The 113891-nt window shown below is 59.2% G+C and carries 107 protein-coding genes and 1 pseudogene (1 of these 108 running past the window's edge); 53 read left to right on the plus strand and 55 right to left on the minus strand.

Going from position 1 to position 113891, the window contains the following annotated elements; all coding sequences use genetic code 11:
• Positions 1-185: 185 nt before the first annotated feature.
• Positions 186-1682, minus strand: coding sequence for a nucleobase:cation symporter-2 family protein (locus tag Q7C20_RS12365; protein WP_375067677.1), 1497 nt, complete (start codon positions 1680-1682; stop codon positions 186-188).
• 360 nt (positions 1683-2042) lie between these two features.
• Complete coding sequence (punC, locus tag Q7C20_RS12370; RefSeq protein ID WP_375067679.1) at positions 2043-3227, minus strand: purine nucleoside transporter PunC; 1185 nt, start codon at positions 3225-3227, stop codon at positions 2043-2045.
• Between the two features lie 122 nt (positions 3228-3349).
• On the opposite strand from punC, the gene punR reads away from it, so the two are divergent.
• Complete coding sequence (gene punR, locus Q7C20_RS12375; RefSeq protein ID WP_375067681.1) at positions 3350-4264, plus strand: DNA-binding transcriptional activator PunR; 915 nt, start codon at positions 3350-3352, stop codon at positions 4262-4264.
• Between the two features lie 118 nt (positions 4265-4382).
• Here punR and Q7C20_RS12380 read toward each other — a convergent pair whose 3' ends face one another.
• Positions 4383-5552 (minus strand): acetylornithine transaminase, encoded by a 1170-nt coding sequence (locus Q7C20_RS12380; protein WP_375067683.1) that lies wholly within the window; start codon positions 5550-5552, stop codon positions 4383-4385.
• Between the two features lie 103 nt (positions 5553-5655).
• On the opposite strand from Q7C20_RS12380, the gene Q7C20_RS12385 reads away from it, so the two are divergent.
• Positions 5656-6561, plus strand: coding sequence for a LysR family transcriptional regulator (locus Q7C20_RS12385; RefSeq protein WP_375067684.1), 906 nt, complete (start codon positions 5656-5658; stop codon positions 6559-6561).
• Here Q7C20_RS12385 and Q7C20_RS12390 read toward each other — a convergent pair.
• On the minus strand, positions 6558-7181 hold the full coding sequence (locus Q7C20_RS12390; protein ID WP_375067685.1) for an HAD family hydrolase: 624 nt from the start codon (positions 7179-7181) through the stop codon (positions 6558-6560). The two genes, Q7C20_RS12385 and Q7C20_RS12390, sit on opposite strands and share 4 nt — an antisense overlap.
• Before the next feature lie 218 nt (positions 7182-7399).
• A complete protein-coding gene (gene fabV, locus Q7C20_RS12395) occupies positions 7400-8593 on the minus strand; it encodes an enoyl-ACP reductase FabV (protein ID WP_375067686.1) in 1194 nt (397 codons plus the stop codon).
• Between the two features lie 275 nt (positions 8594-8868).
• On the opposite strand from fabV, the gene Q7C20_RS12400 reads away from it, so the two are divergent.
• Positions 8869-9693 (plus strand): aspartyl/asparaginyl beta-hydroxylase domain-containing protein, encoded by an 825-nt coding sequence (locus Q7C20_RS12400; protein WP_375067687.1) that lies wholly within the window; start codon positions 8869-8871, stop codon positions 9691-9693.
• Between the two features lie 149 nt (positions 9694-9842).
• Positions 9843-11216: a nucleotide 5'-monophosphate nucleosidase PpnN gene (ppnN, locus tag Q7C20_RS12405; protein ID WP_375067688.1), complete on the plus strand. Its 1374-nt coding sequence runs from the start codon at positions 9843-9845 to the stop codon at positions 11214-11216.
• Here ppnN and Q7C20_RS12410 read toward each other — a convergent pair whose 3' ends face one another.
• Positions 11217-11609: a RidA family protein gene (locus Q7C20_RS12410; RefSeq protein WP_348061847.1), complete on the minus strand. Its 393-nt coding sequence runs from the start codon at positions 11607-11609 to the stop codon at positions 11217-11219. It abuts the gene before it with no gap.
• A 98-nt stretch (positions 11610-11707) separates the two neighbouring features.
• Between Q7C20_RS12410 and Q7C20_RS12415 the strand changes: the two genes are divergently transcribed.
• The 3 genes from Q7C20_RS12415 to Q7C20_RS12425 all read left to right on the plus strand — a co-directional run bounded on the left by Q7C20_RS12415 (position 11708) and on the right by Q7C20_RS12425 (position 12860).
• On the plus strand, positions 11708-12022 hold the full coding sequence (locus tag Q7C20_RS12415; protein WP_375067689.1) for an AbrB/MazE/SpoVT family DNA-binding domain-containing protein: 315 nt from the start codon (positions 11708-11710) through the stop codon (positions 12020-12022).
• Entirely contained in the window at positions 12019-12414 is a 396-nt protein-coding gene (locus tag Q7C20_RS12420; protein WP_348061849.1) for a type II toxin-antitoxin system VapC family toxin, read from the plus strand. The genes Q7C20_RS12415 and Q7C20_RS12420 overlap by 4 nt, the downstream gene beginning before the upstream one ends.
• A gap of 101 nt (positions 12415-12515) precedes the next feature.
• Complete coding sequence (locus Q7C20_RS12425; RefSeq protein WP_348061857.1) at positions 12516-12860, plus strand: hypothetical protein; 345 nt, start codon at positions 12516-12518, stop codon at positions 12858-12860.
• A gap of 7 nt (positions 12861-12867) precedes the next feature.
• Here Q7C20_RS12425 and Q7C20_RS12430 read toward each other — a convergent pair whose 3' ends face one another.
• Both Q7C20_RS12430 and Q7C20_RS12435 read right to left on the minus strand, forming a co-directional pair.
• Positions 12868-13197, minus strand: a complete 330-nt coding sequence (locus Q7C20_RS12430; RefSeq protein WP_031319816.1) for a YXWGXW repeat-containing protein — start codon at positions 13195-13197, stop codon at positions 12868-12870.
• A gap of 132 nt (positions 13198-13329) precedes the next feature.
• On the minus strand, positions 13330-14229 hold the full coding sequence (locus Q7C20_RS12435) for a DMT family transporter (RefSeq protein WP_375067692.1): 900 nt from the start codon (positions 14227-14229) through the stop codon (positions 13330-13332).
• A gap of 97 nt (positions 14230-14326) precedes the next feature.
• Here Q7C20_RS12435 and Q7C20_RS12440 point away from each other — a divergent pair, with 97 nt between their 5' ends.
• Positions 14327-15175 carry a LysR family transcriptional regulator gene (locus Q7C20_RS12440; RefSeq protein WP_375067694.1) on the plus strand — a complete coding sequence of 283 codons (849 nt, stop codon included), beginning with the start codon at positions 14327-14329 and terminating at the stop codon, positions 15173-15175.
• Positions 15176-15179: 4 nt separating this feature from the next.
• Here Q7C20_RS12440 and Q7C20_RS12445 read toward each other — a convergent pair whose 3' ends face one another.
• On the minus strand, positions 15180-16076 hold the full coding sequence (locus tag Q7C20_RS12445; protein WP_375067695.1) for a LysR family transcriptional regulator: 897 nt from the start codon (positions 16074-16076) through the stop codon (positions 15180-15182).
• Positions 16077-16175: 99 nt separating this feature from the next.
• On the opposite strand from Q7C20_RS12445, the gene Q7C20_RS12450 reads away from it, so the two are divergent.
• The gene (locus tag Q7C20_RS12450) at positions 16176-16847 is read left to right on the plus strand and encodes an NADPH-dependent F420 reductase (protein ID WP_375067697.1); all 672 of its coding nucleotides are present in this window, start codon (positions 16176-16178) and stop codon (positions 16845-16847) included.
• 67 nt (positions 16848-16914) lie between these two features.
• On the opposite strand, the gene mqo is transcribed toward Q7C20_RS12450, so the two are convergent.
• On the minus strand, positions 16915-18561 hold the full coding sequence (gene mqo, locus Q7C20_RS12455) for a malate dehydrogenase (quinone) (protein WP_375067699.1): 1647 nt from the start codon (positions 18559-18561) through the stop codon (positions 16915-16917).
• Between the two features lie 422 nt (positions 18562-18983).
• On the opposite strand from mqo, the gene Q7C20_RS12460 reads away from it, so the two are divergent.
• Positions 18984-20171 carry an MFS transporter gene (locus Q7C20_RS12460; RefSeq protein ID WP_375067701.1) on the plus strand — a complete coding sequence of 396 codons (1188 nt, stop codon included), beginning with the start codon at positions 18984-18986 and terminating at the stop codon, positions 20169-20171.
• A 208-nt stretch (positions 20172-20379) separates the two neighbouring features.
• On the opposite strand, the gene Q7C20_RS12465 is transcribed toward Q7C20_RS12460, so the two are convergent.
• Positions 20380-20601: a hypothetical protein gene (locus Q7C20_RS12465; RefSeq protein ID WP_375067703.1), complete on the minus strand. Its 222-nt coding sequence runs from the start codon at positions 20599-20601 to the stop codon at positions 20380-20382.
• Positions 20602-20747: 146 nt separating this feature from the next.
• Positions 20748-21116 (minus strand): DUF6124 family protein, encoded by a 369-nt coding sequence (locus tag Q7C20_RS12470; RefSeq protein WP_375067705.1) that lies wholly within the window; start codon positions 21114-21116, stop codon positions 20748-20750.
• Between the two features lie 387 nt (positions 21117-21503).
• Between Q7C20_RS12470 and Q7C20_RS12475 the strand changes: the two genes are divergently transcribed.
• From Q7C20_RS12475 to Q7C20_RS12510, 8 genes are all read left to right on the plus strand, one after another.
• Positions 21504-22493, plus strand: a complete 990-nt coding sequence (locus Q7C20_RS12475; protein WP_348060779.1) for a hypothetical protein — start codon at positions 21504-21506, stop codon at positions 22491-22493.
• A gap of 1 nt (position 22494) precedes the next feature.
• On the plus strand, positions 22495-22977 hold the full coding sequence (locus Q7C20_RS12480; RefSeq protein ID WP_348060781.1) for a type II toxin-antitoxin system antitoxin SocA domain-containing protein: 483 nt from the start codon (positions 22495-22497) through the stop codon (positions 22975-22977).
• 96 nt (positions 22978-23073) lie between these two features.
• Complete coding sequence (locus Q7C20_RS12485; RefSeq protein ID WP_348060783.1) at positions 23074-23388, plus strand: hypothetical protein; 315 nt, start codon at positions 23074-23076, stop codon at positions 23386-23388.
• A 185-nt stretch (positions 23389-23573) separates the two neighbouring features.
• Complete coding sequence (locus tag Q7C20_RS12490) at positions 23574-23816, plus strand: CopG family transcriptional regulator (RefSeq protein WP_348060798.1); 243 nt, start codon at positions 23574-23576, stop codon at positions 23814-23816.
• A 541-nt stretch (positions 23817-24357) separates the two neighbouring features.
• Positions 24358-24858 carry a hypothetical protein gene (locus tag Q7C20_RS12495; protein ID WP_348060785.1) on the plus strand — a complete coding sequence of 167 codons (501 nt, stop codon included), beginning with the start codon at positions 24358-24360 and terminating at the stop codon, positions 24856-24858.
• A 91-nt stretch (positions 24859-24949) separates the two neighbouring features.
• Entirely contained in the window at positions 24950-25399 is a 450-nt protein-coding gene (locus Q7C20_RS12500; protein WP_375067708.1) for a hypothetical protein, read from the plus strand.
• 905 nt (positions 25400-26304) lie between these two features.
• Positions 26305-27114, plus strand: a complete 810-nt coding sequence (locus Q7C20_RS12505) for a DUF6602 domain-containing protein (protein WP_348060787.1) — start codon at positions 26305-26307, stop codon at positions 27112-27114.
• Between the two features lie 58 nt (positions 27115-27172).
• On the plus strand, positions 27173-27973 hold the full coding sequence (locus Q7C20_RS12510) for a DUF6602 domain-containing protein (protein WP_348060788.1): 801 nt from the start codon (positions 27173-27175) through the stop codon (positions 27971-27973).
• Between the two features lie 18 nt (positions 27974-27991).
• On the opposite strand, the pseudogene Q7C20_RS12515 reads toward Q7C20_RS12510, so the two are convergent.
• Positions 27992-28165 (minus strand): annotated as a pseudogene (locus tag Q7C20_RS12515) (DUF4113 domain-containing protein); the annotation flags it as partial.
• 219 nt (positions 28166-28384) lie between these two features.
• Here Q7C20_RS12515 and dusA point away from each other — a divergent pair.
• Together dusA and tal are read left to right on the plus strand one after the other, a co-directional pair.
• Positions 28385-29380, plus strand: coding sequence for a tRNA dihydrouridine(20/20a) synthase DusA (gene dusA / locus Q7C20_RS12520; protein WP_375067711.1), 996 nt, complete (start codon positions 28385-28387; stop codon positions 29378-29380).
• A 394-nt stretch (positions 29381-29774) separates the two neighbouring features.
• Entirely contained in the window at positions 29775-30701 is a 927-nt protein-coding gene (gene tal / locus Q7C20_RS12525; protein ID WP_375067713.1) for a transaldolase, read from the plus strand.
• A 199-nt stretch (positions 30702-30900) separates the two neighbouring features.
• Here the strand turns inward: tal and rssC are convergent, their stop codons facing one another.
• Positions 30901-31383, minus strand: coding sequence for an anti-sigma factor antagonist RssC (gene rssC / locus Q7C20_RS12530; protein WP_003172602.1), 483 nt, complete (start codon positions 31381-31383; stop codon positions 30901-30903).
• Positions 31383-32564, minus strand: a complete 1182-nt coding sequence (rssB, locus tag Q7C20_RS12535) for a two-component system response regulator RssB (protein ID WP_348060792.1) — start codon at positions 32562-32564, stop codon at positions 31383-31385. Before rssB ends, rssC begins: the two co-directional genes overlap by 1 nt.
• 276 nt (positions 32565-32840) lie before the next feature.
• Between rssB and Q7C20_RS12540 the strand changes: the two genes are divergently transcribed.
• The gene (locus Q7C20_RS12540) at positions 32841-33137 is read left to right on the plus strand and encodes a PilZ domain-containing protein (RefSeq protein ID WP_375067717.1); all 297 of its coding nucleotides are present in this window, start codon (positions 32841-32843) and stop codon (positions 33135-33137) included.
• A 63-nt stretch (positions 33138-33200) separates the two neighbouring features.
• Here Q7C20_RS12540 and Q7C20_RS12545 read toward each other — a convergent pair whose 3' ends face one another.
• Complete coding sequence (locus Q7C20_RS12545) at positions 33201-33890, minus strand: VacJ family lipoprotein (protein WP_375067719.1); 690 nt, start codon at positions 33888-33890, stop codon at positions 33201-33203.
• Between the two features lie 196 nt (positions 33891-34086).
• On the opposite strand from Q7C20_RS12545, the gene Q7C20_RS12550 reads away from it, so the two are divergent.
• Both Q7C20_RS12550 and Q7C20_RS12555 read left to right on the plus strand, forming a co-directional pair.
• Complete coding sequence (locus Q7C20_RS12550; RefSeq protein ID WP_348062588.1) at positions 34087-34695, plus strand: HAD family phosphatase; 609 nt, start codon at positions 34087-34089, stop codon at positions 34693-34695.
• A gap of 110 nt (positions 34696-34805) precedes the next feature.
• Positions 34806-35072, plus strand: coding sequence for a DUF4404 family protein (locus tag Q7C20_RS12555; protein WP_348062587.1), 267 nt, complete (start codon positions 34806-34808; stop codon positions 35070-35072).
• A 165-nt stretch (positions 35073-35237) separates the two neighbouring features.
• On the opposite strand, the gene queF is transcribed toward Q7C20_RS12555, so the two are convergent.
• Both queF and Q7C20_RS12565 read right to left on the minus strand, forming a co-directional pair.
• On the minus strand, positions 35238-36068 hold the full coding sequence (gene queF / locus Q7C20_RS12560) for an NADPH-dependent 7-cyano-7-deazaguanine reductase QueF (RefSeq protein WP_348062589.1): 831 nt from the start codon (positions 36066-36068) through the stop codon (positions 35238-35240).
• Positions 36069-36137: 69 nt separating this feature from the next.
• Complete coding sequence (locus Q7C20_RS12565; RefSeq protein WP_375067721.1) at positions 36138-36650, minus strand: plastocyanin/azurin family copper-binding protein; 513 nt, start codon at positions 36648-36650, stop codon at positions 36138-36140.
• Positions 36651-36806: 156 nt separating this feature from the next.
• On the opposite strand from Q7C20_RS12565, the gene Q7C20_RS12570 reads away from it, so the two are divergent.
• Positions 36807-37487, plus strand: a complete 681-nt coding sequence (locus Q7C20_RS12570; protein WP_375067723.1) for a heavy metal response regulator transcription factor — start codon at positions 36807-36809, stop codon at positions 37485-37487.
• Positions 37484-38830 carry a heavy metal sensor histidine kinase gene (locus tag Q7C20_RS12575; RefSeq protein WP_375067725.1) on the plus strand — a complete coding sequence of 449 codons (1347 nt, stop codon included), beginning with the start codon at positions 37484-37486 and terminating at the stop codon, positions 38828-38830. The genes Q7C20_RS12570 and Q7C20_RS12575 overlap by 4 nt, the downstream gene beginning before the upstream one ends.
• A 115-nt stretch (positions 38831-38945) precedes the next feature.
• Here Q7C20_RS12575 and Q7C20_RS12580 read toward each other — a convergent pair whose 3' ends face one another.
• The 3 genes from Q7C20_RS12580 to Q7C20_RS12590 all read right to left on the minus strand — a co-directional run bounded on the left by Q7C20_RS12580 (position 38946) and on the right by Q7C20_RS12590 (position 42193).
• The gene (locus Q7C20_RS12580; RefSeq protein ID WP_375067727.1) at positions 38946-40190 is read right to left on the minus strand and encodes a lipoprotein-releasing ABC transporter permease subunit; all 1245 of its coding nucleotides are present in this window, start codon (positions 40188-40190) and stop codon (positions 38946-38948) included.
• Between the two features lie 61 nt (positions 40191-40251).
• A complete protein-coding gene (gene lolD, locus Q7C20_RS12585; RefSeq protein WP_017477213.1) occupies positions 40252-40935 on the minus strand; it encodes a lipoprotein-releasing ABC transporter ATP-binding protein LolD in 684 nt (227 codons plus the stop codon).
• A gap of 7 nt (positions 40936-40942) precedes the next feature.
• The gene (locus Q7C20_RS12590) at positions 40943-42193 is read right to left on the minus strand and encodes a lipoprotein-releasing ABC transporter permease subunit (RefSeq protein WP_348061766.1); all 1251 of its coding nucleotides are present in this window, start codon (positions 42191-42193) and stop codon (positions 40943-40945) included.
• 94 nt (positions 42194-42287) lie between these two features.
• On the opposite strand from Q7C20_RS12590, the gene Q7C20_RS12595 reads away from it, so the two are divergent.
• Positions 42288-42872, plus strand: coding sequence for a PilZ domain-containing protein (locus Q7C20_RS12595; RefSeq protein ID WP_375067729.1), 585 nt, complete (start codon positions 42288-42290; stop codon positions 42870-42872).
• Between the two features lie 43 nt (positions 42873-42915).
• Positions 42916-43638, plus strand: a complete 723-nt coding sequence (locus Q7C20_RS12600) for a glycerophosphodiester phosphodiesterase (RefSeq protein ID WP_375067730.1) — start codon at positions 42916-42918, stop codon at positions 43636-43638.
• A 42-nt stretch (positions 43639-43680) separates the two neighbouring features.
• Here the strand turns inward: Q7C20_RS12600 and sthA are convergent, their stop codons facing one another.
• Positions 43681-45075: a Si-specific NAD(P)(+) transhydrogenase gene (sthA, locus tag Q7C20_RS12605; protein WP_003189670.1), complete on the minus strand. Its 1395-nt coding sequence runs from the start codon at positions 45073-45075 to the stop codon at positions 43681-43683.
• 237 nt (positions 45076-45312) lie between these two features.
• Here sthA and Q7C20_RS12610 point away from each other — a divergent pair, with 237 nt between their 5' ends.
• Positions 45313-45855 (plus strand): chalcone isomerase family protein, encoded by a 543-nt coding sequence (locus Q7C20_RS12610; protein WP_375067733.1) that lies wholly within the window; start codon positions 45313-45315, stop codon positions 45853-45855.
• A gap of 256 nt (positions 45856-46111) precedes the next feature.
• Positions 46112-47410 carry an MFS transporter gene (locus tag Q7C20_RS12615; protein WP_375067735.1) on the plus strand — a complete coding sequence of 433 codons (1299 nt, stop codon included), beginning with the start codon at positions 46112-46114 and terminating at the stop codon, positions 47408-47410.
• Between the two features lie 175 nt (positions 47411-47585).
• Here Q7C20_RS12615 and Q7C20_RS12620 read toward each other — a convergent pair whose 3' ends face one another.
• A complete protein-coding gene (locus Q7C20_RS12620; protein WP_375067737.1) occupies positions 47586-49049 on the minus strand; it encodes a glyceraldehyde-3-phosphate dehydrogenase in 1464 nt (487 codons plus the stop codon).
• A 342-nt stretch (positions 49050-49391) separates the two neighbouring features.
• Between Q7C20_RS12620 and mfd the strand changes: the two genes are divergently transcribed.
• The 3 genes from mfd to Q7C20_RS12635 are packed head-to-tail and all read left to right on the plus strand — an operon-like array spanning position 49392 to position 56119.
• On the plus strand, positions 49392-52841 hold the full coding sequence (gene mfd, locus Q7C20_RS12625; protein WP_375067739.1) for a transcription-repair coupling factor: 3450 nt from the start codon (positions 49392-49394) through the stop codon (positions 52839-52841).
• Between the two features lie 11 nt (positions 52842-52852).
• Positions 52853-53419: a CsiV family protein gene (locus tag Q7C20_RS12630; protein WP_348061790.1), complete on the plus strand. Its 567-nt coding sequence runs from the start codon at positions 52853-52855 to the stop codon at positions 53417-53419.
• A gap of 9 nt (positions 53420-53428) precedes the next feature.
• The gene (locus Q7C20_RS12635) at positions 53429-56119 is read left to right on the plus strand and encodes a DEAD/DEAH box helicase (RefSeq protein WP_375067742.1); all 2691 of its coding nucleotides are present in this window, start codon (positions 53429-53431) and stop codon (positions 56117-56119) included.
• 102 nt (positions 56120-56221) lie between these two features.
• On the opposite strand, the gene Q7C20_RS12640 is transcribed toward Q7C20_RS12635, so the two are convergent.
• The 3 genes from Q7C20_RS12640 to Q7C20_RS12650 all read right to left on the minus strand — a co-directional run bounded on the left by Q7C20_RS12640 (position 56222) and on the right by Q7C20_RS12650 (position 61508).
• Positions 56222-59530 carry an SNF2-related protein gene (locus tag Q7C20_RS12640; protein ID WP_375067744.1) on the minus strand — a complete coding sequence of 1103 codons (3309 nt, stop codon included), beginning with the start codon at positions 59528-59530 and terminating at the stop codon, positions 56222-56224.
• Between the two features lie 125 nt (positions 59531-59655).
• Positions 59656-60666 carry a beta-N-acetylhexosaminidase gene (gene nagZ / locus Q7C20_RS12645; RefSeq protein WP_375067746.1) on the minus strand — a complete coding sequence of 337 codons (1011 nt, stop codon included), beginning with the start codon at positions 60664-60666 and terminating at the stop codon, positions 59656-59658.
• A 134-nt stretch (positions 60667-60800) separates the two neighbouring features.
• The gene (locus Q7C20_RS12650; RefSeq protein WP_053255043.1) at positions 60801-61508 is read right to left on the minus strand and encodes a TetR/AcrR family transcriptional regulator; all 708 of its coding nucleotides are present in this window, start codon (positions 61506-61508) and stop codon (positions 60801-60803) included.
• 263 nt (positions 61509-61771) lie between these two features.
• Here Q7C20_RS12650 and lexA point away from each other — a divergent pair, with 263 nt between their 5' ends.
• Positions 61772-62380 carry a transcriptional repressor LexA gene (lexA, locus tag Q7C20_RS12655; protein ID WP_375067749.1) on the plus strand — a complete coding sequence of 203 codons (609 nt, stop codon included), beginning with the start codon at positions 61772-61774 and terminating at the stop codon, positions 62378-62380.
• A 10-nt stretch (positions 62381-62390) separates the two neighbouring features.
• Positions 62391-62864 (plus strand): SOS-induced cell division inhibitor SulA, encoded by a 474-nt coding sequence (gene sulA, locus Q7C20_RS12660; protein WP_348062355.1) that lies wholly within the window; start codon positions 62391-62393, stop codon positions 62862-62864.
• A 338-nt stretch (positions 62865-63202) separates the two neighbouring features.
• On the opposite strand, the gene Q7C20_RS12665 is transcribed toward sulA, so the two are convergent.
• The 6 genes from Q7C20_RS12665 to fadB all read right to left on the minus strand — a co-directional run bounded on the left by Q7C20_RS12665 (position 63203) and on the right by fadB (position 70768).
• Positions 63203-63436, minus strand: coding sequence for a hypothetical protein (locus tag Q7C20_RS12665; RefSeq protein WP_078827895.1), 234 nt, complete (start codon positions 63434-63436; stop codon positions 63203-63205).
• A gap of 260 nt (positions 63437-63696) precedes the next feature.
• Positions 63697-64218, minus strand: a complete 522-nt coding sequence (locus tag Q7C20_RS12670) for a DUF6586 family protein (protein WP_375067751.1) — start codon at positions 64216-64218, stop codon at positions 63697-63699.
• 127 nt (positions 64219-64345) lie between these two features.
• Positions 64346-66967 carry a type I DNA topoisomerase gene (gene topA, locus Q7C20_RS12675; RefSeq protein WP_375067753.1) on the minus strand — a complete coding sequence of 874 codons (2622 nt, stop codon included), beginning with the start codon at positions 66965-66967 and terminating at the stop codon, positions 64346-64348.
• Positions 66968-67081: 114 nt separating this feature from the next.
• Positions 67082-67318, minus strand: a complete 237-nt coding sequence (locus tag Q7C20_RS12680; protein WP_375067755.1) for a DUF1653 domain-containing protein — start codon at positions 67316-67318, stop codon at positions 67082-67084.
• Between the two features lie 97 nt (positions 67319-67415).
• A complete protein-coding gene (gene fadA / locus Q7C20_RS12685; RefSeq protein ID WP_024074080.1) occupies positions 67416-68591 on the minus strand; it encodes an acetyl-CoA C-acyltransferase FadA in 1176 nt (391 codons plus the stop codon).
• Between the two features lie 29 nt (positions 68592-68620).
• The gene (gene fadB / locus Q7C20_RS12690) at positions 68621-70768 is read right to left on the minus strand and encodes a fatty acid oxidation complex subunit alpha FadB (protein WP_375067758.1); all 2148 of its coding nucleotides are present in this window, start codon (positions 70766-70768) and stop codon (positions 68621-68623) included.
• A 17-nt stretch (positions 70769-70785) separates the two neighbouring features.
• Between fadB and Q7C20_RS12695 the strand changes: the two genes are divergently transcribed.
• Positions 70786-71139, plus strand: coding sequence for a hypothetical protein (locus tag Q7C20_RS12695; RefSeq protein WP_375067759.1), 354 nt, complete (start codon positions 70786-70788; stop codon positions 71137-71139).
• A gap of 125 nt (positions 71140-71264) precedes the next feature.
• Here Q7C20_RS12695 and Q7C20_RS12700 read toward each other — a convergent pair whose 3' ends face one another.
• Positions 71265-71702 (minus strand): hypothetical protein, encoded by a 438-nt coding sequence (locus Q7C20_RS12700; RefSeq protein WP_348059179.1) that lies wholly within the window; start codon positions 71700-71702, stop codon positions 71265-71267.
• Positions 71703-71807: 105 nt separating this feature from the next.
• Between Q7C20_RS12700 and Q7C20_RS12705 the strand changes: the two genes are divergently transcribed.
• Complete coding sequence (locus Q7C20_RS12705) at positions 71808-72248, plus strand: universal stress protein (RefSeq protein WP_049709433.1); 441 nt, start codon at positions 71808-71810, stop codon at positions 72246-72248.
• A 183-nt stretch (positions 72249-72431) separates the two neighbouring features.
• On the opposite strand, the gene Q7C20_RS12710 is transcribed toward Q7C20_RS12705, so the two are convergent.
• Positions 72432-74348 carry an ATP-binding cassette domain-containing protein gene (locus tag Q7C20_RS12710; RefSeq protein ID WP_375067761.1) on the minus strand — a complete coding sequence of 639 codons (1917 nt, stop codon included), beginning with the start codon at positions 74346-74348 and terminating at the stop codon, positions 72432-72434.
• 213 nt (positions 74349-74561) lie between these two features.
• Here Q7C20_RS12710 and Q7C20_RS12715 point away from each other — a divergent pair, with 213 nt between their 5' ends.
• Positions 74562-76490 (plus strand): transglycosylase SLT domain-containing protein, encoded by a 1929-nt coding sequence (locus Q7C20_RS12715; protein ID WP_375067762.1) that lies wholly within the window; start codon positions 74562-74564, stop codon positions 76488-76490.
• Positions 76491-76817: 327 nt separating this feature from the next.
• Here the strand turns inward: Q7C20_RS12715 and Q7C20_RS12720 are convergent, their stop codons facing one another.
• Positions 76818-78605, minus strand: coding sequence for an ABC transporter transmembrane domain-containing protein (locus tag Q7C20_RS12720; protein WP_375067764.1), 1788 nt, complete (start codon positions 78603-78605; stop codon positions 76818-76820).
• Between the two features lie 242 nt (positions 78606-78847).
• On the opposite strand from Q7C20_RS12720, the gene Q7C20_RS12725 reads away from it, so the two are divergent.
• Entirely contained in the window at positions 78848-79021 is a 174-nt protein-coding gene (locus Q7C20_RS12725) for a PA1571 family protein (RefSeq protein WP_375067766.1), read from the plus strand.
• A 267-nt stretch (positions 79022-79288) separates the two neighbouring features.
• On the opposite strand, the gene pdxB is transcribed toward Q7C20_RS12725, so the two are convergent.
• Complete coding sequence (pdxB, locus tag Q7C20_RS12730; protein WP_375067768.1) at positions 79289-80440, minus strand: 4-phosphoerythronate dehydrogenase PdxB; 1152 nt, start codon at positions 80438-80440, stop codon at positions 79289-79291.
• 315 nt (positions 80441-80755) lie between these two features.
• On the opposite strand from pdxB, the gene Q7C20_RS12735 reads away from it, so the two are divergent.
• Positions 80756-82150 carry an MATE family efflux transporter gene (locus tag Q7C20_RS12735; RefSeq protein WP_375067770.1) on the plus strand — a complete coding sequence of 465 codons (1395 nt, stop codon included), beginning with the start codon at positions 80756-80758 and terminating at the stop codon, positions 82148-82150.
• Here the strand turns inward: Q7C20_RS12735 and tusA are convergent.
• Positions 82147-82392, minus strand: coding sequence for a sulfurtransferase TusA (gene tusA / locus Q7C20_RS12740; protein ID WP_348059191.1), 246 nt, complete (start codon positions 82390-82392; stop codon positions 82147-82149). The two genes, Q7C20_RS12735 and tusA, sit on opposite strands and share 4 nt — an antisense overlap.
• 129 nt (positions 82393-82521) lie before the next feature.
• On the minus strand, positions 82522-83598 hold the full coding sequence (rlmM, locus tag Q7C20_RS12745; protein WP_375067772.1) for a 23S rRNA (cytidine(2498)-2'-O)-methyltransferase RlmM: 1077 nt from the start codon (positions 83596-83598) through the stop codon (positions 82522-82524).
• Between the two features lie 196 nt (positions 83599-83794).
• On the opposite strand from rlmM, the gene acnA reads away from it, so the two are divergent.
• A complete protein-coding gene (acnA, locus tag Q7C20_RS12750) occupies positions 83795-86536 on the plus strand; it encodes an aconitate hydratase AcnA (protein WP_375067774.1) in 2742 nt (913 codons plus the stop codon).
• A gap of 126 nt (positions 86537-86662) precedes the next feature.
• Here the strand turns inward: acnA and Q7C20_RS12755 are convergent, their stop codons facing one another.
• Both Q7C20_RS12755 and cysK read right to left on the minus strand, forming a co-directional pair.
• Positions 86663-87601, minus strand: coding sequence for an aspartyl/asparaginyl beta-hydroxylase domain-containing protein (locus tag Q7C20_RS12755; RefSeq protein ID WP_348059197.1), 939 nt, complete (start codon positions 87599-87601; stop codon positions 86663-86665).
• A gap of 367 nt (positions 87602-87968) precedes the next feature.
• Positions 87969-88943: a cysteine synthase A gene (cysK, locus tag Q7C20_RS12760; protein ID WP_375067776.1), complete on the minus strand. Its 975-nt coding sequence runs from the start codon at positions 88941-88943 to the stop codon at positions 87969-87971.
• Between the two features lie 138 nt (positions 88944-89081).
• Between cysK and Q7C20_RS12765 the strand changes: the two genes are divergently transcribed.
• The 3 genes from Q7C20_RS12765 to Q7C20_RS12775 all read left to right on the plus strand — a co-directional run bounded on the left by Q7C20_RS12765 (position 89082) and on the right by Q7C20_RS12775 (position 92282).
• On the plus strand, positions 89082-90158 hold the full coding sequence (locus Q7C20_RS12765) for a DUF748 domain-containing protein (protein WP_375067778.1): 1077 nt from the start codon (positions 89082-89084) through the stop codon (positions 90156-90158).
• A 100-nt stretch (positions 90159-90258) separates the two neighbouring features.
• Positions 90259-91104 carry a MoxR family ATPase gene (locus tag Q7C20_RS12770; RefSeq protein ID WP_112194072.1) on the plus strand — a complete coding sequence of 282 codons (846 nt, stop codon included), beginning with the start codon at positions 90259-90261 and terminating at the stop codon, positions 91102-91104.
• Positions 91104-92282 carry a VWA domain-containing protein gene (locus tag Q7C20_RS12775; RefSeq protein ID WP_375067780.1) on the plus strand — a complete coding sequence of 393 codons (1179 nt, stop codon included), beginning with the start codon at positions 91104-91106 and terminating at the stop codon, positions 92280-92282. The genes Q7C20_RS12770 and Q7C20_RS12775 overlap by 1 nt, the downstream gene beginning before the upstream one ends.
• Before the next feature lie 122 nt (positions 92283-92404).
• On the opposite strand, the gene Q7C20_RS12780 is transcribed toward Q7C20_RS12775, so the two are convergent.
• From Q7C20_RS12780 to Q7C20_RS12790, 3 genes are read right to left on the minus strand one after another with little or no spacing between them, the layout of a single operon-like run.
• Positions 92405-93319 (minus strand): biotin-dependent carboxyltransferase family protein, encoded by a 915-nt coding sequence (locus Q7C20_RS12780; RefSeq protein WP_375067782.1) that lies wholly within the window; start codon positions 93317-93319, stop codon positions 92405-92407.
• A complete protein-coding gene (gene pxpB / locus Q7C20_RS12785) occupies positions 93316-94020 on the minus strand; it encodes a 5-oxoprolinase subunit PxpB (RefSeq protein ID WP_375067784.1) in 705 nt (234 codons plus the stop codon). Before pxpB ends, Q7C20_RS12780 begins: the two co-directional genes overlap by 4 nt.
• On the minus strand, positions 94017-94757 hold the full coding sequence (locus Q7C20_RS12790; RefSeq protein WP_375067786.1) for a 5-oxoprolinase subunit PxpA: 741 nt from the start codon (positions 94755-94757) through the stop codon (positions 94017-94019). Before Q7C20_RS12790 ends, pxpB begins: the two co-directional genes overlap by 4 nt.
• Positions 94758-94931: 174 nt before the next feature.
• Here Q7C20_RS12790 and Q7C20_RS12795 point away from each other — a divergent pair, with 174 nt between their 5' ends.
• Positions 94932-95846: a LysR family transcriptional regulator gene (locus Q7C20_RS12795; protein ID WP_375067787.1), complete on the plus strand. Its 915-nt coding sequence runs from the start codon at positions 94932-94934 to the stop codon at positions 95844-95846.
• Between the two features lie 124 nt (positions 95847-95970).
• Here the strand turns inward: Q7C20_RS12795 and Q7C20_RS12800 are convergent, their stop codons facing one another.
• From Q7C20_RS12800 to Q7C20_RS12810, 3 genes are read right to left on the minus strand one after another with little or no spacing between them, the layout of a single operon-like run.
• On the minus strand, positions 95971-96513 hold the full coding sequence (locus Q7C20_RS12800) for a DUF2937 family protein (protein ID WP_348062496.1): 543 nt from the start codon (positions 96511-96513) through the stop codon (positions 95971-95973).
• 11 nt (positions 96514-96524) lie between these two features.
• On the minus strand, positions 96525-97301 hold the full coding sequence (locus Q7C20_RS12805; protein ID WP_375067789.1) for a class II glutamine amidotransferase: 777 nt from the start codon (positions 97299-97301) through the stop codon (positions 96525-96527).
• Positions 97302-97331: 30 nt separating this feature from the next.
• Positions 97332-97862 (minus strand): MFS transporter, encoded by a 531-nt coding sequence (locus Q7C20_RS12810; RefSeq protein WP_348062567.1) that lies wholly within the window; start codon positions 97860-97862, stop codon positions 97332-97334.
• 24 nt (positions 97863-97886) lie between these two features.
• Here Q7C20_RS12810 and Q7C20_RS12815 point away from each other — a divergent pair, with 24 nt between their 5' ends.
• Both Q7C20_RS12815 and Q7C20_RS12820 read left to right on the plus strand, forming a co-directional pair.
• Positions 97887-99929, plus strand: coding sequence for a S9 family peptidase (locus tag Q7C20_RS12815; protein WP_375067791.1), 2043 nt, complete (start codon positions 97887-97889; stop codon positions 99927-99929).
• A gap of 67 nt (positions 99930-99996) precedes the next feature.
• Complete coding sequence (locus Q7C20_RS12820; protein WP_375067793.1) at positions 99997-100470, plus strand: cyclic nucleotide-binding domain-containing protein; 474 nt, start codon at positions 99997-99999, stop codon at positions 100468-100470.
• Here the strand turns inward: Q7C20_RS12820 and Q7C20_RS12825 are convergent.
• Positions 100467-100751 carry a hypothetical protein gene (locus Q7C20_RS12825; RefSeq protein WP_348061380.1) on the minus strand — a complete coding sequence of 95 codons (285 nt, stop codon included), beginning with the start codon at positions 100749-100751 and terminating at the stop codon, positions 100467-100469. The genes Q7C20_RS12820 and Q7C20_RS12825 overlap by 4 nt on opposite strands.
• A gap of 78 nt (positions 100752-100829) precedes the next feature.
• Here Q7C20_RS12825 and Q7C20_RS12830 point away from each other — a divergent pair, with 78 nt between their 5' ends.
• On the plus strand, positions 100830-101516 hold the full coding sequence (locus tag Q7C20_RS12830) for a spermidine synthase (protein ID WP_058411058.1): 687 nt from the start codon (positions 100830-100832) through the stop codon (positions 101514-101516).
• Positions 101517-101647: 131 nt separating this feature from the next.
• Here the strand turns inward: Q7C20_RS12830 and Q7C20_RS12835 are convergent, their stop codons facing one another.
• The gene (locus tag Q7C20_RS12835) at positions 101648-102568 is read right to left on the minus strand and encodes a ParB/Srx family N-terminal domain-containing protein (protein WP_375067796.1); all 921 of its coding nucleotides are present in this window, start codon (positions 102566-102568) and stop codon (positions 101648-101650) included.
• A gap of 150 nt (positions 102569-102718) precedes the next feature.
• Here Q7C20_RS12835 and Q7C20_RS12840 point away from each other — a divergent pair, with 150 nt between their 5' ends.
• From Q7C20_RS12840 to Q7C20_RS12850, 3 genes are all read left to right on the plus strand, one after another.
• Complete coding sequence (locus tag Q7C20_RS12840; RefSeq protein WP_078741352.1) at positions 102719-103093, plus strand: YajD family HNH nuclease; 375 nt, start codon at positions 102719-102721, stop codon at positions 103091-103093.
• Positions 103094-103272: 179 nt separating this feature from the next.
• Positions 103273-103740 (plus strand): RNA methyltransferase, encoded by a 468-nt coding sequence (locus tag Q7C20_RS12845; RefSeq protein ID WP_003189607.1) that lies wholly within the window; start codon positions 103273-103275, stop codon positions 103738-103740.
• Between the two features lie 68 nt (positions 103741-103808).
• Positions 103809-104159: a DUF2892 domain-containing protein gene (locus Q7C20_RS12850; protein ID WP_348061384.1), complete on the plus strand. Its 351-nt coding sequence runs from the start codon at positions 103809-103811 to the stop codon at positions 104157-104159.
• A 145-nt stretch (positions 104160-104304) separates the two neighbouring features.
• On the opposite strand, the gene Q7C20_RS12855 is transcribed toward Q7C20_RS12850, so the two are convergent.
• Positions 104305-105525 (minus strand): hypothetical protein, encoded by a 1221-nt coding sequence (locus tag Q7C20_RS12855; RefSeq protein WP_375067799.1) that lies wholly within the window; start codon positions 105523-105525, stop codon positions 104305-104307.
• A gap of 12 nt (positions 105526-105537) precedes the next feature.
• Positions 105538-105987, minus strand: coding sequence for a YcgN family cysteine cluster protein (locus Q7C20_RS12860; protein ID WP_209990028.1), 450 nt, complete (start codon positions 105985-105987; stop codon positions 105538-105540).
• Positions 105988-106140: 153 nt separating this feature from the next.
• On the opposite strand from Q7C20_RS12860, the gene Q7C20_RS12865 reads away from it, so the two are divergent.
• Positions 106141-106734, plus strand: a complete 594-nt coding sequence (locus tag Q7C20_RS12865; RefSeq protein ID WP_348061387.1) for a nitroreductase family protein — start codon at positions 106141-106143, stop codon at positions 106732-106734.
• Positions 106735-106780: 46 nt separating this feature from the next.
• On the opposite strand, the gene Q7C20_RS12870 is transcribed toward Q7C20_RS12865, so the two are convergent.
• The 4 genes from Q7C20_RS12870 to Q7C20_RS12885 form a co-directional block, all read right to left on the minus strand.
• Complete coding sequence (locus Q7C20_RS12870) at positions 106781-107713, minus strand: D-2-hydroxyacid dehydrogenase (RefSeq protein ID WP_375067802.1); 933 nt, start codon at positions 107711-107713, stop codon at positions 106781-106783.
• A 105-nt stretch (positions 107714-107818) separates the two neighbouring features.
• Positions 107819-108112 (minus strand): YcgL domain-containing protein, encoded by a 294-nt coding sequence (locus tag Q7C20_RS12875; protein ID WP_348061391.1) that lies wholly within the window; start codon positions 108110-108112, stop codon positions 107819-107821.
• On the minus strand, positions 108109-109242 hold the full coding sequence (rnd, locus tag Q7C20_RS12880; RefSeq protein ID WP_375067803.1) for a ribonuclease D: 1134 nt from the start codon (positions 109240-109242) through the stop codon (positions 108109-108111). The genes Q7C20_RS12875 and rnd overlap by 4 nt, the downstream gene beginning before the upstream one ends.
• Positions 109243-109364: 122 nt before the next feature.
• Positions 109365-109964, minus strand: coding sequence for a class I SAM-dependent methyltransferase (locus Q7C20_RS12885; protein ID WP_348061394.1), 600 nt, complete (start codon positions 109962-109964; stop codon positions 109365-109367).
• Between the two features lie 376 nt (positions 109965-110340).
• Here Q7C20_RS12885 and Q7C20_RS12890 point away from each other — a divergent pair, with 376 nt between their 5' ends.
• Complete coding sequence (locus Q7C20_RS12890; protein ID WP_375067804.1) at positions 110341-111105, plus strand: transporter substrate-binding domain-containing protein; 765 nt, start codon at positions 110341-110343, stop codon at positions 111103-111105.
• Between the two features lie 51 nt (positions 111106-111156).
• Complete coding sequence (locus Q7C20_RS12895; protein ID WP_375067805.1) at positions 111157-111996, plus strand: cache domain-containing protein; 840 nt, start codon at positions 111157-111159, stop codon at positions 111994-111996.
• 646 nt (positions 111997-112642) lie between these two features.
• Here the strand turns inward: Q7C20_RS12895 and Q7C20_RS12900 are convergent.
• On the minus strand, positions 112643-113891 hold the 3' portion of the coding sequence (locus Q7C20_RS12900) for an MDR family MFS transporter (protein WP_375067807.1). 269 nt of this gene lie beyond the right edge of the window; the window shows 1249 of its 1518 coding nt (coding positions 270-1518); its start codon lies beyond the right edge, outside the window; it ends in the stop codon at positions 112643-112645.

The raw sequence follows: 113891 nt of genomic DNA on the forward strand, positions 1-113891 counted from the left end.
TTCAAGCCTGCGTGCGGGCATGCCGAGCCTAAGCGAGGCACCGAGTGGTGGGGCGAAGACCTTTTGGTTACTTTTGGCTGGGCCGGCATTCCGGGCGTTTGCCAAAAGTGACCCGCTGTAAGAGCGGAACCCATCTCAGCCCTCACCACAAAAACGGATATGTACCCAAAACCCCAGGGTCAACCCTAGCTAGCCTCAGGCTCCACAACCCGCACCGCCCCCCGCGCTACCAGCGGAATCTCCTTATCCTGCGCATCAAACAACTTCCCGCCCCGGAAATAATCCCCATCACGCAACGCCGCCACATCCTGGAAGCACAAACTGCGCTCCGTCCCCGCCACAAACACCGACTGCTGGTCCGAATTACCCGCTGTAAAGTGGTTAAACGCCAGGTTCAGCGCAATCGCCATGATCGCCGACGAACTAATCCCCGAGTGAAAAATAGTCGCAAACCAACTCGGAAAATGATCATAAAAATTCGGCGCCGCGATAGGAATCATGCCAAAACCGATCGAAGTCGCCACGATGATCAAGTTCATGTTGTTCCGGTAATCCACCTTCGACAACGTACGAATCCCACTCGCCGCCACCGTCCCGAACAACACAATCCCCGCCCCGCCCAACACCGAAGTCGGCACCGCCGCAATCACCCGGCCCATAAACGGCAGCAGCCCAAGCACCACCAGGAACACCCCGCCGGTCGCCACCACAAACCGACTCTTCACCCCCGTCACCGCCACCAGGCCAACGTTCTGTGCAAACGCACTTTGAGTAAACGAGCCAAAAATCGGCGCAAACATGCTCGACAGCATATCGGCACGCAACCCGTTACCCAGGCGTTTGGAGTCGACCTTGGTGTCGATAATCTCACCCACCGCCAGAATGTCCGCCGAGGTTTCCACCAGCGTCACCATCACCACAATGCACATGGAAATGATCGCGGCCAGGTGAAAGGTCGGCATGCCGAAATGGAATGGCGTGGGAAACCCAAACATCGGCCCCTGAGTGACGTTCGAGAAATCAGCCATCCCCAAAAACACCGCGATCACCGTACCAATCACCATCGCCAGCAGGATCGACAACCGCGAAATCGTCGCGCTACCGATCTTGCTCAGCAGCAACACCAGCACCAGCGTCAGCGCCGCCAGCCCGACGTTCGACATGCTGCCGAAATCCGCCGCGCGGCTGTTGCCGCCCATCGCCCAGCGCGCTGCCACCGGCATCAACGTCAAGCCGATGGTGGTGATCACAATGCCTGTCACCAACGGCGGGAAAAATTTTGTGATCCGCGAAAACACCGGCGTGATCAACAGCCCGATAAACGACGCGGCCATCACCGCGCCGAGTATCGCCGGCACGCCACCGGCGCCGTCACTGCCAACAATCGCCACCATGGTTGCCACACCTGCAAACGATACGCCCTGCACCAGCGGCAACTGGCAGCCAAAAAATGGCAGGCCAAGGGTTTGCAACAGGGTCGCCAGGCCGCCGGCAAACAGCGACGCTGCGATCAGCAAGCCGATATCCGCCGGCGACAAACCGGCCGCCTGGCCGACGATCAGGGGCACCGCAACGATGCCGCCGTACATGGTGAGTACATGCTGCAGGCCGTAAGCCATATTGGCTGCGACGCCGAGATTTTCATCTTCTGGGCGCTGCGGTGACGCCTTCGGGATTGTCATGGTGAGGGGGTTCTCTGTTTTTGTTGTGCACTCACTGTATGCAAAGGAAAGCGAGGATGTCCATAGAGTTGTATACAATAATTTTTACAATAAACTCTACAGCTGCGTTACAAAAACCATTCAGCCGCCCTGCCCTTCGGCTTGAAGCCGTGTGCAAAAGGACCTGAAAAAAAGCTCAACCGGAGCTGCGAATTCACGCCCCGGCTATCTATTACTTCGACACGGTGCTGCGTCGCCACTCGATCCGCGAAGCGCGCCGCGGCTTACGGGTAACGGCGGCGGGTGAGGTCCTACGTGCCACATCACGTTGTTGCTAAAGGATGTGGAACGGGTCTCCCACATTTTGAATGGATTGTCAGGTCAGGCGCGTGCCAGTTCGGAAGGGTCGGCTTTCGGCCGCGCCAGCCAATAACCCAACACCGCCAGCGGCGCCGTCGCCAACATCACAATCACGGTGATCGACAGCGGCTGCTCAATCATCGACGACACCAGCAAGCTGGCGAGAAAGCACAGACCCAATTGCAGGGTGTTCTGCAACGCCGCCGCCTTGCCGGAATTTTCCGCAAAAGGCATCAGCGCATTCGCCACCACAATGGGGTAACTCGCACCGTTGACCAGCGCCATCAGGCAGAACGGAATCAGCAAGGTTGTCAGGGTCGGCACCGTCAACGTGGCGACCAGGTACAACGCCACCATGCTGACGCAGTAAGCCACCAGCAACCACGGCAGCAGGGTTTTGCCCCGACAGTGCTGCAGCGCGCTGCGGCAGCTGTAACCGCCGACCAAAAAGGCCAACGTCGGCAGCACGTAGCTCAGGCCGATGTCATTCGGGCTGTAACCCATGGCCCCCAGGATGAACGGCGAAGCGGTCAGCCAGGCGAAGAAACTTGCCGAGCACGCCGCAAAGATCATCACGTTGCCGGTGAACACGCGGGAGGTCAGCAACTGGCCGTAACCGAGGCGCGCCGGTTCGCCTTCTGTTGTCAGGCGTTTCGGCACAGGCCGCAGGAACAACGTCGGCAGTAACAACAGCAACGACACGCCCAGCAACACCCCAAAGATCGCCTGCCAGCCAAAGTGATTCAACACCATCGCGCCCAACAGCGGCGCCAGCGCGGGCGACAAAGACATCAGCGGCATGATGCTGGCAAACACGCGGTGTGCCTTGTCGGTCGGGTAGCGATCAATCACCAACGCTTGCCAACTCACGGCGGCGGAACACACGCCAATCGCCTGCATAAAGCGCAACGCCAGCAGTTGCGGCGCGGTCTCGACCCAAAACATACCCAGGCAACCCAACACAAACAGGCTCAAGCCCGTGAGCAAGATCGGTTTGCGCCCCAAACGGTCGGACAAAGGCCCCCACAGCAACTGCCCCACCGCAAAACCGGCGAGAAAAATACTCAAGCTGGCACCCACCGCGCCCGCGCCAATCTGCAACTGCTCGCCCATGGCGCCGAACGCCGGCAAGTACATGTCCATGGCCAGATAACCGAGCATGCTCAGCCCCGCCAGATACCAAGTGAAACCAAAAGAATTTTTCATTGAAGCCTTGTAGAAATTGCCATCAAACTATTTGCTGACTGCCGCCCATTATGAAGGCGACAGAACAGGTGTGAAGCGATAATAATTGGACACTCTTATCAAATATTTTGAAGGCAACTTCCATGTGGTCCGAATACTCCCTGGACGTGGTCGATGCGGTGGCCCGCCATGGCAGCTTCAGCGCCGCTGCGCAGGAATTGCACCGGGTGCCGTCGGCCATCAGCTACACGGTTCGTCAGATTGAGGAATGGTTGGCCGTCCCTTTATTCGTACGCCGGCATCGCGATGTCGAGCTCACGCCCGCTGGCCGTCTGTTTATAGACGAAGCCCGAGGCGTGATGAAAAAGATGCTCGGCACGCGGCGCCTGTGCCAGCAAGTGGCGAATGGCTGGAGCGGTCAGCTCAAGGTGGCGGTGGACTCCATCGTCAAACCACAGCGCTGCCGGCAGTTGGTGCTGGATTTCTATCGGCAGTTTCCCGAGGTGGAATTGTTGCTGGAATACGAGGTGTACAACGGCGTGTGGGATGCGCTGGCTGACGAGCGCACCGACATCGTGATCGGCGCGACCAGCGCGGTGCCGGTGGCGAGCCATTTCACCTTTCGTGACATGGGCTTGCTGAACTGGCTGTGTGTGGTCAGCGCGGAGCATCCGCTGGCGACGGTGGAGGGTTTGCTCAATGACGATCAACTGCGGCCGTTCGCCTCGCTGTGCATGACCGACACTTCGCGCAACCTGCCCAAGCGTGACACGTGGACGCTGGATAACCAGCGCCGGCTCGTCGTACCGCACTGGGCCTCGGCGATTGATTGTTTGCTCGATGGTCTGTGCGTGGGCATGGCGCCGGCGCATCAGGTGTTGCCCTGGATTGAGCGCGGGGAGTTGGTGGCGTTGCAGTTGAGCCGGCCATTTCCGGCGAGCCCATCGTGCGTGGCATGGGCGCAGGATAGGCTGTCTCCGGCCATGACGTGGTTGCTGGAGTATCTGGGGGATACGCAAACCATGAACCAGGAATGGTTGAATGGCCATGACATTTAAGCTATGGAGATCCCATGTGGGAGCGGGCTTGCTCGCGAAGGCGGAGTGTCAGGTAACTAATTAAGTGCCTGACACTCCGCCTTCGCGAGCAAGCCCGCTCCCACATTTTGATTGCATTTCAATCCAGCAGGCGGGTGATGGCGCGCACAATCATTTCGACCTCCCTGGCATCCAGCGTCAGCGGCGGTAGCAAACGGATGATCTTGCCCCGGGTCACGTTGATCAACAGCCCATGTTCCTGCGCCGCCCTCTGAGCCAGGTCGCGATACGGGCTGGCCAGTTCGATGCCGATCATCAAGCCCTGCCCGCGAATTGCCCGCACCTGCGGGTGCTCATCCAGCTCCATGCGCAGCCGTGCCAGCAACTGCGCACCCTGTTGCGCAGCGTTTTGCAGCAAACCTTGCTCTTCAATAATCTCCAGCACCGTGCAGCCCACGCGGCAGGCCAGCGGGTTGCCACCAAAGGTGCTGCCGTGGCTGCCCGGCGTGAACAACTGCGCCACGCCGTCATGCGCCAGGCACGCGCCAATGGGCACGCCGTTGCCGAGGCCTTTGGCCAGGGTCATCACGTCCGGCACGATGCCTTCATGCTGAAAGGCAAACCAGGCGCCGGTGCGGCCGATGCCGGTCTGGATTTCGTCGAGCATCATCAACCAGCCGTGGCGCGTGCAATGGTCGCGCAGGGCTTTCAAGTAGCCGGGCGGTGCGGGTAATACGCCACTTTCGCCCTGGATCGGTTCCAGCAACACCGCCGCAATGCGCGCGCCGTACGCTTGAGTGATGGCCTCCAGCGCCGCCAGGTCGCCGAAGCGCACCTTGACGAAATCCCCCGGCAAACGCTGGAAACCCAAGCGCACCGAAGGCCCGTCACTGGCCGCCATGGTGCCGAGGGTGCGGCCGTGAAAGGCGTTTTCCATCACCACCACCAAAGGCGCTTCAATGCCCTTTTTCCAGCCGTGCAACCGGGCGAGTTTCAGCGCGGTTTCGTTGGCTTCCGCGCCGGAGTTGTTGAAAAACGCGCGGTCCAGGCCCGACAGCTGCGTCAGGCGTTGAGCCAGCCGCAATTGCCAGTCGATGTTGTAGAGGTTGGACGTGTGCAGCAGCAACCCCGCCTGCTCGCTGATGGCGGCCACCAGTTTGGGGTGGGAATGGCCGACATTGGTCACCGCCACACCGGCTACCGCGTCAAGGTATTCGCGGCCCTGCTGGTCCCACAGGCGCGTGCCCAGGCCGCGCGTAAAACTCAGGGCCGAGGGTTGATAAGTGGTCATCAGGCAGGCGGCGGTCATGGTGGCGGGCTCCAGTGCATCGTTGTGATGGGAGCAGTATCGTTAGCCACTTCAGCTGGATAAACTGTGCTTTCCTGCAATGACTTTAAACCAAGGCTTGATAATGGATCTGTTCCAGGCGATGTCGGTGTACGTGAAAGTAGTCGAGGCCGGCAGCATGACCGCCGCCGCGCACGAGTGCGGGATGTCCACCACCATGGTCGGCAACCATCTGCGTGCGCTGGAACAACGGCTGGGGGTGAGCTTGCTCAAGCGCACCACCCGCAAGCAGAACCTCACCGAGTTCGGCGCGCAGTACTATCAGCGCTGCCTGGAAGTACTGGGGCTGGTGGCCGACTCCGAGCTACTGGCGGAGCAAGCGCACAGTGAAACCCCAAGAGGCAGCCTGCGTATCACCGCGCCACCGGTGTTCAGCACCGAACGTCTGGTGCCGGCCTTGAGCGAGTTCTCCCTGCGCTACCCGCTGATCGACCTGTACGTGGTGATAAGCAATGAGCGGATGGACTTGGTCGACAGTGGCTTCGACGTGGCGATCCGTCTCGGTGAACTGGAAACCTCCAGCCTGATCGCCAGGCCAATGCAGGACTATATCCTCACCCTCTGCGCGTCGCCTGCGTACCTGGCGCGACGAGGCACGCCGCAAACACCGGATGACCTGCGCCAGCACGACTGCCTGGCCTTCGCCTACCCGGCCAATGACAACTGGCGTGACACCGACAAACTCTGGCGCATGACCGGCGATGAAGGCGAGGTAGAGGTGCCAGTGTCCGGCTCATTGACCATCAACAGCTCGCAAGGCTTGCGCCAGGCGGCCGTCAACGGCATGGGCATCATCATGCTCGCCGATGCGCTGGTGCAACCCGACCTCGAGAGCGGCAAGCTGGTGGCCTTGTTGACCCAGTATCGACTGCCCAGCCGCCCCATGCACCTGATGTATCGCAAGGACCGTTACCGCCTGCCCAAGCTGCGCGCCTTCGTGGACTTCGCGATGGAGAAGTGGGCGCGCTAGAAGCCCACCCCCAACTCACGCAGACGCGCGGCGGTACGCTCAGCCGACACATGGTGAATGCCCTGCCAACCCAGGGCCACGGCCGCGTCGATATTGCCGGCCACATCGTCGATAAATACCACTTCCCCCGCTTGGATATCCGGCAGATGCGCCCGTACTTGGGCGAGGCTGGCGTGATAGATCGCAGGGTCGGGCTTGATCAGCTTCACCTCGCCGGACACCACGATGTCGCGAAAATGCTGCAGGAAGGGATAGTGGGCGCGGGCGTAGGGGAAAGTTTCGGCTGACCAGTTAGTGAGCCCGAACAGCGGCATGTTGGCTGCGTGCAATGCCTTGAGAATCGCCACGCCATCCGGCAGCGGGCCACGCAGCATTTCGTGCCAACGGTCGTAGTAGGCCTGAATAAGTCGTTCGTGATGGGGGAATTGCTCGATCAGGCTGAGGGTGCCCTCGGCCAAGGTGCGGCCGGCATCCTGCTCGGTGTTCCAGGCCTGGGTGCAGATGTTGTCGAGAAACCATTGCCGCTCGTGGTCGTCGGCAATCAGCTTGCGGTAGAGGTGTTGCGGGTTCCAGTCGAACAGGACACCGCCGAAATCAAAAACTACTGCACGAATCGTCATCAGATCCTCCGTAAGCGTGAGTGATAGCGCTGGGAGTCTGGCAGATTTTGCAGGGAATGAGGCGCTCGCTGGAGCGTAGGACGGTTCTGAAAAAAAGACTTCACACAAAACAAATGTGGGAGCGGGCTTGCTCGCGAATGCTGAGTGTCAGTCGCCAGAAATGTTGACTGATACACCGCATTCGCGAGCAAGCCCGCTCCCACATTTTTTAACCGTGTTTAGGCCTGGACCAAGCCATTGATTTTCACAGTCGGGTTCACATCAGCTTCGTAGTCCACGCCGTCGATTTCAAAGCCGAACAAGCGCAGGAACTCCGCCTTGTAGCCGGCAAAATCGCTGATCTCGTTGACGTTGTCGTCGGTCACCTGGTTCCACAATGCAGCCACGGCGTCCTGGACTTTCGGTTCCAGTTCGGCCAGGTCGGCACGCAGGCGGCCGTCGGCGTCAAGCTTGGGCTCCTGGCCATACAGGCTGTCCTTGAACAGGCCGTAGACCTGCTCGATGCAGCCTTCATGCGTGCCCTGCTCTTTCATCACTTTGAACAGCAGCGACAGGTACAGCGGCATGATCGGGATTGCCGAGCTGGCCTGGGTTACCACGGCCTTTAGCACCGACACACGGGCGTCGCCTTTGAGTGCGGCGAGGTTGTCGCGCAGGGTCAGGACTTTTTTGTCCAGATCCTTTTTGGCTTCGCCGATGGAGCCGTTCCAGTAAATGTCCTGGGTCAGCTTCTCGCCGAGGTAGGTGAACGCGGTGGTCTTGGCGCCTTCGGCCAGAACGTCGGCGTCACGCAGGGCGTCGATCCACAGCTGCCAGTCTTCGCCGCCCATGACTTTCACGGTGCCGTCGATTTCTTCCTGGGTAGCTGGCTCAAGGGTGGTGTCGACCACAACGCCTTTGTCGGTGTTGATACCGCGCAGGGTTACGGCCTTGCCGATCGGCTTGAGGGTGGAGGTGTGCACCACGCCTTGCGGGTCGGTACGGCGTGGCGCGGCCAGGCTGTAGACAACCAGGTCGATCTTGCCCAGGTCTTTCTTGATGGTTTCGATGGTCAGGCGCTTGATCTCGTCGGAGAACGCGTCGCCATTGATGCTCTTGGCGTACAGGCCTTTTTCGACGGCAAACTTCTCGAACGCCGCGCTGTTGTACCAGCCGGCGGAGCTCAGCTTGCCTTCTTCGCCTTCTTTCTCAAAAAACACGCCCAGGGTGTCAGCGCCGCAGCCAAACGCTGCACTGATGCGCGCGGCCAGGCCGTAACCGGTGGAAGCGCCGAGGACCAGCACCTTCTTTGGGCCGCCTGCGATGGCGCCGTGTTGAGTCACGTAGTCGATCTGTTGCTTGACGTTCGCTTCACAGCCAACAGGGTGAGCGGTCACACAGATAAAGCCACGAACCCGCGGTTTGATGATCATAAAATTTGTGCCTCTTCCAAGGGGTCGACGGCCAGTGGTGGCCATTCAACTTCATTCGTACCGGTCTATGACGCATGAAAAACCGAAGCGTCACGATAGTCGCAAATCTTCTGTTTACAAAATCCAATCCTCAAAACGCTCAAGTGGCCACCGGCACGGGTTAAAAACCTGGCCGCGCCTTCACAATTTCGCACTATTTAAAACGCCCTGGCGCCTCGACAACCTACTATCATGGCAACATGTTTCACTATGTTTCAGGTTCGGAGCCTCGCTTCATGAGTAATGGTGCTGTACGCAAAAAGCTGATCTCGGCCGCCTGGGTGATCGGGGTGTTGCTGTTAATTTACTGTTTCCCGCGCACGACCCTGGTGTTCCTGCTGCTGGTGCTGGTGTGTGGCGCTTACGACTTCCTGCGTAACGGCCTGTATGACAGCGACACGATCAAAAAGTACTTCATCGGCAACGGTCGCAACACCTGGATTCTGGCGCCGTTCAACACCCTGTTCGACCTGCTGAGCAGCCGCAACCGCCATGTCTACACGATGCGCGACCTGCCTCCCGCCTGGCGTGAAGACCTGCAACAAGTGATCGACGACGCCATGGCCCGAAAGGACGAAATCATCAGCTACCTGGACGAGCGCATGGCCGAGAAGAAACGCGGCATGCTGTTTTTCCAGTGGTACGGTCGCCCGATCGAAACCACGCTGGATATCCCGCAACTGCGCAGGAAACTGCCGTTTGTGAAGACCATCGGCGTGTCCGTGTTCAACGAAAACCGCTCCACGTCCTTCCACTTCGGCCCGCTGCGCATGATGTTCCGCGTGCTCTACAACATGGCGCCGGCGCCGCATCACGAGGGCGTTTATATCCAGGTGGGGAAACACAAGCATTACTGGCACGACGACCCGCTGTTCATCTTCGATGACACGCTGATGCACGCGTCCTTCAACAAAAACGACGCAAAACGTTACTGCCTGTTTATCGACATCGTGCGGCCAACCCCGCTGCCGTCGGTGCTCAACGCCGTGATCTCGGGGTTTGCCGGGCTGGTGTTTACCCTGCGTCGGGTTTTCTACAAAAACTGGAAGCTGATTCAGTAAGTTCTGCGGCATGATGGTGCCTGACGGTGTTTGCGCCCTGCCCGCTTGGCGGCCAGACTAACCGTCTCGCGCGACCGAATTCGGCGCTCACCATTTTCAAGCCATCGCCGCCCCGGCGGGTGCGATGGCCATGCTTTCAAGGAATCAGAATGCCCCAACGTCATGTCATCAATGCCTCCGTCAGCCCCAAGGGCAGCCTCGAAACCCTGTCCCAGCGTGAAGTGCAGCAACTGAGTGAAGCCGGCAGCGGCAGCATCTACGCCTTGTTCCGCCAGTGCGCCCTGGCCATCCTCAACACCGGCGCGCACATCGACAATGCCAAGACCATCCTCGACGCCTACCAGGACTTCGAAGTGCGCATTCACCAGCAGGATCGCGGCGTGCGCCTCGAACTGCTGAATGCCCCCGCCGACGCCTTCGTCGATGGCGAAATGATCGCCAGCACCCGAGAAATGCTGTTCAGCGCCCTGCGCGACATCGTCTACACCGAGAACGAGCTGGACAGCCAGCGCATCGACTTGAGCAATTCCCAGGGCATCACCGACTACGTGTTCCACCTGCTGCGCAACGCCCGTACGCTGCGCCCCGGTGTAGAGCCGAAAATCGTGGTGTGCTGGGGCGGGCACTCGATCAATACCGAAGAATACAAATACACCAAGAAAGTCGGCCACGAACTGGGCCTGCGCAGCCTCGACGTGTGCACCGGCTGCGGCCCGGGCGTGATGAAAGGCCCGATGAAAGGCGCGACCATTTCCCACGCCAAGCAACGCATCACCGGCGGCCGCTACCTGGGCCTGACCGAGCCCGGCATCATCGCCGCCGAAGCGCCGAACCCGATCGTCAATGAGCTGGTGATTTTGCCGGACATCGAAAAACGCCTGGAAGCCTTCGTGCGCGTCGGCCACGGCATCATCATCTTCCCGGGCGGTGCCGGCACGGCTGAAGAGTTCCTCTACCTGCTCGGCATCCTGATGCACCCGGACAACCGCGACGTGCCGTTCCCGGTCATCCTCACCGGGCCGAAACACGCCGCGCCGTACCTGCAACAACTGCACGCATTCGTCGGCGCCACTCTGGGCGAAGCGGCGCAGGCGCACTACCAGATCATCATCGACGACCCGGCTGAAGTGGCACGCCAAATGACCGTCGGGCTCAAGGCTGTGAAGCAGTTCCGCCGCGAGCGCAACGATGCGTTTCACTTCAACTGGCTGCTGAAGATCGACGAAGGCTTCCAGCGCCCGTTCGACCCTACCCACGAAAACATGGCTGGCCTGCAATTAAGCCTTGCACTGCCGCCCCACGAACTGGCGGCCAACCTGCGCCGCGCGTTCTCGGGGATTGTGGCGGGCAACGTCAAGGACAAGGGCATTCGCCTGATCGAACAGCACGGCCCGTACGAGATCCACGGTGACCCGGCCATCATGAAACCGCTGGACGAACTGCTGCAGGCATTTGTTGCCCAGCACCGCATGAAACTGCCAGGCGGCGCGGCGTATGTGCCGTGCTATCGCGTGGTCCAGTAACTAACGTTGCACCGCCACACATTTGATTTCCACGAGCAAACCGGGATGCGCCAGTTCTGACACGCCCAGTGTCGTCCAGGCGCAATGCCCGCGTGGGAACAGGCGGTTTTTCACCTCCCGGAAAACCGCCATGTGTTGGCTCATGTTCACGTGATACGTGGTCATGTCCACCACGTCGTCGAAGCTGCAACCGCCCTCCTCCAGCACGTCCCGCAGGTTCTCCCAGGCGGCGATGAACTGCGCCTCTGGGTCTTCAATGACTACCAATTGTTGCGTACGGCCGACCTGCCCGGCGCAGTAGAGCGTCTTGCCGACTTTGACGGCGGGCACGTAGCCGGCGCGTTCGACGATGGCTTGCATGGCGGGCGGGATGATGAGCTGGCGGTCGGTCATATGCGGTATCTCTTTGCCGCCGTGTTGAGGCGTGTCGATGGGATAAGTCGGGCTATGGTTTTACGTGTTCCCACTCAATCACACCAGAAGAGAAACCTATGGACCAACGGATCTTGTCCTCCAGCATTCCTTACCCTAAGGTAAGGAATATCACGACGGAGATATTCAATATGGCGACCGCGACGCTCACCTCTAAAGGGCAAATCACTATTCCCGTCCAGGTCAGGACTGCGCTGGGCCTGGAAACAGGCGACCGCGTTGAGTTTGTCGAAATGGAGGACGGCAAGTTTTCAATCATCGCAGCGAGCAAAACCGTACACGACCTGAAGGGCCTGATTCGCAAGCCCGCCCAGGCCGTTTCCCTTGAAGACATGAACCGCGCCATCGCGGCGCAAGGAGCAAAAGCGGGATGATCGGACTGGATACCAACGTACTGGTGCGTTATGTCACCCAGGATGATCCCGTTCAATCGCCCAAAGCATCCGAGCTGATTGAATCACTCACCACACTGTCGCCAGGTTTTGTCAGCCTGGTGACCGTGGTTGAGTTGGTATGGGTTTTACAAAGCTGCTACCAGGCGGCCAAGAGTGATGTAGTGGCCGTGCTGGAAACCCTGCTGCACACCCGCGAGCTGACCATCGAGCGTGCAGAAATCATCTGGCAGGCCCTGCGCCGTTTTTCGGCGAATAAAGCTGATTTTGCCGACTGCCTGATAGAGCGCTGTGCCCATTCGGCAGGCTGTAGATATACGGCCACTTTCGACCTCAACGCCGCCAAAGCAGCAGGTATGAAACAGCTGAACTGAGCCACGGCATTGCGACGACGTTCATGCTTTGGTAAAAACCGCGTTCAACCTTGATCAAGAGACACACTCACGTGCGCATGTTTCTACTCGCTACCTTGAGCATGGCCTCCGTTGTAGCCAACGCCGACGCCATCACCTGGCCCGACCTGCCGAAAACCTGCTTCGTCAGCGGTCGCTCGGCCACCAGTGCGGATGTGGACACCGGTTGTGCGGCGTTCCTGATAAACGTGAAAGGCAAGGCGGCGGGTACGCCGATCAAACTGGATATTCCGCAGTACGCCTTGCACGTGGACGAAGCCAGCGGCAAAGAGACGCCGGTCATCATTATTCAGGCGGAGGAGAACGGCGAAATCAAGGCGGTTGGCTACAAGGAGTTGGGCACCGATCAACTCGGTGCCGCGCTGTTACGCGAGGTTAGGCTCCTGGGTACCCAGAAGCCGATTTAGCCGAGGCTCAGCGAACCCAGCCACCACCCTGCCAGTGGTAACCGTCATTGCGTTGCACCCAGTGCGGATGCACATAACGGTAGCCTTCACGCACCGCTTCCCAATGGCCATGCACCGCCACGTAACGCCCGCCTTCCCAGCGCCAGTAACCGCGCGACCACACGTAGCCATAACGCGCAGCGGGTTCGACTTCGATCACCTGCACCGGCGGCGGTTGCGGGGCGACGACTTCGACATACTCACGCTGAACCGGCCCGCGCTCGTGCACCACACGCTCTTGCACACACCCGGACGCCGCGACGACTACCGCCGCCATTGCCGCATAACGTAGCAACATACAAAACCCTCGGGCGTCAGCGCCCAACGAATACACCAGTAAAAAAATGCCCCCTTGTCTCAGCCTCGCTCCTGCTCGGCTCTGGGTACTTTTTAACAGGTGATGTCTGTCGGCTTGCTGAACCCGCTGGCCTCAGGAGGCGCACACGACAGTCGGTCGCTTCACGCGCACCAGGATCAGGCCCGCGACGACCACCGCAATACCGGCGTAGGTCGAGGGATAAATCACATCGCCAAACATCCACGCCGCCCACACCAGCGTAACCGGCGGCTCCAGGTACACCAGCGCCGCCACGTGGGTGGCGGTCATGACCCGCAGCAGCATCCACAGGCTCAAGTAGGCCACGAAGGTGGAAAACACCGTGAGCCAGACAATCGAGATCAGCACGTCCGGCTCGTGGGGAATGCTCAGCGTGCCGGTGTACAGCACCGCTGCGGTAAAACCGATCAGGGTCAAAATGGATTGGATGAACAGCGGCAACACCAGGCCAACGTCCGGGGATTGCACCGAGCGGCGCTCGTACAACGTCGCCAGCGTCAGGCCCAGCGCCGCGGCCACCGGCAGCAGGTACATGAATAAACTGACGCCGCCCCCACCGCTGGCGTATTGCCCGGCGATCACGATCGACACGCCGGCAAAACTGATCACCAGCCCAGCCCATTGCCAGCCACCGCTGCGTTCAGCCGAACTGCGCGTCGATAAGGCGGCCGTCATCAACGGCTGCAAGGCTGCAATGATCGCGGCGATGCCGGGCGGCAAACCATTCTGGATCGCCACATACAGGCAGCTCAGGTAAAGGAACTGCGACAGAAAGCCGACGACGGCGTAATGCCGAATCTGCGCCCAGGAGACCTTCAACAGCCGCACATTCAAAAACAGCCCCAGGCACAGCGACACCAGCAAGAAACGCCAAAACAGCAGGTTAAACGCGTCGCCGCCTTGCGTCCCCAGCTTGGCGCCGATGTACCCCGAGCTCCACGACAGCACAAATGCCGCTTGCAGCAGCAACAGCCCAAGTGTTGATCGCGTCATAAAACCTCCAGCCGTGTGCATTGACTCAAAGGTTAAGGGCCGCGCATGCTTGTGTATATTTGAATAACCCGCACCACTGATCCGTAAAAGTGGAACCATGACCAAACAACTGAATATCGATTTGTTGCGCACCTTCCACGCCGTGGCACGTTTTCGCCGTTTCAATGAAGCGGCCGAACACGTGCACCGCAGTGCATCGACCGTGACCACGCAAATTCAAAAACTCGAAGACCAGATCGGCCAAAAACTCTTCAGCCGCAGCAACCAGGGCGTGGAACTGACCGTCTACGGCAAGAAATTGCTGGGTGAAACCACCGAGTTCCTCAAGAGCCACGACCGCCTGCTGATCTCGCTGATGCCGCAGCGCATGCAGGGCAAAATCCGCCTGGGCATTCCTGACACCTACGCGCCAGGCTTCATTCAAGAATTCCTGCCGCAACTGATCGCCGATAACCCATTGCTTGAGCTGGAAATCGAGGCGCGCACCAGCGGCGAATTGTTGAATTTGTTTATGGCAAACAAACTGGATATGGCCCTGACAGTGAGCGCCCAGCCGCTGGAACAGGGCGAACGGCTTGGGCCTGTTCAGCCACTGTGGGTGGCGACCGAGGGTTTCAGTTGCGCGCCCAACGCCCCACTTCCAATCACCGTGCCGGTGGCGGGCTGCCCGTATCGCGCGGCGGCGTTGCAGGTGCTGAAGGATCACGGCATCTACCATCGCGTGCTGATGGAAAGCCCCAATTCGTCTGCCGTTGAAGCCTGCATCCGCAGTGGCGTCGCCGTGGGTTTGATCGAAGAAAGCCGCCTGGGTGAAGGGCTGACGCAAGTGATTGCCGGGTTCGAGCTACCGCCGTTGCCGGTGCACCATGTTTACTTGCTGTGCGACAGCAGCAATGCGCTGGCCTTGCACCTGTATGAGCAGGTTAAAAACGGGTTTCACATTTGATCCTTTATGCCGGGCCGAAGCGCTCCAACACAGCCTCGACAAACCGCCGAAGCTTTGCCGTTCGCTGGCGGTTGGCGGTGTAGACCAAATGCATCGTACGACTCGGCGCAGCGTAGTTTGGCAGTACGCGCACCAGTTCGCCTCGGGCCAGCGCCACGCGCAGAAAGTCTTCGGGGCCCAGAACAATGCCAAAACCGTCCAGCGCGGCCGACATCAAGGCCCTGCTTTCGTTGATCTGCAGACGGCTGGCAACCGGCACTTTGTGCGCGACGGCTCCGTGGTAGAACACCCATTCGCGGTCCGCCGGGCGTGACGAGAAGGCATAACCGAGGCATTCGTGGCGCTCAAGGTCTGCGGGTACCCGTGGCGCGCCTCGTGCCGCCAGGTAAGCCGGTGCGGCGCACACCACCAGGTTATAAGGCGCCAAGGGTCTGGCAGTGAGACTGGACGTTGCCAGGGGGCCGATGCGAAATGCCACCTCATAACCCTCCTCCACAAAGTCGACGAAGCGGTCTGTCAGGTGCAGGTCGATCTCTACATCGGGGTGTTCGCGCAGAAATGCCGTGATCAGCGGCATCAGGCTGTAGGAGCCGAAAGTGACGGGCGCGGTGATTCTCAACTTGCCGCGCGGCGTGTCATTCATGATCTGCGCGAGCGAATCGGCGGCGTCGGCCTCCGTCAGGATATGTTTGCAACGCTCGTAGTACGCGCTCCCCAACTCCGTCAGGCTTTGCCTGCGCGTGGTGCGGTTGAGCAAACGGGCACCCAGACGCTGTTCAAGCGCGGTGACATGTTTGGCGACCATTTGCGGCGACAGGTTCAAACGCTCGGCAGCTCGCGCGTAAGAGCCAAGCTCTGCGGCCGTCACAAAGGCATTCATGCTTAACAGACGGTCCATCATTCCCTACTCCCAGTAACAACAGCGACGCCAAAACGATTATTTATCGCCAGCCAGTTGCCAATCATCATAGCGACTCCCCCACTTCGCTGGAGAACAGACATGAAAATTGGTGTGATTGGAGCAGGCTTTATCGGACGCGCCGTGGCTGAACTGGGGCTGGCGGCCGGGCACGACGTGATGTTGAGCAACTCCCGCGGCCCACAGTCCATGACCAGCGTGCTCAGTGGCCTGCCGGGTGTGCAGGTCGGCAGCGCCGAGGAGGCGGCCAAGTTTGGCGACGTGGTGCTTGTGGCGATTCCCCTTGAACATTACCGCAGCGTGCCCGCGCAATGGCTGGAGGGTAAAACGGTGATGGACGCCAATAACTACTACCCCAACCGTGACGGGCACATTCCTGTGCTCGACCGCTTCGAGACCACCACCAGCCGTTTGCTCGCCGACCACTTGCCCCAGGCTCACGTAGTGAAAGTATTCAACGCGATCTTTGCGCCCGACCTGACGCAGGATGCCCGCCCGCACGGTGCAGCTGACCGGCGTGCGCTGCCGGTGGCCGCAGATGATTCTGCGGCGAAAGCACAGGTGATCACATTGCTCGATGAACTCGGTTTCGATGCCGTGGATGCCGGTGGTCTGGATGAGAGCTGGCGGTTTGAGCGCGCCAAACCGGCGTATTGCGTACCGCTGGACCAAGCCGGCTTGAAGGCGGCGCTGGCGGCTGCGCAACGCACGGTTGAACTGCCGCCAGTGGTGCGCACCCGGGCACCTGCGTAAACCCACGCCCATAAAAAAGCCCGCTGACCGTTACCGGTTCAGCGGGCTTTTTTACGTCGGGCTTGGCTTACAGCGCCAGGTCAGACGCCGGCTTGCTCGGCTCGGCCGCAGGCTTGGCAGCCTCGGTCGCCTGAGGCGCCGCCAGTTGCGGAATCGCAGGCGGTGGCGTCAGTTGCAGGACGCCGGCGGTGTAGGCCCACTCCTTGGCAACAGCTTCCGGGCTGTCGTTCAGCTTGGTGCCGTAGCTCGGTACGATCTGGTGCAGTTTGGCCTGCCACTCAGGGGTCGCTACCTTGTCCTTGAAGATCTTTTGCAGCACGGTCAGCATGATCGGAGCCGCGGTGGACGCGCCTGGCGATGCACCCAACAGGCCTGCAATCGAGTTGTCGGCGGAGCTGACCACTTCGGTGCCGAGTTTCAGGACGCCGCCCAGTTCCTCGTCACGCTTGATGATCTGCACGCGCTGACCGGCTTGCCACAGGCGCCAGTCTTCTTTCTTGGCGTTCGGGAAGTACTCTTTCAGGGCGTTGTAGCGGTCGTCATCCGACAGCATCAGTTGGCCAGCAAGGTACTCGACCAGTGGGTACTCACGCACACCGACGCGGGTCATTGGCCAGATGTTGTGGGTGGTGGTGCTGGTCAGCAGGTCCAGGTACGAGCCTTCTTTCAGGAACTTGGTCGAGAAGGTCGCAAATGGGCCAAACAGGATCACGCGCTTGCCATCCAGCACGCGGGTGTCCAGGTGCGGAACCGACATCGGCGGTGCGCCTACCGAAGCTTTACCGTAGGCCTTGGCCAGGTGCTGCTCGGCGATGGTTGGGTTATCGGTGACCAGGAACGAACCACCGACCGGGAAGGCCGCGTAGTCCTTGGCTTCAGGAATGCCCGACTTTTGCAGCAAGTGCAGGGCACCGCCGCCGGCGCCGATGAACACGAACTTGGCGTCGGTTTCAGTCTTGGTGCCGTCTTTCAGGTTTTTGTAGCTCACACGCCACGAACCGTCGGCGTTACGGGTGATGTCCTGCACTTCGCTCGACAGTTTCAAGTCAAACTTCGGCGTGGTTTGCAGGTGAGCCACGAACTGGCGGGTGATCTCGCCGAAGTTTACGTCGGTGCCGATCGGGGTCCAGGTGGCCGCGATTTTCTGGTTCGGGTCACGCCCTTCCATCATCAGCGGAACCCACTTGGCGATTTGCGCCGGGTCTTCGGAGTACTGCATACCGGCGAACAGCGGGCTCGCCTGCAGGGCTTCGTAGCGTTTTTTCAGGAACTTGATGTTGTCATCGCCCCACACAAAGCTCATGTGCGGTGTGGAGTTGATGAACGAACGCGGGTTCTTCAGCACGCCCTGCTGGACCTGCCAGGACCAGAACTGACGGGAGATCTGGAACGCTTCGTTGATCTCGACCGCTTTCGGGATCTCAACGTTGCCGTTCTTGTCTTCCGGGGTGTAGTTCAGCTCAGCCAGGGCCGAGTGACCGGTACCGGCGTTGTTCCAGCCGTTTGAGCTTTCTTCGGCCACGCCATCAAGGCGCTCGACCATCTCCATCGACCAGTCCGGCTGCAGCTCGTTGAGCCAAACACCCAGGGTCGCACTCATGATGCCGCCGCCGATCAGCAGCACATCGACTTTCTTTGCCTCTTCCGCGTGAACGGACGTGATCCCCATCGACAAAGCCAGCCCCAGCAGGGCAGTGTTTACTTTTTTAAACATCAGTAGCACCTATGATAAAACGCCATCCGCCCCACCGCCCGATTTCTCAGGGCCGCAGGGTGGGCACACAAGGCCGACGTATCGACCTCACTTTTATGTCCCTTCTGCGCTGACTTTTTATCATTATTGGCTTCAGCTACCTGGGCAACAGCCATCCGCCGGGACGTATACGGTGTACGCACCGGAGAAAGACTAGACCAAGACGGCGCGCAGAATATCACGCCAAACAGCGTTTATGCGTCGATTGGCCAATTGATGGCTCTAAATCGAGGGTTTTTAGGGATGAGTGTCAAGCCCGGCCGCCGCGACCTGAGGTCACAGGCATGGAACTCCTATGCGGGAGGCTGCTCTAGACACCTTCGCCGTCGCTTGCGTAGCATCGACGGCACTCCCCCGTGCCACCCTTCAATACAGAGCGATTCATGTCTATCCACCAAACACCCGGGCACGTATTGCCCGCGCGCAGCGCCGCCAAAATGGAAGCTGCCATGGCCGTGGGCGCTTTCGCGATCGGTACCGGCGAATTCGCCATCATGGGCCTCATGCCCGACATCGCCCACAACCTGAACCTCAGCGAGCCGCAAGTCGGCCATGCCATCAGCGCCTACGCCCTCGGCGTGATGGTCGGCGCGCCCCTGCTGGCCATCCTCGGCGCCAAACTACTGCGCAAACACATGCTGCTGTTGCTGATGGGCCTGTATGCCCTCGGCAACTTCGCCACCGCCTTCACCCCGACCTTCGGCTCGCTGGTGGCCTTCCGCTTTATCAGCGGCCTGCCCCACGGCGCCTACTTCGGCATCGCCGCCGTCGTCGCCTCCAGCATGGTGCCCAGCGACAAACGCGCCGGCGCCGTGGCCCGCGTGATGATGGGCCTGACCCTGGCCATGCTGCTCGGCAACCCCATCGCCACCTTCCTCGGCCAACACTTCGGCTGGCGCTCGGCATTTGCACTGGTCAGCGTGATCGCCCTGTGCACCATCGCCCTCGTCTGGCAATTCGTGCCCCACCGCCAGGACGAACAACGCAGCGACCCGCGCAAAGAACTGCGCGCCTTCACCAAACCCCAGGTGTGGATGGCCCTGTCCATCGGCGCGATAGGTTTTGCCGGCATGTTCTGCGTGTTCAGCTACCTCGCCCCGACCATGCTCGAAGTGACCAAAGTCTCGCCGCAGTGGATCCCGTTTGGTCTGGCCGCATTCGGCGTGGGCGGCATCATCGGCAACATCGCCGGCGGCAAGCTGTTTGATCGCCTGCAGTTCCGCGCGGTGGGCGTGATTCTGGTGTGGTCGATGGCCGTGCTGCTGTTCTTCACCTTCGCCGCCGGCTCGCTGTGGGGCGTGATGCTCGGTATAGCCCTGGTCGGCACCATGATCTCCATGGCCGCGCCGCTGCAAATCCGCCTGATGGACATCGCCCACGAAGCCCCGAGCCTGGCGGCGGCGTCCAACCACGCCGCGTTTAACCTCGCCAACGCGCTCGGCCCGTGGTTAGGTGGCATGGCCATCACCGCCGGCTTGGGCTGGACCAGCACCGGCTACATCGGCGCGGCCACCGCACTCGTCGGCCTGGGCCTCTACCTGATCGCACGGCGCATGAAGGGCGGCCACTAAATGGAATAAACCTCCGGCCAGCTTCGTTTTCGTCACCCGCACCGCGATTGCGATTGCGGCTGGATGGTTGGTCCACGATTGTGGCGCTGGCGTCCTCATCGTAATGGGCGCGCTGGGCCTGCGGCTGATCCTGGGCTCAGCCGCAGACCCAATCATCGTGGCGAGCGGGCTTGCCCCGCGTTGGGCTGCGCAGCAGCCCTAACCCTTATCAATCATCATGCATCAACCCAGACCCATACTCCCCAAAACTGCTCCCCAACCCACTCCCGCCACCAAAACTCATCTTGGCCGCCTTGCTTGGGCTGTGATCCCCAAACGCCTGACACCCCTGAGCAAAACAAGGGTCGCTGCTCACGGCTGACGAAGACGAACAGGCATTTAACAGCAGCGCGCTGGCGACCATCACCACTTTGACGAGGTTCGAATTCATGTTTTCAGTTCCCTGTGGACTGAAGGCGCGGGGGTCCCCTCTTGAGAGTGATCGTAGGCTTCAAATGCGCGGGGGATGATGAAACTTTGCGGGGGGACAGGACGAGTTCAGGTTGCCGCCTTGGGGTAAGGCGGCGGGGTGCGGTGTTAGTCGTTTGTTGCGCAGATTGCAGGGGCGACTTGCTCATAGGCTCGGTTGACGAGTAGAGCGCTTAGATCGATTAGCTGCTGGATGCCAAGGACGATGGCGCGTTGGGAGTCGTCGAGGTCGAAAGCCAGGGTGGCGGCCATGTGGTTGGCGGACGCGAGGTTTTCGGAGGCGTTGGCTAGCAGGGTTTCGGTGTCGGTGTTGGGGTTGACGGAGAAGATGTTGGTGGTTGGGGGTTCGACAGGTTCGTCGGCGTCTTCGTCAGAGGGAGGTAGGTAATGATCGATTGCTCGCTGAGCTGCGGCTTGAAGCTTGGCGTCGACGTGTGCGCTTGAAGCATGCGGTGGATTAGGTGTGACCTTGTACATGGCGGAGCTCCTTTAGAATGTCAGGAACTACCAATCTCACTTCCACATGAGGGTGGCAGCTGTACGCAGGTGTGGAAGACCAGGGCTAAAGGACCCGGCGCACCGAAGTGCCCCGCGCACAGCCGCCATAAGCAATCATACAGACGTAAAAAAACGCCGGTAGGTGTTTATGGGCGATTGAGCGCCTTCAGCTTGGTCGGACTTCCACATCCGGCCGCTGGTTTTCCAGCGGTTTGGGGAGGTTAGCGGGGGGAGGTCTGAGGGGCAAGCTGAGAAAAGCGTGGGAAACTTCCTGGAAAACTGAGATCTGGCCCAAAGTTTCTGAGCTTTATTTAGATATGTCAAATTGATATCATTGGCGCTACACGCTCTCAATGGATTTGATGTATGTCGATCGACATGGAACCCAAAATAAAAAAAAGCCCTCTATTAACCCCTATGGATATTGAAGCAGATAAAAACATAGAAAGATGGCTTGTACATATAAATAGACTCCTAAACAGATCAAAACACAAAATCGGAACAGCGATAAGCAACAAAGTTTTGCAGGTAAGTAAATACAACCTTATTCCAACTATACTAAGCTCAATAATATTTAGTTATTTAGCACTCAATGATGACATAAAAGCATCTGTGCGCCGACTAACTCCAGCACCAGTAAGAACGGCAATCATCGAAAGCTTTAGCGTTAGTAGCATCACGCTCACTCTAGCTGTATCTGCGATATTTATGGCAACATGGATTCTCTGCTCTAACAGCATGAGCGACATAATTTTAAAGCGACAAAACAAAAGACTAACACAAGAAATAGATATCCTTAGGCGCCAACACGACAGTAAAATAATTGACTGCACCGATTTATTCAGCAAATTTATTTACTCTACCTACAGGAAATTAAAATATGGCGTCACAGAGAGGATTAGTTTATACGTATTAGAACTTGACCACTTCCGGTGCGTTGGTAGACACTCTGATAACGAGAAGCACACGGAGTTCCCTAAGAAAATGTACGCTAAGGAGTCAGGTTTAATCGGACATGCTTGGACGGTAGGAAATGCTTCTTTAACCGGCCTTCCAGATCCACTTATCGATTTAGAAAATTGGGTAACAGCGAACGCGAGCACCGGGAAAATTTCAGATGCTACCCTCCGTGCTATAGGCATGAAAAGCCGCTCACTACATTGCGTTCGAATAAAGAATAGCAAAAGCGCGTCGGTGGCGATCATAGTTTTTGAATCTACAAATACCGACCTACCGAATATAAAAACAATTGATGCAGATTTTGGAAAGAATGAGTCAAGGACAATCGCCAATCTTTTAGACGCACTTAGACCGCACATGGTTAGTCTCGAGATCGCCAAGAAGGCAGGATTTTAATATGAAAAACTCCTTAATTGAAATAATCAACTACATAATAGAAAAACATCAACCCTCTAAAAAAATATCACTTTCCAGACTAATAAAAACAATTTATTTAGCTGACTGGAAAGAATCGATAACAAACAGAAAACAAATCACCAACATAGAGTGGTTCTCCAACCTAAACGGCCCCTACAACTCATTAATACTGAAAGAATCAGAAAAAGAAAAGAGTATAAAAATAACCACCACACTTACTGAAAGCGGAAAAAAACAAACAATTTTAGAAGCAACTGAAGAAAAGAAAAATCATCTTGATGCCGAAATAATCAAAATACTTGATTTTGTAATAGAGGCCACAAAAAACAAGAAACATATTGAACTAATAAAGTTAGTTTCCTCAACATACCCCGTGATCTCAAGTGAAAAATTTCATAGGATCAACCTTATAGAGAAAGCCGAAGAGTACAAAGAGTACCTAGACAATACGGAAATCCCCTAGTAGACGACAACTGTGTTCTAGTGATATCGGGGTCAGACCACGATACTTTCACTGCAGATACAGATGAGGCAGACCACTAATAAGCACGAGGTAAACATGAGCTATCACGTCACACACAAATACGGCGCCATGAGCTCGAATCCCGGTATACACACGTTGCCTGAGCTTCTCGCCGAACTGAAAACTCGTTCGGAAGATGAAGAGCATGGGGAGGTTTCGGTAACCGACGAGTCAGACTGGTGCATTTCTGCGCACCTGTCGGGAATCGTGACCTTTGAAAATCTGGAGTCCGGCGAGCCTCGTCACATGAAGCATGTTCCAGAGGGGAAGATCCTGGAGTTGTGGCGTTTATTGGCCGAGGGAGACGTTGCAGCAATCGAGCAAGAGCCTTGGTTGCCTGGTTATGCCTAAGGCTGTGCAGATATCGGAATCAGACCACGATATCCGTCCTCCCCACCCGGTGATGAGAGAAATCTGAGTCGTCCGAATTTTTGAATTACCGACCATGTTTCAACCCCATAACTCGACGACCTGCTGATTCAAGCCCGCGCGCCACGGTGTAAGGTGCACTATCACCGCCCATGATCGAGGCCACCATGGCTGAAATATCCCTGAACCAGCCTGAAGACCTGTCCAACCCTCTCACCGACTTGGCCAAAACCAGAGGCCAAACCACGACCTACCTGGCGACGGGCGTTCTTCGTGACTATACCGAGCACGAAGAAACGCTGACTGCTCAAATCGAGCTGGCGGTGAAGGAAGCCGACCAAGGCAAACTCGCCCCCGAGAGCCAAGTGGCGACGATACGGGCTAAGCGCTGGAGCCAGAATGCTGGCTGAGGGACTCCTAAAAGGCCTTATCTGATCATCTATTGACACTAATCGTCTGCAAACCCTCGGCGTACTCTATCCACGGTAACGTCCGCGCTCAAAGTGGTGAGCGGAACGAAAGACACTTCCCCACACCCAACATCCACCCCTGATAAACTGCGCCCCATTCGCCTCGCCAACTATGATTCCCCCATCCCCCTACAAACCGCCACACTCTCCCGCCGCTTCTCCGTCACCCCGATGATGGATTGGAACCGTTAATTCTACAGGCCACGCAATCGGTACCTTACAGAGTCAATCAGCCCCTCCGCGTACCAATTTCGTACCACCGACAGGATATTGTCAGCTCGCGCTAGTGACTGTCGCTCCAATCCAAAGCCCCCCAAGCAAACAAGCGCGAGCGATTCATAGGTAGTTTAGCAGCAGGGATTCAAAGTGCCCGAGAGCGTTGGTGGACAGAGCACTGACAAATTAGTAGCGTAACGCTTTAGCAACTCCTACAAGGAAGTATGATAAATTCGGATGAAATTATTAAAACGGGAATACCTACTTGTTAAATCGCATTGAAAAACTAATAAAAAGGCTAATTTTGAGGCTTTTTTTCTTCACAATTTTCTCGCTTGGTTCAACTATTTTTTTTAGTACGATGCACCATTACCTAGCGAAAAAAGAATTTTTCTATCTGGCAACTTTGTGTTTTCCAATCTTAGCGATTTTGTTTGGCTTTTCAGCATTACTCTATAACAGATCCCGAGCACTCCCCTCTGGTCCTGCCCAACGCCGATCACTATATGCTGCGGAAAGAACGCTTCAAGCGACCATTCTTTTTGCATCAGGGCTAGCTATCGGTGCAATTATCGCCACCATAATGTTGCAGCTAAAAATCGACACGGGAAGCGACCAAACAGGATCTAAACTATTATTGATCTTCGTTATCCCAATAATGCTCATACTTTTCTCATTCGGTGTTTTCTTACTCGCCTTTCGGGCTATTTCGCACGGTATGCTTAAACATGTACCCATTAGAGAAATGCTCAAGAAAATCAGATAATTCAAAACAGGACGGGCTCACTAAAGTATCGCAAGCATTAAAATACGATTAGCCTACGCATGAAAAGAACATAAAATCAAGAGACATATCCATGAGCGAAACTGAAGGCCCAAAAAAGGACGACATCGGTGCATTTACAACGACAGGCCAACAAACAACTATCATCGCACCGCTTCTTTATATTCTAGGTCAAAAATACGCCTCATCTTTTTTCGGAACCCTTGGAAGCGGATGGATTGTTTCACAACTAACTTTTCAAGAAGTGATATTTTACTCCTTACAGATAACACTCCCTATTCTCACAGCAGCATTTATAACTTTAGAGCTCCTACTCAATGGTTGCATTTATGAAAAAATAAGAAAAGCAATAATATACATCGTATTATTTATTTCAATAACCCTAACAATTTGCAACTTTATTTTGGAGTTTAATTACGCACACCTGATAATTAAAGTAACAGCTTACAGTTTTTTCATAATATATGGAGCATACATCGCAGAGTTATTCTTAGCATTCAGACGTGGAACTCTAAAAATCTGAAATCGGGTATAGGTTGGATTATCGGCTCTACCGCCTTTCTGTTTGGAACCGCCGGAACACTCGGAGAGTTCGACGCAATGAATGCACTGGAATTCCCGGAAAACAAATTCCCGTTGGTGATACAGAGCACCAATAAATGGAAGCCTCAAACGTTAAGGCTAGTAGCTAGAATAGGTGACAGATATCTAGTAATGGATGATATGCATGGAAAAAAGGTGTTCCGAATCGAGTCAAATCTTGATGGTTATATAATTCTATCTGTGGACAAATATCGCTCATAGTGCAGTGATGAGCCCGTCAAGAAAACAAGAAGGGAGAAAAGGGAGAAAAGGGGACAGATTTATTTAAGGGGCTCGCATCGCACAATCAACACCCGGCCCCCTCTGACCCATTCCTGATAAACTGACAACCCTTCGTATTCCTCATCCCAGATCCCGATGCCCTCAGTCATAGCTTCACCGTATTCCCCGTCACGCCGCTTCTCCGTCGCCCAGATGATGGATTGACGTAGAGCTTCTCCAACCCCCTTTTTTGTATGGCCGAAAAGCTCTTACGCATGGTTCATGTAGCAACTTCTAAGCGATCATCTCTCTACCGCCTTGCTGTTGAAACGCTCGGACTCACGGTTGCTTCAGATAAGATGGGCAATATAAATATAATGACGGGCAGTTGATCGGCACATAGCACACCCAGGAATTTTTCGGGCCGCCACGAACCTGCCCACTATCAACTGTGATGGAGAACAGGCTGTATTTTCAGCGACGCCCCTAATACTACCGCACGCAAAAACGCATCCTTTTTCATCAAAGATGGGCGACCTCATCACCTCGCGAGTTTTTCTCTTTCCTTCAGACCATCTGTGATGACATTCTGCCTGTACCGGCAAACCACTCGAAGGACAGAGAATGCTATTCAGCCACATGACTGCAGTCGAAGAAAGGATCCTAGCCAGCTCCAAAATAAGTGCAAATAGTGGTCATAGTTTGCACAAAGGCACCCCACGCGAAGCTTTTATTAAAGAGTTTCTTGAAGCCCATCTTCCCTCAACAGTCGCAATCGGAACAGGGGAAATCATTGACTCTTCCTCCATCCCAAATGGACCTAGAAACCAATTTGATATAGTCATTTATCGGAAAAACTTCCCAAAGCTAGATCTCGGTGGAGGAATCAGTGCATTCCTTGTCGAATCCGTTATAGCTACGATAGAAGTAAAATCCACACTTGATGAGCAAGGGCTTGAGCTAGCGATAAAAGCTGCACGCAACGCAAAAAAACTACAACCTCATGTATTTAAATTTATCCAGATAGGTTACGAACTTCCCGCAATAGTAAATTTTGTCGTTGCATATGCTGGACCAGCAAGAGTCGAAACGGCATACAACTGGATAAACAACATACACGAGTCGCTAAAGATAACCTCTCCACAAGTTAAATTCCCAGAACGCTATGAAACTCCTTCTCCGTCTATTGATGGAGTATTTATCCTTAAAAAAGGTTTTTTGCACTTCGACAACATACCCGACTCAATGACTCCTTCAGACATTAGGGCCTCCAACCCGTATTCAAACTGGGTATTAGCTGAGTCAGAGAGCGGCACTCTCCTATATTTATTTTTCCTATTAAGCAACCTATGTATACATAGTGCTAGCTTCGCTATAAATGCAGAGAAATACCTATCAAACATCCCTCAAAACGGATTCAAATTATTGCGCTAATGCAAAAATTATAAACTCTCCGCCATTTGGAAATAATTATATTTAAAAGGAGCAATCGATGAAGACCACAAAGCATTTTGACTATATTACTAATCGAATCACCGCAGCCAAACGCAACGCAGATAGCTTAGCATCAGGTATAGGACACCATGGTATAGCGGGAGAAATACGTGAGATTGCGGTCAAAGAATGTATTGAACCGTTCTTAACACAAAGCTATCAATGTGGAACCGGAAAAGTTATTGACTCTTTCCAAAAGCTCTCCGACCAACTTGACTTGATAGTTTATCATAAAAAAGTTGTGCCTCCGATACTGGTTGGCAGAGATCTTGGACTGTACCCTATCGAATGCGTACGATATGTCTTTGAAATAAAAACAACTCTCAACGCCAACGAGATAAGAGATAGCAACAAAAAATTCAGATCCATCTCAATGCTTACATCTTTCCCAAAACAAGAAGAGAATGGCTCAATAACCAGCGGCCCTCGTCCGACCACGGTTCTTTTAGCTTTCAATTCAGATATAGCCGGCTCCGAAATCGAACGCTATCAAAAACACACAGATGATGACTATCCTCCATGCACTGTGCTTTGTGTGCTTGGAAAGGGATATTGGTTCTTTCATGGCCCATCCAAAAGTTGGTGTGGACTCGAAACGACTCGCGGGTACCCGCCTTTTTTCGAATTCAGTATGTTCATAACGGGCTTAATGAATACCTTATCTTCAGAAGAAACTTCGATTAGGCCATTCAGCCCAGGAGTATACATAAATATCGATGACATCTTACTCCAACCACTATCCAGCCCGCCTGAAAGCACTGATACTGTAGAAGATAACTGTACAGATACGAAAGAGTAATCCCCACAGCGTACATCGCTAACTGCATTGCACCACCCAAAGCTGATCAAGTTTGGTTGTATAACTCTGACTCATCATCTTTCGACGCATCTCCCAGTCAGGATCCACAGGCACGCTGGCTGAGCGCAGCGTACCCCTGCCCCATCGTCCATTGATCTGGTCCAGCACCTTCATCACCCGAGTCGCTTCCGCTAGAAAAAAGGGGACAAAAAAAGGGGACAGATTTATTTAAAACCATGAGATGTATAGCCTGAGTAAACATGAAAACATCAGCCGCCGGGCCCGGCGCGAGATTTTTCATAATGGGACAGTTGTGACGGGCTGAAGAGAGGGCGCAGAGGCTGACTGGGAATCCTACCGTTGGATTCCTGATAAACTCACACCCTCTGCCCTACCCATTCAGATTGCCCAATGTCCCTGACGACCGCTTCACCGCAAGTTCTTTCCCGCCGCTTCTCCGTCGCCCCGATGATGGATTGGACTGACCGCCACTGCCGCTACTTCCTGCGCTTGCTCTCCAAACACGCCCTGCTCTACACAGAAATGGTCACCACCGGTGCGATCCTGCACGGCGACCACGAGCGTTTCCTGCGTCACAGCGAAGCCGAGCACCCGCTCGCGTTGCAGCTGGGCGGCAGCGTCCCTGCCGACCTGGCCGCGTGTGCGCGCATGGCTGAGGCGGCGGGTTATGACGAAGTGAACCTGAACGTCGGTTGCCCGAGCGATCGGGTGCAGAACAATATGATCGGCGCGATTTTGATGGCGCACCCGGCGCTGGTGGCGGATTGCGTGAAGGCGATGCGTGATGCGGTATCGATTCCGGTGACGGTGAAGCATCGTATCGGGATCAATGGGCGGGACAGTTATGCCCAGTTGTGTGATTTCGTCGAGACGGTGAGGAATGCGGGGTGTACCAGTTTTACGGTGCATGCGCGCATTGCGATTCTGGAGGGGTTGTCGCCGAAGGAGAATCGGGACATTCCGCCGTTGCGCTATGACGTGGCGGCGCAGTTGAAGCAGGATTTTCCTGAGTTGGAGATTGTGCTTAACGGCGGGATCAAGACGCTGGAGCAGTGCGAGGCGCATTTGCAGACGTTTGATGGGGTGATGCTGGGGCGGGAGGCTTATCACAATCCGTATGTGTTGGCGGAGGTGGATCAGCGGTTGTTTGGCAGTGAGGCGCCGGTGATTAGTCGGGCTGAGGCGTTGGCGCAGTTGCGGCCTTATATTGCTGAGCATTTGGCCAGCGGCGGGACGATGCACCACATTACGCGGCATGTGTTGGGGTTGGGCACGGGTTTTCCGGGGGCGCGCAGGTTTCGGCAGTTGTTGTCGGTGGATATTCATAAGGCGAGTGATCCGTTGGCGTTGCTGGATCAGGCCGGGGCTTTGCTGGAAGGTCGGTGATTGATCGTTCTGATGCTCCGCGTGGGAACGATTGATGGATGTGTCGGCTCGTTGCGCAGGGTTTGATGGTGTCAGTTGGGTTGTTTAGGGGCTGATAGGCCGCTTTCGCGAGCAAGCCCGCTCCCATATTTTTGGGTGATGTGTGTCAGTGGGTTGTTGAGTGGCTGTGGTGGCGCTATCGCAGGCAAGCCAGCTCCCACAGGGGATTGAGTTGCCTGGGCGGCAGTTGGGTTGAACCTGCTGGCTGATTTGGCCTCCTATTGAGCAGGTAGGCCGGGCTTTCAAACGGCTGTTTTCAGGATGTTGCCCTCGCAAACGATCGAACGCATTTGCGCCCTTGAGCGCCTGTCGGCGCTCGGGTAATGTCATCAGACCCATAGGACAGAGCACGCCCATGACTTCCAAGCTGGAACAACTCAAGCAATTCACCACCGTCGTAGCCGATACCGGCGACTTTTCTACCCTCGCCAAGCTCAAGCCGCAAGACGCTACCACCAACCCTTCCCTGCTTCTCAAGGCCGCGTCGATTTCGGGCTATGCCAAGCTGCTGGATGAGTGCGTGAAGGACTGCAACGGTGACGTGGGCCTGGCCAGCGACCGTTTTGCGGTAGCCGTCGGCCAGGAGATCCTCAAAGTGGTGCCGGGCCGTATTTCCACTGAGGTGGATGCCCGTCTGTCGTTCGATGAAGCCGCCATTCTCAAGCGTGCGCACCGTCTGATCGACCTGTACGACAAAGCCGGCGTAAGCCGCGACCGTGTGCTGATCAAGATCGCCTCCACCTGGGAAGGTATCCGCGCGGCGGAGAAGCTGGAAAAAGAAGGTATTCAGACCAACCTGACGCTGCTGTTCTCGTTCGCCCAGGCTGTGGCGTGCGCTGAAGCGGGTGTGTTCCTGATTTCGCCATTCGTGGGCCGTATCTACGACTGGTACAAGAAGGCCAATGGCAACGACTACACCGGTTCCGATGATCCGGGTGTGCAGTCGGTGACGCGCATCTACAACTACTACAAGGCCAATGGCTACAAGACCGTAGTAATGGGCGCGAGCTTCCGTAACCTGAGCCAGATTGAAGAGCTGGCCGGCTGTGACCGTCTGACCATCAGCCCGGACCTGCTGGAGAAGCTGGCGGCAGATGAAGGCAAGCTGGAGCGCAAGTTGGCGCCAGGGCAAGCCGGTGAAGCGCGGGTGCATTTGACTGAAGCGCAGTTCCGTTGGGAGTCCAACGAGGATGCGATGGCGACTGAGAAGCTGGCGGAAGGTATTCGTCAGTTTGCTCGGGACCAGGAGAAGCTGGAGGCGCTGTTGACTGCCAAGTTGTAAGGCAGGCGATGGCAAAAAGGGCGGCACCCTTGCGGGTGCCGCCCTTTTTTGTGCCCGCTGATCTTAAAGCCAGTCACCGTTCAACAGGTGGGAGCTGGCTTGCCTGCGATGGCGGTGGGTCAGTCATGAATGGGTGGCTGACATACCGCTATCGCAGGCAAGCCAGCTCCCACAGTTGGAATGTAATCCAATCGTGGGATCAGTGGCGCTCGAGGGCGTTCACGAGGTCGTGGAAGGCTTCGCGGTTGGACTCGTTCAGGCCCATCAGGATTTTGTGCGCTTCCAGCACCTTGACCCGTACCACTTCTTCAGACTGGTCTTGCGACGGCAGGTCGGTCAGGCATTCCGGGCAGGGGATCGGGCGGTCAACGATGTTGAACACCTGGTCAAAACCCATGGACTGCAACAGCCGGGTGATGTCTTCGTGGGTGGTGACGACAGTCGGCAACAGGCCGACCTTCTGCCGAGACAGAATGGACAACTTGGCCAACAGCCCAAGGGTGGTGCTGTCGATGCTGCGGGTTTCGGTCAGATCGATCACGATCGCCGAGAAGTTCAGCGCTGTGAAGATCCGCTCAATCGTCGCATCCAGCGCTGAACACAAGGTCAGGCGCACTTCACCGACAAATTTCAGGACGAAGGTCCCGTCTTGCTCGGCGAACTGGATTCTTCCGGTACTCATCAAAGATTCCTGCTCAACACCAATAGGGCGATATCATCCGGCATCTCCCCTAGCGTGGCCAATCCAAAAACCTGCCGCAGGCCATCCAGGCTGCCGCCCGCTGACTTGACCTTTTGGGGCAAGGCAGCTTCTTTCTCTTTGAGTGTAGGCTCTGTGAGAAGGTCCAGGATACCGTCGGACATCAGCGTAAGGCTGAACGTCGGCGGCAATTCCAGAATGTGGTCTTCGTAGGTGGCCTCATTGAACAAGCCCACCGGCAAACCACGCCCTTCCAGGTAGCGCACACTGTCTGGAGTGTATAAAACCGGCATCGGCAGGTGACCGCCGATGCTGTAGGTCAAAAGACCGGTTTCTTCATCAATCACGCCGCCCACCATCGTCACGTGCTTGCCCAGCTTGCAGCTGATCAAGCCCCGGTTGATGTGGCCCAGCACCTCGGAGGGGGTGAACTCCGGCAAGGTGCCATTGCGCTTGGATTCAAACAGCAGCCGTGTGGTCATGAATTTCAACAACACGGTGACAAAAGCAGAAGACGCGCCATGGCCAGAAACGTCGGCCAGGTAGAACGCCACACGGCGCTCGTCTACACGGAAATAATCGACAAAATCACCCGACAGGTACAACGACGGGATGATCTGGTGGGCGAACTTGAACTCGTCGATGGTCCATGGGCTCACCGGCAGCATGTTCATCTGCACCTGGCGACCGGCGTTCTGGTCTTCCTGGAGCAGGTTGAGGCTGGCTTCGAGTTCGCGGTTGGCAGTTTCGAGCTTTTCGCGGTAACGCTGGTTCTCGTTCAACAGGCGTGCACGATCCAGCGCGCGGCGCACGGAGTGCTCCAGCACTGCCAGGTCTTCCAGAGGCTTGATCAGGTAATCGGCGGCGCCCAGGCGCAGGGCCTCTACGGCATCGTTCATCACGCCGGCACCGGACACAACAATCACCGGCGTCTGCGGGGCGAGCTCAGTCACCTGGCGAATCAGCTCAAGGCCGCCCATTTGGGGCATGCGCAGGTCGCAGATCACGAGGTCGGGCTTGTCGCGCTCGAATACCTGGAGACCCTGTTGGCCATTGCTGGCCTGCAGGACGCTGAAGCCACTGTCTTCCAAGTAGGCCGCGAGGCTCGCGCGCACTACTTCGTCGTCATCGATTATCAGCAGCGTGGCACTGGTTTTTTGCATGTGGGCAAACGGCGCCAGAATTAGGTTGGCGTAGGCGGCTCGGCAATGGCCGGACTCACGTACTGGATTCGCTTTCTAGCCTCTCTGTCCTACAAAGCACGGGCTTTTTGACCACGCACAACGGTAAAGCAGAGGTGCCCTTCTAAGGCGCAGACGGTACTCCCATCCGTCAGGGGTTTCAAGCTCATGCCGATGGTCGCCGGGCGTCTTTACACCGCAAATCACCGGGAGTTATAAGAACAGTCACAACCACAACGCAAAGTGAGGACAAAACCTGTGAGCGAACACGAGCGCGACTACGCCGAAAAACGCGATTTCATCCGCATGCGGGTTGATGCCGATGTGTCGCTGATCCACGCAGGGCAAGAGATTGCGGGGGTTTGCGTGGACCTTTCCAGCACCGGCATGCAAGTACAGGCCCCACGCCAATTTCAGGTGGGCGATAAACTGACGGTGCGTATCGACTCCGACCACGCTGCACTCAAGGGCCTGGAGGCGGACACCGAAGTGGTGTGGGTTAAGGCCAGCGGAGAAGACCAACACCTGGGCCTCAAGATCTTGAAAATGCACTAAAAAATCGCACGTATAAAAAAGGCGACCCTGAGGTCGCCTTTTTTCATTTCAAAACGTCACGACTTAAAAGTCGTCTACAACCTTGCCGTCTTTAACCTTGAACTCACGGTTTTGCAGGTAGGCATTACGGATAAAGGTGTATTTGTCGCCGGTGATCAGCTTCTCGCTGTCGAGCAGGCTGGCACGGGTATCGACAATGTTCAGGCCGAAGGTGCTGTTACGCCAGCCGATATCGTTCATGTAGCGGTACGGTTGGGTGTAGCTGTCGACGTATTTGGACGGTGCATCACGCAGGGTGCTTGGGCCGAGCAGCGGCAGCATCACGTAAGGACCGCTGTCCACGCCCCAGTGGCCGAGGGTCTGACCGAAGTCTTCATCGTTGCGCTGCAGGCCCATTTTGGTGCCGACATCAACAAAGCCGAGCACACCAAGCGTGGTGTTTACCAGTAAACGCGCGGTGTCGACACCGGCCGCGTGTGGCTTGAGCTGCAACACGTCGTTGGCAAAGTTGCCGACGTCGCCGATGTTGCGGAAGAAGTTGTGCACGCCGTCCTGCATGAATTGCGGGGTGACGAACTGGTAGCCTTGGGCCAACGGCTTGAGGGCGTAGGTGTCAACGGTGTCGTTGAAGGTGAAGATCGGGCGGTTGACGCTTTCCCATGGATCGTCTTGCGACGCTGCCTGAACGGCGAACGGCGCCATGAGGACGGTGGCACACACAGATAGCTGAGCGAAATAGTGGCTCCAGCGCATAGCTTTTGCTCCTTGAATGGTCTGTCATGGGCGCTATGCCCTGAATTAGAACGAGAGTATATGACGGAAGTATCAAATTAGGCAGCAGCAAGGAAAGGTCAGGCGTCAAAAGCACAAAATTCCTACAATTAAGTGCAAGTGTCATCTGCTTGTCATACCCGCCGGATAGCGTCAGAGCTATTTCAGGGATGTCGAGATGCCTAACGCCGAAACTGCCGTAGCCAGCGCACCCGCCTTGACTGCCGTGCTATTTGGCCTTAGTGGCTGCCTGGTGGATTTTGGTTCCCTGGCGCGCACCGATTCGCCCTCCCCCGACGCCCAGCCCACACCGGGCGCGCTGAATATTCTGCGCAGCCTCAAGGATCAGGGCGTGCCCTGCGCCTGGCTGGATGAACTCCCCGCCTCAATCACTACCCCGCTCGCAGCTGTGCTGCCGGACTGGGTCAAGGCGGCCTCACCCTCCTCCATCCGCTGGCCGGCGCCGCATGCCTGCTGGCAAGCCCTGATGGAATTGAACATCGAACGCCTGGAAGGCTGCGTACTGGTAAGCGGCGAGCCGCGTTTACTGCAAGCCGGCCTGAACGCCGGGATGTGGACCATCGGCCTGGCCTCCTGCGGTTCGCTGTGCGGCCTGGCACCCGAGCCATGGCAGGCGCTGACCGAACAACAACGCGAATACAAGCGCGGTAAAGCCACGGTTGCGCTGTATGGGCTGGGGGTGCATTCGGTGATCGACCACCTTGGCGAGCTGGGCACGTGCCTGGCGGACATCAGCCTGCGCCAGCTCAAAGGCGAGAAGCCCTGATAGAGATCAAGCACTGAGCGCGCCGGTAGATTAATCTACAAGCCAGCCCGTAGACCTTTCGCGGCGTGCCGTGGTCTATGCCAGTGCCTATCGATAAAAGGAAGAACGCTATGCCTGATCGCAAAAAACTGGAAGAACAGGTCGAGATTCTGCGCGGGCAGTTGCAACAGGAACCGCCGCTTTCGGAAGAAAAACGTGTAGCGCTGGAAGCCTTGATTGCCAAGTTTGAACTGCAACTTGAACTTGAGCCAGCCACTCAAACGCCCAGCATCTCTGACGATGTGAATAAAGCAGCCATTGAGTTCGACGATGAGCACCCGGTCATTTCCGGGACGTTGCGCAATATCATGATCACCTTGGGCAATATCGGGATCTAACCCGAGCCCAAGCCAATCACAAAAACCAATGTGGGAGCTGGTCTATGTGGGAGCTGGCTTGCCTGCGATAGCATCACCTCAGCGCAACTGAAAAACCGAGGTGTCTGCATCGCAGGCAAGCCAGCTCCCACATAGACCAGCTCCCACATTTGATTTGTGTGAAGGCTACTGCCGGGCCAGACGCACGTTCTGAAACGCCACATCCTCAGTACTGCGATACGGGTTGATATCCAGCCCGCCGCGCCGCACATACCGCGCATACACGGTCAATTTCTCCGGCTTCAGCAGGCGCTGCAAGTCCAGGAAGATGCGCTCCACACATTGCTCATGAAAGTCCGAATGCTGGCGAAAGCTCACGATGTATTCCAGCAAGCTGGCGTGATCCAGCGCGTGACCATGGTACTCAACCACCACGCTGCCCCAATCCGGCTGGCTGGTGACCGGGCAATTGGATTTGAGCAGGTGGCTGTGCACGCTCTCCTCCACACTGCGCGACTCATCGCAACGCAGCAATTCCGGGCGCGGGTGCTCGTAGTTGCTGACGCTGATGTCCAGGTCATCAATGCACACACCCGGCAATGCCATCACGCCGTCAGCCTCAATCTCGGCGAGGCTGCGAATACGCACGGTCACCGGCTTGCCGGCGGCGGCGCTGAGGTCGGTGCGCAGGGTCGCTTCCAGGCTCTGGACGTCGGCAAACGCGGTCTGGTTCAGCGAGTTGAGGTACAGCTTGAACGACTTGGACTCGATGATGTTCGGCGAGTCGGCCGGAATGCTGAATTCACCGATGGCCACCACCGGCTTGCCCGATGGCAGCAGCCAGGACAGCTCGAAGCAGTTCCAGAAATCCACACCTTTGTAAGGCAGGCTCTCGGCGCTCAGGCCGAGTTCGGCCCACTTGGCGGCGCGAGGGATCGGGAACAACAACGACGGGGTGTAAGTGGAGATGTATTCACTGGACTTGCCCAGCGGCGAATGTTCGGCTGCGGGATGCATGGCGGAAACCTGGCTAAATAAACCGCGCCAGTCTACCAGCCTTTGCCCCCGCGCCTAAGCGCCGCCGGATCAATCGACATTGAGCTTGCCGACCATGCCCGCCTGATAATGCCCGGGAATGTTGCAGGCAAACTCCAGGCCGGTGGCTTTGGTAAACGTCCAGGTCAGCTCGGCGGTTTTGCCGGGCTCCACCAATACGCTGTTGGGGTCATCGTGTTTCATCGCGCCATGGCCCATGGCGGCGTGGTCCATCTGGCCCATGCCGGTCGCGGTGAGCATGCCGCTGGCCTGCATCTGTAACATTTCCTTCTGGTGTTCGGCGTGCATCGCCGCATCGCCCAGGTTGAATTCGTGGAGCAACTGGCCCTTGTTCACCAGCACAAAGCGCACGGTCTCACCGGCTTTGACGTCCAGGGACTTGGGCGAAAAGGAAATGTCCTGCAGCGTCACTTGCACGGTGCGCGTGGCTTTGCTCGCCGGTGCGGGCTGACCGAACGCGTAAGTGTGCGCTGCGTCCGCCACTGCATCGAAACTCAACGCCAGCAGGCACACCGCCAGCAACAGGGGTTTACGCAACGCCATCTCTATTCTCCAAAAATGTGGGATCAATTCTGGCAGCACTCTAAGATTGCGCGGCTGCCAGCGAGCTGACTGCTAGATTACAACTTTGTCAGCTTGCGCCCTGCCGCCGATACCCACGGTATAAAGCCCCTCGTCACCTGTTGCCAAGAGCCGCCCATGAAATTGCTGATCGTCGAAGACCAACCCAAAACCGGCCACTACCTGCGCCAGGGCCTGGCCGAGGCTGGCTTTACCACTGAGTTGGTGGCCGACGGCAGCACGGGCCAGCACCTCGCGTTGACGGGCGATTACGACTTGCTGATCCTCGACGTGATGCTGCCGGGTCGCGATGGCTGGCAAATCCTGCAAGCGGTACGAGGCGCCGGCCTGGACATCCCGGTGCTGTTCCTCACCGCCCGCGACGCGGTGGAAGACCGCGTGCACGGCCTGGAACTGGGCGCCGACGATTATCTGGTCAAACCGTTCGCCTTCTCTGAACTGCTGGCGCGGGTGCGCAGCCTGTTGCGCCGTGGCAGCAGCGCGCCGCAGGAAACTGCGCTGCAACTGGCCGACCTGCGCATGGACCTTATCCGCCGCCGCGTCGAACGGGACGGCCAGCGCATCGACCTCACCGCCAAGGAGTTCTCCCTGCTGGAACTGCTGCTGCGCCGCCAGGGCGAGGTGCTGCCCAAGTCGCTGATCGCCTCCCAGGTGTGGGACGTGAATTTCGACAGCGACACCAACATCATCGAAGTGGCGATCCGCCGCCTGCGCCTGAAAGTCGACGACAACTACGCTAACAAACTGATCCACACCGTACGCGGCATGGGTTACGTGCTGGAGGAGCGCTTCAATTGATCAAGCGCCTGTCACTGGCCAGCCGTCTGGCGCTGCTGTTTGCCGCCTGCACCGCCGTGGTGTCGCTGATCGCCGGGGTGTTGTTCAACCACGCCAGCGAGGCGCATTTTGTCGAGCTGGACCAGCAGTTGCTCGACGGCAAATTGATCGCGCTGCGCAGTACATTGCAGGGTGTCGACACGCCGCAGCTGTTCGCCCAGCGTGAAGCGCAACTGCGTGCCGAGCTCAATCGCCAGCCTGACTTGGCCTTGCGTATCACCGCCGCCGGTCAACGCTGGTATGACGCGGCGCCCGGCGTCACCTTGCCCGAGGCGCCCGGCTTGCACAGCCTGCAAAACGCCGGCACCGAATACCGTGTGTATAACGTGCCGTTGCAGCCAGGCCAGCCGAATTCGCCGCAACTGAGCCTGATGCTCGACATCACCCATCACCAGCACTTCCTGCAGCGTATGCAGCATTTGATCTGGCTGACCGTCGGCCTCTCGGCGCTGGCGACTGCGTTACTCGGTGCCTGGGCCGCGCGCAGCGGGCTGCAGCCGTTGCGGCGCATGGGTGAAGTGGCGGCCGGTGTGTCGGCTCATTCGCTGACGCAACGCCTGCCCCAGCAGCAAATGCCGGTGGAGCTGGCCGAACTGGCCCAGGCCTTCAACGCCATGTTGAGTCGCCTGGACGACGCCTTTCAGCGCCTCTCGGCGTTCTCTGCCGACATCGCCCACGAACTGCGCACGCCGCTGTCGAACCTGCTGACCCACACCCAAGTCATCCTCACCCAGCCGCGCCCGCTGGAGGATTACCGCGAGGCGTTGCACAGCAACCTGGAAGAGCTGCAATGGATGGCGCAATTGGTGAATGACATGTTGTACCTGGCCAAGGCGGATCACGGCTTGCTGATGCCCAAGCGCGAACCGTTGGCGCTGGAGGATGACGTGGATGCGTTGCTGGAGTTCTTTGCGCTGCTGGCGGAAGACGCGCAGGTCAGCCTGATTCGCGAGGGGACGGCGCAGACGATGGGTGATCGCGGGATGTTACGCCGGGCGCTGTCGAACCTGCTGGATAACGCGCTGCGCTTTACCCCGGTGGGCGGCGAAGTGCGGGTGCGGATCGAAGACGGAGTGAGGCTTACGGTTGAGAACACCGGGGACGGTATTTCAGCGGAGTTACTGCCGAGGTTGTTTGACCGTTTTTACCGGGCGGACCCGGCGCGCCACGAAGGGAGCAGCGAGCATGCGGGGCTGGGGTTGGCGATTACCCAGTCGATTGTGCGTGCTCACGGGGGGAGGATTTTTTGTGAGTCGGGGGTGGGGTGGACGCGGTTTGTGATTGAGCTGCCGAAGGGAGTTTGATGCAAGCTGGGCCGGCCCCTTCGCGAGCAAGCCCGCTCCCACATTTAACCGCTTAGATCCTTTGAAATGCGGTCGAATGTGGGAGCGGGCTTGCTCGCGAAGGCGATCTTAAATGCTACGAATACCTCAGCGCATGCGCCGGCTCAATCTTCGCCGCCCGATACGCCGGGTACAGCGTCGCCAAAAAGCTCAACACAAACCCCGCCGTGCAAATCAGCACCACGTCACCGCCCTGCAATTGCGAAGGCAGGTTGCTGACGAAATACACGTCCGAACTGAAGATATGCTGCCCGGTCACCCGCTCCAGCCAGCCCACCAGTTCACTCACGTTCAGCGCCGCAATCACGCCGAGCACGCCGCCGATCAGGGTGCCGACGATACCGATCACCGTGCCCTGCACCATGAAGATCGCCATGATCTGCCGGGGCGTGGCGCCGATGGTGCGCAAAATCGCGATGTCCGCGCCCTTGTCGTTCACCACCATGATCAGTGTGGCGATGATGTTGAACGCGGCCACAGCAACAATCATCAGCAACAGCAGCCCGATCATGGTTTTTTCCATTTTCATCGCGCTGAACAGGCTGCCCTGAGTGTGAGTCCAGTCGTCAGGCTTGTAGGCTGCGCCGAGGCTGGCGGCGATGTCCGCTGACACCTTCGGCGCTGCGTACAGGTCTTTCACCGCCAGGCGCACGCTTTGTACCTGGTTCGGTTGCCAATGCTGAATTTCGGCGGCGTCGGCCATGTGGATCAGGGCCATGGAGCCATCCAGTTCGGCGCCGACCTTGAAAATACCGACCACGTTCAAACGCTGCATGCGCGGGGTGATGCCACCGGGCGCGCTGCTGACTTCGGGCACGATCAAGGTGAGTTTGTCGCCCACGTTCAGGCGAAAGCGCCGCGCGGTGATGTCGCCGACTACCACGCCGAACTCGCCGGGTTTGAGGTCATCGAGTTTGCCGCGCACGATGTGCTGGGCCACGATCGACACCTTGCCTTCCTGGGCCGGGTCGACGCCGCTGATCTCGATGGGCTGCATTGCGCCTTTGTAGGAGAACATGCCGTCCATCTGTGTGAACGGCACGGCGGCGGTGACTTCCGGGTTCTTCATCGCGGCGTCGGCCACGGGCTGCCAATTGTCGATAGGGTTCACGCCGACGATGGTCGCGTGGGGCACCATGCCGAGGATGCGCGAGCTCATTTCGCGCTGGAAGCCGTTCATCACCGACAGCACCACGATCATCGCCAGCACGCCGAGGGCGAGGCCGATCATCGAGGTCATCGAGATAAACGAAACAAAACGGTTACGGCGCTTGGCGCGGGTATAGCGCGTGCCGATGAAAATCGATAACGGTCTGAACATTCGCTTGCACCGCCTGAAAAAATGAAAAAGCCCGGCACTACCGTACCGGGCTTGAAACGGGTCAGATGGCGACCAGATGACCTTCCTGCAGGTGCAACACGCGGTCCATCTGGCGGGCCATGCTCATGTCATGGGTCACCACCAGGAACGCGGTGCGCATCTGGGTGCTCAGTTCCAGCATCAAGTCCTTGATGCCCTGGGCGGTGTGGGAGTCGAGGTTGCCGGTCGGCTCGTCGAGCATCACCAGCCCTGGGTTGTTGACCAGGGCGCGGGCGATGGCCACACGCTGGCGTTCGCCGCCGGACAGTTCAGCCGGTTTGTGTTCCAGGCGATGACCGAGGCCAACGCGCTCCAGCAGGGCTTTGGCGCGCTGGCGGGCTTCCGGAATCGCAGTCTTGCCGATCAGCAGCGGCATGCACACGTTTTCCAGCGCGGTGAATTCCGGCAGCAGGTGGTGAAACTGGTACACGAAACCGAGTGAACGGTTGCGCAGTTGACCACGGGCCTTTTCACCGAGGGCCGACAGTTCTTCGCCAGCCAGCCAGACGCTGCCTTGGGACGGCGTATCAAGGCCGCCCAACAGGTTCAGCAAGGTACTTTTGCCGGAACCGGAACTGCCGACAATCGCCACGCGCTCGCCCGGATGAAGTTCAAGCTGCAGGTTTGACAGCACGACCACCGATTCCGGGCCTTCCTCGTAGGATTTGCCCAGGTTGCGGCAGCTCAGGATTGCTTTTTCACTCATGCCCGATTCACTCATAACGTAAGGCCTGTGCTGGCTGGGTACGTGCCGCGCGCCAGGCTGGATACAGGGTGGCAAGGAAACTCAGGACCAACGCGGCGCCGCCTACCATCAACACGTCCTGGGCCTGAACCTGGGACGGCAAGTAGTCGATGAAGTAGACGTCAGCGTTGAGAAACTTGTGGCCGATGACTTTTTCCAGCGCGGCGATGGCGGCGCTGACGTTCAGCGCGGCCAGGATGCCGACGGCGGTGCCGATCAGGGTGCCGACCACGCCGATCACGGTGCCCTGCACCATGAAGATCGCCATGATCTGCCCCGGCGTGGCGCCAAGGGTGCGCAGGATGGCAATGTCGCCCTTCTTGTCGTTCACCACCATCACCAGCGTGGAGATGATGTTGAACGCCGCCACGGCAACGATCAGCAGCAACAGCAGGCCGATCATGGCTTTTTCCATGCGGATGGCCTGGTAGAGGTTGCCGTGGGTACGGGTCCAGTCGCGGGCGTAATACTGGGATTCGCCAAGATGCTGGGCGATTTCCCACGAGGCACGCGGGGCGTCGAACAGGTCGTTGAACTTGAGGCGCAGGCCCTGCACCTGATCCGGTTTCCAGCGATGCAGGCGCGCGAGATCAGTGAGGTTGGTCAGGCCGAGGTAGCCGTCGATTTCGCCAGCGCCCACGTGGAAGGTGCCGACCACGGTGAAGCGCTTCATGCGCGGGAACATGCCGGCCGGGGTGACGGTGACTTCCGGCGCGACGAAGGTCAGCTTGTCGCCGACGTTCACGCCGAGTTTGGCCGCCGCCTTGTCGCCGATGACGATGCCAAAGCTGCCGGGCGCCAGGTCATCGAGTTTGCCCTGCAACATGAACTTGTCGATGATCGACACGTTACGTTCCTGGCCCGGGTCGATGCCGTTGAGGAGGATTTTCTGCACCTTGCCGTCATTGGTCAGCAGGCCCTGCATCTGGGTAAAGGGCGCGACGGCCACCACCTTGGGGTTCTGCTTGACCTTGTCGGCCAGGCTTTGCCAGTCATTGATCGGCGCATCGCCCTCAATGGTCGCGTGGGGCACCATGCCCAGCACGCGGGTGCGCATCTCATGATCGAAGCCGTTCATCACCGACAGCACCACGATCATCACGACCACGCCCAAGGCGAGCCCGATCATCGAGGTCAGGGAAATGAACGACACAAAATGATTGCGGCGCTTTGCACGGGTATAACGCGTGCCGATAAATACGAAGAGAGGTCTGAACATGTCGGGGCTTGTTCGGAGGAAAAGAAGACGTCCCGGTGGCGGGGTCTGGTAAGCAGCTTTACACTCTGACCATTACCGTTACCTGGGGTTCGCCATGTCGACATTAGATGAAGAAGAGCGCCGCGAATACTACCGTATCGACGACATGATCGCACTCCAAATCAGCAGCCTTTGCGCGCCCGACGCAGCGAGCAAGGAAGTGTTGCTGGATGATTCCCCGCTGTTCAATCTGCTCAGTGAATTGCACCTCAGCGAATTCGAAGCCCAGCACCTGTTGCGCCAGATCAGCGAGAAAGATCGCAGCCTGGCGGCCTTCCTCAAAGTCCAGAACAAACGTATCGACCTGCTCAGCCAGGTCATGGCGCGCGGGCTGTTGGGCGAAGTCGGCGAACCGCAGCCGGTGATCATCTCCGAGGGCGGTATCGACTTCCAGCACCCTGCCCCGTTGGCCCTCGACACGCACCTGGCGGTCAAGCTGGTGCTGATGCCCCAAGCGCTCGGCCTGCTGCTGCGCGCGCGGGTGACTCACTGTGAGCCCAAGGGCGACGGCTTTGAAGTCAGCACCGAGTTCGAGTCCATGACCGATGCTCAACGCCAACTGCTGGCCCGCTATATCCTGCAAAAACAAGCCCAGGAACGACGCCTGGCACGCGAACAAAGCGACGCCCAAGACACCTGAATTCGTATTATCCCGCCAGACCACCTGGCGCAAAGGAGCAACTGTGACCCTGATTTACGGCCACCGCGGTGCCAAAGGCGAAGCACCGGAAAACACCCTGACCAGCTTTCAGGAGTGCCTCAAGCACGGCGTGCGCCGTTGCGAACTGGACTTGCACCTGTCCATGGACGGCGAGCTGATGGTCATTCACGACCCGACGCTCAAGCGCACCGCCGACCGGCGCGGCAAGGTGGTCGAGTACTCGGCGGCGGACCTGGTGAAAATGGATGCGCGCAAAGGTGGCCCGGGCTGGGTCAAGCCTTGCCCGATTCCGCGCCTGGAAGAGCTGTTCGAGCAGTGCGATTTCGATCACTGGCAGCTTGAAGTCAAAAGCGCTTCGCGCACCCGCGCTGCAACCACCGTGCTGGCGATTCGCGAGATGGCCGTGCGCCATGGCCTGATGGACAAGGTCACCGTCACCTCAAGTTCGCGGGAAGTGCTGAAAGCTGCGATTGACCTCACCCCGGACTTGTCGCGCGGGTTGGTGGCCGAATATGCCTGGCTCGACCCGCTGAAGGTCGCGCAAAACTACGGTTGTGAGTACCTGGCGTTGAACTGGACGTTGTGCACCCCCGAGCGGCTGGAAAAAGCCCAGCGCCAGGGTTTGCACGTGTCGGTGTGGACGGTCAACGAACCTGCGCTCATGCGCAGGCTCGCCGACTTCGGCGTAGATAGCCTGATTACAGACTTTCCCGGTTTGGCCACTGCCACCCTCGAGAATTACTGAAATCGGTCTCCCCGGCCGGCTCAGGCCACCGGCCGGAGCCGCTCAAAAAAGCCGGTTGAGGCCGTCGTAGGCCGCTACCCGATAGGCTTCAGCCATGGTCGGGTAGTTGAACGTGGTGTTCACAAAATACTTGAGGGTATTTTGCTCGCCCGGCTGGTTCATGATCGCCTGGCCGATGTGCACGATCTCCGAGGCCTGGTAGCCGAAGCAATGCACGCCGAGGACTTCCAGGGTTTCACGGTGGAACAGAATCTTCAGCATGCCCTGCGGCTCACCGGCGATCTGCGCACGCGCCATGCTCTTGAAGAACGCCTTGCCGACTTCGTAAGGTACTTTGGCCTTGGTCAGTTCGTGCTCGTTCTTGCCGATCGAGCTGATCTCGGGAATCGTGTAGATCCCGGTCGGCACGTCGTTCACATACCGCCAGCTGCCATTGTCGACGATGCTGCCAGCCGCCGAACGGCCCTGGTCGTGCGCGGCGCTCGCCAGGCTCGGCCAGCCGATCACGTCGCCGGCGCCGTAGATGTTCGGCACGCAGGTGCGGTAGTTCTCGTCGACTTCGATCTGGCCACGGCTGTTGACCTTGACCCCGATGTTTTCCATGCCCAGCTTGTCGGTGTTGCCGGTACGGCCGTTGCACCACAGCAAGGCGTCGGCCTTGATCTTCTTGCCGGACTTGAGGTGCAGGATCACCCCGTTGTCCAGGCCTTCGACCCGCTCGTACTCTTCGTTGTGGCGCACGGTGATGTTGTTGTTGCTGAAGTGGTAGCTCAACGCCTGGGAGATTTCCGAGTCGAGGAAGCTCAGCAACTGGTCGCGGTTGTCCACCAGCTCGACCAATACACCCAGGCCGCTGAAGATCGAGGCGTATTCACAGCCGATCACGCCGGCGCCATAGATGATCAGCTTGCGCGGGGTGTGGCCCAGGCTCAGGATGGTGTCGCTATCGTAGATGCGCGGGTGGTGGAAATCGATATCGGCCGGGCGATACGGGCGCGAACCGGTGGCGATGATGATGTGCTTGGCCACCAGCTTTTCGACCACGCCGTTGGCGCACACCACTTCGACGGTTTGCTCGTCGGCAAAGCTGCCGGTGCCGAAGAACAGGTCGACGCGGTTACGGGCGTAGTAGCCGGTACGCGAAGCGACTTGTTTGGAAATGACTTTTTCGGCGCTTTTCAACACGTCCGGGAACGAGAACCAGCGCGGCTCACCAATGGCCCGAAACATCGGGTTGGTGTTGAACTGCATGATCTGGCGCACCGAGTGACGCAAGGCCTTGGACGGGATGGTACCCAGGTGGGTGCAGTTACCGCCGACCTGGCGACGGCTATCGACCATCGCCACCTTGCGCCCCGCTTTGGCAGCGTTCATCGCCGCACCTTCTCCAGCCGGGCCGGAACCCAGTACTACCACGTCGTAGTTGTAGACAGCCATGCGTACTCCTCAGAACAGGCCAGGCGTACGGTTGGACGCCTGGCTAAATCATGCCGCGGCCAGCGGGCATGAAGGAAATTTTTGGCTCAAGTGTGTGAACCGGGGCACAGTCTATAGAAGGCTCAAGCCCGCGCACATTAACCCTTGGTCGCGTCGTAGGCCAGTCTTGCCTTTACTACAGAAACCGGAAACTGGCATTACACTGGCTGACACGCACCTTTTGCAGGATGAGCCATCATGCGGCATGTCGTTTTGTGTTTATTGCTGATTTTTTCGGTAGCGGTGCAAGCCAGTGAAGCCGATCGTCTGCGGCAGGCGGCGTTCCCCGCCCAACTGCATGAACTGTCGCTGAAAAACCAGACGGTGCTGGTCTACCTCTGGGCGGATGTGTACGCGGCAGGGCTGTACGCGCCGGCGGCCATCCCGGCGAAACAAGCCTGGGACCAGCAAAAAGCCGTGCGCTTGGCGCTGTATTACTTTCGCGACATCGACCGTAGCGATGTGATCAAGGCCGCCACCACCACCCTCGAGCGCCAGCAAACAGCTGCCACCCTCGCCCGCTTGAAGCCCGAACTGGACCAATTGCACGCCAGCTTTCGCAACATCCGCAGCGGCGACCGCTATGCCCTCGACTTTCGCCCCGGCCGCGGATTGAACCTGGAGATCAATGACCAGGTGGTGTTCAGCAGTCGCAACGACGCGCTGGCGAGGGTGTACCTCGGCATTTGGCTGGCACCCAAAGGCCTGTCGGACAGCCTGCGCGACACCCTCCTGAAATAAACACAACACTCATGTGGGAGCGGGCTTGCTCGCGAATGCGGTGTGTCAGTCAGACTAGTTGTGACTGATACACCGCATTCGCGAGCAAGCCCGCTCCCACGTTGGATCTCCATTGTCCCCAACTCAGGCGCATTTAGTCAGCTAGCTATCGATTCCTGTTGCCGGTAGTGGCTAATACACATATGGTTACAAAACCGCAGCAAGGACGAATGAAGACCAGGGATTACTAATAAAATAGCCAAGATGAGTGCATGACATGTCCACTGAAACGGGCAAGGGCAAGGCGATTTTTCGCGTTGTCAGCGGTAACTTCCTCGAAATGTTCGACTTCATGGTCTACGGCTTTTACGCCACGGCCATCGCCAAAACCTTCTTCCCCACCGACAGCGCCTTCGCCTCCCTGATGCTCTCTCTCGCCACCTTCGGCGCGGGCTTTCTGATGCGGCCACTGGGCGCGATTTTCCTCGGCGCCTATATCGACCGCCACGGCCGTAAAAAAGGTTTGGTGATCACCCTGGCCATGATGGCCGCCGGTACCGTCCTGATCGCCTGCGTGCCCGGTTACGCCACGCTGGGTGTCGCGGCGCCGTTGCTGGTGCTGTTTGGCCGCCTGTTGCAAGGTTTCTCGGCGGGCGTCGAGCTGGGCGGTGTGTCGGTGTACCTGGCGGAAATCGCCACGCCGGGCCGCAAGGGCTTTTTCGTCAGTTGGCAGTCTGCAAGCCAGCAGGCGGCGGTGGTATTCGCCGGTTTGCTCGGCGTAGGCCTGAACCACTGGCTGAGCCCGGAAGAAATGGGTGACTGGGGCTGGCGCGTACCGTTCCTGATCGGCTGCCTGATTGTGCCGGTGATCTTCGTGATTCGTCGCTCCCTGGAGGAAACGCCTGAGTTTCAGGCGCGCAAACACCGCCCTACCCTGCAGGAAATCGTCCGGTCAATCGGTCAGAACTTCGGCATCGTCATCGCCGGGATGGCGCTGGTGGTGATGACCACCGTGTCGTTCTACCTGATCACCGCCTACACCCCGACGTTCGGCAAGGCGGAACTGCACTTGTCCGACTTCGACGCATTGCTGGTGACGGTGTGCGTGGGCATTTCCAACTTTATCTGGCTGCCGGTGATGGGCGCGGTGTCCGACAGAATCGGACGCAAACCCCTGCTGCTGGCGGCGACGATTCTGGCGATCCTGACGGCGTATCCAGCGCTGTCGTGGTTGGTGGCGAACCCGAGTTTCAGTCACCTGCTGATCGTGCTGTTGTGGCTGTCGTTCCTGTACGGCTCGTACAACGGGGCGATGGTGGTGGCGCTCACCGAGATCATGCCGATTGAGGTGCGGACCACCGGGTTTTCGCTGGCCTACAGTTTGGCCACGGCGACCTTCGGCGGGTTTACCCCGGCGGCGTGTACTTATTTGATTCATGTGTTGGGTAATAAAGCGGCGCCGGGGATTTGGCTGAGTGGCGCTGCGGTGTTGGGGTTGATTGCGACGCTGGTGCTGTTCAAAGGCAATCGGCATGAGCTGAGGACGGCGCAGGCTTCGGTGGTTGGCGGCGCCTGATAGAACGCTTTCGCGAGCAAGCCCGCTCCCACATTTTGACCGCGTTTATTCAGGAAGAACGCGGTCAAAATGTGCGAGCGGGCTTGCTCGCGAAGAGGCCCTCACCTTCACCCCAAAACCCACAGACACAAAAAAGCCCCGAACCAGTCGGGGCTTTTTCATTCACCGCTAAGGCTTAGCGCGGAAACGCAGGCGGGTTAACCCCGGCCATGTCTTCCATCACGCGAACCACCTGGCAGCTGTAACCGAACTCGTTGTCGTACCAAACGTACAGTACAACGCGGTTGTCCTGAGTGATGGTCGCCTCAGCGTCCACCACACCGGCGTGGCGCGAGCCCACGAAGTCGGTGGACACCACTTCCTGCGAGTTAACGAAGTCGATCTGCTTGTGCAGGTCGGAGTGCAGCGCCATGTAGCGCAGGTACTCATTCATTTCTTCACGGGTAGCGGCTTTCTCAAGGTTCAGGTTGAGAATGGCCATCGACACGTTCGGCGTCGGAACGCGGATCGCGTTGCCGGTCAGCTTGCCGGCCAGCTCAGGCAGGGCCTTGGCAGCAGCGGTGGCAGCACCGGTCTCAGTGATCACCATGTTCAACGCGGCGCTACGGCCACGGCGATCGCCCTTGTGGAAGTTGTCGATCAGGTTCTGGTCGTTGGTGTACGAGTGAACCGTTTCCACGTGACCGTTAACGATGCCGAACTTGTCGTTCACAGCCTTGAGCACCGGCACGATGGCGTTGGTGGTGCAGGAAGCGGCGGACACGATCTTGTCATCAGCGGTGATTTCACCGTGGTTGATGCCGTGCACGATGTTCTTCAGCTTGCCCTTGCCAGGCGCGGTCAGCACAACGCGGTCGATACCCGGGCAAGCCAGGTGTTGGCCCAGGCCTTCGGCGTCGCGCCACACACCGGTGTTGTCCACCAGCAGTGCGTCTTTGATGCCGTACTGGGTGTAGTCCACTTCAGCCGGGTTCTTCGCGTAGATCACCTGGATCAGGTTACCGTTGGCGGTGATGGTGTTGTTTTCTTCGTCGATGACGATCGTGCCGTTGAACGGGCCGTGTACCGAATCGCGACGCAAGAGGCTCGCGCGTTTGGTCAGGTCGTTGTCGGCGCCTTTGCGCACAACAATGGCACGCAGGCGCAGGCCATCGCCGCCGCCGGTTTTTTCGATGAGGATGCGCGCCAGCAGGCGGCCGATACGACCGAAGCCGTACAGCACAACGTCGGTGCCTTTGCGGGCAGCAGCGCTTTGCTGGCCAACCACATCGGCCATTTCTTCACGCACGAACTGTTCGGCGCTGCGGCCTGCCCCTTCCTTGCGGAATTTGTAGGCCAGTTTGCCCAGGTCTACCGAGGCCGCGCCGAGCTTGAGCTCGCTCATGGCTTTAAGCAGTGGGAATGTTTCGTGGACGGAGAGTTCGCTGTCGTCGGCAGAACGGTGACGCGCAAAGCGGTGGGCTTTGAGAATCGCGATGACAGACTGGTTGATCAGGCTGCGGCCATAGATCGAGCTCACCACATTGTTATTGCGGTACAGCTGACCGATAAGCGGAATCATCGCTTCAGCGAGCGCTTCACGGTCGATCCATTCACCAAGACACTGGTCGGGCTTCTGAGTCACGGTAACCTTCCACATATGTAGGGGCAGAAAAAAGGGGCTACATTATGCCGCCCGACCGCCCTCTGAGCAATGCGCGACCCGCAACAAAAACCGCTTGCGAAAAAACCGTACCCCGCTGCAGCCCAGTAAATACGCGGGTTCCAGAAGGCCACCTTTTGCGCAAGCAGCGTGACTTGTCCGTAACTCTCCGAAAACCTCGCACTTTTTGGCACTACATATTGAGTCAAAACACTCCATTGTTTGTCTTAGCCACTACATTTCCTGCAAACCGTAATAGGCTCAGTCAGCAACTGACAGGCGGCACCTCGGGCCGTTACAATTACCGACTTTGTCGCAACGCTTGGAGCTCAACCTTCCGTGCCCGTTCTGCGTCTACCGATTCTCCCTGCCGCGGCAGGTAAACAGCATTGGGGCAACCTGCCCGGTGCAGCCCTGAGCCTGGCCATTGCCGAGGCTGCCAGCGCAGCCAAGCGCTTTACCCTGCTGCTCACCGCCGACAGCCAAAGTGCCGAACGGTTGGAGCAGGAGCTGAGCTTCTTCGCCCCCGATTTGCCGGTGCTGCATTTCCCCGACTGGGAAACGCTGCCCTACGATCTGTTCTCGCCGCACCAGGACATCATCTCCCAGCGCATCGCCAGCCTGTACCGCTTGCCGGAACTGGCCCACGGCGTGCTGGTGGTGCCCATCACCACGGCCCTGCACCGCCTGGCGCCGACCAAGTTTCTGCTCGGCAGCAGCCTGGTGCTGGATGTCGGCCAGAAGCTCGATGTAGAGCAGATGCGCACGCGCCTGGAGGCCAGCGGCTACCGCTGCGTCGACACGGTGTACGAACATGGCGAGTTCGCGGTACGCGGCGCCTTGATCGACCTGTTCCCGATGGGCAGCAAACTGCCGTTTCGCATCGACTTGTTTGATGACGAAATAGAAACCCTGCGCACCTTCGATCCGGAGAACCAGCGCTCCATCGACAAGGTGGCGTCGGTCAAGCTGCTGCCGGCGCGGGAATTCCCGTTGCAAAAGGACGCGGTCACGCGCTTCAAGGCGCGCTTCCGTGAACGTTTCGACGTGGACTTCCGCCGCTGCCCGATCTTTCAGGATTTGAGCAGCGGGATTACACCGGCGGGTATCGAGTACTACCTGCCGCTGTTCTTCGACGAAACCTCCACGCTGTTCGATTACCTGCCCCAGGACACCCAAGTGTTCTCGCTGCCGGGCATCGAGCAAGCCGCTGAGAACTTCTGGAACGATGTGCGCAACCGCTATGAAGAGCGTCGCGTCGATCCCGCCCGGCCTTTATTGCCGCCCGCCGAGCTGTTCCTGCCGGTGGAGGACTGCTTCGCCCGCCTGAAAAACTGGCCGCGCGTGGTTGCCAGCCAGCAGGACGTGGACGCCGGCAGTGGCCGCGAGCGCTTCCCTGCGCAAACCCTGCCGGACCTGGCGATCCAGGCCAAAGCCACGCAACCTTTGGAAGCGCTGTCGAATTTCCTCGGCGATTTCCCCGGCCGCGTGCTGTTTACCGCTGAATCCGCCGGCCGCCGCGAAGTGCTGCTGGAGTTGCTCGAACGCCTGAAACTGCGCCCGAAAACCGTCGACAGCTGGCCGGACTTTGTAAAAAGCAAAGACCGCCTGGCGATCACCATCGCGCCGCTGGACGAAGGCTTGCTGCTGGATGATCCGGCCCTTGCGCTGATCGCCGAAAGCCCATTGTTCGGTCAGCGCGTGATGCAGCGCCGTCGCCGTGAAAAACGCGCCGATGCCAATAATGATGCGGTAATCAAAAACCTCACCGAGTTGCGTGAAGGCGCACCGGTGGTGCACATCGACCACGGCGTGGGCCGCTACCTGGGCCTGCAGACCCTGGAGATCGACAACCAGGCCGCCGAATTCCTCACCATGGAATACGCCGAGGGCGCCAAGCTCTACGTGCCGGTGGCCAGCTTGCACTTGATCGCGCGCTACACCGGCAGCGATGACGCCCTAGCGCCGTTGCACCGCCTTGGCTCCGAGACCTGGCAGAAAGCCAAGCGCAAAGCCGCCGAACAGGTGCGCGACGTGGCCGCCGAATTGCTCGACATTTATGCCCGCCGCGCCGCCCGCGAAGGCTACGCGTTCGCCGACCCGAAAGCTGACTACGCCACCTTCAGCGCCGGCTTCGCCTTCGAAGAAACCCCAGACCAGCAAACCACCATCGAAGCCGTGCGTGCCGACATGCTCGCGCCCAAGCCGATGGACCGCCTGGTGTGCGGCGACGTGGGCTTCGGCAAGACCGAAGTGGCCATGCGGGCCGCATTTATTGCGGTGCACGGCGGCAAACAAGTGGCGATCCTGGTGCCGACCACCTTGCTCGCCCAGCAGCACTACAACAGCTTCCGCGACCGCTTTGCCGATTGGCCGGTGAGCGTGGAAGTGATGAGCCGCTTCAAGTCCGCCAAGGAAGTGAACGCGGCCATCGCCGACCTGGCAGAAGGCAAGATCGACATCGTCATCGGCACGCACAAACTGCTGTCGGATGACGTGAAGATCAAAAACCTGGGCCTGGTGATCATCGACGAAGAACACCGTTTCGGCGTACGCCAGAAAGAACAGCTGAAAAACCTGCGCAGTGAAGTCGACATCCTCACCCTCACCGCCACACCGATTCCGCGCACGCTGAACATGGCGGTGTCGGGCATGCGCGATTTGTCGATCATCGCCACGCCACCGGCACGGCGCCTCTCGGTGCGCACCTTCGTGATGGAGCAAAACAAAAGCACGGTCAAGGAAGCGCTGCTGCGCGAACTGCTGCGCGGCGGGCAGGTGTACTACCTGCACAACGACGTGAAGACCATTGAGAAATGCGCCGCCGACCTTGCCGAACTGGTGCCGGAAGCGCGTATCGCCATCGGCCACGGCCAGATGCGCGAGCGCGAACTCGAACAGGTGATGAGCGACTTCTACCACAAGCGCTTCAACGTGCTGATCGCCTCGACCATCATCGAGACCGGCATCGACGTGCCGAGCGCCAACACCATCATCATCGAACGTGCCGACAAATTCGGTCTGGCCCAGTTGCACCAGTTGCGCGGCCGCGTGGGTCGCAGTCACCACCAGGCGTATGCCTATTTGCTGACGCCGCCACGCCAACAGATTACCTCCGACGCCGAGAAGCGCCTGGAAGCGATCGCCAACACCCAGGACCTCGGCGCCGGCTTCGTGCTGGCCACCAACGACCTGGAAATCCGTGGCGCCGGCGAGTTGCTGGGCGACGGCCAGAGCGGGCAGATCCAGGCGGTGGGTTTCACCCTCTATATGGAGATGCTTGAACGCGCGGTGAAAGCCATCCGTAAAGGCGAGCAGCCGAACCTGGATCAACCGCTGGGCGGCGGCCCGGAAATCAACCTGCGTTTGCCGGCGTTGATCCCCGAAGACTACCTGCCCGATGTGCACGCGCGGCTGATCCTGTACAAGCGCATTGCCTCGGCCACCGACGAAGAAGGCCTCAAAGACCTGCAGGTGGAGATGATCGACCGTTTCGGCCTGTTGCCGGAGCCGACCAAGAACCTGGTGCGCCTGACCCTGCTGAAATTGCAGGCCGAGCAGCTCGGTATCAAGAAGGTCGACGCCGGGCCGCAGGGCGGGCGCATCGAGTTCGAAGCGCAAACGCCGGTGGACCCATTGGTGCTGATCAAACTGATTCAGGGCCAGCCCAACCGCTACAAGTTCGAAGGGGCTACGCTGTTCAAATTCATGGTGCCGATGGAACGTGCCGAAGAACGCTTTAATACCCTGGAGGCGTTGTTTGAGCGCCTCATCCCGAAAACCGCTTGAAGGACGCCCCCATGCGCCTGTTCCGCATACTGAGCCTGTTGTTGGTGGTCGTGGCGCCTTCGGCATTCGCCGACAGCCCGTACCAGGTCGAAATGATTCTGGTGCGCCAGAACGCGGAGCCGGTGATCAACAGCCGCGCCGCGCCGGAAAACTGGGATGCCGGCGCGCAGCGTCTGGGCGACAAGATGAGCCCGCCGCGCCTGTCCAACATCGTCGACAAGCTGCGCGCCGACAACAGCTACACGGTGCTGGCGCACAAGGCCTGGGAGCAGAACCTCGGCGAGCAACCGGTGAAAATCGCAATAACTGACGGCCCCGAACAGTTCGGTCAGTTTCCGATTGAAGGCGTGCTGAACCTGCAACTGGGCCGCTTCACCGATATCGACGCGGATTTCTGGATCAATCAGTTCGACGCCAACGGCAGCGTGATCGCCAGCGAGCACCTGAACCAGACGGACGTGCGCACCAAGAACAACCAACTCAACTACCTGGACGGCGGCCATCTGGCGCTGCTGATCAAGATCACTTCGCTGACTGCCAAGCCCCCCAGCGCACCGCCGCCCGACATTCAGGACTGATCCAGCACCATGCCCCTGACGTCGCCGTTGACCAAACCCCTGGCCCCTTCGTGGGCCAATCGCTTTAAAGAGCAAAGCCTCGAGCGCGGGCGGCGTTACGCGCTGGAGAATCGCGTTCGCATCGTCGAGTCCGGCGACAGCACCATCGTCGCCAGTTGCGAAGGCTCGGGTGGCAACGTTTATCGGCAGACCATTTCGCTGCGCGAATCGGCCAAGGGCATGCTGATCCTGGTGGACAGCCGCTGTACCTGCCCGGTGCACACCAACTGCAAACACATCGCTGCGGTGCTGCTCAAGGTTCAGGAAACCCTGGCCTACCCCGCCGCCGCCCAGGATGCCGAGTTGCTGGAAAAACTCCAGGCCGTGCTGGATAACCGCGTGGTGCTGCCGCAAGTGGTAATGGAAGACGTGGTGCCCATTCCGCGCCTGTGGCTGGCCAGCGTGGAGTTCAGCGCGTTTGAGCCGCGCAACGGCAAAATGCAGCGTTACATCCAGCACCGTGCGGCGTTGTCGTTCAACTACTTGGGCAACTATGTCAGCGGGCAAAAAAACGCCGACATCGTGGTGCGCCAGGAGACCCAAAGCCTGCGGATCAAGCGGCATCCCGAGTTGGAACAACCCTATCGCGAGCAACTGCGCCTGCTGGGCTTCAAGATCGCCACGCGCCAGAGCAAGGCGCTGCCGGAAAGTGCCGGCGAGCTGTTCGAACTGGTCAATGACAGCGCCTGGCTGAACTTCACGCTCAACGCCTCGCCCACTTTGCGCGCCAAAGGTTGGGAGCTGCAAATCGAGGAAGATTTCGGTTTCGACCTGAGTGCTGTCGATGACTGGTACGCAACGGTTGATGAAGGCCCGGAGCGTGACTGGTTCGACCTGGAGCTGGGGATCATCGTTAACGGCGAGCGCCTGAGTTTGCTGCCGATCCTGTTGAACCTGATGCGCTCCCATACCGAAATCCTCAACCCGGAAAAACTCGCCCGGCGCCGCGACGATGAGCTGATTTTGGTGAACATTCCCGGCCTGCCGAATGGGCACGGCCCGCTGCAAGTGGCGTTGCCCTACGGCAGGCTGAAACCCGTTCTGGCAACCCTCGGCGAGTTTTACCTACAGGAAACCGGCACCACGGCGCTGCGCATGGCCAAGGCCGATGCAATCCGTCTGAACCCGCTGGAAGACCTGCCGTTGCAATGGGAAGGCGGCGAGAAGATCCGCAACTTCGCCCAGCGCCTGCGCGATATCAAGGATTTCACCTGCGTGGCGCCGGAGGGTTTGAATGCGACCTTGCGACCGTATCAGCTGGAAGGCTTAAGCTGGATGCAGTCGCTGCGCCAACTGGACGTCGGCGGGATTCTTGCGGATGACATGGGTTTGGGTAAAACCCTGCAAACCCTGGCGCATATTCTCACCGAAAAAATCGCCGGGCGCCTCGACCGGCCGTGCATGGTGGTGATGCCCACTAGCTTGATCCCCAACTGGCTGGACGAAGCGGCGCACTTCACGCCGCAACTCAAAGTAGTGGCGCTGTACGGCGCAACGCGTAAGAAACATTTCGCGAATCTGCAGGACTACGACCTGCTGCTGACCACCTATGCCCTGTTGCCCAAAGACATTGAACAGCTGGCCGCGCTGCCCTTGCATGTGCTGATCCTCGACGAAGCCCAGTACATCAAGAACCCCAACAGCAAAGCCGCCCAAGCCGCGCGCGAGCTGAACGCACGCCAGCGTCTGTGCCTCAGCGGCACACCGCTGGAAAATCACTTGGGCGAATTGTGGTCGCTGTTCCACTTCCTGTTGCCGGGTTGGCTGGGCGACGTGAAAAGCTTCAACCGCGATTACCGCGTGCCCATCGAAAAGCGCGCCAGCGATGTGCGCTTGCAGCACCTTAACGGTCGGATAAAACCCTTCCTGCTGCGCCGTACCAAGGAACAGGTAGCAACCGAATTGCCGCCCAAGACCGAGATCATCCATTGGGTCGACCTCAATGAAGCACAGCGTGACGTGTACGAAACCATGCGCCTGGCCATGGACAAGAAGGTGCGCGACGAAATCACCCGCAAGGGCGTGGCCCGCAGCCAGATCATCATTCTTGAGGCGCTATTGAAGCTGCGCCAGGTGTGCTGCGATTTGCGCCTGGTCAACGACGCCACCCTGCCCGCCCGTGGCAGCAGTTCGGGCAAGCTCGACAGCCTGATGGAAATGCTTGACGAGTTGTTTGCGGAAGGTCGGCGGATTCTGTTGTTCTCGCAGTTCACCTCGATGCTCGCGCTGATCGAAGTCGAACTGAAAAAACGCGAAATTGCCTACGCACTGCTGACCGGCCAGACCCGCGACCGACGCACGCCAGTGAAGGACTTCCAGAGCGGCAAGCTGCAGATTTTTCTGATCAGCTTGAAGGCCGGTGGTGTGGGGTTGAACCTTACGGAAGCCGACACGGTGATTCATTACGACCCGTGGTGGAACCCGGCGACGGAAAACCAGGCGACTGACCGGGCGTATCGGATTGGTCAGGAGAAGCCGGTGTTTGTGTACAAGATGATTGCGCGCGGCACCGTCGAGGAGAAGATTCAGCACTTGCAGAAGGAGAAATCCGATCTGGCGGCGGGTGTGCTGGATGGGCGTACGACGGGGGATTGGCAGTTGGGTAACGACGATATCGAGGCGTTGTTTGCGCCGTTGCCCAGTAAGCAAGAGAAGCGCTGACGGTTAGTTCGCCTTCGCGAGCAAGCCCGCTCCCACATTTTAGATGTGTGAATACATTCAAAATGTGGGAGCGGGCTTGCTCGCGAAGGACGCACCTCGGTCTCAACCAGGCAACGGAGCAAACAGCGCCTCAATGTCCCTCTGCTCCAGCTTCCACCCCGCACTGGCGCCGCCCTCCAATACACCTTCAGCCAAAGCAGCCTTTTCCAACTGCAGCGCCTGAATTTTCTCTTCCACCGTGCCCCGCGCAATCAGCTTGTACACAAACACCGGCTTGTCCTGCCCGATGCGATACGCACGATCCGTCGCCTGATTTTCTACCGCCGGGTTCCACCACGGGTCGTAATGAATCACCGTATCTGCGGCGGTCAGGTTTAAACCGGTGCCGCCGGCTTTCAGGCTGATCAGAAACAACGGGGTCTTGCCGTCCTGGAAGTTTTTTACCGGCGTGCGCCGGTCCAGGGTCTCACCGGTCAGGATCGAATACTCAACCTGACGCTGCTTCAACTCTTCCTCGATCAACGCCAGCATTGAGGTGAACTGCGAGAACAGCAAAATGCGCCGACCTTCGCTGAGCAACTCTTCGATCATCTCCATCAAGGCATTCAGCTTGCCGGTGCCCGCACGTGCCAGTTTGCTTGCCGGCACGGATTTCACCAGGCGCAAATCGCAGCACACCTGCCGCAATTTGAGCAACGCTTCCAAAATGATGATCTGACTTCGAGCCACACCGTGCCGGGTGATTTCATCACGGACTTTCTTGTCCATCGCCACGCGTACAGTTTCGTAAACGTCGCGCTGGGCATCGCTGAGGTCAACCCAATGCACGATCTCGGTCTTGGGCGGTAACTCAGTCGCCACCTGCTCTTTTTTGCGGCGCAACAGGAACGGCTTGATGCGCGCGGTCAGGTGTTGCATACGCTGGGCATTACCGTGCTTTTCGATAGGCGTGCGGTAGTCCCGATTGAAGGTTTTGCTATCCCCCAGCCACCCCGGCAACAGAAAATGAAACAGCGACCAGAGCTCGCCCAAGTGGTTTTCCAGTGGCGTGCCACTCAGGCACAAGCGTTGACCGGCCTCCAGTTGCCGCGCCGCCTGGGCTGCTTTGCTGTTGGGGTTCTTGATGTTTTGCGCTTCGTCGAGGATCAACACGCTCCAGCGTTGCGGCTGCAATACCTCAAGGTCCCGGGGCAGTAGCGCATAGGTGGTCAGCACCAGATCGTAGTCGGCCAGGCGGGTAAATTCAGCCTGGCGTTGCGCGCCATGCAAGGCCAGTACGTTGAGTTGGGGTGTGAACCGCGCCGCCTCGTCCATCCAGTTGGGAATCAAACTGGTCGGCATCACCGCCAAGGCAGGCGTATTCAAACGCCCCGCGTTTTTTTCAGTGAGCAAATGCGCAAGGGTTTGCAGCGTTTTACCCAGGCCCATGTCATCGCCAAGGATGCCGCCCACTTCGAGTTCGCGCAGGGTTTGCATCCAGTTCAGGCCTTCGAGCTGGTAGCCACGCAGTTCAGCGTTCAGCCCTTGGGGCGCCGCGACTTGCGCGTGGGTCGACTCTTGGAGGCGCTTGGCGAAATGCCGCACGCGCTCACCGCCTTGCCAGACCAGTGGAATGCCGTCCAGATCGCTGAGACGGGCTGCATCCGGCGCACTCAGACGCAGCGAGTCCGCGCCGGGGTCGCGCAGGTACAGGCCGCCCAATGTCGCCATCAGCGGTTTGATCCGGCCATAAGGCAGCGCGACCTTGGTGCCCTCGCGCGTGCCCAGGCTGACCAGCAAGCGCTCTTCGTCAGCGCGTTCGGTCATGTAGCCTGCGTCAAGCAACCTGGGCTGGCGCGCGATTAACTCCAGCACAATCGGCAGCAAGCTGTAGCGCTGGCCATTGACCTCGATCCCCAGCTCAAGATCAAACCATTCGTGACCGGGAGACTCTTCAATGTCCGCGTACCAATGGTCCACCGCTTCCACCTGGTAATAAAAACCAGGGTGGATGCTGACGTCCCAGCCCGCCTCTCGAAGGGCTGGCAGATGATGCTCAGTGAAGTGCAACCAGGCTTCATCGCTAGCCAGGTCAAACATCTCGCCGGCGCTCTCCGGCAACGCGCGGGTTTTACGATTGACCCTGGCAAAACCGAGCTTGGTCAGAACTTTGCGCAAGGCCTTCTCGGCCGCAGGTTTACGCTGAATACGCTGGGTTTCGGTACCGTTCAACAGCCGAATTTCAACGCCACCTTTATCACTGGTCAGGCTATCGCCATAACGAAATGCAAGTGCAGCGCGGTGTTCGAACGTCGGCATCGGTCGGTGACTTGCGGGGTTGTAAGCATAGTATTCATCGCTGCCCAACGTCAGGCACGCCTGGGGCTCCAGCGTATCGATGACTCGCTCGGTCAACGCTTGCGGCGGCGCAATAGCGCAGCCCACGGCGCTGATGCGATGACTGAACAACGCGACCTGACTGGCCGGAATCTCGGGCAAGCTGGACAAGTGAATGGCCAGGCGGTCGTCCATCGAATACTCGAGCGGCCCCAACTCCAGGGTGTCCAGGTTCAAATAATGAAGCGGCTTGAGTGGCAAGACTTCGTGCAGCTGCAGTTCGTCGCTGAGCCACTGAGGCCGGTAGCTCCCGTCAGGCTGCACAGCCCAATTGAAGCGAGCGGAATGTGTGGGCCCGGCATTGAGTGCCAACTGAGCATTTAAATCAACGAACAGGCGTTCGGTGCTGAGCGCCAGTCGCAGGATTTCGGCGCCGTCTTCACCCTCGATCGGGAAACTGCTGCCGTAGCGCCCGTACGCTCGCCCAACCAACAGAAGCCGACAGATGCGCCTATCCACTTCGAGCATGTAACCGGGGGCACGCGCCAGGGTTTCATCGAGTGAGTACAGCGCCTTGATTTCGCCATAGCCGCCTTTTTTCAAAATGCGCGCCCGGTAGACGGCCAACGACCAGCGGTTTGAGTAGGCATCAGGGTTGAGCTGGTAGAGCAAACAGGTGTTGCTGCCTTTGGGTAACGACTCAACCTCTGGCGTCGCGACGGGAATGCTGGCAAGCCACTGCTCGATTTGCGGATCGAGGCGATCGCTGGAAGCGCTGCTGGTCTCCACAGGTTCGCCAACCAACGCTTGCACCTCAAATAGAACAGCGACGGCGTGCTTGCAATCCACTTCCATAGGGCAGGTACACGCGCAATTGATATCGGTATCGTGAGAATTCTCTTCAGCGCCCAGAGAAATCACCACCGAATAGACATTGCCGCCAGAGCCCTTACACCTTGCCAGGACTCGATGCGTCTCGATATCGACGATCTGCACGCGGCCTTCACTTGAGTAGTCAAAACCACGTTCGAGCGTGCGAGGAGAGAAGTTCTCATGCCAGTCCAGACCAACGATGCGAGTTATCAGGTTATTCATGGTCACGTACTCTAGACCAAGCGCTGGTGAGATAAAGACGGATGCGTCCTGCGGTGAAGTACGAACATACGGCGGCTGGATGACGACATTTCTGGCGCTTCGGGCGCTTGGCAAACACCCCTTTCTTACTCGATCAACTGAGCGGTTCGAAGCGCACCCACCGCCGCCAGCCAACGCGGGTCCTGCTTATAGTCTGTCGATGCATTCGCCTGCCCGCGCATCCGCGCAATCCGCGCTGACGGCGTAACCTTCATCCGCTGCGCCGCAGTGAGTGCAAGCTCAGCCGCAGCGCGGTCATTGCACACCAGCCCCATATCACAACCGGCCGTCAACGCCGCTTCAATCCGGCTGGCTGCATCGCCAACCACGTGCGCACCGGCCATGGACAGGTCATCACTGAAAATAACGCCATCAAACTGCAACTCACCGCGCAGGATGTCCTGCAACCAGCGACGCGAGAAGCCGGCAGGCTGTGAATCAACCTGCGGGTAGATGACGTGGGCTGGCATGACGGCCGCCAACTGCTTGCTCAGGCGTGCGAAAGGCACCAGGTCATTCGCGCGGATCTGTTCCAGGCTGCGTTCGTCGTTGGGAATCGCGACGTGGGAATCGGCCTCAGCCCAGCCGTGACCCGGGAAGTGTTTACCGGTGGCGGCCATGCCGGCGCTGTTCATGCCGCGGATGAATGCACCGGCGAGCACGGCGGCGCGCTCGGGGTCACCTTCGAAGGAACGGGTGCCAACCACGGCGCTGCGCTGGTAATCCAGGTCCAGCACCGGGGCGAAGCTCAGGTCGAGGCCGACGGCCAGCACTTCAGTGGCCATGATCCAGCCGCACTGTTCGGCCAAGTATTCAGCGTTGGGGTTATCTGCCAAGGCGCGCATGGCCGGCAGGCGCACGAAACCCTGGCGCAGGCGCTGCACGCGACCGCCTTCCTGGTCGACTGCCAGCAGCAGGTCCGGGCGCACCGCACGAATCGCAGCGCTCAGTTCACGTACTTGGCGCGGATGCTCGATATTGCGTGCAAAAATGATCAGCCCGCCCACTTCAGGTTGGCGCAACAGGTGGCGATCCTCGGCCGTGAGCCAAGTGCCGGCCACGTCGACCATCAAAGAACCTTGCAGGGCAGCAGTCATAAACCTTCCTTAAATAACGCACACAACCCGCTGCCCTCGTGCTGCGCGATAAACGCAGAGAGTGCAGCGGGTTGTGAGTAAATAGCTGAAATCGGCATGGCAGCTAGCTTAGCGGGCGCGGACACCCGCGGCAATCATGCCTTGGCGACGGCTGGCGTCGACTTGCTGCGTGGGCGCAACTGGGCGGCGGCCATGGCCTGGTCGGTCACGCCAGTTTCAGCGCGCATGCCGGCAGCGAGGAACGGCACCATCAGGCGCATCACCTGTTCGATGGAGGTGTTGACGCCAAAATCAGTCTCGGCAATCGCGCGCAATGCTTTGATACCGGACATGCTGAACGCGGCGGCACCGAGCATGAAATGCACACGCCAGAACAGCTCAATCGGCGGAATACGCGGGGCGGCTTCATTAACCAGCAACATGTAGCGGCGGAAAACCTTACCGTACATGTCTTCGAGGTAACGACGCAGGTGACCCTGGCTCTGGCTGAACGCCAGGCCCAGCAGACGCATGAAGATTGAAAGGTCATTGCCACTGCGTGGTTGAACCACGAGCGCTTGCTCCACGAGAATTTCCAGCAGGTCTTCCAGGCTGGGTTTGTTCTCGGGCTTGGTTTGGCGGCGCTCCAGCTCACGGTCGAGGCTGGCGCAGAACGGCCCCAGAAAGCGTGAGAACACCGCCTGGATCAGGGCTTTTTTCGAGCCGAAATGGTAATTCACTGCCGCGAGGTTGACCCCAGCCTTGCTGGTGATCAGGCGCAATGAAGTTTCAGCAAATCCTTTTTCCGCGAACAATTGCTCGGCAGCATCGAGAATGCGTTCAACGGTTTCCGACTGGGCCATGGCTACTCCGCCTGACAAACACTTGTTTGAAACATACGTTTCAGAGTATGTCTTGTCAAGCCTGCGGGTCCGTTTTCCGGCCGGGCAGTCATCTATTTCGTGGCTATTTAATCACATCCATCCCGGTCTGTAGGCAGCGCTGTCTCTGCCTCGTAGTAAGGGTGACGAATGACCGTCCAGCGGGGCGCCAAAAAAGGATGATTGCCAAGCGCAGTTCACTGTATATAATCCCAGTCACTGTATAAAAAGACAGAGCGATCAACATGCTAAAACTGACGCCACGCCAAGCTGAGATTCTGGCTTTTATCAAGCGCTGCCTCGATGACAACGGCTACCCGCCGACACGAGCGGAAATTGCGCTGGAACTGGGGTTCAAGTCCCCGAACGCCGCCGAAGAACACCTGAAAGCCCTCGCCCGCAAAGGCGCGATCGAGATGACCCCGGGTGCCTCACGCGGTATTCGCATCCCTGGCTTCGAAGCCAAGGCCGACGAATCGACCTTGCCGATTATCGGCCGAGTCGCTGCCGGTGCGCCGATCCTGGCGCAGCAGCACGTCGAGGAATCCTGCAACATCAACCCGACTTTCTTCCATCCACGTGCCGACTACCTGTTGCGGGTCCACGGCATGAGCATGAAGGACGTGGGCATTTTCGACGGCGACTTACTGGCCGTTCACACCACACGTGAAGCCCGTAATGGCCAGATCGTCGTCGCCCGTATTGGCGATGAAGTCACCGTAAAACGCTTCAAGCGCGAAGGCAGCAAGGTTTGGCTCCTGGCCGAGAACGCTGAGTTCGCGCCGATTGAAGTGAACCTGAAAGATCAGGACCTGGTGATCGAAGGCTTGAGCGTCGGCGTCATTCGCCGCTAAAGGAGGCACCATGCAGTTCATGCACACCCCGCAACAGGCACAATTGTCGCTGTTTGAGGCTTTTATGGCCCAACCGCTTTCGCCCATCCTCAAGGAAACGGTCGAGGCGCCCTGGAGCGCCGAACCTGAGGCGTTCAGTGAACTGTCGTTGCGCGGTGCTGCCGGGAATTGCCTGAGCCTGCTGGCGCCCATCCTGCGCGAATTGAGTGAGGAGAAGGACGCTCGCTGGCTGACGCTGATCGCCCCGCCCGCCAGCCTGACTCAGGCCTGGCTGCGGGACGCCGGTCTCAACCGCGAGCGTATCCTTCTGCTACAACCGCGCGGTACGCAAAGCGCTCAGCAGTTGACCTGCGAAGCGTTGCGCCTGGGCCGTAGCCATACGGTCGTGAGTTGGTTGAACCCACTGAATGCGACCGCCAAGCAACAGCTGATCAGCGCCGCACGCACGGGCGATGCACAGAGCTTGAATATTCGATTGGGATGAAAGATGAACTGCGGGCCAGCCCTGAAGTGAAGGGCTTTTGCTAGAGCAGGCTTGTGTGGTGATCCGGCTTGTGTAGGGAGCGGACTTGTGTGGCGAGCGGGCTTGCCCCGCGTTGGGCTGTGAAACAGCCCCAAAATCAGACACCGTGGAGTACCTGACATACCGAATTCAACTCTTCAGGGCCGCTTCGCAGCCCAACGCGGGGCAAGCCCGCTCGCCACAGTAAATTCGCCTAACAGACCAAAAAATCCGCCTAACAGACCAAACCGATTTTCCAAACCTGGCCGATCTGCTTCAGCCAGCCAGTTTGCCATAGCAATCCAGCCCACTACACCGGCTTAGTGAAGCACCCGCGATCCATCGTCTTTTTCCGGCTCGCCTTCCGCCAGGCGGCCCGCCATCTGCACGCCCACGCTCAACATGGCTTTAGCCACTTCAACGTGCTGGCCTTGCAGGAACGCTTTGGCGTCCTCGGAGAAATCCAGAATAACCAGAGAACCCTCGTCCTCAGCTCGGCGCAGCTCGATTCGGCCGTCAGGCAGTTCAACAATTTCCAGAAAGGACGTTGGCATATAAGTCTGTTCTCCACGAAAGGCCGGGATTATATCAGTCATCCACCCGGCCTCGCTGAGGATCTGAGCAGGTTTCTCTACGGTTTGATGAATGGTGCCCTTTAAGCCCTGCACAGGACTTCTATCAAACTCTATTCAAATGTGGGAGCGGGCTTGCTCGCGAATGCGGTGGATCAGTACCGAATCTGTCGACTGATACTCCGCTTTCGCGAGCAAGCCCGCTCCCACAGTTTTGAATGACATTTATCCAAGACACCGTATCAGCTCTCGTTCAAGCCTTCACGAAAGCGCAGAGCCAGCTTTTTCAGAGCCTGGCGCCAGCTTTCCAGCTCTTGCCGGCTCAGCGGTTTGGGCTCGTCTTCCTCAATCGCCACCGTCACGATCAGCGGCTGTGTCACGTCGCCCTTGGGTACGTGGGGAATGCGCGGCGGCTGGAACATGTCGGCGTGCGCCTTGAGCAAACGTGCTATCCAGCTGTCAGGGCTTTGGGCCATTTCAATCAATTCGGCGAGTTCCGGAATGGCCATGGTCTCCAGCACTTCGCGGGTCATGATCATTTCTGCGCGCGGCGAACCGGCCTGGGGCAAGCGGTAGAACCCGGCGATTTCATGGCACAGGCCCAGCAAGGCGCCGTACAGGTGGAACAACGCCGCTTCACGACCCGCCTGGACCAGCGCGATGGCATTCATCTCTTTCCCTTCCTCGGCGCGGCCGAGGGCTTCCAGGGACAAACCCGCGAAGTAAATTTTCTGATTGGTACGGGTATAGAGTTCGTTGGCCATAACGGCAGTCTCCACAACGAAAGAGGCGTGATGCTGGCTTAACAGTGTCACGGATCATCCGAGACGCCTGCAAGTGCAAAAAAAGGCCGCCTATGCAGGCGGCCTTTGTATCGGGCAGGTTATTCGATCAAGCGCCCTGACGCTTGTCCTCGACCTTCCACTTGCCACCGTCGAAGAAGGCTTTCCAGCCGGTAGGCTTGCCGTCCACTTCGGTCTGCACGTACTGCTCCTTGGTCTTGCGGCTGTAGCGAATCACGGCCGGGCGACCGTCCGGGTCTTTCTTCGGCGCCTCGCACAGGAAGTGGTACTTCGGATCGATCTCGTCCTTGTGCGGCACGATCTCCAGCACCAGCGGTGCACGGGTCTCGCGGTTTTTCGGGAACTGGCTGGCGGCCAGGAACAGGCCCGAAGCGCCGTCACGCAGGATGTAGGTGTCGTTGACCTTCTCGCACTTAAGCTCAGGCATCTTCACCGGGTCCATCTTCGGCGGCGCCGCGTCACCGCTTTTCAGCAACTTGCGGGTGTTCTTGCAGGTCGGGTTGGTGCAACCGAAGAACTTGCCGAAACGGCCGGTCTTGAGTTGCATCTCGCTGCCGCACTTGTCGCATTCCAGGCTCGGGCCTTCGTAGCCCTTGATGCGGTAGGTGCCCTCTTCAATCTCGTAGCCGTTGCAATCCGGGTTGTTACCGCAGATGTGCAACTTGTGCTTCTCGTCCAGCAGGTAGGCATCCATCGCCGTGCTGCAGATCGGGCAGCGGTGCTTGCCACGCAGGACCAGAGACTCGGATTCACCCTCGTCATCCGCCGCGATTTCATCGCCCGGCACCAGGTTGACGGTGGCCTTGCAGCGCTCTTTCGGCGGCAGGCTGTAACCCGAGCAACCGAGGAACACGCCAGTGGACGCGGTACGAATCTGCATCGGACGGCCACAGGTCAGGCACGGGATGTCGGTCATTACCGGCTGGTTGGCACGCATCCCGGTGTCAGGGCTTTCAGCCACTTCGAGTTTTTTCTTGAAGTCGCCATAGAACTCGTCCAGCACGTTTTTCCAGTCGCGCTCGCCATGGGCCACGTCATCGAGATTCTCTTCCATGCCGGCGGTGAAGCCGTAGTCCATCAGGTTGGAGAAGCTCTCAGACAGACGCTCGGTCACGATGTCGCCCATCTTTTCCGAGTAGAAACGACGGTTATGCAGCGCGACGTAGCCACGGTCCTGAATAGTCGAGATGATCGCCGCATAGGTCGAAGGACGACCGATACCGCGTTTTTCCATCTCTTTTACCAGGCTGGCTTCCGAGTAACGGGCCGGTGGCTTGGTGAAGTGCTGGGACGGGTCGAGCTTGATCAGCTTCAACACGTCGCCCTGGGCCATGTCCGGCAGCACGTCGTCATCGCCTGGCTTGGCGATTTGCGGCATCACACGGGTATAGCCGTCGAACTTGAGGATACGGCCCTTGGCACGCAGCTCGAAGTCCGAAGCCGCCACGCTCACCGTGGTAGACAGGTATTGCGCCGGCAGCATCTGGCAGGCCAGGAACTGGCGCCAGATCAGCTCGTAGAGGCGCTCAGCGTCGCGCTCCATGCCGCTCAGCTTGCTTGGCTCGGTGTTGGCGTCGGAAGGACGAATCGCTTCGTGAGCCTCCTGAGCGCCTTCCTTGCTGCTAAAGACGTTCGGCTTCTCCGGCAGGTACTTCTTGCCGAACTCGCTTTCAATGTAAGTACGCGCCATCGCCACCGCGTCTTGCGACAGGTTGGTGGAGTCAGTACGCATATAGGTGATGTAGCCGGCTTCATACAAACGCTGGGCCATCATCATGGTTTTCTTCACACCGAAGCCCAGGCGGTTACTTGCGGCCTGTTGCAGGGTGGAGGTGATGAACGGCGCCGACGGCTTGCTGCTGGTCGGTTTGTCTTCACGCTTGACGATGCTGTAGCTGGAAGACTTGAGCTTCTCAAGCGCGGCCATGGCCTGGGCTTCGTTCAGCGGTTTGAAAGCCTCGCCTTTCTCGCGGGCCACTTCAAAGCGCACGTTAGCGCCCTTGGCGGTGCCGAGGTCAGCGTGGACTTCCCAGTATTCTTCGGGGTTGAACGCACGGATTTCGCGCTCACGCTCCACCACCAGCTTTACCGCAACCGATTGCACACGGCCGGCGGACAAGCCACGGGCGATCTTCGCCCACAGCAGTGGCGAGACCATGTAACCCACCACGCGGTCGAGGAAACGTCGGGCCTGCTGAGCGTTAACACGGTCGATGTCCAGTTCGCCCGGCTTGGAGAAGGCTTCCTGGATGGCTTTTTTGGTGATTTCGTTGAACACCACGCGCTTGTAGCGGCTGTCATCACCGCCGATGGCTTCGCGCAGGTGCCAGGCAATGGCTTCCCCTTCGCGGTCCAAGTCCGTCGCGAGATAGATGGTGTCGGCATCCTTGGCGAGCCGGCGCAGCTCTTCGATGACCTTTTCCTTGCCTGGAAGGATTTCGTACTGGGCCTTCCAGCCATGATCCGGGTCCACACCCATACGTGAGACCAGCTGCTTGCGCGCTTTCTCTTTAGGGGTGAGCACCGGACCTTCGCCCGCAGCCGCCTTGCCGCGCTTGGCGGCAGGCTCCTTGCTGGCGCTAGCCGAACCGCTGGTGGGCAGGTCTCGGATATGGCCGATACTCGACTTCACCACGTACTCGTTGCCCAAGTACTTGTTGATGGTCTTGGCCTTAGCCGGGGATTCCACAATGACCAGCGATTTGCCCATGGATCGGAAAATTCCTGAATTCGAGAAGAGAAAGGCAGTTGGCGCCTGTCGCGGCAACGCTATATATAGTGGCAACAAGGTGAGGTCAAGCGCAGCATTCTGCACGACCTGCCGTTATTGCCCTGAAAAAAGACTGGCTTCGGCCTGGACCAAAGCAAAGCGCGGGACCTGCTCGCCGTCAACTTCGACGGTTTCCAGGAACATGCTCAAAGGGCGCACCCAAAAGCCGTAATCGCCATACAGTGCTTGGTAAAACACCACTTCTTCTTCGGTCTCGGAATGCCGTGCCACGTTAAAAACACGGTACTGCGGACCTTTATAATGTTGATAGAGCCCTGGTTCGACTTTCATGCTCTGGCCCTCTTACAAAATGTCTTGAAAAAAAATATTAAAAAATCCAAAAAACAAAAACCGGGGCACTGGGCCCCGGCTTCCGTCAACGTAACGCTTAAACGCGTTCGAAGACGGTGGAAATGCCTTGGCCGAGACCAATGCACATGGTTGCAACCCCAAGGTTGCCGCCATTTTGCTTCATCACGTTAAGCAAAGTGCCGGAGATACGTGCACCGGAGCAACCGAATGGGTGGCCCAGGGCAATCGCACCGCCGTGCAGGTTAACCTTCTCGTTCATCTTGTCGAGAACTTTCAAATCTTTCAACACTGGCAAGGCCTGTGCGGCGAAAGCTTCGTTGAGCTCGAAGAAGTCGATATCGGAGATGGTGAGGCCCGCGCGCTTCAAGGCTTTTTGTGTGGCCGGTACTGGACCATAGCCCATGATTGCCGGGTCCACACCCGCCACGGCCATCGAACGAATCACGGCCAGCGGCTGGATACCCAGGTCCTGGGCACGCTGCGCCGACATCACGATCATGCACGAAGCACCATCAGTGATCTGCGACGAAGTACCGGCTGTCACGGTGCCGCCCTTTGGATTGAAGGCAGGCTTGAGGGCTGCCAGGCTTTCCAGGGTGGTGTCCGGACGAATGGTTTCGTCGTAGTCGAACAGTTTCAGGAAACCGTTCTCGTCGTAGCCGTTCATCGGGATGATCTCATCCTTGAACTTGCCTTCCACGGTTGCCTTGTGAGCCAACTGGTGGGAGCGCAGGCCGAACGCGTCCTGGGCTTCGCGGGTAATGCCGTGCATTTTGCCGAGCATCTCTGCGGTCAGGCCCATCATGCCCGAGGCTTTCGCCGCGTACAGCGACATGTGCGGGTTAGGGTCCACACCGTGCATCATGCTGACGTGGCCCATGTGCTCCACGCCACCCACCACGAACACATCACCGTTACCGGTCATGATCGCCTGGGCGGCAGTGTGCAGCGCGCTCATCGAGGAACCACACAGGCGGCTGACGGTTTGGCCGGCTGCCGTGTGCGGGATCTGGGTCATCAACGACGCCATGCGCGCAATGTTCCAGCCCTGCTCCAGGGTCTGGTTAACGCAGCCCCAGATCACGTCTTCGACTTCGTTCGGGTCAACCTTGACGTTGCGTTCCAGCAGCTTGCTGATCAGGTGCGCCGACATGTCTTCAGCGCGGGTGTTGCGGTGCATGCCGCCCTTGGAGCGGCCCATTGGCGTGCGACCGAAGTCGACAATCACCACGTCTCTTGGATTCAAGCTCATAAATATTCTCGCTCTAGTCGTCTGGGCGCTTAACCGAAGAAACGCTGGCCGTTTTTGGCCATCTCGCGCAGTTTTTCGGTCGGGTGGTAAAGCGGGCCCAAATCAGCGTATTTGTCAGCCAGGGCAACGAACTCGGCCACACCGATGGAATCGATGTAACGCAGTGCACCACCACGGAATGGAGGGAAACCAATACCGTACACCAAGCCCATATCGGCTTCGGCGGCGGTTTCAACGATGCCGTCTTCCAGGCAACGCACGGTTTCCAGGCACAGGGCGATCATCATCCAGTTGATGATGTCCTCGTCGGACACCTCACGTTGCTCGTAGATGACCGGAGCCAGCACTTCGTGAACCGACGGGTCGGCCACTTTCTTCTGCTTGCCCTTCTTGTCGGCCTCGTAGGCGTAGAAGCCTTTGCCGTTCTTCTGGCCCAGGCGCTTGGCCTCGTAGAGCGCGTCGATCGCCGAGCGGCGGTCGTCTTTCATGCGGTCCGGGAAGCCTTCAGCCATGACGTCGCGACCGTGGTGGCCAGTGTCGATGCCGACCACGTCCATCAGGTACGCCGGGCCCATTGGCCAGCCGAATTTTTCCATGACTTTGTCGATACGCACGAAGTCCACGCCGGCGCTGACCAGCTTGGCGAAACCGCCGAAGTAAGGGAACAGCACGCGGTTGACCAAAAAGCCCGGGCAGTCGTTGACCACGATCGGGTTCTTGCCCATTTTCTTGGCGTAGGCAACGGTGGTGGCAACAGCCAGCTCGCTGGACTTCTCGCCACGGATGACTTCCACCAGCGGCATCATGTGCACCGGGTTGAAGAAGTGCATGCCGACGAAGTTTTCCGGACGCTTGAGGGCTTTGGCCAGCAAGCTGATGGAAATGGTCGAGGTGTTCGACGCCAGAATCGTGTCGTCTTTAACCTGGGCTTCCACTTCAGCCAGTACGGCCTGCTTGACCTTCGGGTTCTCGACAACGGCTTCGACCACCAGGTCGACGTGACCGAAATCGCCGTAGGACAGCGTAGGACGAATGCCGTTAAGCACTTCAGCCATCTTCGCAGGGGTCATGCGACCTTTATCAACGCGGCCGACCAGCAACTTGGCGGCTTCCGCCAGGCCTTGCTCAATACCGTGCTCGTTGATGTCTTTCATCAGGATCGGCGTGCCTTTGGACGCCGACTGATAGGCGATACCGCCGCCCATGATACCGGCGCCGAGTACGGCAGCCTGTTTCACGTCTTTGGCGATTTCGTCGTAGGCCTTGGCCTTTTTCTTCAGCTCCTGATCGTTCAGGAACAAGCCGATCAGACTTTGTGCAGCCGAGGTTTTCGCCAGTTTGACGAAACCGGCAGCTTCCACTTCCAGGGCTTTGTCGCGACCGAAGTTCGCGGCCTTCTGGATGGTCTTGATCGCTTCAACCGGCGCCGGGTAGTTCGGGCCGGCCTGGCCCGCCACAAAACCTTTGGCGGTTTCGAACGACATCATTTGTTCGATGGCGTTGAGCTTGAGCTTTTCCAGCTTCGGCTGACGCTTGGCCTTGTAGTCAAATTCGCCGTTGATGGCGCCTTTGATCAGGTTCAGTGCAGCTTCGGCCAGTTTGTCCGGCGCAACCACAGCATCAACGGCGCCGACTTTCAGCGCGTCTTCAGCGGTGTTTTCCTTGCCTGCGGCAATCCACTCGATGGCGTTGTCGGCACCGATCAGGCGCGGCAAGCGTACGGTGCCGCCGAAGCCAGGGTAGATGCCCAGCTTGACTTCAGGCAGGCCGATTTTGGCAGTGGCCGACATCACACGGAAGTCTGCCGCCAGGCACATTTCGAGGCCGCCGCCCAGCGCGATGCCATTGATCGCGGCAACGGTGGGTACGTTGAGGTCTTCGAAATCACTGAAAATCTTGTTGGCTTCGAGGTTGCCAGCCACCAGCTCGGCATCGGGCAGCTTGAAGTTTTCGACGAATTCGGTGATGTCAGCGCCGACGATAAACACGTCCTTGCCGCTGGAGACGATCACGCCCTTGACCGAGGCATCTGCTTTGATGGTGTCTACGGCCTGACGCAATTCATTCAGGGTTAGACGGTTGAACTTGTTGACGGACTCACCCTTGAGGTCGAATTTCAATTCGACGATGCCACTTTCAAGAGCCTTAACCGTGATGGCTTTACCTTCGTAAATCATCAACTGATCTCCACGATATGGAAGCTGAACAGTACACACTGGACGCTGGCCTCTGGTCTGACATTGATTATTTCGTCAATGCTCAAGCCATTCCGCCAGGCACACCCGCCAATGCGATAGTCGGGGTTATGTATGAGTCGTCTGACAGACAAACGCTCAATTCATACGCCCGTTTGATTTGGGTACGCCACCTTCATCCAATTCCGGGCAATTGTCAATCGCTCGAAAGGCCAGGAAAAACGCGACTTTCCAGTCATTTTCAGAACTTCAACCATAGCCTCACGCCCCGTCAATATTCAAATATTCACGAAATCAATAACAGAAAAGTTATGGGAAAAAACTGTACAGAAGACGATATACCGCTAGGCTAGTGACAACCGTAACGCGCCTGGATGAACATCCGACGCGACAACCACAGATTTACCGGCCTGCCTGGCCAACTCCAGTCCGATGATGATATCGGGCTTTTTAATGCCCGAAGTTCAGGGCCGCGATTTCAAGCCAGGGCCTTGAGCAGCGCATCAATCGCCTTCAACACACTCGCATCGCCCTTCTCGCCCCAATACAAGGCGATCATTTGCTTGTCAGCTTCGACCTTGTAGACGTTGGCCGGCAGCGTCGCAAAATGCGGCAACAACTTTTCATCCGTGCATTCCTCGCGCCACTGATTGACCCATAGCCCAGGCGCCTTCTGCCAGTAACTCCAGATGGCCGGCGTACTGCCGCGCCGTGGCCGACAGTACTGCGCGCAGGGGCTTGGTGGCTCTTGGCTGAGCCAGTGCGGCCACTCCTGAGGCGCCAGTTGCATGGCCAGGCCGATGCGGCGCGCCTCCATGCGCAGGGCCATGCGCCCGCTCTGATGACGCGACGGACGCAGCCATGCCAGAGGGCTCAGAACCACCAGAAGGATTGACACCACTATCCAGACCGTCATATGTGTACTCCCGAATTTCTAGATGAGCGGATTTGACCTGACGCAACCGCATCCGCCTGAAAGCAGCCATACTGAATTTATTGCAGTCCCCTGGAGGAACGCCTCATGCCCTACAAACATATTCTGGTCGCTGTCGATCTGACCGAAGAGTGCGATCCGGTGATCAAGCGCGCGCAGGAATCTGCACTGGCCAATGGCGCCATACTGTCACTGGTGCATATCGTCGAGCCCATGGCCATGGCCTTTGGCGGTGACGTACCGATGGACCTTTCCCAGTTGCAGCAACAACAATTTGACCAGGCCAAAGAGCGCCTGGACCGTTTGATTCTCAAATACCCGCACCTGAAAAAGGAAGACTGCCACCTGACATACGGCCAACCGCGCCAGGAAATCCATCACTTGGCCAAGGAAAAGGCGTGCGACTTGATCGTGGTGGGCAGCCATGGTCGTCACGGTTTGGCGTTGTTGCTGGGTTCTACTGCCAATGATGTGCTGCACGGCGCACCGTGCGATGTGCTGGCGGTGAAATTGGTCAAATCCTCGTAAGACCTATGAAGATCAAATGTGGGAGCGGGCTTGCTCGCGAAAGCGGTGTGTCAGTCACCAGTTGTAGCAACTGACAGACTGCTTTCGCGAGCAAGCCCGCTCCCACACTTGAACTGTATTGCCCTATAAAAAACCCGGTGCTCACCTAAGTGAACACCGGGTTTTTTAATGCACTGGAATCAATCAGCCATCCAGCTCGGCCCAACGCTCAACCAGCACTTCCAGCTCCTGGTTCAACGTTTCCAGGGACGCAATCACCTTGGCAGTGTCCGCCGCCGGGCGCAGGTAGAAGCCCGCGTCAGCCATGTCTGCTTGCACTGCGGCGATCTGCTTTTCCTTGGCGTCGATCTCACCCGGCAAGGCTTCCAGCTCGCGCTGCAGCTTGTAGCTGAGTTTTTTCTTGGCGCCAGGCGCAGCGTCCTGAGCCGGTGCAGCAGCCGCAGGCGTCACCACTGCCGAGGTCAAGTCGGCTTTGCCGGACTTGCTCTCGGTCACGCCCAGCAGGCGCGGCGAGCCGCCCTGACGCAGCCAGTCCTGATAACCACCGACGTACTCGCGCACCTTGCCTTCGCCTTCGAAAACCAGGGTGCTGGTCACCACGTTGTCGAGGAATTCCCGGTCGTGACTGACCATCAGCACGGTGCCGTTGAAGGTCAGCAACACTTCTTCGAGCAATTCCAGGGTTTCAACGTCGAGGTCGTTGGTCGGTTCGTCGAGTACCAGCAGGTTGGCCGGTTTGCTGAACAACTTAGCCAGCAACAGACGCGCGCGCTCACCACCGGACAAGGCTTTCACCGGCGTACGGGCTCGTTGCGGGCTGAACAGGAAGTCGCCCAGGTAGCTCAGCACGTGGCGGCTCTGACCGTCGATATCGATAAAATCGCGACCTTCGGCAACGTTGTCGATCACGGTTTTTTCCAGGTCCAACTGGTGACGCAACTGGTCGAAGTAAGCCACGTCGATCTTGGTGCCTTCTTCTACCTTGCCGTTGGTCGGCTGAAGGCCATTAAGCATCAGCTTGAGCAAGGTGGTCTTGCCGGTACCGTTGGCGCCAAGCAGGCCGATACGGTCGCCGCGCGTGAGGACCATCGAGAAGTCCTTGATCAGGAACGGGCCGCCCGGGTGATGGAAGCTGACGTTCTCGAGCACCATCACTTGTTTGCCCGACTTGTCGGCAGTATCCAGCTGGATATTCGCCTTGCCGGTGCGCTCGCGACGCTCGCCACGTTCAACGCGCAGGGCTTTGAGTGCGCGTACACGGCCTTCGTTACGGGTGCGACGCGCCTTGATGCCCTGGCGGATCCAGACTTCTTCCTGGGCCAGCTTTTTGTCGAACAGGGCGTTGGCGGTTTCTTCAGCGGCCAGCGAGGCCTCTTTGTGCACCAGGAAGCTGGCGTAGTCGCCGTTCCAGTCGATCAGGCCGCCACGGTCCAGTTCGAGGATGCGTGTTGCCAGGCTTTGCAGGAAGGCCCGGTCGTGCGTGATAAACAGCACGGCGCCCTGGAAATCCTTGATGGCTTCTTCAAGCCAGGCGATTGCGCCGATGTCCAGGTGGTTGGTTGGTTCGTCGAGCAGCAGCAGGTCCGGCTCGGACACCAACGCCTGAGCCAGCAGCACGCGACGACGCCAGCCGCCGGACAGTTCGGCGAGGGTCTTGTCTGGCGGCAGTTGCAGGCGGCTCAACGTGCTGTCGACCAGTTGCTGCAAGCGCCAGCCATCACGGGCTTCGAGGTCTTGCTGAACGTGCATCAGCTTGTTCAGGTCGTCTTCGGTGACGCAGTTCTGGGCCAGGTGATGGTATTCGGCGAGCAATGCGCCAACACCGTCCAGGCCTTCGGCAACCACGTCAAACACTGTCCGTCCGTCGGCCACCGGCAATTCTTGCGGCAATTCGCCGATCTTGAGGCCTGGGGCGCGCCAAACAGAGCCGTCATCGGGCTTCTGGTCGCCTTTTACCAGCTTCATCATGCTGGACTTGCCGGTGCCGTTGCGGCCGATGATGCACACCCGCTCACCACGGGCGATCTGCCAGGACACCTTGTCCAACAACGGCATAGCGCCGAAAGCAAGGGACACATCGCTGAATTTGAGCAGGGTCATACACTTCTCCAAAAACTGGGCGCGCATTCTACCTGACTTGAAGGTGGGATGCGGTCGGCATTTTCGCGGTCGACACGTTCTAACGCACATTTATGGTGAACTTGGACCAACCGGTCGGCAAAGCTTTCTTAGGTTGAGGGCAAAAGGCTAAGCTAGGGGCAATCAGTGTCGGCAGTGCCGGTGCTAGTCGTGATTTCTCTGCACGGACGTCTCATGCGCAGTCGCCTTTTCAACTTTTTATCTTGTCTGCTTCTTTCCGCCACCGCCGTTCAATCTGCCCAGGCCGTGGACCTCACCACCCAACGTCAATATTACGATGAAGCCAAACGCGCCCTGGCCAAAGGCGACAGCGGGCCGTACATGCAATACAGCGCCGCGCTGGCGGACTACCCGCTCACGCCGTATCTGGCGTATGACGAGCTGACCGCACGCCTGAAAAGCGCGAGCAACGAGGAAATCGAACAGTTCCTCGCCAAAAACGGCGACCTGCCCCAGGCCAACTGGATGAAACTGCGCTGGCTGCGCTGGCTGGCCGACCGTGGCGACTGGCAGACCTTTGAAAAGTACTACGACCCCAAGCTCAATTTCGTCGAACTGGACTGCCTGCATGGCCAGTTTCAGCTCACGCACAACTTGAAAGCCGAAGGTTACAAGACCGCCGAAAAACTCTGGTTTACCGGCAAGTCCCAACCGGCCGCCTGTGATGTCACGTTCGGCCAATGGGCCGCCGACGGCCAACTCACCGAACAGAAAATCTGGGACCGCGCCAAGCTCGCCGCCGAAGCACGCAACTACGCGCTGGCCAACAGCCTGGTGAAAACCCTGCCAACCCTCGGCGCCCAAGGCCGCCTGATGGTGGACGTGGCGCAAAAGCCCGACATGCTCGGCGACCCGTCGCGCTTCCTGCCGGCCAACGAGGCCATGTCTGATGCCGTGGGCCTCGGCCTGCGCCGCTTGGCTCGCCAAGACCCGGACAAGGCCATGGCCCTGCTCGACGGCTACGCCAGCAGCATGCACTTCTCCCGTGACGAAAAAGTGGCAATCGCCCGTGAAATCGGCCTGACCCTGGCGCGCCGCTATGACCCGCGCGCGCTGGACGTGATGACTCAGTACGACCCGGAGCTGCGTGACAACACCGTCTCCGAATGGCGCCTGCGCCTGCTGCTGCGCCTCGCCCGCTGGGAAGATGCCTACCAGTTGACCCGCAAGCTCCCACAAGACCTGGCGACCACCAACCGCTGGCGCTATTGGCAGGCACGCAGCCTGGAATTGGCCGAGCCGAAAAACCCGCAGGCCCTGGTGCTGTATAAAAGCGTGGCCAAGGAGCGTGATTTCTACGGCTTCCTCGCCGCCGACCGCTCCAAGTCGCCGTACCAACTGACCAACAAACCACTGGTGATGAGCCAGGCGCTGATGAACAAGGTGCGTAACACTCCCGGCGTGCGCCGTGCGCTGGAGTTCTATGCGCGTGGCCAGATCGTTGACGGTCGCCGCGAGTGGTACCACGTCAGCCGTCACTTCAACCGTGACGAAATGGTCGCCCAGGCCAAGCTGGCCTATGACATGAAATGGTACTTCCCGGCGATTCGCACCATCAGCCAGGCGCAGTACTGGGATGACCTCGACATCCGTTTCCCGATGGCTCACCGCGACACGCTGGTGCGTGAAGCCAAGGTACGCGGCCTGCATTCAAGCTGGGTATTCGCTATTACCCGTCAGGAAAGCGCCTTCATGGACGACGCCCGCTCCGGCGTCGGCGCCAGCGGCCTGATGCAACTGATGCCCGGCACCGCCAAGGAAACCGCGCGCAAATTCAGCATCCCGCTGGCCTCGCCCGCCCAAGTGCTGGACCCGGACAAAAACATCCAGCTCGGCGCCGCGTACCTGAGCCAGGTGCACAGCCAATTCAACGGCAACCGCGTGCTCGCCTCCGCCGCCTACAACGCCGGCCCCGGCCGCGTGCGCCAATGGCTGCGCGGTGCTGACCACCTGAGTTTCGACGTGTGGGTGGAAAGTATCCCGTTCGACGAAACCCGCCAGTACGTGCAGAACGTACTGTCTTATTCAGTGATCTATGGGCAAAAGCTCAACTCACCGCAGCCACTGGTGGATTGGCATGAGCGGTACTTTGATGATCAATAAGGCCGACTGACCAAGACCCGGTGACGAGCCCGACCATCATGGCAAGCAGGCCCGTTGTGGCGAGCGGGCTTGCCCCGCGTTGGAGTGCGAAGCGCTCCCAGTTCAGCCGACGCGGTGCAACTGATTAACCGCGTCAGCAGGTTTTAGGGCTGCTACGCAACCCAACGCGGGGCAAGCCCGCTCGCCACAACAAGCCCGCTCGCCACAGCCATCCAGCTCATCACAACAAGCCCCGCTCGCCACAGCCATCCGGCTCATCACAACAAGCTCCGCTCGCCACAGCCATCCAGCTCATCACTACAAGCCCGCTCGCCACACTCCCCTGCGCTAGCCTTCGTGTTGCGCAACCTGCGCCCCATCACTGAACTGCAACGCCGCCAATCGCGCATACAACGGGTTGCTCGCAATCAACTGCTGATGAGTGCCCACCGCCACCAGCTTGCCCTGGTCCATCACGGCAATCCGGTCGGCGTTCTTCACCGTAGCCAATCGGTGAGCGATAACCAGCGTGGTGCGCCCCTGCATCAACTGCGGCAAGGCTTGCTGAATCAAATGCTCACTCTGGGCATCCAGTGCACTGGTGGCTTCGTCGAGCAACAGAATCGGTGCGTCCACCAGCAAAGCGCGGGCGATGGCCAGGCGTTGGCGCTGACCGCCGGAGAGGCCCATGCCGCCGTCGCCAAGGTGAGTCTGGTAGCCGTCGGGCATTTGCAGGATGAAGTCATGGGCATGGGCGATGCGCGCGGCGGCTTCAACCTGGGCGGTGGTCGCGGACGGGTTGCCGTAGCGAATGTTTTCTTCGACGCTGCCGTAAAACAGCGCCGGGCTTTGGGAGACCAGGGCGAAGTGGCGGCGCAGGTCCATCGGGTCAAGTTCGGTCAGCGGGTGACCTTCGAGCAGGATGCGCCCGTGTTGGGGGTCGTAGAAGCGCAGCAGCAGGTCGAAAATCGTCGATTTACCGGCACCGGACGGGCCGACCAGCGCCAGGGTTTCACCTGGGTTGATGGTCAGGCTCAAGCCGTCGATGGCGTAACTGTCCGGCCGCGAAGGGTAGGAAAAACGCAGGTCCTGCAGCTCCATACGGCCACTGACGCGCTCCGGCAATTGCACCGTGCCAGCGGTCGGCGCCTGGATTTCGTTGCTCGACTGCAACAGCTCGCCGATGCGCTCGGCCGCACCGGCAGCGCGCTGCAACTCGCCCAGCACCTCACTCAACGTACCCACGGCACTGCCCACAATTAGGCTATAGAACACAAAAGCAGCCAGCTCACCACCGGAAATGCGCCCGCTGATCACGTCCATGCCGCCCACCCAGAGCATCACGCCCACCGCGCCGAGCACCAGCATGATCACCAGGGTAATCAGCCAGGCGCGCTGCACGATGCGCTTGCGCGCGGTGGCAAAGGCTTGTTCCACGGTCACGGCGAAACGCTGTTCATCCTGCACCTGGTGGTTGTAGGCCTGCACGGTTTTAATCTGGCCGAGGGTCTCGGACACGTAGCTGCCGACGTCGGCGATGCGGTCCTGGCTCAGACGCGACAGGCTGCGCACACGGCGCCCGAAAATCAGGATCGGCGCCAGCACCAGCGGCAGCGCCACCACCACGATGCTGGTCAGCTTGGGATTGGTGACAAACAGCAGCACGATGCCGCCGATGACCATCAAGGCATTGCGCAGAAACAGTGACAGCGACGAACCGATCACCGACTGCAGCAGTGTGGTGTCGGTGGTCAGCCGTGACTGGATTTCCGAGCTGCGGTTGTTCTCGTAGAAGCCCGGATGCAGGTAGATCAGGTGGTTGAACACTTGCCGGCGGATGTCGGCCACCACGCGCTCACCGATCCACGAGACCAGGTAAAACCGCGCAAATGTGCCCACGGCCAGCCCCAGTACCAGCACCATAAACAGGCCGATGGATTGGTTGAGCAAGTGCGGCGACTGGGTCATGAAGCCCTGATCCACCAGCAGGCGAATCCCCTGCCCCATCGACAAGGTAATGCCGGCTGTGACGATCAGCGCCAACAAGGCTCCCAGCGCCTGCCAGCGATAGGGCGCGATAAAGCGGCTGGCGAGACGGATCGCACGACGTTGACGGACTGAAAACATGGAGGGCATCACCTGATGAGCGCAGATAGGTACACCACAACATTGGGGGAACTTGAGTAAATAACAATGAGTCAGGTTAATTATGCCCGCCGATGCGGGCCCCTAGAGGCTATCGGTCTAACGCTTCACTGGAAATTTGTATCGGTTTCTGGTGGACTTGGCGTTCGAATCGGTGAGCGTGTAAGGAGTTGTAATAGCGCGGTCACGCGAGGGGATTAAAGTAGGTACACAACCTGATGAGGAGACAGGCCATGACCTTGCAAAATAGCAGCGACGCCAAAATTGAAGTGATTCGCCAACCGGAGCAGTTGCCATGCTCGTACTTTGATGCCAACGGCCGCGAAGTGTGGATCACCGAAGAAATGATTCAGCAAGCGTGCAGCGAGCTGGAACAGCGACTGGTCAAGCCTGCGCAGCAAGGCTGAAGCGCCCAAGCTCTTTCAAACCCGGCCATCATGGCCGGGTTTTTTATTGGGTGTTAAAGCCAGCCTTTTCAAGGTCTTTGGAACCCCGTCTGTTGGGGCGAACACTATCCCTGTGGCGAGCGGGCTTGCCCCGCGTTGGGTTGCGAAGCAGCCCCGAAAACAGCAGCCTAAGAGTGTCTGACTCACCGCATTCTTCCTTTTAGGGTCGCTTCGCAACCCAACGCGGGGCAAGCCCGCTCGCCACAGAGTATTTATCGCCTGTTCTGCCTAAATACCTTGAAAGGGCTGGGCGCCCAACGCGGTCACGATCGCCGACAACACGGCCGACTCGCCGTTAATGCGTACCTTCAAGCCGTCGATCTCGCGACGCTCTGGGTAGTGCTTGCGCAGCAGGTCGAACGCCTTGCGCTGTTCTTCCACGGTTCCCACAAGGCTGCGGCGGAAATCCGCGTCATCGCGGCGCGGGTCGTACACGCTGCGGCACAAGGTGGCCAATGCCCAGGCCGGATCGGTTGACGCATTTAACTGCACCTCGGCCAGCCAGGGCTGCGGCAGCAAGTCCTTGAGTTGAATGCTCGGCGCCTGGCCCAGGTGCGCGCAGAACGCTTGATAGATTTGCGCCGTGCCGCGCTGCTTGCCGTCCAGGCTGTAGCCGGCGATATGCGGGGTGGCCAGCACACACAGGTCGGCCAGGTCGACGTCCACCTCCGGTTCGCCTTCCCATACGTCCAGCACCGCTTGCAGGTCTTCGCGGTCCAGCAACACTTCGCGCAGCGCGGCGTTGTCCACCACCGGGCCACGGCTGGCGTTGATCAGCCAGGTACCGGGCCTGAGGCTGTTCAGACGCTGGCGATCAAACAGATGCCAGGTGGAGCCATTGCCGGACTTGGTCAGCGGCGTGTGCAGGCTGATCACGTCGCATTGCTCGATGATCTGCGCGAGGCTGACGTAGTCCCCGTCTTCGGCGATCTGGCGCGGCGGGTCGCACACCAGCACGTTCCAGCCCAAGCCTTTAAGGACCTTGACCAGACGCCCGCCGACTTCACCGGCCCCCACCACGCCATAGGTGCGGCTGTTGAGGTCCGCTCCTTCGATCTCAGCCAGGGTGTGCAGGCTGCCCAGCACGTAATCCACCACACCACGGGCATTGCAGCCCGGCGCGCTGGACCACTGGATACCGGCCTGCCGGAAATAGTCGAGGTCCAGGTGGTCGGTGCCGATGGTGCAGGTGCCAACGAAACGCACATTAGTACCATCGAGCAAGGCGCGATTGACGTTGGTCACCGAGCGCACCAGCAACACGTCTGCCTGCTCGACCATGGCACGGTCGATGGAGCGGCCGGGCACACGGCGAATCTCGCCAAACCCTTCGAAGAATGCATCGAGCAGCGGGATATTTTCGTCGGCAACAATCAACATGGCAGGCTCCTTTCGCGGACTCGCAGTGTACAGGGATGCGATCGGTGTTCCACCGCAGATCCACTGTGGATGCAGCCTTTGAGGAAACGGGCTTGTGTGGGAGCGGGCTTGCTCGCGAAGGCGGTGTGTCAGACACAGCTATCTCAACTGACACACCGCCTTCGCGATCAAGCCCGCTCCCACATAAGCCCAAACACACAGCACTGCGGCGAAGGGATGCTTGCTTACAAATCCCTAACACAGGTTTTTTCCTGACCACTGCGTCAAAGCGTAGACTTCGCGGTCCTTGCGCTTCTCTAGACTGGACACCTGTACGTGAACATTGCCACCACCGCCCTCTCCCGCCCCGCCCGCGTCAGCCGCGAGGTGCGCAGCCTGTTGGCGCTGGCCTTGCCGATCATGATCGGCCAATTGGCGACCACCGCCATGGGCTTTGTCGATGCGGTGATGGCTGGGCGCGTGAGCGCGCGGGACCTGGCGGCCGTTGCGCTGGGCAACTCGATCTGGATTCCGGTGTACCTGCTGATGACCGGCACCCTGCTGGCCACCACGCCGAAAGTCGCCCAGCGCTTCGGCGCCGGCCAGCACACCGAGATCGGCCCGCTGGTGCGTCAAGCCTTGTGGCTGGGGCTGATGGTCGGCATCACCGCGCTGCTGATGCTGATCAGCGCCGAGCCGATCCTCCACGCGATGAACGTCGACCCCGAGCTGATCAAGCCTTGCATGGCCTACCTGCACGGCATCGCGTCCGGCATGCCCGCCATCGCTCTGTATTACGTGTTGCGCTGTTTCAGCGATGGCCTGGGCCGTACGCGGCCAAGCATGGTCATGGGCTTGTGTGGGCTGGCGCTGAATATTCCGCTGAACTACGTGTTCATCTATGGCCACTTCGGCGTGCCGGCCATGGGCGGCGTGGGCTGTGGCTGGGCCACGGCCATCGTGATGTGGGTGATGATGCTCGGTTTGGCGGCCTGGACCCGGTGGGCACCGGCCTACCGCAGCAGCGAGCTGTTCAAGCGTTTCGACTGGCCGCAGTGGGCAGTCATCAAGCGCGTGCTGAACATCGGCTTGCCGATTGGTATCGCAGTGTTTGCGGAGTCGAGCATCTTCGCGGTAATCGCCCTGTTGATCGGCAGCCTCGGCGCCAACGTGGTGGCCGGCCACCAGATCGCACTGAATTTCAGCTCGCTGGTGTTCATGATTCCTTACTCGCTAAGCATGGCAGTCACCGTGCGCGTCGGGCAGGCGATGGGCCGGGGTGAGCCGCGTGAGGCGCGCTTTGCTGCAGGGGTCGGCATGGGCACTGCGCTGGCGTACGCGTGCCTGTCGTGCAGCCTGATGCTGCTGTTTCGCGAACAAATTGCGACGATTTATACGCCTGACGCGCAAGTGATCCACGTCGCATCGATGCTGATTGTGTTTGCCGCGCTGTTCCAGTTCTCCGACGCGATCCAGGTCACCGCCGCCGGTGCGCTGCGCGGTTATCAGGACACACGGGTGACCATGGTGCTGACGCTGTTTGCTTACTGGGGTGTGGGGTTGCCGGTGGGTTACGCGCTGGGGCTGACCGATTGGCTGGGCGACGCCAGCGGGCCGAGTGGCCTGTGGCAAGGGCTGATTGTGGGCTTGAGCTGCGCTGCGGCCATGCTGGTGATCCGCCTGGCACGCAGCGCGCGCCGGCGGATTCGCCATGTACCGGTAGCGGTTTAAGCGGGATTCTTGCGAATCCAGTACAGGTAGGTACCGGCCTGTTCCTGCTGATCCACCAGTTCGTGGTCGAGGAACACACAGAACTTGGGAATATCGCGGCGGGTCGAGGGGTCGGTCGCGATCACCTTGAGCAAGCCGCCGGGCGGCAGGTCGCGGATGTGCTGGTGCAGCATCATTACTGGTTCCGGGCAATTGAGGCCGGTGGCATCGAGGGTCCCATCGACAGGTAATTCAAGGCTCATGGTTCACTCCTGATACTGGCACCGCTCAAAAATGTGGGAGCGGGCTTGCTCGCGAAGACGCGGGCACATTCACTATAAATTTCGACTGTTATACCGCTATCGCGGGCAAGCCCGCTCCCACATTTGATATCAGTGCTTTTTGGGTTTCTTCGCACTTTCAAGGCGACGCAAATGGCACGTCACTTCCTCACGGTCGTGATACAGCTGCTTGCAGCCGATCTCCACCCGAATACCCCGCGCCTTGAAGCCGTCCTCGATACGCTCCAGCAAACGCTTCACCTCGGCGTAACGCTGCTTCATCGGCAACTTCAGGTTCACCACCGCCTCGCGGCAATGCCCTTCGCCGATCCAGGTTTCGAGCAAGGCCGCGTTGCGCGCGGGTTTCTCGACGATGTCACACACCATCCAGTCCACCGGCTGCTTGGGCACGAAGGTGAAGCCGTCGGCCATCAAGTGCTGCACAAGGCCGGTGTCCATCAGGCTTTCGGCCATGGGGCCGTTGTCGATGGCGGTCACCAGCATGCCACGGTTGACCAATTGCCAGGTCCAGCCGCCGGGCGCTGCGCCAAGGTCGACGCCGGTCATGTCGCCGTGCAGGCGCTCGTCCCACTGGTCGCGCGGGATAAAGTGGTGCCAGGCTTCTTCCAGCTTGAGGGTCGAACGGCTTGGCGCGTCACGCGGGAACTTGAGGCGCGGGATGCCCATTGGCCACATCGCCGAGTTGTTCGACTCGGCCAGGCCCATGAACACTTCGCGGCCACTTTTAAAGGTCAGCAGCAGGCGCGGCTTGCTCGGATCGTCCACCAGCTTGCCGGCGTTGAGCAGGGCTTTGCGCAGGTGCACTTCGAATTTCTTGCAAAAGTTCGACAGCTCTTTACCGTCGTTGGTGTCGACCATCTCCAGCCACAGGCTGCCGCACACCGGAAACTCGCGCAGGTGGGCGAGGATCACGCTGATGCGGTCGGTTTCCGGCAGGTCGATAAACACCCCACGCGCCCACTGCCTCGGGAAGATCAGCTCGGCAAATCGCTGGCCGTGCATCAAGCGCTGGGCGCCGTCTTCTTCGGTGCAGACAAATTCGGCGCAGGCGCTGCCGGTCTTGGCTTTGGCGTAGCCGGATACGTTCAGGCGCGCGGCGTGTTCCGCGATCTCGGAACAGACTTCGCCTTCAAAACCCGGGCGGCAGTGCATAAAAAGGGTGTTCATCAACTCTCCAAGTGAATCAACCGGCCTTGCGCTGTCGCAATGCCTGTCATGAAAACCCGCGCATGATAACGGAGTTCGGAACCTTGGACTTAACGATAGAGTCCAGTTATTAGCCTGCTAATGAAAACAGGGCTAAGTTGAAAGCTCTGTTCGTCCCGCCAGGTCCGTAGCCGTGCGGACCATAAGGAGTCATGTAATGTCATCCGTTGATAGCCTGAGAACCCTTAAAACACTGGAAATTGACAGCAAGACCTACCATTACTTCAGCCTGCCCGAAGCCGCCAAGAGCCTGGGCGACCTGGGCAAGTTGCCGATGTCGCTCAAGGTGCTGCTGGAAAACCTGCTGCGCTGGGAAGACAACAAGACCGTCACCGGCGCCGACCTCAAGGCCATTGCCGCCTGGCTCAAAGAGCGCCAGTCCGACCGTGAAATCCAGTACCGCCCCGCTCGCGTATTGATGCAAGACTTTACCGGCGTTCCCGCCGTGGTCGACCTGGCCGCCATGCGTGCGGCCATGGCCAAGGCCGGTGGCGACCCGCAGCGTATCAACCCGCTGTCGCCGGTGGACCTGGTAATCGACCACTCGGTAATGGTCGACAAGTTCGGCAACGCCGACGCCTTCGAGCAGAACGTCGACATCGAAATGCAGCGCAACGGCGAACGTTACGCCTTCCTGCGCTGGGGCCAGAGCGCCTTTGACAACTTCAGCGTGGTGCCGCCGGGCACCGGCATTTGCCACCAGGTCAACCTTGAATACCTTGGCCGCACCGTGTGGACCAAGGACGAAGACGGCCGCACCTACGCCTTCCCCGACACGCTGGTCGGCACCGACTCCCACACCACCATGATCAACGGCCTCGGCGTGCTTGGCTGGGGCGTGGGCGGCATCGAAGCGGAAGCGGCCATGCTCGGCCAACCGGTGTCGATGCTGATCCCGGAAGTGATTGGCTTCAAACTCACCGGCAAGCTCAAGGAAGGCATCACGGCCACCGACCTGGTGCTGACCGTGACCCAAATGCTGCGCAAAAAAGGCGTGGTGGGTAAATTCGTCGAATTCTACGGCGACGGCCTGGCCGATTTACCGCTGGCCGACCGCGCGACCATCGCCAACATGGCCCCGGAATACGGCGCCACCTGTGGTTTCTTCCCGGTGGACGAGGTGACGCTGGACTACCTGCGCTTGTCCGGCCGCCCCGCCGAGACCGTCAAACTGGTCGAGGCCTACACCAAGGCCCAAGGCCTGTGGCGCATAGCCGGTCAAGAGCCTGTGTTTACCGACACCCTGGCGCTGGACATGAGCAGTGTTGAAGCCAGCCTGGCCGGGCCGAAACGCCCGCAGGACCGGGTTTCCCTGCCGAATGTCGGCCAGGCCTTCAGCGACTTCCTCGACCTGCAATTCAAACCCACCAATAAAGAAGAGGGCCGCCTGGAAAGTGAAGGCGGCGGCGGTGTGGCCGTGGGCAATGCGGACCTGGTGGGTGAAACCGACTACGAGTACGACGGCCACACCTACCGCCTGAAAAACGGCGCGGTGGTGATCGCCGCGATCACCTCCTGCACCAACACCTCCAACCCCAGTGTGATGATGGCGGCCGGGCTGGTGGCGAAGAAGGCCGTGGAAAAAGGCCTGACTCGCAAGCCCTGGGTCAAAACCTCCCTGGCGCCCGGCTCTAAAGTGGTTACCGACTATTACAAGGCGGCAGGCCTGACCGAATATTTGGACAAACTTGGCTTTGACCTCGTCGGCTACGGCTGCACCACCTGCATTGGCAACTCCGGGCCGTTGCCCGAGCCGATTGAAAAAGCCATCCAGAAAGCTGACCTCGCCGTCGCCTCGGTGCTGTCGGGCAACCGTAACTTTGAAGGCCGCGTACACCCGCTGGTGAAAACCAACTGGCTCGCGTCGCCGCCGCTGGTCGTCGCTTATGCCTTGGCCGGTACGGTGCGTATCGACATCAGCAGCGAGCCGTTGGGTAACGATCAGGACGGCAAGCCGGTGTACCTGAAAGACATCTGGCCGAGCAGTAAGGAAATTGCCGACGCCGTGGCTCAGGTCAGCACGGGCATGTTCCACAAGGAATACGCCGAAGTGTTTGCCGGTGACGAACAGTGGCAGGCCATTGAAGTGCCGCAAGCCGCCACTTACGTATGGCAGAAGGATTCAACCTACATCCAGCACCCGCCTTTCTTCGACGACATTGGCGGGCCACTGCCGGTGATCCAGGACGTGAAAGCCGCCAATGTGCTGGCGTTGCTCGGGGATTCGGTAACCACCGACCACATCTCCCCCGCCGGTAATATCAAGACCGACAGCCCGGCCGGGCGCTATTTGCGCGAGCAAGGCGTGGAACCGCGTGACTTCAACTCCTACGGCTCACGCCGCGGCAACCACGAAGTGATGATGCGCGGCACCTTCGCCAACATCCGGATCCGCAATGAAATGCTTGGCGGTGAGGAAGGCGGCAACACCCTCTACATCCCGACCGGCGAGAAAATGCCGATCTACGATGCGGCCATGAAATACCAGGCCTCGGGCACGCCGCTGGTGGTGATCGCGGGGCAGGAATACGGCACCGGGTCGAGCCGTGACTGGGCGGCCAAGGGCACCAACCTGCTGGGGGTCAAGGCGGTGATCGCCGAGAGCTTCGAACGTATCCACCGCTCCAACCTGGTGGGCATGGGCGTGTTGCCGTTGCAGTTCAAGCTGGATCAGAACCGCAAGTCGCTCAAACTGACCGGCAAGGAGAAAGTCGACATTCTTGGGCTGACCGACGCCGAGATCGAACCGAGGATGAACCTGACGCTAGTGATTACACGGGAGGACGGCAGCAGCGAGAAGATTGAAGTGCTGTGCCGGATTGATACGTTGAATGAAGTGGAATACTTCAAGGCGGGCGGGATTCTGCATTACGTGCTGCGCCAGTTGATCGCCTCCTAGAGAACACCGGAGATCAAATGTGGGAGCGGGCTTGCTCGCGAAAGCGGAGTGTCAGTCGATACATTTCTGACTGAATCACCGCATTCGCGAGCAAGCCCGCTCCCACATTTTTAACCGCATTTCAAATCAACCGAACAACCACTTCCACAACAACACCAACACAACCACCGCCAACACCGGCCGTGCAATGCGGTACGCCTTCGGATGCTTGCGCTTCCACTGCTTCACCACACCACTGAACCTGTCGCTGAACGTCTTGCTCCACGCATACGCCTGGTTGATCCCGCCCACGCGCTCGTCGTCCAGATTCTGCGGCGCGGTTGCGCGGCCCAATTGCTTGCTGACCCAACGGTTAACGCCGGTCATCAAGCGGTTGCTCAGCGGACGCTCGATGTCGCAAAACAAAATCACGCGGGTGTGTTCGGTTTCGTTCTTCACCCAGTGCACGTAGGTTTCGTCGAACATCACGTCTTCACCGTCGCGCCAGGCGTACACCTGGCCGTCGACGAAGATGCGGCAGTCGTCGGAGTTCGGCGTGGACAGCCCCAAGTGGTACCGCAACGAACCGGCAAACGGGTCGCGGTGCGGGTTGAGGTGGCTACCGCCCGGCAACAGCGCAAACATCGCGCCTTTCACGTTGGGAATGCTGCTGACCAGCGCCACGGTTTTCGGGCACAGCGCCTCGGCCGATGGCAGGGGTTTGTCGTACCACTTGAGGTAGAAACGCTTCCAGCCCTTTTTGAAGAACGAACCGAAACCGGCGTCATTGTTCTTCTCGGCGGCGCGGATGTAACCCTCGTCGAACAGGTGCATGGCCTCTTCGCGGATCACTTCCCAGTTGTCCTTGAGCACGTCCAGCTCCGGGAACTTGCTGCGGTCCAGATAGGGTTTGGACGGTACGGCGGAGAACAGGTACATCAAGGCGTTATACGGGGCGAACAGTGCCGAATGGTTGACGAACTGGCGCAACACCGGCAAACGCGCCTTGCCGCGCAAGTGCACATACAGAATGCTGCCGATAAACAGCGACAGCACCGACAGTTTGGCGGCCAAAGAAAAGGTCATGCAGCAACTCCTGGAAATAATCGCCTGGCCAACAGCAGACGTAGCAGCCGGCCATGATAAACACTTGGGCCATTATGCAGAAGGCCTTCGCCGATCAGCTGACACATATCAAACCTTGTGGTGAGCGGGCTTGTTGTGTTGAGCAGGCTTGTTGTGGTCAGCAGGCGTCCTGTGGCAAGCGGGCTTGTTGTGGCGAGCGGGCTTGCCCCGCGTTGGAGTGCGTAGCGCTCCCAATTCAAACAACGCGGTGCAACGGGTGAACCGCGTCGTCAGGTCTTGGGGCTGCTGCGCAACCCAACGCGGGGCAAGCCCGCTCACCACAACAGCCCCGCTCGCCACAACAGCCTCACTCACCACAGATGGCCCATCAAGCCTGGGTTTCCTGATCAGTAAACAAATCGCTGAACAGCATGCTCGACAGGTAGCGCTCGCCGGAGTCCGGCAGGATCACTACGATGGTTTTGCCCTGCATTTCCGGCTTCTCGGCCAGGCGCACGGCCACGGCCATCGCGGCGCCGCAGGAGATACCGCACAGAATCCCCTCTTCCTGCATCAAGCGCAGGGCCATGGCCTTGGATTCTTCATCGGTCACCAGCTCAACGCGGTCGACAATCGACAGATCGAGGTTTTTCGGCACAAAGCCGGCGCCGATGCCCTGGATCTTGTGCGGGCTCGGCTTGATTTCTTCACCGGCCAGCGCCTGGGTGATCACCGGCGAGACGCGGGGCTCCACGGCCACCGACAGAATCGGCTTGCCGGCAATGTGCTTGATATAGCGCGACACGCCGGTGATGGTGCCGCCGGTGCCCACGCCGGCTACCAGCACGTCGACCGCGCCGGCCGTGTCGTTCCAGATTTCCGGGCCGGTGGTTTTCTCGTGGATTGCCGGGTTGGCCGGGTTTTCAAACTGGGCCGGCATAAAATAGGTCGCCGGGTCGCTCGCAACAATTTCGCCGGCTTTTTCGATTGCGCCCTTCATGCCCTTGGCCGGTTCGGTCAGCACCAGTTCCGCACCGAGCGCCTTGAGCACTTTACGCCGTTCGATGCTCATGGACGCCGGCATGGTCAGCAGCAACTTGTAGCCACGGGCAGCGGCGACAAAGGCCAGGCCAATCCCGGTGTTGCCCGAGGTCGGTTCTACAATGGTCATGCCCGGCTTGAGTTTGCCGCTGCTTTCGGCGTCCCAGATCATGTTTGCGCCAATGCGGCACTTCACCGAATACCCTGGGTTACGCCCTTCGATCTTGGCCAGAATGGTCACGCCGCGCGGCGCGATGCGGTTGATCTGCACCAGAGGCGTGTTACCGATGGAGTGCGCGTTGTCTGCAAAGATGCGGCTCATAACGGGTCCTTAAAGGCAATTTCAGGAAGGCCCCAAGGGTATGCCTCGGGCCCGCAAGCGTCCAGTCAGAGGAACGTTGCGCCCGCCTGCGCGGTCCATCGCCTATACCGTTGGGCTTAAACCGTTGGAGAATTGACCATGAAACGTCGCTACAGTGGGCTGCTATGGATCGTCGCCGTGCTGGTGGTGGTGCTGATTGCCCTGGACCTCGCGCTGCCCTACGTGGTGCGCAATTACCTGAATGACAAACTCGCCGACATGGGCGACTACCGTGGCCAAGTCACGGACGTAGACCTGGCCCTGTGGCGCGGTGCCTACCGCATCAACGGTCTGAAAATCGTCAAGGTCGACGGCAAGGTGCCCGTACCGTTCGTCAACGCGCCGTTGATTGAATTTGCGGTCAGCTGGCACTCGCTGTGGTACGACCATGCGGTCGTTGCCGAAGGCCACTTCGTAAAACCTGAAATCAACTTCGTCGACGGCGGTGCCAACAAGCAGGCGTCCCAGACCGGTAAGGGCACTGACTGGCAGCAGCAGTTGAAAAAACTGTTGCCCATCACGCTCAACGAGGTGCGGATTGAGGACGGCAAGATCGCGTTTCACAACTTCAACTCCAAGCCTCAGGTCAGCATCAATGCCACCGAAGTCAACGCCAGCTTATATAACCTGACTAACGTGGTAGACCTCAAAGGCAAGCGCGACGCGCGGTTCGATGGCAAGGCGCTGCTGCAAGGCCAAGCCCCGCTGGAAGCCTCCGCGACCTTTGATCCGTTCAATGACTTTGAAGACTTCGAATTCCGCTTCCGCGCCCGCGACCTGCAACTCAAACGCATGAATGACTTCGCCTCGGCCTACGGCAAGTTCGATTTCAAGGCCGGTACAGGCGACGTGGTGATCGAAGCGCAGGCAGAGAAAGGTCAACTTAGCGGCTATATCAAGCCATTATTGCGCAACGTTGAAGTGTTCGACTGGCAGCAGGACGTCGAGAACAAAGACAAAAATATCTTCCGCTCAATCTGGGAAGCCGTGGTCGGCACCAGCGAGACCGTGCTCAAAAACCAGAACAAAAATCAGTTTGCCACCCGCGTGGAACTGAGCGGCAGCGTCCATCAGCAAAATATCAGCGCGTTCTCGGCGTTTTTGGCGATTTTGCGCAACGGTTTCATCCAGGCGTTTAATGCGCGGTATGAGCAGCCCAAGCCGAGCGTGGATTAAAGTGTGACCGGCCATTCAGAGACTGAATAACCCGTCTGCGTTCACAGTCGGCGGGGCCTCGCGGTATAGTCGGGCATTGCTGATTGTTGAGGAATGACCGATGAAGTTCGAAGGCACCCAGGCCTATGTGGCTACCGATGACCTGAAACTGGCCGTCAACGCCGCCATCACCCTGGAGCGGCCGTTGCTGGTCAAGGGCGAACCGGGCACCGGCAAGACCATGCTTGCCGAGCAACTGGCCGAATCCTTCGGCGCCAAGTTGATCACCTGGCACATCAAATCCACCACCAAGGCCCATCAGGGCCTGTATGAGTACGACGCGGTCAGCCGCCTGCGCGACTCGCAGCTGGGCGTGGACAAAGTGCACGACGTGCGCAATTACCTGAAGAAGGGCAAGCTCTGGGAGGCGTTTGAGTCCGAGGAGCGGGTGATTCTGCTGATCGATGAAATCGACAAGGCCGACATCGAGTTCCCCAATGACTTGCTGCAAGAACTCGACAAGATGGAGTTCTACGTTTACGAAATCGACGAGACCATCAAGGCCAAGAAGCGCCCGATCATCATCATTACCTCCAACAACGAGAAAGAGCTGCCGGACGCGTTCCTGCGCCGCTGCTTCTTCCATTACATCGCCTTCCCCGACCGCACCACCCTGCAAAAAATCGTTGATGTGCATTACCCCAACATCAAAAAAGACCTGGTCAGCGAAGCGCTGGACGTGTTCTTCGACGTGCGCAAAGTGCCGGGCCTGAAGAAAAAGCCCTCGACGTCCGAACTGGTCGACTGGCTCAAGCTGCTGATGGCCGACAATATCGGCGAGGCCGTGCTGCGCGAACGCGACCCGACCAAAGCCATTCCGCCCCTGGCCGGCGCCCTGGTGAAGAACGAGCAAGACGTACAACTGCTGGAACGTCTGGCATTCATGAGCCGTCGCGGTAATCGATAATGTTGCTCAACCTGTTCAATGAAATGCGTGCCGCCAAGGTGCCGGTGTCGGTGCGCGAGCTGCTGGACCTGATCAACGCCCTTAAACAGCGCGTGACCTTCGCCGACATGGACGAGTTTTACTACTTGGCCCGGGCGATCCTGGTGAAGGATGAGCGGCATTTCGACAAGTTCGACCGGGCCTTCGGCGCCTACTTCAATGGCCTGGAAAAACTCGACGATCACTTGCAGGCGCTGATTCCCGAAGACTGGCTGCGCAAGGAATTCGAGCGCTCGCTGAGCGACGAAGAGCGCGCGCAGATTCAGTCCCTGGGCGGCCTGGATAAGTTGATTGAAGAATTCAAGAAACGCCTGGAAGAACAAAAAGAACGCCACGCCGGCGGCAACAAGTGGATCGGCACGGGCGGCACCAGCCCGTTTGGTTCCGGCGGCTACAACCCGGAAGGCATTCGTGTGGGTGACGCGGGTAAACGCCAAGGCAAGGCGGTAAAGGTCTGGGATCAGCGCGAATACAAGAACCTCGATGATCAGGTCGAACTGGGCACCCGCAATATCAAGATCGCCCTGCGCCGCCTGCGCAAGTTCGCCCGTCAGGGCGCGGCCGAAGAGCTGGACATCGACGGCACCATCGACCACACCGCCCGCGATGCCGGTTTGCTGAATATCCAAATGCGCCCGGAGCGGCGTAACACCATCAAGTTGCTGCTGCTGTTCGATATCGGCGGCTCGATGGACGCCCACGTGAAGATCTGCGAAGAGCTGTTTTCAGCGTGCAAGACCGAGTTCAAGCACCTGGAGTATTTCTACTTCCATAACTTCGTGTACGAGTCGGTGTGGAAAAACAATCAGCGCCGCACCTCGGAGCGCACCTCGACCCAGGACCTGCTGCACAAGTACGGCGCGGATTACAAAGTGATTTTTATCGGCGATGCGTCGATGGCGCCGTACGAAATCACCCAGCCCGGCGGCAGCGTCGAGCATTGGAACGAGGAAGCCGGGTATGTGTGGATGCAGCGCTTCATGGCCAAGTACAAGAAGTTGATCTGGATTAACCCGTATCCCAAAGATACATGGGGTTATACGGCGTCGACGGGGATTGTGCGGGAATTGGTGGAAGATCAGATGTATCCGCTGACGCTTCGGGGCCTGGAAGAAGGCATGCGCTTTCTCTCCAAATAAACGCAAATCCAAATGTGGGAGCGGGCTTGCTCGCGAATGCGGAGTGCCAGTCGACATATTACGTGACTGATCCACCGTATTCGCGAGCAAGCCCGCTCCCACATTTTGAATGTCAGCGTTGTTCAGCTTGCGGTAAAGCGCTGCAAAAAGTCGATGTGCTGCCGATGCGCCGTCTCTTGCACCACCGGCGTCAGCCTTACTTTCTCCCCCGGCAGACACTGCGCCAGGCGCGCCAGCGCCAACGGCGTCAATGCCCCCAGCCGCGGATAGCCGCCAATGGTCTGCCGATCATTGAGCAACACGATCGGCTGCCCGTCCGGCGGCACCTGGATCGCCCCCAACGGTATCCCCTCGGAAATCAGCGACGGCCCCTGATACTGCAACGGCGTGCCCAACAGGCGCATGCCCATGCGGTCGGCGCGACTGTCCAGCGCCCACTCAGTGTTGAAGGCATCGAACAGGCTCTGCCCACTGAACTGGCCGATCTGCGCGCCAACGATTACCTCCAGCGGCGCCTTGGCGGGTAAGGCCGGCGTGTTGAGCACCTTCATTGCTCCGCCCGTACCGGAATAAGCCAGGCGCCCGCCTTCGGCCAACGCCTTGCCGAAACCGTCCAGCCCGCCCAGTTCTTCACGCACGACCGTGGCGCAACTGCCCAGCACGTGCGGCGCATCGAACCCGCCCGGCGCCGCCAAATAGGCCCGCGCACCGCTGAACGGTTGGGTAAAGCGCAAACGCTGGCCCTTTTGCAGGATAAAACTGCGCCCGGGGCTGATGGCACGTTCGTCGATGTACGCGCCCAGGTCCGCACCGGCCAGCGCCAACAGGCAATACTCCTCGGCCCTCAGGGTAAACCCGCCCAAGGTGATTTCCACCACCGGCGCATCCAGCGCATTGCCCAGCAACCAGTTGGCCCAGGACATCGACACCCAATCCAGCGCGCCGCCCTGGGTCACGCCCAGGTGGCGCACGCCGAAACGCCCGGCGTCCTGCAACAGGCACAGCGGCGTGCTGGCCTCGATGATCAAGCGGCTCATGCCTGCGCCTCCAACGGTGTGTCATCGCCACCCAGGTTGATAAAGTCGGCGTGGCTGACGGCCTCGAAACGCACCGTGTCACCGGGTTGCATCAGGCTGTAGCCGTCGCGTTCGCGGTCGAAGAGTTTGGCCGGGGTGCGGCCTATCAGGTTCCAGCCGCCTGGCGATACCACCGGGTAGGCGGCGGTTTGCCGTTCGGCGATGCCAACGCTGCCAGCCGCCACGCGTTTGCGCGGGGTGTTGAGGCGCGGTGTGGCGAGGGCCTCATCCACCAGCCCCATAAACGCAAAGCCGGGTGCAAAGCCGAGGGCAAACACCTGGTATTCGTGAGTGCTGTGGCGGCGGATCACTTCATCCACCGTAAGGCCGCTGCGCTGGCTGAGTAACGTCAGCTCAGGGCCGACACTCACGTGGTACCACACCGGCAACACATGGCACTGGCCGCTGCCTTGAGCCTGAGGTTGCAGGTCAGTCAGCGCCTGGTCGATAAGCTCGCGCGCCTGGGCCGGGCTGACGGCGGTGAGGTCGTAATGCACCATCAACGTGGTGTAGGACGGCACCAGATCCACCAGCGCCGCGCCGAAACATTCACGCAGGCGTTGGGTGGCGGCAAGCATCCACGGCATGTTGGCTTCAGCGATCACATCGAACAGACGCACCATCAGGCAATCGATGGCCACCACCTCAATCCGTGGCTTCATGCTGGCTTCAACGCCTCGCGAATGCGCTGCACAGCGGCAATCGAACTGGCGTTGTCGCCGTGAACACACAAGGTGTTGGCTTGCAGCAACAAGGCGCTGCCATCGCTGGCGGTCAGGGGTTCGCCACGGGAAATGGTCAGGGCCTGCTGCACGATGGTGTCGGCGTCGTGATGCACGGCGCCCGGCAGTTGACGCGAAACCAGGTGGCCTTTGGCGTCGTAGGCACGGTCGGCGAAGGCTTCAAACCACAGCGTCACCCCGTATTCATCGCCCAGGGCTTGCGCCGCGCTGTTGTCGCGGGTGGCCAGCAGCATCAGCGGCACGTCGCCATAGGCCGCCACGGCCTGCACCACCGCGCGCAATTGCGCCGGGTTGGCCATCATGTCGTTGTACATCGCGCCATGGGGTTTCACATAGCTGACCCGCGCGCCTTGCGCACGGCAGATGCCATCCAGGGCGCCGATCTGGTAGTGCAACAGGTCCTGGATTTCCTGGGGCGTGTAGGCCATGGAGCGGCGGCCAAAACCTTGCAGGTCTTGATACGCCGGGTGCGCACCGACCTGCACGCCATGCTTGAGGGCAAGGGCCACGGTCTTGCGCATGATGCTCGGGTCGCCGGCATGGAAGCCACAGGCTACGTTGGCACAATCAATGAATGGCATGACCTCGGCGTCCAGACCCAGGGTCCAGTTGCCAAAGCTTTCGCCGATGTCGCAATTCAAAAGCAGACGGCTCACGGTAGTTGCTCCTGTAGGCTTTGTATTTTTGTAGTGTGGGATTTTTTACGCAGAACTCGCAACTTGTCCTGACACCCTTACGACGCTTATCGTGGAATAACGCGATTTTTGGCGTTTGCCCGGTGCGGCGTCCAACTAATAAAAACCGATCCAAGCATAAGAAAAGTTGATCCCATGAATTTGAAGTTTCTCGAAACCTTCGTCTGGGTGGCCAAGCTCAAGAGCTTTCGCCTGACCGCCGAAAAGCTGTTCACCACCCAGGCCTCGATTTCCAGCCGCATTGCCGTGCTGGAAAGCGAGCTGGGCGTGAAGCTGTTTCTGCGCGATTCACGGGGCGTGAGCCTGACCCCGGAAGGCTTGAAGGTGCTCGATTATGCCGAGCAGATGATGGTGACCATGCAGGGCTTGAAGCAGTCCCTGGAAACCACCAGCAGCAAGGTCGGGCGCATTCGGATCGGCGCCATGGACACGGTGATTCATACTTGGCTGAGCCCGTTTGTGGCGCAATTGATGGAGCATTTCCCGCGCGTGGAAATCGAATTGGTCGCCGATACCGCGCTGAACCTCAGCGATCAGCTGCAAAAAGGCTTCCTCGACCTGATCCTGCAAACCGACCTCTTGCGCCTCGAAACGGTGCGCAGTCTGGAGCTGGCCAGCCACCCAATGGCCTGGATCGTCGCCAGCCATTCCATCTACAACCGTGACTACACCTCCCTCGCCGAACTGGCTCAGGAACGCATCATCACCTACTCGAAAAACTCCCATCCGCACCAGGACGTGCTGAGCCTGATGCAGGCCAATGGCGTGGCCGCGCCACGGATGAACTGTGTGAATTCGGTGTCGGCGATCACCCGGTTACTGCGCGACGGCTTCGGCATTGGCGCGCTGCCGCCGGTGTTGGTCAGCGAAGAATTGGCGCGCGGGGAACTGGTGATGTTGCCGATGGCGCAGCGCCTGCCGAATTTGCAGGTGGTGGTGTCATGGCGCGTGGGGGTGGAATTGGTGGAGGAGATTGTGGGGTTGTGCCAGAAGGTGGTGGCGCGCTATGCCGAAGAGGTCGGCGAGGAGCGGATGGTCCTCGCCCACTGAAGAAACCGGATTAAAAATGTGGGAGCGGGCTTGCTCGCGAATGCGCAGTGTCAGTCAGAGATGTTGTGACTGACCCACCGCATTCGCGAGCAAGCCCGCTCCCACATTTGGATCGGTGTACGGTTTATAAACCTTTCAAGTCACGCTCTTCGATAGGCCGGCTCTGGCGCAGGCGTTTGCCGCCCAATACCACCCAGTCAATCAAGCGAAACAGGCATTCAATCCCGAACGACAACAGCATCGCCCCGCCCAGCCCCCAGCCCATCGCTTCGGGCGTCAGCAATATCTGATAGCTGTAGCCATTCCACGTTTCCAGACGAATGTCCGGGTCTGCCGCCACCGCCACTTGCAGCACACGGATGTACCACGGGCCTTGCATGGCCTGGAATTGCTTGTCCAACGCCAGTTGGCGGTCAAGTAACGTGCCGAGGCTGTTGGCATCGCTCTGGAAGACTGGGTCATCGCTGGCGCGGTAATGCGCCACCAGCGCTTGCAGGTCGCCCTTGAAGAACTGCTGCGCAGTGGCATCAAAGCCGCGCAGGCCGGTCTGGGACTCGATCAGGTGGGCTTCGACGCGCTTGGCGTAGTCGTTGATAAACCCCGGCACTTGCACGCCGACCAACAAGCCAATGGCAAACAGCACCAACCGCAGATAACTGAGCAACATGGTCGATATCCTTACTCGGTGACGCCCTGGCTGACGCATTCACCGCGTCGCCACAGGCTCCATTGGCCCGGCTTGTAGCGGGTCCAGTTTTCATTGTCGGTCAGTGGCTCGGTGGCAATCACCGTCACCACGTCATTGGGGGTTGTTTCAGCCTGAAAATCGACGATCACGTCGACATCTTTCAAGCGTGCCGGGCCGAACGGGGCGCGCCGGGTGATCTGTGCCAGTTTGGTCGAGCAATAGCAGAACAGCCAGTCGCCGTCGCTGAGCAGGCAATTGAACACACCTTTGCTGCGGTATTCAGAGCAGGCGGCGATCAAATCCGGCAACACTTGCTCGATCTCCACCGGCTCGGGGAAGGCTTCGCGCACGCGGTTGAGCAGGTCGCAGAACGCTGCTTCGCTGTCGGTATCGCCAACGGGGCGGTAGAACGTGGCGCGGGGGTTGAAGTCGGCCAACTGGCCGTTGTGGGCGAAACACCAGTTGCGCCCCCACAGTTCGCGCACGAACGGGTGAGTGTTGGACAGGCACACCTTGCCCACGTTGGCCTGGCGGATATGGCCGATCACCACTTCACTTTTGATGGGGTAACGCTGCACCAGCAACGCGACTTCCGATTCGCTGCTGGCCGCCGGGTCCTGGAACAGACGCAGTCCACGGCCTTCATAAAACGCGATACCCCAACCGTCGCGGTGGGGGCCGGTACGCCCGCCCCGCTGCATCAGCCCGGTAAAGCTGAACACGATATCGGTGGGGACGTTGGCACTCATGCCCAATAATTCACACATGCCAGGGCTCTCGCTGCAGGGCGTACAACGTTAAAGACGCGGTTCGACCCGCTGACCGCGGTCCACCGCCGGGCGATGGAAAGGCTCGTCGTCCTCCACCGGCTCGGCGGCCAGCGCCGCATCAACGGCGACCTTGCGCTCACGGCGGGCATTGGCGGCACGCTCGATGGGCCAGCGGATCAACACGAACACGATGTACACGCCAAACGCGATCATCGAGTACATGAATAAATCGGAAATGGCCCGCCAGGCGTTGTTGCCGACCTTGAGCACCAGGTCCAGGGCGGTAATCGCCACGGCCGGTGCAAACTGGGTCTTGACCGGGTCAACGATGGTCGGGCTGAACAGCAGCACCGCCATCAGCAACTGCAGCGGCTCGCGCAGCCAGCGCCAGATCCAGCGGGTCATGCGCCACCATACCAACAGGCAGCCCAAAGCGGCGAAGGCGTAAAGGCCCCAAGCGATCAGATAGTCGTTCTCGGTCATGGTGTCCATGGCAAGGCTGGCAAAGAGGCGGCTATGATAACGGCTTTTGCGTGTCGCGGCTGCAATGCCTGCCACCGTCCGCCAGACAGAGAGTGATCCATGCCTATATCGACCGTCCCGATTGCCCGCAAGGCCCCAGGCCCAGACCCGTACGCCTGGCTGCAAGAGCGCGACACCGCTGAGGTGCTGGATTACCTCAAGGCCGAAAACGCCTGGCAGGAAGCGCAACTCGCCGATCAGCAAGCGCTGCGCGACAGCCTGTTCGAGGAGATCAAGGGCCGCATTCTCGAAACCGACCTGTCCCTGCCCTCCCCGTGGGGCCCTTACCTGTATTACACGCGCACCACCGCCGGTGACGAATATGCCCGCCACTACCGCTGCCGCCGCCCGGCGGATGACAGCAATGCGGTAGACCAGAGCACTGAAGAACTGCTGCTGGACCCGAACGCGTTGGCCAATGGCGGGTTTTTCTCCCTGGGCGCCTTCAGCATCAGCCCCGACCACCAGCGCCTGGCCTACAGCCTTGATACCACTGGTGAAGAGATTTACACCCTGTACGTGAAGGAATTGGCGTCCGGCAAAGTCAGCGAACTGGAATTCCAGGATTGCGACGGCAGCATGACGTGGGCCAACGACAGCCTGACCCTGTTCTTCGGCGAGCTGGACGACACCCACAGGCCGCACAAACTCTATCGCTACCGCCTCGACGGCACGGCGGCCCAGGAAGTGTTCCACGAGCCCGATGGGCGGTTCTTCCTGCATTGCTACCGTTCCAGCTCCGAGCGTCAGCTGCTGGTGACCCTCGGCAGCAAAACCACCAGCGAAATCTGGGCGCTGGATGCCGACCAGCCGCACCTGGATTTCACCTGCCTGGCGCCACGGGTCGAAGACCATGAATACGACGTGGACCACGGCAAGCTTGAGGGCGAGTGGACCTGGTTTATCCGCAGCAACCGCGACGGCATCAACTACGCACTGTTCGTTGCGCCCGACACCGGCAGCGTGCCGACCGAAGATCAATGGCAAAACCTGATCCCCCACAGCGATGAGGTGATGCTCGACGGCGTCAGCCTGAACGCCGAGGCGATGACCCTGAGCCTGCGCATCGGCGGGCTGCCGGTGATCGAGGTCCACCCGCAAGGCGTGCCCGCCTACCGTGTGGAATTGCCTGACGCCGCTTACAGCCTCTACGTACAGAACAGCCTGGAGTTTCCGAGCGACAAGATCCGCCTGCGCTACGAAGCCTTGAACCGCCCGGCCCAGGTGCGTCAGCTGGAACTCGCCAGCGGCGCGCAACAAGTGCTCAAGGAAACCCCGGTGCTCGGCGTGTTCAATGCCGACGATTACGTCAGCAGCCGCCTGTGGGCCACTTCCGCCGATGGCACTCAAGTGCCGATCAGTTTGGTGGTCAAGCGAGAACACCTTGGCAAGGCGACGCCGCTCTACCTGTATGGCTACGGCGCCTACGGTGCAAGCCTCGACCCGTGGTTTTCCCACGCACGCCTGAGCCTGCTCGATCGCGGCGTGGCGTTTGCGATTGCGCACGTACGCGGCGGCGGCGAACTGGGTGAGGCCTGGTACCGCAACGGCAAGCAGGAACATAAACAGAACACGTTCAGTGACTTTATTGCTTGCGCCGAACACTTGATCGCCGAGGGCCTGACCACGTCCAGGCAACTGGCGATCAGCGGCGGCAGCGCCGGTGGCCTGTTGATCGGCGCCGTGCTGAACCAGCGCCCGGAGCTGTTCCAAGCGGCGATTGCCGAAGTGCCGTTTGTCGACGTGCTCAACACCATGCTCGACCCGGAACTGCCGCTCACCGTCACCGAGTACGACGAGTGGGGCAACCCCGAAGAACCAGAGGTGTACGCACGCATCAAGGCGTACGCGCCGTACGAAAACGTCAGCGCCCAAGCCTACCCGGCCACGCTGGTGATTGCCGGCTACAACGACAGCCGCGTGCAGTATTGGGAAGCGGCCAAGTGGGTGGCCAAATTGCGTGAAACCAAGACGGACGACAACCTGCTGCTGCTCAAGACCGAACTCGGTGCTGGCCATGGCGGCATGAGTGGTCGTTACCAGGGATTACGTGACGTAGCGCTCGAATATGGATTTGTTTTCAAGGCGCTCGGCTTGATTTAGGAACTTAGTGCGGCGGCCCTGTCTGAACACAGGACCGCCCTACTTGATTGATGGACCAAGATTGCACATGGCACTCCCGACCTTAATGAATACCGAAATCCGCGACATGCTCATGGATTGCGGCTTGTTCGACCCCCTGCTGGCGGAGGATTTTCACATCGCCGCCGGCTACTTCAATATCAGCAGCATCGCCCAGGACGAGGTGATTTTCCTTGAGGGCGATGCCGGCACCTTCATGTGCATCATCCACAGCGGCCAGGTGGCGGTGCAAAAAACCAATCACGAAGGCCAGCGCCTGACCATCGCCACCCTGCGCAGCGGTCGGGCGTTTGGCGAAATGGCGGTACTGGATGGCGAGCGGCGCTCGGCCAGTTGCGTGGCCGCCACCGATTGCATGCTGTTGAACCTGGGCAAGGATTCCCTGGAAAAAATGCTCAACGAAGCGCCCCGAGTGGCGGCCAAGATCATCCGCGCGGTGGCGATTGCCCTGTCCAAGCGCCTGCGCATGGCCGATGGGCAATTACTCTCTCAGCAGTTTTAACCGCCGGGCGTTTTCGGTTTGCTGTCGTTTTGCAGCAAACCGGGCACCGTCTGATCCTTGGGCGGTGTTGGCAACACGATCGGCACCAGTGCCGGTGACCCATTCGCCGTGGCTTTGGGCGCGACCGGAGGGGTGACTTGCGGGTACAACGTCGGCGTCGGCGTGCCCGGCGCACCGGGCGTTGGCGCGGGTGCAACCGGCACCGTTTGCTCCTCTTGAGCCTGCGCTGCACCAGAGGCGAGCGCGCCGAGCAGAATGACCGTTAGAATACTGCACTTCATCGATGGCTCCATGGCCTGACCGGAATGTCGTAAGGCTACTCCCAACCGCGCAAGAATGCCCTTCCCAATGAGATTTCCATGAAACGTTTCGTTCTGCTGGACACCACCCCGATCCCCGACAATGGCGGTGCCCTGTGCCTGTTCGAATACGGTGAGGATTTTGTCATCAAGATTCAGGGCGGCGACGGCGGCCAACTGATGAACACGCGCATGCACGGCTCCGAAGACGCGCTGGCAGAAATCCCCTGCCGCAAGGTCGCCGGGCGCCCGGGTTCGCGGGTGTTGATCGGCGGCCTGGGCATGGGGTTTACCCTGGCCTCGGCGCTCAAGCATTTGGGCAAGACCGCCGAAGTGGTCGTCGCCGAACTGGTGCCCGGCGTTGTGGAATGGAACCGTGGGCCGCTGGGGGAAAAATCCGGCCGCCCGCTGCTCGACCCACGCACCGTAATCCGCATGGAAGACGTGGCCAAGGTGTTGCAGGCCGAGCCTCAAGGCTTTGACGCGATCATGCTCGACGTCGACAACGGCCCTGAAGGCCTCACCCAAAAGGCCAACAGCTGGCTGTACTCCGCAGGTGGCCTGGCCGCATGCGCCAAGGCGTTGCGACCCAAAGGCGTACTGGCCGTGTGGTCAGCCAGCGCCGACAAACTGTTCAGCGACAAACTGCGCAAGGCCGGCTTCAAGGCCGAAGAAGTGCAGGTATTTGCCCATGGCAACAAGGGCACCCGGCACACCATCTGGATTGCCGAAAAACTCAAAGGCTGATCACTGTTTTCCAAACACAGCAAATCCCCTGTGGGAGCGGGCTTGCTCGCGAATGCGGTGTATCAGCCAACGAATTTGCTGACTGACACTGCGCATTCGCGAGCAAGCCCGCTCCCACATTTCGATCTACGTCAGTTTCGAGATTTACGGTAATCCATCACGTACGGCACCTTGTTATCCAGGGTCTTTTTCAACGCCTTCTGGTCGATTGCGGTAAAACCACCCAACTGATGCGCAGTAAACCCGCTGTCGCCCACCGGCGCGTCCGGGCTCAGGCTGACCATGCGCTGGGCCACCGCTTCAACCGCATCCTTGTAACCCTTCTTCTTGTTCAGGTTGAACGCGCTCAAATCCAGCTGCGTGCGCAACCAACTGCCCCAGTAAAACTCCAGAAATTCCGGCACCACGCCCGCCGAGTCGGGTTTGCCATAGGCGGCCTTGCGGGTGAAATACACCAGGCTGCGCAACGTGTCGTCCTGCAAGTTCTTGAAGCCCAGGTGCGCAGGTAATTGCGCAGGTGTCAGCGTGCGGCCCTGGCCGTCCTTGAGCCACACCTTATGGCCTTGCTCCATGCGCTGCCAGAATGTCGCCAAGTCGGGGCTGTTGCTGAAATCATCGGTCACGCGCACCCACATTTTCAGCTGCGGGCCGGCACCGGGCTGCTCCCACAGGGTGGTGAAGCTGTGGTGGCCGTCGGTGAGGTAAAGCTGGCCGCCGGGGCCGACGATCACGGTTTTCATCTCATCGGGATGGGTGCCCACCGGGTCCTGGCAGGTGAAGCTGGCGGGGTCGTGCAGGTCGGCTTTTTTGCCGACTTTAACGGCGTCGCCCTGGCCGTTGGTCTGGCAGTATTCATCAAAGACCTTGGCCGGCGTTTCGGCGAACAGGCCAAGGCTGTAATGGATCTCGTCGAACCCCACCACGGCCTGGGTGGGGTGCAGTTGCTCCAGGGTCACATCGATCACTTGCCCGGGTTTGGGCGCCGTGAACGCCTGGGCCTGGGCGGCAACCGCGCACAGCGTTAATGCCGACAGCCATGAATGCAGACGCATGAGAGAGGATCCTTATGAATTCAGTGGGCCGATACTACAAACATTTGCCTGTGTCAGGCTGTACCGCAGCTGAAAAAGCCTGGCGCTAATTGCGCCGTGAGCGGCTAGAATCAGCTCTATCCGTGAACCACCAAACAGCCAGGAGCCATGATGAGCTCGACCAACCCGCCCTCCCACACCGCCAAGCTGGACCGCATCCTCGCCGATGCCCAGCGCGACCGGGAAATGGGCTACCGCGACAAAGCCCTGAAAATGTACCCCCACGTGTGCGGCCGCTGCACCCGTGAATTCGCCGGCAAACGCCTGAGCGAACTGACCGTGCACCACCGTAACCACAATCATGATGACAACCCTCAGGATGGCTCCAACTGGGAGTTGCTGTGCCTGTATTGCCACGACAATGAACACTCGCGCTACACCGACCAGCAATACTTCAGCGAAGGCTCCACCAGCAGCCCGACCATTGCCAAGGCCACGCACAACCCGTTTGCGGCGTTGGCGGGGTTGATGAAGAAAGACGACTGAAGGTTTTTTGTCGCCTGTACCGGTCTCATCGCAGGCAAGCCAGCTCCCACATTTTGATGCGTGTTCGCAGATCCAGTGTGGGAGCTGGCTTGCCTGCGATGGCGGTCTGACCAGCAACACGTACCCTGATCCTGCCCACCCCCGTATAATCGCCGTTTTTCTCCAAGGCACCCTTCCCCGTGGGCAATAAACGCTACAGCTGCATCGGTCTGTATAACCCCAAATCCCCCGAGAACGTCGGTTCGGTGATGCGCGCCGCCGGCTGCTACGGCGTGGCCTCGGTGTTTTACACCGGCGTGCGTTACGAGCGCGCGCGGGATTTCATCACCGACACCAAGAAAGTCCACCACGACATTCCGCTGATCGGCATCGACGACCTGAAAAAGATCCTGCCGCTGGGCTGCATTCCGGTCGCCGTAGAATTGGTGGAAGGCGCCCGCCCGCTGCCCGAATACACCCACCCCGACCGCGCGCTCTACATCTTCGGCCCCGAAGACGGCTCGCTGGACAAAGAGATTCGCGACTGGTGTGAAGACGTGGTGTACATACCGACCACCGGCTGCATGAACCTTGCCGCCACCGTCAACGTGGTGCTCTACGACCGCCTGGCCAAGGGCAACAATACCCGCTCGGGCCCCAAGTACTGATTTTTTGGGAACATCCAGCGCCCGCCAACAGTCAGCTACATATCATTAGTCCTTGTTGGAGACAGATCATGAGCGACAGCAAAATCCTGCGACCTATCATCGAACACGATTCACTTGAGCCCCAGCCTACCCAGAACGTGCACGGCTGGGAGCGCATCGGCTCGGTAGCCGGCGGTGTGATGATGGTTGGCAAAGGCCTGCGCCGTGGTGGCATTTTCGGGTTGATTCAAGTGGCGATCGGCGGTGTGGCGCTGGCCCGTGGTTTTACCGGGCACAGTTCGCTCAAAGACAAGCTGGAACAGGGCCGCCAGGAAATGAACAGCGTGCGCACAAAGATCGAGCGAGCCGGGGCGGAGCTGAAGAATTTGAAGACCAAGGCGGAAGTGGCGGCTGAGAAGGCCACTAAACCTTCGGCCTGATCCCTTTATCCAAACGGGTACAGATCCAAATGTGGGAGCGGGCTTGCTCGCGAATGCGGTCTTTCAGTTAACTTATTGATTAACTGATACACCGCATTCGCGAGCAAGCCCGCTCCCACATTTTTGCTTTGTGTATGGCTTGGGATCAGTGCAGCAATTTGGTATCCAGCACCACCGACGACTCGCCGATGATGCTCTCGGCCAACTGCACAAACTCCGGCGTGGTCGTGCTGTTCGCGCGCATTACCGCCTGTGCCAGATCATCCAGCGAGCGCTTGTTGTGGGTTTTCACGCGAATCTCACGGTCCAGCTCCTGCAACAGCAGCACTGCCTGCGCCACGGCAGGCGCGTTCACCTGCTCGCCGCGCAGCGTGGTGACGCCTTTGCCTTGCTTCGCCAACCGCGCCTGAATTGCCGCATAGCGTTCATCGGTGATGCCACCGGCACGACGCACCAACTCAATGGCGTAATACTCGCCCAGCCCTTCGCTGATCCAGTCACTGCCCTGGTGATCGTTGAAACGGCCAATCGCTTGCACCACTTCGCGGATCAACGGGCTGCTGCCGCTTTCGCTGACCAGCGGCGAGCGGCTGTTGAGGTAGATCGAGTCGCGGGACGAGAACACGCCACGGCGCATCGGGTCACTGGCACCCACCACCAGCAATTTCGCCGGGTGACGCGGGAACGCGGCTTCCACTTGGGGCCAGACAAACGTCAGCAACGTCACTATATCCATGCGGCGCATGGCCTGACCTTTGGGTGAGGCCACGGTGACCTCGGTTTCGCCCAGGCGCACACGGCGGCTGCCGAGGGTGCCGGCGAGCATCCAGCCCGTGGGCCGGTCAAACAGGCGCGAGACGTTGTCGATGCGGAATTTGTGCTTGCCGATGCGCGGCCAGGCGGTTTCGACGCTCTTCCAGCCGGCGGGCAGTTCGAACATCAAGCGCGAGACCAGCTCGACGCCGTCCTGCTGGTCGAGCCGCGCAGCGGGCACCAGGTCTTCGCCGCGAAACAGCGCCCAGCTCGGCGTCATGCGCGCGTCATAGACGCCCGGCTTGCGCGCATGGGTGAGACGCACGCGGTAGGTCAGGCTGGCCTTGTCAGCACTTGGCTGCCACAGGCCATGGCTGCCGGTGACCTTCCACTGGCCATCGGCCTTGAAATCACTGTAGTCACCGGCGCGACCCAAGTCGAAGTCCAGGCTGCGCACCGCCGAGCCCTGGGACAGGCTGACACGAACCTCGGCCTGCTCGGTTTGGGGCAGCAGTTTGACGTGGTAATCCAGGTCAACTTTCTTGGCGCACCACACCGGCCCGCTGAACGCCAGCGCCATCAGGCTCGCCGCCAGCTTGACTGCCACCCTCATACACACTCCTTTTTAGCCCGCGCGAAAGATCAGGTAATCCTCCCAGTCGTCCTCGGGCACGCTGCCTTCGCTGAGCATGCGCCCGGACTGGGAAATGCGTTCGTGGTGTACGGCATCGCGGTCGCCGCACACCAGGTGATGCCACAGTGGCAGGTCTTTGCGCTCACTGACCAGGCGGTAGCCGCAGGTCGGAGGCAACCATTTGAACTGGTCAGCCTGGCCCGGCGTGAGCTGGATGCAGTCGGGCACCGAGGCGCGGCGGTTGGGGTAGTCGGTGCACTGGCAGGTGTTGAGGTCGAGCAGTTTGCAGGCGATGCGCGTGTAATAGACGCTGTTGTCGTCTTCATCCTCAAGCTTTTGCAGGCAGCACAGGCCACAGCCGTCGCACAACGACTCCCACTCCTCTTGATCGAGGTGTTCGAGGGTTTTGCGTATCCAGAAAGGTTCGACTTTGGCGGCCATGGCTCTACATCAGTATCGGTAGGTGAAAAGGCCGCCAGTCTAGTGCCACTGGCCCGTGGGGCCAAGCGCTTACGACCTGCGGTGTAACAACACTTGTCAGTCTAGTGGGCGCGCAGTAGCTTGGAACGCCGAATTGACCTTCAGGAACCGTTCATGAGTACAAATCCACGCGTTGCCGATCACCCGATCCATACCCAGTTCACCGAACGCTGGTCGCCCCGCGCCTTTACCGGCGAAAGCATCTCGAAGGACACCCTGTTGAGTTTCTTCGAAGCCGCACGCTGGGCGCCATCGGCCTACAACTCGCAGCCATGGCGCTTTCTCTATGCGCGCCGCGACACGCCGGACTGGGAGCGCTTCCTGGGCCTGTTGAACGAATTCAACCGCAGCTGGGCGCAGCACGCGTCGGCCCTGGTGATCATCGCCTCGAAAACCGACTTCATCGCCCCCGGCGCCACCGAAGAAACCCCGGCGCTGTGGCACACTTTCGACACCGGCTCGGCCTGGGGCCACCTGGCGCTGCAAGCCAGCATCAGCGGCTGGCACACCCACGGCATGGCCGGCTTCGATCAGGAACTGACCCGCAAAGAGCTGAAAATTCCGGACGGTTATGCACTGCACGCGGCCGTCGCCGTGGGCAAGCTGGGCGATAAATCGAGCTTGCCGGAGTACCTGCAAGGGCGTGAAGCGCCAAGCCCGCGCAAGCCGTTGAGCGAGCTGGTGTCGGAAGGTGATTTCAGCCTGTAAGCCCTGCACAGGTTCACTGTGGGAGCGGGCAAGCCCGCTCCTACACTCAGTAACCGCGCTCGAAACTCACTTCGCCGCGCAACGCTTCCTTGGCCTGATACGCCCGCAGGTTCTGCACAAACAACTCCACCATCATCGAAGGCGAGGTCGGCGCCGAGCTGTGCCCGGTCAGCAGCAAGCCCCACGCGGTCCAGAATGGATGGCGTTGCGGCAACGGCTCCTGACGGCACACGTCGATTACCGCGCCCGCCAGGTGCCCTTCTTTCAAGGCTTCGACCAGGTCCGCATCAACCACCGCCACACCGCGCCCAACGTTGATAAACAACCCGGTCGGCTTGAATTGCTTGAACAGCGCCGCGTCGTACAGATCGTGGGTCTCGGGCGTGTTCGGCAGCAGGTTGATCACGTAATCCACCTCCCCCACCAAGCGGCCCAGTTGATCCAGCCCGGCGACTTCGATAAACGGCGCCTGCTCGCGCGCCGTGCTGGCGATGCCGTACAACTTCACGCCAAACGGCAGCAGGAAATCGGCGACACTCTGGCCGATATCACCAGTGCCTACGACGAGCGCCTTGCGCCCCGCCAGGCTCTGGCCCATGCGGCTATCCCACTTGCGCTCGACCTGGCTTACCAGCCGCGCCAACACTTCGCGCTCGTGACCGAGCATGTAGGTCAGGACAAACTCGGCCATCACCTGGCCAAAAATGCCCACCGCACGGGTCAGGCGATAATGCTGGGGCAAGCCTTCGGCGAGCAGTGGCGTGATGCCAGCCCAGGTCGATTGCAGCCACTGTGGTGTATGGCCCTGGCGCAAGAGGTTGGCGAGCAAATCCGGCTGGCCGAGCCAGATCGGGCAATCAGCCGCCAGGCGCGACAGTTCGGCAGTGTCGCCGCTGGTCAAGACCTCAAGGTCCGGTGCCGCTTCGCTTAGCAGTTGGGCGTAGAGCGGGTGATCCCGTTCAGCAATCAGAACACGCATGGTTCAAACCTTTCAAAAACAGTGCAGACGGCCGCCCGCATCCTTACGGCCACCGCCAACCCATACATTTGCTTGGATAAATGTGCCCTGAACAGGGCACCCCGATCACATCGGGTCGTTGCGTCGCAGCAGCTCTTCGGGCAAGTGTTCGATGTACTCGTCCTCGGCCGGCGGCATTTGCAGGTGGTAGCCCTGCTTGTCGAGGTTTTCCAGGACCACGGCGATGTCTTCGCGCGACAGCTTGCGCTCAGGCGTCAGCACCATATCGAATGCGTGGTGAGCTTTGCCGAACGCGATCATCAACGTTTCCGGCACGCGCTCCAGGGCATCACTTTTGAGCACGTAGAGGTACATACCGTCTTTTTTCAAGCTGCGATAGATGGAGCAAATACGTTTCAAGGCTGTTCTCCGGCAGTGGCCAGGCTGTCGAGCAGCGCCTGGCCCATCAACTCGCGGCGCCAGCCACGCAGCGAGTCTGGCAATGTATAAGGTCCATCGGGGTAGCCACTTTTGACCAGGGCTTCGAGGGTTTTCTTGCGCAGCATCAGTTCCGGCGCCATGTCCAGGCGTTCGGCTTCGGTTTGGCCATACGCGCGCAGTTGCTTGATCAGCGTGGCGGCGTCAACCGGCAGCGGCTCGGCAACGGCGGGCGGCCATTGGTCCATGGGCACGCTGGCGGCACGTTTGATCAGGTCCAGCAAAAACTGGCCGTCCTGGCGCACGGTACGCGGGTGCATGTCTTCGATTTTGCCCAGGGCGGCGAGGTTATCCGGCTGGGATTTGGCCAGGGGCCACAACGAGTGTTCGCGAATGATGCGGTTGCGCGGCAGGTCACGGGCGCGGGCTTGCTGCTCGCGCCAGGCGCACAGTTCGCGCAGCACGGCGAGCTGGGCGCGGGAGAGTTTCCACGCCAGCTTGGCGTCGCGGTACACCTCGTACGGGTCCACTTCGCGGCGCAGGTTGGCCACCAGTTCCGCGCCGTCTTCCAGTACCCAAGCGTATTTGTCGTCAGAAAATTGCGGGCGCAGGCGGATATACACTTCGGCCAAATGCACCGCATCTTCGGCGGCGTAGCTCACCTGGGTCTCGGACAACGGCCGCTGCAGCCAGTCCGAGCGCGTCTCACCCTTGGGCAATTCGATATCGAGCACGGCGTGCACCAGGCGCGAGTAACCCATGGAGAACCCGAGGTTCAGGTAAGCCGCAGCCAATTGGGTGTCGAACAACGGCACCGGCAAGCTGCCGGTCAGGCGCAGCAGCACTTCGAGGTCTTCGCTGCAGGCGTGTACCACCTTGGTCACCGCCGGGTTTTCCAGCAAGGCGGCCAAGGGTTGCCAGTTGTCGATGGTCAGGGGGTCGATCAGGTAAGCGCGTTGGCCGTCACCAATCTGGATCAGCCCGGCGATGGGATAAAAGGTGTCGACCCGCATGAATTCGGTGTCGAGGGCGACGAATGGCAACTGCTGCCATTCGGCGCAATGCTGGCCGAGGCTATCGTTGTCGCAGATCCAGTGAATATCGATGGCCACACGGCTCTCCCTTGAAGAATGGCGCGCAGTATATATCGCGAAAGCGGCTTGCGAGCATTCGCAGTGCACACGCCTTCATGAAAACTCCGACAAGAGATGAAGAATAGTCCGACGAGCGGGACTTATCCTCTCTTACGCAGAACGTATACCCGCCACAGCTTGGAGCCTGGCAGGAATTCCTGCTGGTTCAAGACTTTGAAGCCGGCCTGGCGAAACTCGTCCTCCACCGACGTGCGGGCGTTCACCGAGACAATCACCGTGTCGCGGCTGACCCGATGAAACTCGCGCAACAACAGCGCGCGCACCTCAGCGCTGGGCACATGCCGAAACAGTTCCAGGCAGAAAATGCAGTCCACCGCGTTCGCCGACAGGCCGATGGAGAACGCCGAGCCCTTGAAGGTTTTGACACGTTTGAGCAACGACGCCGGATGGTGAGTCAGCGCGTGGTCGAGCATCTCCTGGGAATTATCAGACGCCAGAATCACCCGATTGACGTGTTCGGCCAGCACCGGCCAAAAGCGTCCCGAACCGCACGCGAGGTCGAGGATCAGCCCCGGCTCGCCTGCCACTTTCAACGCCTGGCGCACCAACCGTTCATCACGCCAGGCGCCCAGGCGCTTGCGCAACGCCGGCGGGCGCGGGTCACCGCAGACCCTGGCATGCTCACGGTCGCAGCGCTCGGCGAATTCAATCTCGATGGAAGAAGGAAGTTGTGACGACATCACGGGCTCATATGAGTGGAACGGTAGTGAACGACCTTGATTCGCAGCTTAACCACTGGAACGTGAAAAAAAGGTCGAAAGCGTCACTGCCGAATATCGTGTGGCGAGCGGGCTTGTCGTGGCGAGCGGGCTTGCCCCGCGTTGGGCTGCGCAGCAGCCCCATTAAGCAGAATGCGGTGTATCAGATACTCCCGGGGGCTGGTTTTGGGGCCGCTACGCGACCCAACGCGGGGCAAGCCCGCTCGCCACAACAAGCCCGCTCGCCACAACTAGCGGGTTGACGGAGTGTGATTGCAACCTGGCTAAACAATTGCCATCCCATCGATTTGCTGGAAATAATGGCGGCCCCGATGATGCCCCCCAAGGAATCGACCGCATGAAAGCGCCTCTGGCCTTTTGTTTATTGGCAAGCCTGGCCACTCACGCCCTGGCCGACTCGCGCCTGGATGACGTGCAGCAGCGTGGCACCCTGAACGTCTGCACCACCGGCGACTACAAGCCTTACTCCTCGCTGCGCGCCGACGGCAGCTACGAAGGCATCGACATCGCCATGGCCGAGTCACTGGCGAAGAGCCTGAACGCCAGGATCCGCTGGGTGCCCACCACGTGGAAAACCCTGATGCCGGACTTCCTCGCCCAACGCTGCGACATCGCCGTGGGCGGTATTTCCGTGTCGCTGGAGCGCCAGAAAAAAGCCTTTTTCAGCCAGTCCCTTGGCGTCGACGGCAAGATCCCGCTGGTGCGCTGCGCCGATGTACAGCGCTACCAAAGCGTGGAACAGATCAACCGGCCCGAGGTGCGGGTGATAGAGCCTGCGGGCGGCACCAACGAAGTCTTTGCCCGCACCCATTTGGGCCAGGCGAACATCCGCCTGCACGACAACGTCACCATCTTCGACGAACTGCTGGCGGGCAAGGCCGACGTGATGATCACCGACGCCAGCGAGGCGCGCTACCAGCAAAAACTCAAGCCCGGGCTGTGCGCGGTCAACCCCGAGCGGCAGATGCAGTACAGCGAAAAAGCCTTCCTGTTGCCCCGCGATGACGTGGCGTGGAAGAGCTATGTCGACCAATGGTTACACCTGACAGTGGCCACCGGGGCGTATGACGCCATCGTCAACCAATGGCTGGCGGCGCCGTAAGCCACAGAGGTCTACGCTGTTGGCACATCTAACAAGAACGAGGAATGGGTCATGAAGGGATTGCTGCGACTCACCTGGCTGCTGCTGTTGTGTTTCAGCCAGGTGCACGCCGACACCGCGCAAGAAGAAGACGCAGTAGCCGCCAAGGCGCTGCTGGAGAAAGCCTTGGCGTATTACCAGAGCAACGGCGACAAGGCGTTCGCAGCATTTAGCCGCCAGGGCGAGTTCGTCGACCATGACCGCTACGTATTTGTGGTCGACACCCAAGGCGTGTTGCTCGCCAGTGGCGGCCCCTCCTCCGCGCTGATTGGTCGTGATGTGTCTGAAGTGCTGGGACCGGACTTGCGGCAGTCCTTCAAGGACGCGCTGAAAGTGCCCGAAGGTCAGGGCATTCAGCAGGCTGACTATCGCTGGCAGAACTGGAATGACGGCAAGGTGGAACACAAGCACGTGTTTTACCAGCGCGTAGGGGAGCGAATTCTGGCAGTGGGTTACTACTTGCCACGCGCAACGCCTGAACAGGCCCGGGCCTTGCGCAATAAAGCAGTGAATGCGTTGGTAAAGGATCAAGCCGGGACATTGAAAGCGATCAATTCATTGCAGGGCGGGTTTCTGCAGGATGATCTGTACGTGTTCGTGGTAGACCTGAAAACCGGGCGCTACGTGGCCCATGGCACTGATTTGCGCTTGGTGAATACCGATTTTGCCAAAGTCAAAGACCCGGACGGACGGCCCGTGGGAGAGCCGATGCTGAAGATCATGGCTGAACAGGACCAGGGGGAATACACCTACCGCTGGAAAAACCCGGTGACTGACCGAATTGAGAACAAGCATGCCTACGTGCGTAAGGCTGCAGGGTTTATGGTGGCGGTGGGGTATTACAGCCCTTGAAATTCGTTGCATCCCTATCAAAAGCACAGGGAGCTGGCTTGCCTGAAATGGCATCTACTGTACTTGTCTGACCTACCGAGTTGCCTGCATCGCAGGCAAGCCAGCTCCCACAGAAAAGCTCAACAGTGTTTGGAGGCATTGAAGTCTTACTCGGTCAAAACTGTGGGAGCGGGCTTGCTCGCGAAGGCGGTGGGTCAGTTGATGGATTTGGTGGCTGATACACCGCATTCGCGAGCAAGCCCGCTCCCACAGGTGGATCTCCATTTGGTCTGGGAGAACGCAATCTGCTCCAGAAAAAAACAGCGCCTTTGATTCAACCACTCAGGTCGGCTACCAGGCCGCCGTGCTGTAGATTTTGATCTTGATCTCAGGCGCCCCGTAAACCACGATGGCCGCACGCAGGCTTGAATCCGTGGGTAACCCGGCAGGACGCCGGGTTAGCCGCGCTGGGCCAAGGATGGCCCATCGCGGCGGCCCACGGATTCAAGCCTGCGTGCGGGCACACCGAGCCACAGCGAGGTGCCGAGTGGTGGGGCGAAGACCTTTTGGTTACTTTTGGGGCGTTTGCCAAAAGTGACCCGCTGTAAGAGCGGAACCGATTCAAGCCGCAACCGCAGCAACGGATATTCACACCACCAAAAACCCCCTACCGCACCCTATCCTCCCGCCCCCGCAACACCCGATCCGGCATCGCAACAGCCGCCGCCAACCCCAACAACGACACCCCCGCACTCACCATCAACAAATGCCGAAACGTCACCGCCAACTCCCCACGCAACGCATCCTGCGCCAGCCCCGGCGCCGCATTCAACCCATCCAGCAACACATTCCCGGAACTCCCCTCGCCCGCCAACGCCCCACTCGCCAAATGCGCAAAACTCGAATCCTGCAACAACGCCAACAACAACGCCGACATCGCAGCCACCCCCACCGCCCCACCCAGCGAACGAAACAAATTAGTGGTGCTGGTAGCCACCCCGATATCCCGCTGCTCCACCGAATTCTGCGTCCCAACCAATGAAGTAGGAAACTGCATCCCCGCCGCAATCCCGCACAACAGCATAAACACCGCCGTCATCCCCACATCCTGAGGCGCGCTGAACGCCATCCCCAAAATCGCAAACGGACTCAACAACGCCCCACCCAAAATCAGCGGCTTATACCGCCCCGTCACCGACGTCATGCGCCCCGCGCAATAAGCCCCCACCGGCAGCCCAAACGCCAACGGCAGCAAATGCAACGCCGCACTGTCGGCGCCAGAACCCGTCACCGTCTGATACCGCAGCGGCATCAACACCGTCAGCGAAATCGCCTGAAAACTGGTAAAGAAAATCGTGCACCAACACAGCACCGCGCTGCGGTTGGCAAATAAATGCATCGGCAGCAAAGGCTCCGGCGCACGGCGTTCGTGCCACACAAACACACTCAACGCCACCAGCGCACAGGCCAGCAGCCCCAGCACCTGTTGATCACGCCAGTGATGCCCCTGACCAATCTCAGTAATGCCCAGCAGCAATGCGGTCAAACCGATGATCATCAGCAACGTGCCAAGGTAATCGATGATCGGCTTGCGCTGCGGCACCGGCAGCCCCACCAGCGTGCGATGGGCCACGTACCAGGCGCCCGCGCCCAGCGGCAGGTTGATCAGGAGCACCCAGCGCCACGACAGGTACTCGGTCATGTAACCGCCCAGCACCGGCCCGGCCACGCTGGCCACCGCGTACATGCTGCTGAAATAGCCCTGGTAGCGCCCGCGTTCACGGGGCGGGATGATGTCGCCGATGATCGCCTGGCTCACCGAGATCATGCCGCCGGCACCGATGCCCTGGAGGATCCGCGCCAGCACCAACTGCTCCATGCTTTGCGCCATGCCGCAAAACAGTGAGGCCACGGTA

Origin of the sequence: Pseudomonas sp. AMR01 (assembly GCF_041946035.1) — a bacterium.
Lineage (GTDB): Bacteria > Pseudomonadota > Gammaproteobacteria > Pseudomonadales > Pseudomonadaceae > Aquipseudomonas > Aquipseudomonas antarctica_B.

Bases quoted from the DNA above. Each gene is read 5' to 3' on its own strand.
- Q7C20_RS12365 (WP_375067677.1), bottom strand. From the start codon at position 1,682: ATGACAATCCCGAAGGCGTCACCGCAGCGCCCAGAAGATGAAAATCTC.
- punC (WP_375067679.1), bottom strand. From the start codon at position 3,227: ATGAAAAATTCTTTTGGTTTCACTTGGTATCTGGCGGGGCTGAGCATG.
- punR (WP_375067681.1), top strand. From the start codon at position 3,350: ATGTGGTCCGAATACTCCCTGGACGTGGTCGATGCGGTGGCCCGCCAT.
- Q7C20_RS12380 (WP_375067683.1), bottom strand. From the start codon at position 5,552: ATGACCGCCGCCTGCCTGATGACCACTTATCAACCCTCGGCCCTGAGT.
- Q7C20_RS12385 (WP_375067684.1), top strand. From the start codon at position 5,656: ATGGATCTGTTCCAGGCGATGTCGGTGTACGTGAAAGTAGTCGAGGCC.
- Q7C20_RS12390 (WP_375067685.1), bottom strand. From the start codon at position 7,181: ATGACGATTCGTGCAGTAGTTTTTGATTTCGGCGGTGTCCTGTTCGAC.
- fabV (WP_375067686.1), bottom strand. From the start codon at position 8,593: ATGATCATCAAACCGCGGGTTCGTGGCTTTATCTGTGTGACCGCTCAC.
- Q7C20_RS12400 (WP_375067687.1), top strand. From the start codon at position 8,869: ATGAGTAATGGTGCTGTACGCAAAAAGCTGATCTCGGCCGCCTGGGTG.
- ppnN (WP_375067688.1), top strand. From the start codon at position 9,843: ATGCCCCAACGTCATGTCATCAATGCCTCCGTCAGCCCCAAGGGCAGC.
- Q7C20_RS12410 (WP_348061847.1), bottom strand. From the start codon at position 11,609: ATGACCGACCGCCAGCTCATCATCCCGCCCGCCATGCAAGCCATCGTC.
- Q7C20_RS12415 (WP_375067689.1), top strand. From the start codon at position 11,708: ATGGACCAACGGATCTTGTCCTCCAGCATTCCTTACCCTAAGGTAAGG.
- Q7C20_RS12420 (WP_348061849.1), top strand. From the start codon at position 12,019: ATGATCGGACTGGATACCAACGTACTGGTGCGTTATGTCACCCAGGAT.
- Q7C20_RS12425 (WP_348061857.1), top strand. From the start codon at position 12,516: ATGGCCTCCGTTGTAGCCAACGCCGACGCCATCACCTGGCCCGACCTG.
- Q7C20_RS12430 (WP_031319816.1), bottom strand. From the start codon at position 13,197: ATGTTGCTACGTTATGCGGCAATGGCGGCGGTAGTCGTCGCGGCGTCC.
- Q7C20_RS12435 (WP_375067692.1), bottom strand. From the start codon at position 14,229: ATGACGCGATCAACACTTGGGCTGTTGCTGCTGCAAGCGGCATTTGTG.
- Q7C20_RS12440 (WP_375067694.1), top strand. From the start codon at position 14,327: ATGACCAAACAACTGAATATCGATTTGTTGCGCACCTTCCACGCCGTG.
- Q7C20_RS12445 (WP_375067695.1), bottom strand. From the start codon at position 16,076: ATGATGGACCGTCTGTTAAGCATGAATGCCTTTGTGACGGCCGCAGAG.
- Q7C20_RS12450 (WP_375067697.1), top strand. From the start codon at position 16,176: ATGAAAATTGGTGTGATTGGAGCAGGCTTTATCGGACGCGCCGTGGCT.
- mqo (WP_375067699.1), bottom strand. From the start codon at position 18,561: ATGTTTAAAAAAGTAAACACTGCCCTGCTGGGGCTGGCTTTGTCGATG.
- Q7C20_RS12460 (WP_375067701.1), top strand. From the start codon at position 18,984: ATGTCTATCCACCAAACACCCGGGCACGTATTGCCCGCGCGCAGCGCC.
- Q7C20_RS12465 (WP_375067703.1), bottom strand. From the start codon at position 20,601: ATGAATTCGAACCTCGTCAAAGTGGTGATGGTCGCCAGCGCGCTGCTG.
- Q7C20_RS12470 (WP_375067705.1), bottom strand. From the start codon at position 21,116: ATGTACAAGGTCACACCTAATCCACCGCATGCTTCAAGCGCACACGTC.
- Q7C20_RS12475 (WP_348060779.1), top strand. From the start codon at position 21,504: ATGTCGATCGACATGGAACCCAAAATAAAAAAAAGCCCTCTATTAACC.
- Q7C20_RS12480 (WP_348060781.1), top strand. From the start codon at position 22,495: ATGAAAAACTCCTTAATTGAAATAATCAACTACATAATAGAAAAACAT.
- Q7C20_RS12485 (WP_348060783.1), top strand. From the start codon at position 23,074: ATGAGCTATCACGTCACACACAAATACGGCGCCATGAGCTCGAATCCC.
- Q7C20_RS12490 (WP_348060798.1), top strand. From the start codon at position 23,574: ATGGCTGAAATATCCCTGAACCAGCCTGAAGACCTGTCCAACCCTCTC.
- Q7C20_RS12500 (WP_375067708.1), top strand. From the start codon at position 24,950: ATGAGCGAAACTGAAGGCCCAAAAAAGGACGACATCGGTGCATTTACA.
- Q7C20_RS12505 (WP_348060787.1), top strand. From the start codon at position 26,305: ATGCTATTCAGCCACATGACTGCAGTCGAAGAAAGGATCCTAGCCAGC.
- Q7C20_RS12510 (WP_348060788.1), top strand. From the start codon at position 27,173: ATGAAGACCACAAAGCATTTTGACTATATTACTAATCGAATCACCGCA.
- dusA (WP_375067711.1), top strand. From the start codon at position 28,385: ATGTCCCTGACGACCGCTTCACCGCAAGTTCTTTCCCGCCGCTTCTCC.
- tal (WP_375067713.1), top strand. From the start codon at position 29,775: ATGACTTCCAAGCTGGAACAACTCAAGCAATTCACCACCGTCGTAGCC.
- rssC (WP_003172602.1), bottom strand. From the start codon at position 31,383: ATGAGTACCGGAAGAATCCAGTTCGCCGAGCAAGACGGGACCTTCGTC.
- rssB (WP_348060792.1), bottom strand. From the start codon at position 32,564: ATGCAAAAAACCAGTGCCACGCTGCTGATAATCGATGACGACGAAGTA.
- Q7C20_RS12545 (WP_375067719.1), bottom strand. From the start codon at position 33,890: ATGCGCTGGAGCCACTATTTCGCTCAGCTATCTGTGTGTGCCACCGTC.
- Q7C20_RS12550 (WP_348062588.1), top strand. From the start codon at position 34,087: ATGCCTAACGCCGAAACTGCCGTAGCCAGCGCACCCGCCTTGACTGCC.
- Q7C20_RS12555 (WP_348062587.1), top strand. From the start codon at position 34,806: ATGCCTGATCGCAAAAAACTGGAAGAACAGGTCGAGATTCTGCGCGGG.
- queF (WP_348062589.1), bottom strand. From the start codon at position 36,068: ATGCATCCCGCAGCCGAACATTCGCCGCTGGGCAAGTCCAGTGAATAC.
- Q7C20_RS12565 (WP_375067721.1), bottom strand. From the start codon at position 36,650: ATGGCGTTGCGTAAACCCCTGTTGCTGGCGGTGTGCCTGCTGGCGTTG.
- Q7C20_RS12570 (WP_375067723.1), top strand. From the start codon at position 36,807: ATGAAATTGCTGATCGTCGAAGACCAACCCAAAACCGGCCACTACCTG.
- Q7C20_RS12580 (WP_375067727.1), bottom strand. From the start codon at position 40,190: ATGTTCAGACCGTTATCGATTTTCATCGGCACGCGCTATACCCGCGCC.
- lolD (WP_017477213.1), bottom strand. From the start codon at position 40,935: ATGAGTGAAAAAGCAATCCTGAGCTGCCGCAACCTGGGCAAATCCTAC.
- Q7C20_RS12590 (WP_348061766.1), bottom strand. From the start codon at position 42,193: ATGTTCAGACCTCTCTTCGTATTTATCGGCACGCGTTATACCCGTGCA.
- Q7C20_RS12595 (WP_375067729.1), top strand. From the start codon at position 42,288: ATGTCGACATTAGATGAAGAAGAGCGCCGCGAATACTACCGTATCGAC.
- sthA (WP_003189670.1), bottom strand. From the start codon at position 45,075: ATGGCTGTCTACAACTACGACGTGGTAGTACTGGGTTCCGGCCCGGCT.
- Q7C20_RS12610 (WP_375067733.1), top strand. From the start codon at position 45,313: ATGCGGCATGTCGTTTTGTGTTTATTGCTGATTTTTTCGGTAGCGGTG.
- Q7C20_RS12615 (WP_375067735.1), top strand. From the start codon at position 46,112: ATGTCCACTGAAACGGGCAAGGGCAAGGCGATTTTTCGCGTTGTCAGC.
- Q7C20_RS12620 (WP_375067737.1), bottom strand. From the start codon at position 49,049: ATGTGGAAGGTTACCGTGACTCAGAAGCCCGACCAGTGTCTTGGTGAA.
- Q7C20_RS12630 (WP_348061790.1), top strand. From the start codon at position 52,853: ATGCGCCTGTTCCGCATACTGAGCCTGTTGTTGGTGGTCGTGGCGCCT.
- Q7C20_RS12635 (WP_375067742.1), top strand. From the start codon at position 53,429: ATGCCCCTGACGTCGCCGTTGACCAAACCCCTGGCCCCTTCGTGGGCC.
- Q7C20_RS12640 (WP_375067744.1), bottom strand. From the start codon at position 59,530: ATGAATAACCTGATAACTCGCATCGTTGGTCTGGACTGGCATGAGAAC.
- nagZ (WP_375067746.1), bottom strand. From the start codon at position 60,666: ATGACTGCTGCCCTGCAAGGTTCTTTGATGGTCGACGTGGCCGGCACT.
- Q7C20_RS12650 (WP_053255043.1), bottom strand. From the start codon at position 61,508: ATGGCCCAGTCGGAAACCGTTGAACGCATTCTCGATGCTGCCGAGCAA.
- lexA (WP_375067749.1), top strand. From the start codon at position 61,772: ATGCTAAAACTGACGCCACGCCAAGCTGAGATTCTGGCTTTTATCAAG.
- sulA (WP_348062355.1), top strand. From the start codon at position 62,391: ATGCAGTTCATGCACACCCCGCAACAGGCACAATTGTCGCTGTTTGAG.
- Q7C20_RS12665 (WP_078827895.1), bottom strand. From the start codon at position 63,436: ATGCCAACGTCCTTTCTGGAAATTGTTGAACTGCCTGACGGCCGAATC.
- Q7C20_RS12670 (WP_375067751.1), bottom strand. From the start codon at position 64,218: ATGGCCAACGAACTCTATACCCGTACCAATCAGAAAATTTACTTCGCG.
- topA (WP_375067753.1), bottom strand. From the start codon at position 66,967: ATGGGCAAATCGCTGGTCATTGTGGAATCCCCGGCTAAGGCCAAGACC.
- Q7C20_RS12680 (WP_375067755.1), bottom strand. From the start codon at position 67,318: ATGAAAGTCGAACCAGGGCTCTATCAACATTATAAAGGTCCGCAGTAC.
- fadA (WP_024074080.1), bottom strand. From the start codon at position 68,591: ATGAGCTTGAATCCAAGAGACGTGGTGATTGTCGACTTCGGTCGCACG.
- fadB (WP_375067758.1), bottom strand. From the start codon at position 70,768: ATGATTTACGAAGGTAAAGCCATCACGGTTAAGGCTCTTGAAAGTGGC.
- Q7C20_RS12695 (WP_375067759.1), top strand. From the start codon at position 70,786: ATGGAAGCTGAACAGTACACACTGGACGCTGGCCTCTGGTCTGACATT.
- Q7C20_RS12700 (WP_348059179.1), bottom strand. From the start codon at position 71,702: ATGACGGTCTGGATAGTGGTGTCAATCCTTCTGGTGGTTCTGAGCCCT.
- Q7C20_RS12705 (WP_049709433.1), top strand. From the start codon at position 71,808: ATGCCCTACAAACATATTCTGGTCGCTGTCGATCTGACCGAAGAGTGC.
- Q7C20_RS12710 (WP_375067761.1), bottom strand. From the start codon at position 74,348: ATGACCCTGCTCAAATTCAGCGATGTGTCCCTTGCTTTCGGCGCTATG.
- Q7C20_RS12715 (WP_375067762.1), top strand. From the start codon at position 74,562: ATGCGCAGTCGCCTTTTCAACTTTTTATCTTGTCTGCTTCTTTCCGCC.
- Q7C20_RS12720 (WP_375067764.1), bottom strand. From the start codon at position 78,605: ATGCCCTCCATGTTTTCAGTCCGTCAACGTCGTGCGATCCGTCTCGCC.
- Q7C20_RS12725 (WP_375067766.1), top strand. From the start codon at position 78,848: ATGACCTTGCAAAATAGCAGCGACGCCAAAATTGAAGTGATTCGCCAA.
- pdxB (WP_375067768.1), bottom strand. From the start codon at position 80,440: ATGTTGATTGTTGCCGACGAAAATATCCCGCTGCTCGATGCATTCTTC.
- tusA (WP_348059191.1), bottom strand. From the start codon at position 82,392: ATGAGCCTTGAATTACCTGTCGATGGGACCCTCGATGCCACCGGCCTC.
- rlmM (WP_375067772.1), bottom strand. From the start codon at position 83,598: ATGAACACCCTTTTTATGCACTGCCGCCCGGGTTTTGAAGGCGAAGTC.
- acnA (WP_375067774.1), top strand. From the start codon at position 83,795: ATGTCATCCGTTGATAGCCTGAGAACCCTTAAAACACTGGAAATTGAC.
- Q7C20_RS12755 (WP_348059197.1), bottom strand. From the start codon at position 87,601: ATGACCTTTTCTTTGGCCGCCAAACTGTCGGTGCTGTCGCTGTTTATC.
- cysK (WP_375067776.1), bottom strand. From the start codon at position 88,943: ATGAGCCGCATCTTTGCAGACAACGCGCACTCCATCGGTAACACGCCT.
- Q7C20_RS12765 (WP_375067778.1), top strand. From the start codon at position 89,082: ATGAAACGTCGCTACAGTGGGCTGCTATGGATCGTCGCCGTGCTGGTG.
- Q7C20_RS12770 (WP_112194072.1), top strand. From the start codon at position 90,259: ATGAAGTTCGAAGGCACCCAGGCCTATGTGGCTACCGATGACCTGAAA.
- Q7C20_RS12775 (WP_375067780.1), top strand. From the start codon at position 91,104: ATGTTGCTCAACCTGTTCAATGAAATGCGTGCCGCCAAGGTGCCGGTG.
- Q7C20_RS12780 (WP_375067782.1), bottom strand. From the start codon at position 93,319: ATGAGCCGCTTGATCATCGAGGCCAGCACGCCGCTGTGCCTGTTGCAG.
- pxpB (WP_375067784.1), bottom strand. From the start codon at position 94,020: ATGAAGCCACGGATTGAGGTGGTGGCCATCGATTGCCTGATGGTGCGT.
- Q7C20_RS12795 (WP_375067787.1), top strand. From the start codon at position 94,932: ATGAATTTGAAGTTTCTCGAAACCTTCGTCTGGGTGGCCAAGCTCAAG.
- Q7C20_RS12800 (WP_348062496.1), bottom strand. From the start codon at position 96,513: ATGTTGCTCAGTTATCTGCGGTTGGTGCTGTTTGCCATTGGCTTGTTG.
- Q7C20_RS12805 (WP_375067789.1), bottom strand. From the start codon at position 97,301: ATGTGTGAATTATTGGGCATGAGTGCCAACGTCCCCACCGATATCGTG.
- Q7C20_RS12815 (WP_375067791.1), top strand. From the start codon at position 97,887: ATGCCTATATCGACCGTCCCGATTGCCCGCAAGGCCCCAGGCCCAGAC.
- Q7C20_RS12820 (WP_375067793.1), top strand. From the start codon at position 99,997: ATGGCACTCCCGACCTTAATGAATACCGAAATCCGCGACATGCTCATG.
- Q7C20_RS12825 (WP_348061380.1), bottom strand. From the start codon at position 100,751: ATGAAGTGCAGTATTCTAACGGTCATTCTGCTCGGCGCGCTCGCCTCT.
- Q7C20_RS12830 (WP_058411058.1), top strand. From the start codon at position 100,830: ATGAAACGTTTCGTTCTGCTGGACACCACCCCGATCCCCGACAATGGC.
- Q7C20_RS12835 (WP_375067796.1), bottom strand. From the start codon at position 102,568: ATGCGTCTGCATTCATGGCTGTCGGCATTAACGCTGTGCGCGGTTGCC.
- Q7C20_RS12840 (WP_078741352.1), top strand. From the start codon at position 102,719: ATGAGCTCGACCAACCCGCCCTCCCACACCGCCAAGCTGGACCGCATC.
- Q7C20_RS12850 (WP_348061384.1), top strand. From the start codon at position 103,809: ATGAGCGACAGCAAAATCCTGCGACCTATCATCGAACACGATTCACTT.
- Q7C20_RS12855 (WP_375067799.1), bottom strand. From the start codon at position 105,525: ATGAGGGTGGCAGTCAAGCTGGCGGCGAGCCTGATGGCGCTGGCGTTC.
- Q7C20_RS12860 (WP_209990028.1), bottom strand. From the start codon at position 105,987: ATGGCCGCCAAAGTCGAACCTTTCTGGATACGCAAAACCCTCGAACAC.
- Q7C20_RS12865 (WP_348061387.1), top strand. From the start codon at position 106,141: ATGAGTACAAATCCACGCGTTGCCGATCACCCGATCCATACCCAGTTC.
- Q7C20_RS12870 (WP_375067802.1), bottom strand. From the start codon at position 107,713: ATGCGTGTTCTGATTGCTGAACGGGATCACCCGCTCTACGCCCAACTG.
- Q7C20_RS12885 (WP_348061394.1), bottom strand. From the start codon at position 109,964: ATGTCGTCACAACTTCCTTCTTCCATCGAGATTGAATTCGCCGAGCGC.
- Q7C20_RS12890 (WP_375067804.1), top strand. From the start codon at position 110,341: ATGAAAGCGCCTCTGGCCTTTTGTTTATTGGCAAGCCTGGCCACTCAC.
- Q7C20_RS12895 (WP_375067805.1), top strand. From the start codon at position 111,157: ATGAAGGGATTGCTGCGACTCACCTGGCTGCTGCTGTTGTGTTTCAGC.